The 99,479-nt window shown below is 71.0% G+C and carries 105 protein-coding genes and 3 pseudogenes (1 of these 108 only partly in view); 40 read left to right on the top strand and 68 right to left on the bottom strand.

The features are described 5' to 3' along the window. Window positions 1-275 precede the first annotated feature (275 nt). The 7 genes from ACZ4TR_RS09455 to ACZ4TR_RS09425 all read right to left on the bottom strand — a co-directional run bounded on the left by ACZ4TR_RS09455 (window position 276) and on the right by ACZ4TR_RS09425 (window position 5,853). Entirely contained in the window at window positions 276-1,631 is a 1,356-nt protein-coding gene (locus ACZ4TR_RS09455) for an SPFH domain-containing protein (RefSeq protein WP_465287333.1), read from the bottom strand. 91 nt (window positions 1,632-1,722) lie between these two features. Next, the gene (locus tag ACZ4TR_RS09450; RefSeq protein ID WP_465286601.1) at window positions 1,723-2,211 is read right to left on the bottom strand and encodes an SPFH domain-containing protein; all 489 of its coding nucleotides are present in this window, start codon (window positions 2,209-2,211) and stop codon (window positions 1,723-1,725) included. Next, window positions 2,208-2,642: an NfeD family protein gene (locus tag ACZ4TR_RS09445; RefSeq protein WP_364528500.1), complete on the bottom strand. Its 435-nt coding sequence runs from the start codon at window positions 2,640-2,642 to the stop codon at window positions 2,208-2,210. The genes ACZ4TR_RS09450 and ACZ4TR_RS09445 overlap by 4 nt, the downstream gene beginning before the upstream one ends. Window positions 2,643-2,726: 84 nt before the next feature. Then, window positions 2,727-3,539 (bottom strand): DUF3097 domain-containing protein, encoded by an 813-nt coding sequence (locus ACZ4TR_RS09440; protein WP_465286600.1) that lies wholly within the window; start codon window positions 3,537-3,539, stop codon window positions 2,727-2,729. Between the two features lie 51 nt (window positions 3,540-3,590). After that, window positions 3,591-4,475 carry an aminoglycoside phosphotransferase family protein gene (locus ACZ4TR_RS09435; RefSeq protein ID WP_465286599.1) on the bottom strand — a complete coding sequence of 295 codons (885 nt, stop codon included), beginning with the start codon at window positions 4,473-4,475 and terminating at the stop codon, window positions 3,591-3,593. Then, a complete protein-coding gene (locus tag ACZ4TR_RS09430) occupies window positions 4,460-5,275 on the bottom strand; it encodes an SCO1664 family protein (RefSeq protein WP_465286598.1) in 816 nt (271 codons plus the stop codon). Before ACZ4TR_RS09430 ends, ACZ4TR_RS09435 begins: the two co-directional genes overlap by 16 nt. Window positions 5,276-5,277: 2 nt before the next feature. Then, on the bottom strand, window positions 5,278-5,853 hold the full coding sequence (locus ACZ4TR_RS09425) for a DUF3090 domain-containing protein (protein ID WP_465286597.1): 576 nt from the start codon (window positions 5,851-5,853) through the stop codon (window positions 5,278-5,280). Between the two features lie 76 nt (window positions 5,854-5,929). Here ACZ4TR_RS09425 and ACZ4TR_RS09420 point away from each other — a divergent pair, with 76 nt between their 5' ends. Genes ACZ4TR_RS09420 through ACZ4TR_RS09410 form a run of 3 tightly spaced genes read left to right on the top strand, consistent with a single transcriptional unit; the run spans window position 5,930 to window position 9,146 of the window. Continuing rightward, the gene (locus ACZ4TR_RS09420) at window positions 5,930-7,849 is read left to right on the top strand and encodes a prolyl oligopeptidase family serine peptidase (RefSeq protein ID WP_465286596.1); all 1,920 of its coding nucleotides are present in this window, start codon (window positions 5,930-5,932) and stop codon (window positions 7,847-7,849) included. Then, on the top strand, window positions 7,846-8,745 hold the full coding sequence (locus ACZ4TR_RS09415; protein ID WP_465286595.1) for a S66 peptidase family protein: 900 nt from the start codon (window positions 7,846-7,848) through the stop codon (window positions 8,743-8,745). Before ACZ4TR_RS09420 ends, ACZ4TR_RS09415 begins: the two co-directional genes overlap by 4 nt. Then, window positions 8,742-9,146, top strand: coding sequence for a TIGR03668 family PPOX class F420-dependent oxidoreductase (locus ACZ4TR_RS09410; protein ID WP_465286594.1), 405 nt, complete (start codon window positions 8,742-8,744; stop codon window positions 9,144-9,146). The genes ACZ4TR_RS09415 and ACZ4TR_RS09410 overlap by 4 nt, the downstream gene beginning before the upstream one ends. Here ACZ4TR_RS09410 and mptB read toward each other — a convergent pair. The 5 genes from mptB to ACZ4TR_RS09385 all read right to left on the bottom strand — a co-directional run bounded on the left by mptB (window position 9,143) and on the right by ACZ4TR_RS09385 (window position 16,155). Further along, window positions 9,143-10,678: a polyprenol phosphomannose-dependent alpha 1,6 mannosyltransferase MptB gene (gene mptB, locus ACZ4TR_RS09405; protein ID WP_465286593.1), complete on the bottom strand. Its 1,536-nt coding sequence runs from the start codon at window positions 10,676-10,678 to the stop codon at window positions 9,143-9,145. The two genes, ACZ4TR_RS09410 and mptB, sit on opposite strands and share 4 nt — an antisense overlap. Before the next feature lie 71 nt (window positions 10,679-10,749). Beyond that, a complete protein-coding gene (gene nikE / locus ACZ4TR_RS09400) occupies window positions 10,750-12,405 on the bottom strand; it encodes a nickel ABC transporter ATP-binding protein NikE (RefSeq protein ID WP_465286592.1) in 1,656 nt (551 codons plus the stop codon). After that, window positions 12,402-13,298: an ABC transporter permease gene (locus ACZ4TR_RS09395; protein ID WP_465286591.1), complete on the bottom strand. Its 897-nt coding sequence runs from the start codon at window positions 13,296-13,298 to the stop codon at window positions 12,402-12,404. The genes nikE and ACZ4TR_RS09395 overlap by 4 nt, the downstream gene beginning before the upstream one ends. Next, window positions 13,295-14,320, bottom strand: coding sequence for an ABC transporter permease (locus ACZ4TR_RS09390; RefSeq protein WP_465286590.1), 1,026 nt, complete (start codon window positions 14,318-14,320; stop codon window positions 13,295-13,297). The genes ACZ4TR_RS09395 and ACZ4TR_RS09390 overlap by 4 nt, the downstream gene beginning before the upstream one ends. A 2-nt stretch (window positions 14,321-14,322) precedes the next feature. Further along, the gene (locus tag ACZ4TR_RS09385) at window positions 14,323-16,155 is read right to left on the bottom strand and encodes an ABC transporter substrate-binding protein (protein ID WP_465286589.1); all 1,833 of its coding nucleotides are present in this window, start codon (window positions 16,153-16,155) and stop codon (window positions 14,323-14,325) included. A gap of 170 nt (window positions 16,156-16,325) precedes the next feature. On the opposite strand from ACZ4TR_RS09385, the gene ACZ4TR_RS09380 reads away from it, so the two are divergent. Both ACZ4TR_RS09380 and ACZ4TR_RS09375 read left to right on the top strand, forming a co-directional pair. Next, on the top strand, window positions 16,326-17,153 hold the full coding sequence (locus tag ACZ4TR_RS09380; RefSeq protein WP_465286588.1) for a M55 family metallopeptidase: 828 nt from the start codon (window positions 16,326-16,328) through the stop codon (window positions 17,151-17,153). After that, the gene (locus tag ACZ4TR_RS09375) at window positions 17,146-18,453 is read left to right on the top strand and encodes a M20/M25/M40 family metallo-hydrolase (RefSeq protein ID WP_465286587.1); all 1,308 of its coding nucleotides are present in this window, start codon (window positions 17,146-17,148) and stop codon (window positions 18,451-18,453) included. Before ACZ4TR_RS09380 ends, ACZ4TR_RS09375 begins: the two co-directional genes overlap by 8 nt. Here the strand turns inward: ACZ4TR_RS09375 and ACZ4TR_RS09370 are convergent. Beyond that, the gene (locus tag ACZ4TR_RS09370; protein WP_465286586.1) at window positions 18,443-19,075 is read right to left on the bottom strand and encodes a class I SAM-dependent methyltransferase; all 633 of its coding nucleotides are present in this window, start codon (window positions 19,073-19,075) and stop codon (window positions 18,443-18,445) included. The genes ACZ4TR_RS09375 and ACZ4TR_RS09370 overlap by 11 nt on opposite strands. Window positions 19,076-19,117: 42 nt before the next feature. Then, the gene (locus ACZ4TR_RS09365) at window positions 19,118-20,749 is read right to left on the bottom strand and encodes a tannase/feruloyl esterase family alpha/beta hydrolase (RefSeq protein ID WP_465286585.1); all 1,632 of its coding nucleotides are present in this window, start codon (window positions 20,747-20,749) and stop codon (window positions 19,118-19,120) included. A gap of 146 nt (window positions 20,750-20,895) precedes the next feature. Between ACZ4TR_RS09365 and ACZ4TR_RS09360 the strand changes: the two genes are divergently transcribed. Next, window positions 20,896-25,224, top strand: coding sequence for a GH92 family glycosyl hydrolase (locus ACZ4TR_RS09360; RefSeq protein ID WP_465286584.1), 4,329 nt, complete (start codon window positions 20,896-20,898; stop codon window positions 25,222-25,224). 58 nt (window positions 25,225-25,282) lie between these two features. Continuing rightward, window positions 25,283-25,720 carry a YciI family protein gene (locus ACZ4TR_RS09355; protein WP_465286583.1) on the top strand — a complete coding sequence of 146 codons (438 nt, stop codon included), beginning with the start codon at window positions 25,283-25,285 and terminating at the stop codon, window positions 25,718-25,720. A gap of 110 nt (window positions 25,721-25,830) precedes the next feature. Here the strand turns inward: ACZ4TR_RS09355 and ACZ4TR_RS09350 are convergent, their stop codons facing one another. Next, entirely contained in the window at window positions 25,831-25,953 is a 123-nt protein-coding gene (locus ACZ4TR_RS09350) for a hypothetical protein (RefSeq protein ID WP_465286582.1), read from the bottom strand. A gap of 58 nt (window positions 25,954-26,011) precedes the next feature. Here ACZ4TR_RS09350 and ACZ4TR_RS09345 point away from each other — a divergent pair, with 58 nt between their 5' ends. Next, the gene (locus ACZ4TR_RS09345) at window positions 26,012-29,137 is read left to right on the top strand and encodes a GH92 family glycosyl hydrolase (protein ID WP_465286581.1); all 3,126 of its coding nucleotides are present in this window, start codon (window positions 26,012-26,014) and stop codon (window positions 29,135-29,137) included. Continuing rightward, window positions 29,134-31,218: an FUSC family protein gene (locus ACZ4TR_RS09340; protein ID WP_465286580.1), complete on the top strand. Its 2,085-nt coding sequence runs from the start codon at window positions 29,134-29,136 to the stop codon at window positions 31,216-31,218. Before ACZ4TR_RS09345 ends, ACZ4TR_RS09340 begins: the two co-directional genes overlap by 4 nt. A 54-nt stretch (window positions 31,219-31,272) precedes the next feature. Here the strand turns inward: ACZ4TR_RS09340 and ACZ4TR_RS09335 are convergent, their stop codons facing one another. The 4 genes from ACZ4TR_RS09335 to ACZ4TR_RS09320 all read right to left on the bottom strand — a co-directional run bounded on the left by ACZ4TR_RS09335 (window position 31,273) and on the right by ACZ4TR_RS09320 (window position 33,768). Continuing rightward, a complete protein-coding gene (locus tag ACZ4TR_RS09335) occupies window positions 31,273-31,902 on the bottom strand; it encodes a DUF4360 domain-containing protein (RefSeq protein WP_465286579.1) in 630 nt (209 codons plus the stop codon). Window positions 31,903-32,144: 242 nt separating this feature from the next. Beyond that, a complete protein-coding gene (locus ACZ4TR_RS09330) occupies window positions 32,145-32,999 on the bottom strand; it encodes a TIGR03560 family F420-dependent LLM class oxidoreductase (protein WP_465286578.1) in 855 nt (284 codons plus the stop codon). Between the two features lie 2 nt (window positions 33,000-33,001). Then, a complete protein-coding gene (locus ACZ4TR_RS09325) occupies window positions 33,002-33,367 on the bottom strand; it encodes a VOC family protein (RefSeq protein ID WP_465286577.1) in 366 nt (121 codons plus the stop codon). Further along, window positions 33,364-33,768: a nuclear transport factor 2 family protein gene (locus ACZ4TR_RS09320; protein ID WP_465286576.1), complete on the bottom strand. Its 405-nt coding sequence runs from the start codon at window positions 33,766-33,768 to the stop codon at window positions 33,364-33,366. The genes ACZ4TR_RS09325 and ACZ4TR_RS09320 overlap by 4 nt, the downstream gene beginning before the upstream one ends. Before the next feature lie 98 nt (window positions 33,769-33,866). Here ACZ4TR_RS09320 and ACZ4TR_RS09315 point away from each other — a divergent pair, with 98 nt between their 5' ends. The 3 genes from ACZ4TR_RS09315 (at window position 33,867) to ACZ4TR_RS09305 (ending at window position 36,092) form a co-directional block, all read left to right on the top strand. After that, window positions 33,867-34,298, top strand: coding sequence for a MarR family winged helix-turn-helix transcriptional regulator (locus ACZ4TR_RS09315; RefSeq protein ID WP_465286575.1), 432 nt, complete (start codon window positions 33,867-33,869; stop codon window positions 34,296-34,298). Window positions 34,299-34,397: 99 nt separating this feature from the next. Then, on the top strand, window positions 34,398-35,378 hold the full coding sequence (locus ACZ4TR_RS09310; RefSeq protein WP_465286574.1) for a malate dehydrogenase: 981 nt from the start codon (window positions 34,398-34,400) through the stop codon (window positions 35,376-35,378). A gap of 135 nt (window positions 35,379-35,513) precedes the next feature. Continuing rightward, window positions 35,514-36,092, top strand: a complete 579-nt coding sequence (locus ACZ4TR_RS09305; RefSeq protein ID WP_465286573.1) for a ClpP family protease — start codon at window positions 35,514-35,516, stop codon at window positions 36,090-36,092. 393 nt (window positions 36,093-36,485) lie between these two features. On the opposite strand, the gene ACZ4TR_RS09300 is transcribed toward ACZ4TR_RS09305, so the two are convergent. The 4 genes from ACZ4TR_RS09300 to ACZ4TR_RS09285 all read right to left on the bottom strand — a co-directional run bounded on the left by ACZ4TR_RS09300 (window position 36,486) and on the right by ACZ4TR_RS09285 (window position 41,552). Further along, window positions 36,486-38,540 (bottom strand): M3 family metallopeptidase, encoded by a 2,055-nt coding sequence (locus ACZ4TR_RS09300; RefSeq protein WP_465286572.1) that lies wholly within the window; start codon window positions 38,538-38,540, stop codon window positions 36,486-36,488. A gap of 96 nt (window positions 38,541-38,636) precedes the next feature. Beyond that, a complete protein-coding gene (locus tag ACZ4TR_RS09295) occupies window positions 38,637-39,344 on the bottom strand; it encodes a histidine phosphatase family protein (protein ID WP_465286571.1) in 708 nt (235 codons plus the stop codon). Window positions 39,345-39,661: 317 nt separating this feature from the next. Further along, window positions 39,662-40,504 (bottom strand): undecaprenyl-diphosphate phosphatase, encoded by an 843-nt coding sequence (locus ACZ4TR_RS09290; RefSeq protein WP_465286570.1) that lies wholly within the window; start codon window positions 40,502-40,504, stop codon window positions 39,662-39,664. Between the two features lies 1 nt (window position 40,505). Beyond that, window positions 40,506-41,552 (bottom strand): LLM class F420-dependent oxidoreductase, encoded by a 1,047-nt coding sequence (locus ACZ4TR_RS09285; RefSeq protein ID WP_465286569.1) that lies wholly within the window; start codon window positions 41,550-41,552, stop codon window positions 40,506-40,508. An 87-nt stretch (window positions 41,553-41,639) separates the two neighbouring features. Between ACZ4TR_RS09285 and ACZ4TR_RS09280 the strand changes: the two genes are divergently transcribed. The 3 genes from ACZ4TR_RS09280 (at window position 41,640) to ACZ4TR_RS09270 (ending at window position 43,928) form a co-directional block, all read left to right on the top strand. Beyond that, window positions 41,640-42,608, top strand: a complete 969-nt coding sequence (locus tag ACZ4TR_RS09280) for an aldo/keto reductase (RefSeq protein ID WP_364525984.1) — start codon at window positions 41,640-41,642, stop codon at window positions 42,606-42,608. 91 nt (window positions 42,609-42,699) lie between these two features. Further along, a complete protein-coding gene (locus ACZ4TR_RS09275) occupies window positions 42,700-43,707 on the top strand; it encodes a YncE family protein (protein WP_465286568.1) in 1,008 nt (335 codons plus the stop codon). Continuing rightward, entirely contained in the window at window positions 43,704-43,928 is a 225-nt protein-coding gene (locus ACZ4TR_RS09270) for a DUF5703 family protein (RefSeq protein WP_364525988.1), read from the top strand. Before ACZ4TR_RS09275 ends, ACZ4TR_RS09270 begins: the two co-directional genes overlap by 4 nt. Here the strand turns inward: ACZ4TR_RS09270 and ACZ4TR_RS09265 are convergent. The 7 genes and pseudogenes from ACZ4TR_RS09265 to ACZ4TR_RS09235 form a co-directional block, all read right to left on the bottom strand. Continuing rightward, entirely contained in the window at window positions 43,925-44,671 is a 747-nt protein-coding gene (locus ACZ4TR_RS09265) for an SRPBCC family protein (RefSeq protein ID WP_465286567.1), read from the bottom strand. The genes ACZ4TR_RS09270 and ACZ4TR_RS09265 overlap by 4 nt on opposite strands. Next, window positions 44,661-45,260: an ArsR/SmtB family transcription factor gene (locus ACZ4TR_RS09260; RefSeq protein ID WP_465286566.1), complete on the bottom strand. Its 600-nt coding sequence runs from the start codon at window positions 45,258-45,260 to the stop codon at window positions 44,661-44,663. Before ACZ4TR_RS09260 ends, ACZ4TR_RS09265 begins: the two co-directional genes overlap by 11 nt. A 31-nt stretch (window positions 45,261-45,291) precedes the next feature. After that, a complete protein-coding gene (locus tag ACZ4TR_RS09255; protein WP_465286564.1) occupies window positions 45,292-46,185 on the bottom strand; it encodes an alpha/beta fold hydrolase in 894 nt (297 codons plus the stop codon). After that, complete coding sequence (locus ACZ4TR_RS09250; protein WP_465286563.1) at window positions 46,185-47,507, bottom strand: M20/M25/M40 family metallo-hydrolase; 1,323 nt, start codon at window positions 47,505-47,507, stop codon at window positions 46,185-46,187. Before ACZ4TR_RS09250 ends, ACZ4TR_RS09255 begins: the two co-directional genes overlap by 1 nt. A 319-nt stretch (window positions 47,508-47,826) precedes the next feature. Then, a pseudogene (locus ACZ4TR_RS09245) lies at window positions 47,827-48,210 on the bottom strand (transposase); the annotation flags it as partial. 23 nt (window positions 48,211-48,233) lie between these two features. Further along, window positions 48,234-48,485, bottom strand: a complete 252-nt coding sequence (locus ACZ4TR_RS09240) for a hypothetical protein (RefSeq protein WP_465286562.1) — start codon at window positions 48,483-48,485, stop codon at window positions 48,234-48,236. Between the two features lie 565 nt (window positions 48,486-49,050). Beyond that, window positions 49,051-49,662, bottom strand: coding sequence for a stage II sporulation protein M (locus ACZ4TR_RS09235; RefSeq protein ID WP_465286561.1), 612 nt, complete (start codon window positions 49,660-49,662; stop codon window positions 49,051-49,053). Window positions 49,663-49,797: 135 nt separating this feature from the next. Here ACZ4TR_RS09235 and ACZ4TR_RS09230 point away from each other — a divergent pair, with 135 nt between their 5' ends. Next, the gene (locus ACZ4TR_RS09230; protein WP_465286560.1) at window positions 49,798-50,400 is read left to right on the top strand and encodes a TetR/AcrR family transcriptional regulator; all 603 of its coding nucleotides are present in this window, start codon (window positions 49,798-49,800) and stop codon (window positions 50,398-50,400) included. 372 nt (window positions 50,401-50,772) lie between these two features. Continuing rightward, the gene (locus tag ACZ4TR_RS09225) at window positions 50,773-51,393 is read left to right on the top strand and encodes a TetR/AcrR family transcriptional regulator (protein WP_465286559.1); all 621 of its coding nucleotides are present in this window, start codon (window positions 50,773-50,775) and stop codon (window positions 51,391-51,393) included. 80 nt (window positions 51,394-51,473) lie between these two features. On the opposite strand, the gene ACZ4TR_RS09220 is transcribed toward ACZ4TR_RS09225, so the two are convergent. Genes ACZ4TR_RS09220 through ACZ4TR_RS09205 form a run of 4 tightly spaced genes read right to left on the bottom strand, consistent with a single transcriptional unit; the run spans window position 51,474 to window position 54,221 of the window. Further along, complete coding sequence (locus ACZ4TR_RS09220; RefSeq protein WP_465286558.1) at window positions 51,474-52,391, bottom strand: NADP-dependent oxidoreductase; 918 nt, start codon at window positions 52,389-52,391, stop codon at window positions 51,474-51,476. A gap of 59 nt (window positions 52,392-52,450) precedes the next feature. Next, on the bottom strand, window positions 52,451-53,149 hold the full coding sequence (locus tag ACZ4TR_RS09215) for an FAD-binding oxidoreductase (RefSeq protein WP_465286557.1): 699 nt from the start codon (window positions 53,147-53,149) through the stop codon (window positions 52,451-52,453). Then, a complete protein-coding gene (locus ACZ4TR_RS09210; protein ID WP_465286556.1) occupies window positions 53,149-53,757 on the bottom strand; it encodes a sulfite oxidase-like oxidoreductase in 609 nt (202 codons plus the stop codon). Before ACZ4TR_RS09210 ends, ACZ4TR_RS09215 begins: the two co-directional genes overlap by 1 nt. A 29-nt stretch (window positions 53,758-53,786) precedes the next feature. Then, complete coding sequence (locus ACZ4TR_RS09205) at window positions 53,787-54,221, bottom strand: DUF5709 domain-containing protein (protein ID WP_465286555.1); 435 nt, start codon at window positions 54,219-54,221, stop codon at window positions 53,787-53,789. 298 nt (window positions 54,222-54,519) lie between these two features. Between ACZ4TR_RS09205 and msrB the strand changes: the two genes are divergently transcribed. Both msrB and ACZ4TR_RS09195 read left to right on the top strand, forming a co-directional pair. After that, window positions 54,520-54,987 (top strand): peptide-methionine (R)-S-oxide reductase MsrB, encoded by a 468-nt coding sequence (msrB, locus tag ACZ4TR_RS09200; protein ID WP_465286554.1) that lies wholly within the window; start codon window positions 54,520-54,522, stop codon window positions 54,985-54,987. A 52-nt stretch (window positions 54,988-55,039) separates the two neighbouring features. After that, window positions 55,040-55,645 carry an MOSC domain-containing protein gene (locus tag ACZ4TR_RS09195; RefSeq protein ID WP_465286553.1) on the top strand — a complete coding sequence of 202 codons (606 nt, stop codon included), beginning with the start codon at window positions 55,040-55,042 and terminating at the stop codon, window positions 55,643-55,645. On the opposite strand, the gene ACZ4TR_RS09190 is transcribed toward ACZ4TR_RS09195, so the two are convergent. Both ACZ4TR_RS09190 and ACZ4TR_RS09185 read right to left on the bottom strand, forming a co-directional pair. Then, the gene (locus tag ACZ4TR_RS09190) at window positions 55,633-56,238 is read right to left on the bottom strand and encodes a TetR/AcrR family transcriptional regulator (RefSeq protein WP_465286552.1); all 606 of its coding nucleotides are present in this window, start codon (window positions 56,236-56,238) and stop codon (window positions 55,633-55,635) included. The genes ACZ4TR_RS09195 and ACZ4TR_RS09190 overlap by 13 nt on opposite strands. A 119-nt stretch (window positions 56,239-56,357) precedes the next feature. Then, window positions 56,358-56,948: a uracil-DNA glycosylase family protein gene (locus ACZ4TR_RS09185; protein WP_465286551.1), complete on the bottom strand. Its 591-nt coding sequence runs from the start codon at window positions 56,946-56,948 to the stop codon at window positions 56,358-56,360. A 117-nt stretch (window positions 56,949-57,065) separates the two neighbouring features. On the opposite strand from ACZ4TR_RS09185, the gene mshC reads away from it, so the two are divergent. From mshC to ACZ4TR_RS09170, 3 genes are all read left to right on the top strand, one after another. Further along, window positions 57,066-58,304 (top strand): cysteine--1-D-myo-inosityl 2-amino-2-deoxy-alpha-D-glucopyranoside ligase, encoded by a 1,239-nt coding sequence (mshC, locus tag ACZ4TR_RS09180; protein WP_465286550.1) that lies wholly within the window; start codon window positions 57,066-57,068, stop codon window positions 58,302-58,304. Window positions 58,305-58,494: 190 nt separating this feature from the next. Next, window positions 58,495-58,638, top strand: coding sequence for a hypothetical protein (locus ACZ4TR_RS09175; RefSeq protein ID WP_465286549.1), 144 nt, complete (start codon window positions 58,495-58,497; stop codon window positions 58,636-58,638). 68 nt (window positions 58,639-58,706) lie between these two features. Then, a complete protein-coding gene (locus ACZ4TR_RS09170; protein WP_465286548.1) occupies window positions 58,707-59,072 on the top strand; it encodes a DUF6292 family protein in 366 nt (121 codons plus the stop codon). Window positions 59,073-59,080: 8 nt separating this feature from the next. Here the strand turns inward: ACZ4TR_RS09170 and ACZ4TR_RS09165 are convergent, their stop codons facing one another. From ACZ4TR_RS09165 to ACZ4TR_RS09105, 13 genes are all read right to left on the bottom strand, one after another. Then, the gene (locus tag ACZ4TR_RS09165; protein WP_465286547.1) at window positions 59,081-59,710 is read right to left on the bottom strand and encodes a CGNR zinc finger domain-containing protein; all 630 of its coding nucleotides are present in this window, start codon (window positions 59,708-59,710) and stop codon (window positions 59,081-59,083) included. A 335-nt stretch (window positions 59,711-60,045) separates the two neighbouring features. Next, window positions 60,046-61,824 carry an aa3-type cytochrome oxidase subunit I gene (ctaD, locus tag ACZ4TR_RS09160; RefSeq protein WP_465286546.1) on the bottom strand — a complete coding sequence of 593 codons (1,779 nt, stop codon included), beginning with the start codon at window positions 61,822-61,824 and terminating at the stop codon, window positions 60,046-60,048. Then, on the bottom strand, window positions 61,821-62,981 hold the full coding sequence (locus ACZ4TR_RS09155) for an NAD(P)/FAD-dependent oxidoreductase (RefSeq protein ID WP_465286545.1): 1,161 nt from the start codon (window positions 62,979-62,981) through the stop codon (window positions 61,821-61,823). The genes ctaD and ACZ4TR_RS09155 overlap by 4 nt, the downstream gene beginning before the upstream one ends. Before the next feature lie 11 nt (window positions 62,982-62,992). Next, entirely contained in the window at window positions 62,993-63,472 is a 480-nt protein-coding gene (locus tag ACZ4TR_RS09150; protein WP_465286544.1) for a hypothetical protein, read from the bottom strand. Window positions 63,473-63,528: 56 nt separating this feature from the next. Further along, window positions 63,529-63,858: a hypothetical protein gene (locus tag ACZ4TR_RS09145; protein WP_465286543.1), complete on the bottom strand. Its 330-nt coding sequence runs from the start codon at window positions 63,856-63,858 to the stop codon at window positions 63,529-63,531. Between the two features lie 10 nt (window positions 63,859-63,868). Next, window positions 63,869-64,966 (bottom strand): transaldolase, encoded by a 1,098-nt coding sequence (gene tal, locus ACZ4TR_RS09140; RefSeq protein ID WP_465286542.1) that lies wholly within the window; start codon window positions 64,964-64,966, stop codon window positions 63,869-63,871. Then, the gene (gene qcrB, locus ACZ4TR_RS09135) at window positions 64,963-66,534 is read right to left on the bottom strand and encodes a cytochrome bc1 complex cytochrome b subunit (RefSeq protein ID WP_465286541.1); all 1,572 of its coding nucleotides are present in this window, start codon (window positions 66,532-66,534) and stop codon (window positions 64,963-64,965) included. The genes tal and qcrB overlap by 4 nt, the downstream gene beginning before the upstream one ends. Before the next feature lie 242 nt (window positions 66,535-66,776). Further along, window positions 66,777-67,103 carry a hypothetical protein gene (locus ACZ4TR_RS09130; protein WP_465286540.1) on the bottom strand — a complete coding sequence of 109 codons (327 nt, stop codon included), beginning with the start codon at window positions 67,101-67,103 and terminating at the stop codon, window positions 66,777-66,779. Window positions 67,104-67,131: 28 nt separating this feature from the next. Beyond that, window positions 67,132-67,464, bottom strand: a complete 333-nt coding sequence (locus ACZ4TR_RS09125; protein WP_465286539.1) for a hypothetical protein — start codon at window positions 67,462-67,464, stop codon at window positions 67,132-67,134. Between the two features lie 146 nt (window positions 67,465-67,610). Then, a complete protein-coding gene (locus tag ACZ4TR_RS09120) occupies window positions 67,611-67,817 on the bottom strand; it encodes a hypothetical protein (RefSeq protein ID WP_465286538.1) in 207 nt (68 codons plus the stop codon). A 73-nt stretch (window positions 67,818-67,890) separates the two neighbouring features. Next, window positions 67,891-68,118: an alcohol dehydrogenase catalytic domain-containing protein gene (locus ACZ4TR_RS09115; protein ID WP_465286537.1), complete on the bottom strand. Its 228-nt coding sequence runs from the start codon at window positions 68,116-68,118 to the stop codon at window positions 67,891-67,893. Window positions 68,119-68,223: 105 nt separating this feature from the next. Next, the gene (locus ACZ4TR_RS09110) at window positions 68,224-68,838 is read right to left on the bottom strand and encodes a TetR/AcrR family transcriptional regulator (protein WP_465286536.1); all 615 of its coding nucleotides are present in this window, start codon (window positions 68,836-68,838) and stop codon (window positions 68,224-68,226) included. Between the two features lie 9 nt (window positions 68,839-68,847). Continuing rightward, the gene (locus ACZ4TR_RS09105; protein WP_465286535.1) at window positions 68,848-69,234 is read right to left on the bottom strand and encodes a hypothetical protein; all 387 of its coding nucleotides are present in this window, start codon (window positions 69,232-69,234) and stop codon (window positions 68,848-68,850) included. Between the two features lie 208 nt (window positions 69,235-69,442). Between ACZ4TR_RS09105 and ACZ4TR_RS09100 the strand changes: the two genes are divergently transcribed. After that, entirely contained in the window at window positions 69,443-70,072 is a 630-nt protein-coding gene (locus ACZ4TR_RS09100; protein ID WP_465286534.1) for a TetR/AcrR family transcriptional regulator, read from the top strand. Window positions 70,073-70,161: 89 nt separating this feature from the next. Beyond that, the gene (locus ACZ4TR_RS09095; RefSeq protein WP_465286532.1) at window positions 70,162-70,812 is read left to right on the top strand and encodes a TetR/AcrR family transcriptional regulator; all 651 of its coding nucleotides are present in this window, start codon (window positions 70,162-70,164) and stop codon (window positions 70,810-70,812) included. 431 nt (window positions 70,813-71,243) lie between these two features. On the opposite strand, the gene ACZ4TR_RS09090 is transcribed toward ACZ4TR_RS09095, so the two are convergent. The 5 genes and pseudogenes from ACZ4TR_RS09090 to ACZ4TR_RS09070 form a co-directional block, all read right to left on the bottom strand. Continuing rightward, window positions 71,244-71,891 (bottom strand): nitroreductase family protein, encoded by a 648-nt coding sequence (locus ACZ4TR_RS09090; RefSeq protein WP_465286531.1) that lies wholly within the window; start codon window positions 71,889-71,891, stop codon window positions 71,244-71,246. A gap of 38 nt (window positions 71,892-71,929) precedes the next feature. After that, window positions 71,930-72,723, bottom strand: a pseudogene (locus tag ACZ4TR_RS09085) (isocitrate lyase/PEP mutase family protein). Between the two features lie 55 nt (window positions 72,724-72,778). After that, window positions 72,779-73,300, bottom strand: a complete 522-nt coding sequence (locus tag ACZ4TR_RS09080; RefSeq protein WP_465286530.1) for a carboxymuconolactone decarboxylase family protein — start codon at window positions 73,298-73,300, stop codon at window positions 72,779-72,781. A gap of 832 nt (window positions 73,301-74,132) precedes the next feature. Next, on the bottom strand, window positions 74,133-75,353 hold the full coding sequence (locus ACZ4TR_RS09075; RefSeq protein WP_465286529.1) for an MFS transporter: 1,221 nt from the start codon (window positions 75,351-75,353) through the stop codon (window positions 74,133-74,135). 107 nt (window positions 75,354-75,460) lie between these two features. Further along, on the bottom strand, window positions 75,461-75,859 hold the full coding sequence (locus tag ACZ4TR_RS09070; RefSeq protein ID WP_465286528.1) for a hypothetical protein: 399 nt from the start codon (window positions 75,857-75,859) through the stop codon (window positions 75,461-75,463). Between the two features lie 71 nt (window positions 75,860-75,930). Between ACZ4TR_RS09070 and ACZ4TR_RS09065 the strand changes: the two genes are divergently transcribed. Further along, window positions 75,931-76,677 carry an SDR family oxidoreductase gene (locus ACZ4TR_RS09065; protein WP_465286527.1) on the top strand — a complete coding sequence of 249 codons (747 nt, stop codon included), beginning with the start codon at window positions 75,931-75,933 and terminating at the stop codon, window positions 76,675-76,677. A gap of 25 nt (window positions 76,678-76,702) precedes the next feature. Here the strand turns inward: ACZ4TR_RS09065 and ACZ4TR_RS09060 are convergent, their stop codons facing one another. Continuing rightward, window positions 76,703-77,098: an MmcQ/YjbR family DNA-binding protein gene (locus ACZ4TR_RS09060; RefSeq protein WP_465286526.1), complete on the bottom strand. Its 396-nt coding sequence runs from the start codon at window positions 77,096-77,098 to the stop codon at window positions 76,703-76,705. An 88-nt stretch (window positions 77,099-77,186) separates the two neighbouring features. Here ACZ4TR_RS09060 and ACZ4TR_RS09055 point away from each other — a divergent pair, with 88 nt between their 5' ends. Continuing rightward, window positions 77,187-77,969, top strand: a complete 783-nt coding sequence (locus tag ACZ4TR_RS09055) for an NADP-dependent oxidoreductase (protein WP_465286525.1) — start codon at window positions 77,187-77,189, stop codon at window positions 77,967-77,969. Window positions 77,970-77,986: 17 nt separating this feature from the next. On the opposite strand, the gene ACZ4TR_RS09050 is transcribed toward ACZ4TR_RS09055, so the two are convergent. Next, window positions 77,987-78,634 carry a sigma-70 family RNA polymerase sigma factor gene (locus ACZ4TR_RS09050; RefSeq protein ID WP_465286524.1) on the bottom strand — a complete coding sequence of 216 codons (648 nt, stop codon included), beginning with the start codon at window positions 78,632-78,634 and terminating at the stop codon, window positions 77,987-77,989. Between the two features lie 229 nt (window positions 78,635-78,863). After that, on the bottom strand, window positions 78,864-79,088 hold the full coding sequence (locus ACZ4TR_RS09045) for a hypothetical protein (RefSeq protein ID WP_465286523.1): 225 nt from the start codon (window positions 79,086-79,088) through the stop codon (window positions 78,864-78,866). A gap of 221 nt (window positions 79,089-79,309) precedes the next feature. Here ACZ4TR_RS09045 and ACZ4TR_RS09040 point away from each other — a divergent pair, with 221 nt between their 5' ends. Then, window positions 79,310-79,474 (top strand): hypothetical protein, encoded by a 165-nt coding sequence (locus ACZ4TR_RS09040; RefSeq protein ID WP_465286522.1) that lies wholly within the window; start codon window positions 79,310-79,312, stop codon window positions 79,472-79,474. Here the strand turns inward: ACZ4TR_RS09040 and ACZ4TR_RS09035 are convergent, their stop codons facing one another. The 7 genes from ACZ4TR_RS09035 to ACZ4TR_RS09005 all read right to left on the bottom strand — a co-directional run bounded on the left by ACZ4TR_RS09035 (window position 79,475) and on the right by ACZ4TR_RS09005 (window position 83,014). Next, window positions 79,475-79,603: a hypothetical protein gene (locus tag ACZ4TR_RS09035; RefSeq protein WP_465286521.1), complete on the bottom strand. Its 129-nt coding sequence runs from the start codon at window positions 79,601-79,603 to the stop codon at window positions 79,475-79,477. 61 nt (window positions 79,604-79,664) lie between these two features. Beyond that, window positions 79,665-79,997 carry an MFS transporter gene (locus ACZ4TR_RS09030; protein WP_465286520.1) on the bottom strand — a complete coding sequence of 111 codons (333 nt, stop codon included), beginning with the start codon at window positions 79,995-79,997 and terminating at the stop codon, window positions 79,665-79,667. Window positions 79,998-80,036: 39 nt separating this feature from the next. Continuing rightward, on the bottom strand, window positions 80,037-80,903 hold the full coding sequence (locus ACZ4TR_RS09025; RefSeq protein ID WP_465286519.1) for an aldo/keto reductase: 867 nt from the start codon (window positions 80,901-80,903) through the stop codon (window positions 80,037-80,039). Window positions 80,904-80,946: 43 nt separating this feature from the next. Next, entirely contained in the window at window positions 80,947-81,555 is a 609-nt protein-coding gene (locus ACZ4TR_RS09020; protein WP_465286518.1) for a GNAT family N-acetyltransferase, read from the bottom strand. Beyond that, window positions 81,552-81,908 carry a GNAT family N-acetyltransferase gene (locus tag ACZ4TR_RS09015; RefSeq protein WP_465286517.1) on the bottom strand — a complete coding sequence of 119 codons (357 nt, stop codon included), beginning with the start codon at window positions 81,906-81,908 and terminating at the stop codon, window positions 81,552-81,554. Before ACZ4TR_RS09015 ends, ACZ4TR_RS09020 begins: the two co-directional genes overlap by 4 nt. 1 nt (window position 81,909) lies before the next feature. Continuing rightward, window positions 81,910-82,344, bottom strand: a complete 435-nt coding sequence (locus ACZ4TR_RS09010) for a hypothetical protein (RefSeq protein WP_465286515.1) — start codon at window positions 82,342-82,344, stop codon at window positions 81,910-81,912. 166 nt (window positions 82,345-82,510) lie between these two features. Then, window positions 82,511-83,014, bottom strand: coding sequence for a DsbA family protein (locus tag ACZ4TR_RS09005; RefSeq protein ID WP_465286514.1), 504 nt, complete (start codon window positions 83,012-83,014; stop codon window positions 82,511-82,513). An 82-nt stretch (window positions 83,015-83,096) separates the two neighbouring features. Between ACZ4TR_RS09005 and nhaA the strand changes: the two genes are divergently transcribed. From nhaA to ACZ4TR_RS08990, 3 genes are all read left to right on the top strand, one after another. Next, window positions 83,097-84,509: a Na+/H+ antiporter NhaA gene (nhaA, locus tag ACZ4TR_RS09000; protein ID WP_465286513.1), complete on the top strand. Its 1,413-nt coding sequence runs from the start codon at window positions 83,097-83,099 to the stop codon at window positions 84,507-84,509. Window positions 84,510-84,540: 31 nt separating this feature from the next. Next, window positions 84,541-85,950: a MocR-like pyridoxine biosynthesis transcription factor PdxR gene (pdxR, locus tag ACZ4TR_RS08995; protein ID WP_465286512.1), complete on the top strand. Its 1,410-nt coding sequence runs from the start codon at window positions 84,541-84,543 to the stop codon at window positions 85,948-85,950. A 126-nt stretch (window positions 85,951-86,076) separates the two neighbouring features. After that, on the top strand, window positions 86,077-86,997 hold the full coding sequence (locus ACZ4TR_RS08990) for an NADP-dependent oxidoreductase (RefSeq protein WP_465286511.1): 921 nt from the start codon (window positions 86,077-86,079) through the stop codon (window positions 86,995-86,997). A 421-nt stretch (window positions 86,998-87,418) separates the two neighbouring features. On the opposite strand, the gene ACZ4TR_RS08985 is transcribed toward ACZ4TR_RS08990, so the two are convergent. Then, window positions 87,419-88,009, bottom strand: a complete 591-nt coding sequence (locus ACZ4TR_RS08985) for a copper chaperone PCu(A)C domain-containing protein (RefSeq protein ID WP_465286510.1) — start codon at window positions 88,007-88,009, stop codon at window positions 87,419-87,421. 287 nt (window positions 88,010-88,296) lie between these two features. Here ACZ4TR_RS08985 and ACZ4TR_RS08980 point away from each other — a divergent pair, with 287 nt between their 5' ends. The 6 genes from ACZ4TR_RS08980 to ACZ4TR_RS08955 all read left to right on the top strand — a co-directional run bounded on the left by ACZ4TR_RS08980 (window position 88,297) and on the right by ACZ4TR_RS08955 (window position 93,511). Beyond that, window positions 88,297-88,674 carry a trypsin-like peptidase domain-containing protein gene (locus tag ACZ4TR_RS08980; protein WP_465286509.1) on the top strand — a complete coding sequence of 126 codons (378 nt, stop codon included), beginning with the start codon at window positions 88,297-88,299 and terminating at the stop codon, window positions 88,672-88,674. Then, the gene (locus ACZ4TR_RS08975; RefSeq protein ID WP_465287332.1) at window positions 88,608-88,778 is read left to right on the top strand and encodes a PDZ domain-containing protein; all 171 of its coding nucleotides are present in this window, start codon (window positions 88,608-88,610) and stop codon (window positions 88,776-88,778) included. The genes ACZ4TR_RS08980 and ACZ4TR_RS08975 overlap by 67 nt, the downstream gene beginning before the upstream one ends. 37 nt (window positions 88,779-88,815) lie before the next feature. Further along, entirely contained in the window at window positions 88,816-89,862 is a 1,047-nt protein-coding gene (locus ACZ4TR_RS08970) for a glucose 1-dehydrogenase (RefSeq protein WP_465286508.1), read from the top strand. A gap of 15 nt (window positions 89,863-89,877) precedes the next feature. Then, window positions 89,878-91,686 carry a glycoside hydrolase family 15 protein gene (locus ACZ4TR_RS08965; protein WP_465286507.1) on the top strand — a complete coding sequence of 603 codons (1,809 nt, stop codon included), beginning with the start codon at window positions 89,878-89,880 and terminating at the stop codon, window positions 91,684-91,686. Between the two features lie 428 nt (window positions 91,687-92,114). Continuing rightward, window positions 92,115-92,813 carry a sensor histidine kinase gene (locus ACZ4TR_RS08960; protein ID WP_465286506.1) on the top strand — a complete coding sequence of 233 codons (699 nt, stop codon included), beginning with the start codon at window positions 92,115-92,117 and terminating at the stop codon, window positions 92,811-92,813. A 356-nt stretch (window positions 92,814-93,169) separates the two neighbouring features. After that, window positions 93,170-93,511 (top strand): low affinity iron permease family protein, encoded by a 342-nt coding sequence (locus tag ACZ4TR_RS08955; protein ID WP_465286505.1) that lies wholly within the window; start codon window positions 93,170-93,172, stop codon window positions 93,509-93,511. On the opposite strand, the gene ACZ4TR_RS08950 is transcribed toward ACZ4TR_RS08955, so the two are convergent. Further along, entirely contained in the window at window positions 93,465-93,716 is a 252-nt protein-coding gene (locus tag ACZ4TR_RS08950) for a YrhK family protein (protein ID WP_465286504.1), read from the bottom strand. The two genes, ACZ4TR_RS08955 and ACZ4TR_RS08950, sit on opposite strands and share 47 nt — an antisense overlap. A gap of 134 nt (window positions 93,717-93,850) precedes the next feature. Here ACZ4TR_RS08950 and ACZ4TR_RS08945 point away from each other — a divergent pair, with 134 nt between their 5' ends. Then, window positions 93,851-94,720 carry a class II glutamine amidotransferase gene (locus ACZ4TR_RS08945; RefSeq protein ID WP_465286503.1) on the top strand — a complete coding sequence of 290 codons (870 nt, stop codon included), beginning with the start codon at window positions 93,851-93,853 and terminating at the stop codon, window positions 94,718-94,720. A 577-nt stretch (window positions 94,721-95,297) separates the two neighbouring features. Here the strand turns inward: ACZ4TR_RS08945 and ACZ4TR_RS08940 are convergent. Then, entirely contained in the window at window positions 95,298-96,305 is a 1,008-nt protein-coding gene (locus ACZ4TR_RS08940; protein ID WP_465286502.1) for a LacI family DNA-binding transcriptional regulator, read from the bottom strand. 180 nt (window positions 96,306-96,485) lie between these two features. Between ACZ4TR_RS08940 and ACZ4TR_RS08935 the strand changes: the two genes are divergently transcribed. Beyond that, entirely contained in the window at window positions 96,486-97,466 is a 981-nt protein-coding gene (locus tag ACZ4TR_RS08935) for a hypothetical protein (protein ID WP_465286501.1), read from the top strand. Window positions 97,467-97,487: 21 nt separating this feature from the next. Continuing rightward, entirely contained in the window at window positions 97,488-98,663 is a 1,176-nt protein-coding gene (locus tag ACZ4TR_RS08930; RefSeq protein ID WP_465286500.1) for a CaiB/BaiF CoA transferase family protein, read from the top strand. Here the strand turns inward: ACZ4TR_RS08930 and ACZ4TR_RS08925 are convergent. Then, window positions 98,648-99,394 carry an HpcH/HpaI aldolase/citrate lyase family protein gene (locus ACZ4TR_RS08925; protein WP_465287331.1) on the bottom strand — a complete coding sequence of 249 codons (747 nt, stop codon included), beginning with the start codon at window positions 99,392-99,394 and terminating at the stop codon, window positions 98,648-98,650. The genes ACZ4TR_RS08930 and ACZ4TR_RS08925 overlap by 16 nt on opposite strands. 37 nt (window positions 99,395-99,431) lie before the next feature. Between ACZ4TR_RS08925 and ACZ4TR_RS08920 the strand changes: the two are divergent. Then, window positions 99,432-99,479: pseudogene (locus ACZ4TR_RS08920) on the top strand (NmrA family NAD(P)-binding protein); its annotated part runs 135 nt beyond the window's last position; the annotation flags it as partial.

Genomic DNA, 99,479 nt, shown 5'->3' with positions numbered 1-99,479 from the left:
GGCAAGACCTTTTCGGGCTCGTACGGTTCTCTCCCTGGTTTTTTTCCCCCCCCGGTTGGTACCCTCCACCCACACCCCCCTTTTTTTTTTTTTCCCCCCCCACCCCCCCCCCCCGCCACATTGGGTGCGTCCTACGCACCCAATGCCACATTGGGGCGCTCGAAACCTCGGGCCGCGCTGGCGAGCCGGCGTGCGGGAATGGACGACACGACCCGGCCGACGCATGAAGGGGGCCTCCCACCGAAGTCCGGTGGGAGGCCCCCTTCATGCGTGCGTCAGCGGCGCGGGCCCTGGGGTCCGCCGAACGGGGGCTGCTGCGGGAACGGTCCGCTGCCCGGGTTCTGCGGGCCGCCGAACTGGCCCGGCGGCGGGGACTGCGGCGGCGGCTGGCCCTGGTACCCGGCGCCCTGGGGCGGGCCGGCCGGGGACTGCGGCTGCGGGAGCGGCTGGCCGCTCTGCGGCGTCGGCGGCTGCTGGGGCGCGGGCGCGACCTCGGTGCCCCGCTCCTCGTCGGCCGGCTCCGGCTCGGGCTGCTGCACCTGCTGCTGGACCGGACGCGGGATCGCCGGCCGCGCGGGCGGTGCCGACGGGGTGCCCAGCGCCGGGACCTCCTGGCGCGCCACGGCTTCCGCGGCCGCCACGGCCTCGGCGACCTTCGGGTCGCTCTTCGTCTCGAACCAGCTGGCGACCTCTTCGTCCTCGAGCTCGGGCTTGTCCGGGACGTCGTCCTCCTTCGGCGGCTCGTAGCGGAACACGCCGTCGTCGCCGGGGGCACCGAGGGCGCGGGCGAAGCCTTCGAGGGCCTTGCCGTAGTCGCTCGGGATCATCCAGACCTTGTTCGCGTCACCCTGCGCCATCTGCGGCAGCGTCTGCAGGTACTGGTAGGCCAGCACCTCCGGCGTCGGGCGGCCGGCCTTGATCGCGGCGAACACCTTCTCGATCGCCTTCGCCTGACCCTGCGCCTGCAGGTACCGCGCGGCGCGCTCACCCTGGGCCCGCAGGATGCGGGACTGCCGCTCGGCCTCGGCCGCGAGGATGGTGGCCTGGCGGGCACCTTCGGCGGAGAGGATCTGGCTCTGCTTCTGGCCTTCCGCGGTCTTGATCGCGGACTCCCGCTGACCTTCCGCGGTGAGGATCATGGCGCGCTTCTCACGGTCGGCGCGCATCTGCTTCTCCATCGAGTCCTGGATGGAGGGCGGCGGGTCGATCGCCTTGAGCTCGACGCGGCCGACGCGGATGCCCCAGCGGCCGGTCGCCTCGTCGAGCACGCCGCGCAGCTGCGTGTTGATCGAGTCGCGCGAGGTCAGCGTCTGCTCGAGGCTCATGCCACCGACCACGTTGCGCAGCGTGGTCGTGGTCAGCTGCTCGACACCGACGATGTAGTTCGAGATCTCGTAGACCGCGGCGCGCGAGTCGGTGACCTGGAAGTACACGACGGTGTCGATCGACACCGTCAGGTTGTCCTCGGTGATGACCGGCTGCGGCGGGAACGAGACGACCTGCTCGCGCAGGTCGATCCGGGCGCGCACCTTGTCCAGGAACGGCACCAGGAAGGTCAGGCCCGGCGACGCCACCGTGCGGAACCGGCCCAGCCGTTCGATCACCGCCGACTGCGCCTGCGGTACGACCATGATCGCCTTGGCTACCGTGATGATCACGAAGAGAGCCAGTAAGACGACCACGACGATCGCTACTGTGGAGGTCAAGAGATCTTCCCCTTACCTAGTACCATTCTTGCGCGGTTGACGGTGGTCCGGGCGCCTCGGGCGGGTGCACCGCGAGCGTCAGCTCCTTCGCGGTGATGCCCCAGCGGCCCGTGGTGTCGTGCAGGACCGTCCACACTGTACGGTGCAGGTCCTCCGGTGCGGTGACGGCGCGCTCGGCCGTGGTCAGGCTCGCTTCCTGCCGCAGCGCCGTGGTGGTCAGCTGCTCGATCGCGAGCGCCGGGTTGCCGATTTCGTAGGTCGCCAGCCGCGGGTCGGTGACGGCGAAAAGGACTTCGAATCCGATGTGGACTTCCCGCCCGTCGCCGGCCTCGACGGCCCGGGGCGGCGCGGACAGGATCTGCTCACCGAGGTCGACGCGCGCCCGGACGGTGTCGGCGAACGGCACCACGAAGTGCCGGCCGGGGCCGAGCACGGCGCGGAACCGCCCACCGCGTTCGATCACCGCGGCCCGGCCTTCGGGAACCACGACGAGCCCCAGGCTCACGGTTCGGCCGACACGACGGCGGTGGCGCCCGAGATCTCGACGACCGTGACGGAGGTGCCGGGCTTGATCGGTTCGTGGTGCTCGGAGAGGCTGCGCGCGGACCAGACGTCGCCGGCCAGCTTCACCTGCCCGGCCTCGTAGTCCACTGTGGACACGACGACGGCGCGGGCGCCGATGAGGGCCTCGATGCCGGTGCGGTGGCCGGTGCCGGCGAGGAAGCGGCGCTTCAGCGCGGGCCGGACCAGCACGAGCATCCCGACCGAGGCGACGGCGAACACGGCGACGTCGATGAAGATGTTCCCGGTGAGCACGTCGGCTCCGGCGCCGAACAGCGCGCCGACGCCCAGCATGATCAGCACGAAGTCGCCGGAGAGGACTTCCGCGATCATCAGGGCGATGCCGACGATCAACCAGACCACTGCCCATGCCATGGCTCAATGCTCTCAGATCGCGCCGGTTCGCACCGGGACAGTGAAGGGACGTGACCTTTGCGTGACCTTGGACAATTCGGACATTCAGCCCTCTTCCGTCGGCTCGGTGACGAAGTCGATGAGCCGTTCCACGGCCCCGATGAGCGGGGTCTCGAGGTCGCGGAAACTGCTCACCCCACTCAGCACACGTTGCCAGCCTTCGAAAGGTTGCCCCCAGCCGAGCGCGTCGCAGATCCCCTGCTTCCACTCGGTGCCGCGCGGGATCTTCGGCCACGCCCTGATCCCGACCGCCTCGGGCCGCACGGCCTCCCAGACGTCGATGTAGGGGTGGCCGGTGACCAGCACGTTCTCGTCGTGGACGGCCTCGACGAGCCGGGACTCCTTGCTGCCGGGCACGAGGTGGTCGACGAGCACGCCGAGCCGGCGACCGGGTCCGGTGCCGAACTCGGCGATCCGGTCGGAAAGGACGTCGACACCATCGAGGGGCTCCACGACGACGCCTTCGACGCGCAGGTCGTGGCCCCAGACGCGTTCGACGAGCTCGGCGTCGTGCTTGCCCTCGACCCAGATGCGCGAGTCGCGGGCGACGCGGGCCTGCAGGCCCTGCACCTTCACCGACCCGGACGCCGAAACCTGCTTGACGGGCGCTTTCACCGTCTTGACCGGCACCAGCGTGACCGGCTTGCCCTCCAGCAGGAACCCGGCGGGGGCGAGCGGGAACACGCGGTGGCGGCCCTTGGCGTCCTCGAGCACGACGTTCCCGTACTCGATCTTCACCACCGCGCCGCAGTAGCCGCTGGCCGGGTCCTCGACGACCAGGCCGGGTTCGGCGGGGACTTCCGGCACCTTCTTGCGGCGCGGGCCGGCGAGCACGTCGTCATAGGAATGGGAGCGCACGACCCGGCACGCTAGTGGTCCGCGGCGCCCGGACGGGTCATGCCACGCCGGTCAGCGCGCCAACTCCAGGACGGCGTCGGTGAACGGCGACCGCTCTCCTCGGCGCAACGGCGAGAGGGCGACCAGCGGGGCCATCGCGACGCACCAGGCGCGGACGCGCTCGGCGTCGAAGTCCGCCACGTGCGGGGCGAGCGCGGCGAGGCCGTCGTCGATCGTGCCGCCCCTCGCCACGGGGACGAACATCCAGTCGATGGCGTCGAGCGACGGGTCGCCGAGGCCGGGGCGGGGGTCGATGGCGACGGCGCCGCGGCCCGGTCCGGCGTCGAGGACGTTCGCGGGGTGGAGATCGCCGTGGATCAGCGTGACCGGCCCGCTGGTGGCGAGGGCGAGCGCGCGCTCGCGGCCCTTCTCCAGGACTTCGGCGCTCAGGTGCGCGGCGGCCGGCGATTCACGGCGGCGGCGTTCGGAGAGGGTGAAGATGAACTCGATGCCCTCGGCCAGGCGCCCGAAGTCGCCGACCGGTGCGGCGGAGTGCAATTGGTCGAGCATTTCGCCGAGCTCGGCCCACGGGACGTCGCCGTCCAGCTGGGTGCCGGGGACGAGGCCCTCCAGGAGGATCGCGTGGGCGTCGAGGTCGGCGTCGAGCACCTGGACGACGCGGGAGCAGCCGGCCCAGGCGCGCAGCCCGGTGACCTCGAGCCGGGCCACCTCGGGGTCCGGGGTCAGCTTGAGGACTCGCAGGTCACCACGGGGGCCGGTGCACAGCAGGGTGCGGCCGGTGTTGCCCGGCCGGGCCTCACGGACTTCGAGGCGCCACCGCGTGGTCAGCCGGGCGACCAGCTCCGGGAGGGCGTCGCACCAGGGTTCGGCCAGCTCCGCGCCGAAGCGGTCGACGAGCCGAGCGCGGGCCGCGTCGTCGATCAGAACAGCGGCCATGGGATGGCGCGCCAGTCGTCGCCGGGCTCGGGGAAGATGCCTTCGGCCAGCAGCAGGTCGGTGCGTTCGGCCAGGGCGCGGATCTCGAACTTGGTGATGTGCTCGGCGAGGGTCTGGCCGAGGCCGCCGTCGATCTCCGAGCGCAGCTTGCGCAGTTTCTCGACGGTGTCCGGCGGCACCGGTTCGCCGATCCAGCCCCAGAGGACGGTCCGCAGCTTGGGGTCGGTGTGCAGGCAGATGCCGTGGTCGACGCCGTAGACGCGGCCGTCGAGGCCGGGCAGCAGGTGCCCGCCCTTGCGGTCGGTGTTGTTGACGACGATGTCGAGCACGGCGAGGTCGCGCAGCCCGGGGTGGTCGGCGTGGGCCAGCACCGCGGGCTCGCCGAGCCGGTCGTGGGCGTGGAGCACGACGCGCCAGTCGTCGGGGAGGTCGTCGGGGGCGCGGACCTCGACGAGGTCGTCCTCGGTGGTCTCGATCCACAGCTGGACCATGCCGGGGCCGAACGGGCCGTCGCGCAGGACGGTCGGCGGGATCGCGCCGATCCCGGCGGCTTCGCTGATGATCGCGGTGGCGACCTCACGTCCGGCGAGGGTGCCGTCGGGGAAATCCCACAGCGGCCGCTCCCCCGACACCGGCTTGTACACGACGCGGCCGGTGACGCCGTCGAGCTCGATGGCGCAGAAGAGCGTGACGTTGGAGGCGTCGACGAGCCGTCCTTCGACGTCGATGCGGCCGTGGGTGACGAGTTCGCGCGACGCCGGGTCGGCCGGGTCCGGCTGTTCCGCCGGCGTGTCGGCCATGGTCAGTCTTCGTCCGCGTCGGTTTCGCGCCGGTAGCCGTTCTGCCGCGGGCAGATGTGCCCGGCCGGGTCGAGCGGCTCCCCGCACAGCGGGCACGGCTTGCGACCGGCGTTGACGACGCGGTCGGCTCGTTCGGCGAAGGCGCGGGCGGCGGCCGGGGTGAGGAAGACGCGGACGGCGTCCGGGCCCTCCTCGGTGTCGTCGAGCACGACCGTCTCGTCGACCTCGCCCTCGGTGATGGCGAGCAGTTCGATGACGACGGCGCTGCTGTCGGCGTCCCAGCCGAGGCCCATGGTGCCGACGCGGAACTCCTCCTCGACCGGCACGGTGAGGGGGTCGACGTCGAGCTGGTCGTCGGGGACGTCGTCGGGGACGTCGGCACCGAAGCGGCTCGCGACTTCCTCGAGCAGGGAGCCGAGGCGCTCCGCGAGGACGACGACCTGCTGCTTCTCGATGGCGACGCTGATGGTGCGCACGTCCTCGGAGGCCTGGAGGTAGAACGTGCGATCGCCGGGCTCGCCGACGGTGCCGGTGACGAACCGATCCGGCTGGCGGAAGACGTGGATTACGCGAGACATAGCAGTGTCGACCCTAGGCCACCGGCGCATGATCGGCATCCGCCGCCCCACCTACGCGGGCCGCTAGCCTCTGGGGGTGTCTCGGATCTCCCCGTACGGAACCTGGTCCTCGCCCATCACCGCCGCCGAGGTGGCCGCCGCCGGCGGCGGCCCGCAGTGGCTCGACGTCGTCGGGGACGAGGTGTGGTGGGCCGAGGCGCGGCCCGGTGAGCAGGGCCGGGTCGCCCTGGTCCGGGCGGTGCCGGGGGGCACGGAGGACGTGCTGCCGGCGCCGTGGAACGTCCGCAACCGGCTGCACGAGTACGGCGGGCGGCCGTGGGCCGTCGTCGACGGTGTGGTGGTGTTCACGCACTGGGCGGATCAGCGGGTTTACGCGGTGAGCGAAACCGGTGTGGTGCCGCTGACACCTTCCCCCGCGGAGCCCCAAGGCGTCCGCTACGGCGACCTGCGGGCGGGCCGGCCCGGTGAGGTGTTCGCGGTGCGCGAACGCAGCACGGGACCCCGGCCGGCCGACATCGAGCGGGAGCTCGTGGCGATCGCTCTCGACGGCGGCTCGGAGCGGGTGCTCGCCGCCGGCCACCACTTCCTGACCGTGCCGAAGCTGTCGCCGGACGGGCGGCACGCCGCGTGGTTCGGCTGGGACCACCCGGCGATGCCGTGGGACGGGACCGAGCTCTGTGTGGCTCCCGTCGACGGGGACGGTTCCTTCGGGCCGCACCGCGTGCTGGCCGGCGGCGCGGACGTCTCGGTGTGCCAGGTCGAGTGGGAGACGCCGGCGACGCTGCTGGCGCTGCTCGACCCGGACGGCTGGTGGAACCTGCACCGGATCGGGCTCGACGGGACGACGGCGAACCTCGCGCCGGTCGAGCGGGAGCTGGGCGGGCCGTTGTGGAAGGCGGGCTCGCGGTGGTTCGTCCCGCTCGGGGGCGGGCGGCACGCGGTGCTGGCGTCGGGACGGCTGGCCGTGCTGGACGAGGCGGACGGCTCGGTGACCCCGGTGGCCGGGGAGCTGACGGCGTGGTCGTCGACCGGGTTCGGCGTGCACCGCGGTGGGATCGCCGGGGTCGCGGGTGGCCCGGTCCGCGAGGCGGCCGTTGTACACGTCTCCCTCGAGGGCGGGGTGACCGATCTGACGCCGCAGCCGGAGCTGCCGGCGGCGTTCCTGCCGGTGCCGGAGGAGCGGGTGTTCACGACGGCCGAGGGCGAGACCGTGCCGGTGGTGCTGTACCGGCCGGTGAACCCGGACTTCGCGGCGCCCGAGGGTGAGCTGCCGCCGCTGCTGGTGCACGTCCACGGCGGGCCGACCGGGCAGCACCTGCCGGTGCTGGACCTGGAGCTGGCGTACTTCACCAGCCGGGGCATCGCGGTGGCGGCGGTGAACTACGGCGGGTCGACCGGGTTCGGGCGGGCCTACCGGGAGCGGCTGCGGGAGCAGTGGGGCGTGGTGGACGTGGCGGACTGCGTCGCGGTGGCCGAGGCGCTGGTGGCGGCCGGGCTGGCCGACGGGAACCGGCTGGCGGTCCGTGGCGGCAGCGCGGGCGGGTTCACCGCGGCGGCGTCGCTGACCACGACCAAGACGTACCGGGCGGGCACGGTGATGTACCCGGTGCTGGACCTGGCCGGGTGGACCGGCGCCGGGGGCGACACGCACGACTTCGAGTCGCGGTACCTCGACGGGCTGGTCGGGCCGCTGCCGTCGGCGAGGCAGCGCTACGTCGAGCGGTCGCCATTGGCGAACTCGGCGTCGCTGGCCGGGCCGGTGCTGTTCCAGCAGGGCCTGGAGGACCGGATCTGCCCGCCGGAGCAGGCGGACCGGTTCGTGGCGGGGCTGGCCGGGCGCGGGATCCCGTACGCCTACCAGCGGTTCCCCGGGGAGCAGCACGGGTTCCGGCAGGCCGCGACGATCGTGGCGGCGCTGGAGGCGGAGCTGTCGTTCTACGGGCAGGTCCTGGAATTCGAGACGCCGGGCGTGGCGCGGCTGGAGCTGGCGCGATGAGGCCACCACGACTGCGGGCCGGCGACACCTTGGCGGTCGTCGCGCCGGCCGGCCCGGTGCCGGCGGACCTGCTGGAGAAGGCGTTGCCGGTGCTGCGTGGCTGGGGCGTCGAAGTGCGCGTCGGGCCGTGCGTGACGGCCGAGCCGGGGTCGCCGCCCTACCTGTCCGGTCCGGACGTCGCGCGGGCGGCGGAGTTCACCGAGGCGTGGCTGGATCCGGGCGTGCGGTGCGTGCTGGCGGCGCGCGGCGGCTACGGGGTGCAGCGGATGCTGGACCTGGTGGACTGGGCGGCGTTGCGCGAAGCGGGTCCGAAGGTCCTGGCCGGGTCTTCGGACGTCACCGCGCTGCACCGGGCGGTGAATGTCCACTTGGGACTGTCCAGTTTGTTCTCGCCGATGCCGGCGAGCGTGCTGTTCGACGACTTCGCGGTGGAGCACCTGCGGCAGGCGCTGTTCGAACCGGAGCGCAACCTGGTGGTGCGCGGCGGTTCTGCGCTGGTGCCGGGCCGGGCGTCGGGGACGTTGACCGGCGGGAACCTGTCGCTGCTGGCGGCGGGGCTCGGGACGCCGGAGCAGGGTTCGGCGCGCGATGCGGTGGTGCTGCTGGAGGACGTCACGGAGAGCGTGTACCGGTTGGACCGGATGCTGACGCAGCTGGTGCGCAGCGGCTGGTTCGCCGGGGTCCGCGGGATCGTCCTGGGGTCGTGGGCGGCGTGCGGCGACCCGGCGGACGTGCGGGCGCTGATGGTGGAACGGCTGGGTCCGCTGGGGGTACCGATGATCGAGGGGTTCGGGTTCGGGCACGTGGCGTCGTCGCCGACGTTGCCGCTGGGGGTGCCGGTGGCGCTGGACGCGGACCTGGGGACGCTGACGTTCGGCTCCCCCGCGCTGTCGTGACGCCGGAAGAGGCGCGGGAACGGTTCGCGGCGGCGCGGGTCGCGCGGCTGGCGACGGTGTCGGCGTCCGGGGTGCCGCACCTGGTGCCGGTGACGTTCGCGGTCCACGGCGACACGGTGGTGTTCGCGGTGGACCACAAGCCGAAGTCGACGACGTCGCTGCGGCGGCTGCGCAACATCGCGGAGAACCCGGCGGTGTGCTTCCTGGCCGACGCCTACGACGAGGACTGGTCGCAGCTGTGGTGGGCCCGCGCGGACGGCTCCGCGCGAATACTTCCGGACGCCGAGCGCGCCGAGCCCATCTCCTGGCTGGTGGCGAAGTACGAGCAGTACCGGGAGCGGCCACCGGAGCACGCGGTGGTGGCGACGGAGATCCACACCTGGCGTGGCTGGACCGGCTAGTCGCGGAGGAACTTCTCCGGGCGGCGCCACGCGTCGATCAGGCCCAGGGGGTCCGGGCGCAGCAGGGAAGCCGCCGAGTACAGGCTCGCCACCACGACCAGGGCGATGAACCACCAGTCGTACAGCGCCTGCTCGCCCGTCGGGTAGTACACCAGCGTCACGAACACCGACACCGCCACCACCAGCGCCAGGTGACGCGGCTGCCACTTGAACGCCGACAGGAGCACGAAACCCCAGGTCAGGTACCACGGCAGGGTCGGCGGCATGAGGATCGCCACCGCGAGCAGCGAGATCCCGGCCCGGTAGACCGCTTCCGTGCCGCCGCTGCGGCCGAGCCACCACTGGCGGACGCCGAAGGCGATCAGCACGAGCATGCCGGCCGCGCGGGCGACCGTGACGAACGGCGACACCTGGACGTCCACGACGATGTGGACGAGGTTGTAGAACACCTCGCCGATCCCCGTGGGGATGTTCAGCCAGTTCGCGATGAGCTGCGGGGCCTTGAGCCCGGACCACCAGCCGAGGTTGAGCGAGCCGAGCGAGATCCACGTGCCGGCGACGAACACCGGCAGGAACAGCCCCACCGAGGCGGCGCCGGCGCGCAGGAAGTTGCGGACCTTCGACTCGCCTTCGAGGTGGTTGGCCCACATCCAGACGAGGAACGGCAGCGCGATCGCGGCCGTGGGCTTGATCAGCATGCCGATCGTGACCAGGACGACCGCGACGACGTGCTTGCGTTCCAGGGCGGCCAGGACGCCGATGGTGAGGAACGCGAGCATCATCAGGTCGTTGTGCGGGCCGCCGAAGAGGTGGATGACCATCATCGGGCTGGCCACCGCGAGCCACAGCGCGACCGGGAGCTTGCCGCCGAGGTGCTTGACCAGCCGCGGCAGCGCCCACAGCGTGCCGACCAGGCCGACCAGCAGGACCAGGCGCATGAGGATGACGCCGAGGATCATGTTGTCGCCGCTGACCGAGACGACGCCCTTGGAGATCAGCAGGAACAGCGGCCCGTACGGCGCCGGGGTCGTCTGCCAGAGCGGGTGGACGTTCTGCACGACGTTCGGCAGCACGTCGAGCTCGGCGGGGCCGTTGGCGTACGGGTCGAGCCCGTAGAGCAGCTGGGCGCCCTGGCCGAGGTAGGAGAAGACGTCGCGGGTGAACAGCGGCGGCGAGATGAGCAGCGGCGCCATCCAGCAGCCGGCGGCGATGAGGACAGGCCGGCTGCCGACGCGGCCGAGCAGCACGTAGCGGCCGAGCCGGACCCAGGCCCACACGACGAGGCCGAAGCCGGTGTAGAGGACGGCGTTGGCGAGCATGCGCCCGTGGCCGTAGCGGATCCACGAGAGCGGGCCGTGGCCGAGCACGGGGTCCTTGATCAGGATGCCGCCGGCGCCGAACGCGGCGATCATGAGCAGGGTGCTGCCGACCGTGCCCATCGCGATCGTGCGGTACGGGAATCGCGAAGGCGTGAGGAGCCGCTCGGCCAGCGTGGTCGAGGGCGTCTGCGCGGGGTCGGTGGTGGTCGCCATTTCCGTTCGGAGGTTACACACCGCGCTCGGGCGGCGTTCCCGCAGTGCCGGTATTCGCGGTCATGGCGGGGTCAGGTGCCGACGGTGCGGCGCTGGGCCGTGCCGCCGGGCAATGCGGCCAGCAGGGACTTCGTGTAGTCGTGCCGCGGGTCGAGCAGGACCTGTTCCACCGTCCCGGTTTCGACGAGCTCGCCGCGGTACATCACGGCGACGCGGTCGGCGATGTTCCACGCCAGCCCCAGATCGTGGGTGATCACCAGGGCGGCGAGGCCGAGCTCGCGCCGCAGCCTCAGCAGCAGACCGAGGATCTCGCCGCGGACGGACGCGTCGAGGGACGCGACCGGTTCGTCGGCCACCACCACCGACGGATCGAGCGCGAGCGCCCCGGCGATGACGACGCGCTGGCGCTGGCCGCCGGAGAGCTGGTGCGGGAGCCGGTCGGCGTACTTCCCGGCGGGCCGCAGCTCCGCGGCCTCCAGGGCCCGGTGGACGACCGTGCGCTCGTCGGCCAGCCTGTGGATGCGCGGGCCCTCGGCGACGGCCTCGTAAACCGTGTGGGCGGGATTCAGCGCGCTGGTCGGGTCCTGCAGCACGAGCTGGACCTGCCGGCGGTAGGCCTTCAGCCCGGCGCCGCCGGACGGGACCGGCTTCCCGGCGTAGCGGACCACGCCGGAGTCGGGCTTCTGCAGGCCGAGCAGTGTCCGGGCGAGCGTGGTCTTGCCGGAGCCGGACTGGCCGACCAGGGCGACGATCTCGTCGCGGGCGATCGCGAGGTCGACCCCGGCGACGGCGTCGATCCGCTTGCCGGTGCGGTCGCGGAAGGACACGCGCAGGTTCTCCGCGGCCAGCAGCGGCTCGCCGCCCGGGACGCGGCCCTCGGGTTCGGGCGGCAGCGGGGTGCTGGTGGCCGGCGCGAAGCGCGACACCGGGTCGCCGACCGTCGGGAACGCCGCCGCGAGCGCCCGGGTGTGTTCGTGCTTCGGCGAGCCCATCACCTCGGCGCTGGGGCCTTCTTCGACGATCTGCCCGTCGTACATCACGGCGATGCGCCGGCAGGTGGCCGCCAGCACGGACAGGTCGTGGCTGATCATGATCAGGCCGATGTCCTGTTCGGCGACCAGCCGCGAGAGCAGGTCGAGGACCTGCGCCTGGACGATGACGTCGAGGGCCGTGGTGGGCTCGTCGGCGATGATCAGCCGGGGTGAGCAGGCCAGCGCCATGGCGATCATGACGCGCTGCTTCTGCCCGCCCGAGAGCTCGTGGGGGTAGGCGCCGGCGCGGCCCGGGGGCAGGTCGACCTGGGTGAGCAGTTCGGCGACGCGGGCGTCGACCTGGGCGTCGGTGAGGGCCTTGCCCCCCTCGGGCGGGTGCAGCCGCAGCGGCTCGGCGATCTGGTCGCCGATCTTGCGGACCGGGTTGAGGGCGTGCATGGCGCCCTGGAACACCACCGACGCCTCGGCCCAGCGGACCGCGCGCAGGCGGCCCCAGTTCATGGCGGTGACGTCTTCGCCGTCGAGGAGGATCTCGCCGGTGATCTTCGCCGTGCGGGGCAGCAGGCGCAGGACGCTCATCGCGACGGTGGACTTGCCCGAACCGGACTCCCCCGCGACACCGAGGGTGCCGCCGGGGTCGAGGGTGAGGCCGACCCCGCGCACGGCGGGGACGTCCTGCTCGCCGACCACGTAGGTGACGTTGAGGTCCTTGAGCTGCAGCAGCGGGGTGGTCACTTCTTCAACCTCGGGTTGAGCACGGTCTCCAGGCCCCGGCCGACCAGGGTGAAGAAGAGGACGACGAGCACGATCGCGATGCCCGGCGGGAGCACGTTCCACCACGCGCCGCGGCTGATGGCGCCGTTGTTGAGCGCGCTCTCCAGCACCAGGCCCCAGGTGACGGAGTTGGGGTCGCCGACGCCGAGGAACGACAGGGTCGCGTCGGCGATGACGGAGTTGCCGACCACGAGGGTGGTGTTGGCCAGCACGAGCGGCATGACGCCGGGCAGGACGTGCTTGCCGATGACGTGCAGGTGGCCGCCGCCGAGGGCGTGGGACCGCTCGATGTAAGGACGGCTTTCGATGGTCAGCGTCTGCGCGCGGACGAGCCGCGCGGTGCTGGGCCAGGCGGTGAGGCCGATGGCGACGATGATCGTGCCGACGCCCTTGGGCAGCACCGCCGACAGGGCGATCGCGAGGATCAGCGACGGCAGGACCAGGAAGAAGTCGGTGAACCGCAGCAGCGTGGCCGACACCCAGCCGCCGAAGTGGGCGGCGGCGATGCCGATGAGCGTGCCGATGATGACCGACAGCAGCGCGGCGGAGAACCCGACGAGCAGGGAGATCCGGCTGCCCCAGACGGTCATCAGCAGCACGGACCGGCCGAAGTTGTCGGTGCCGAGCCAGAACTCGGCGGTGGGCGGGGAAAGCGGCTCGCCGGTCGCCTTGGTGACGTCGAGGCCGCTTTCGTCGCTGATCAGCGGCAGCAGCAGCGCGACGACGACGGTGGCGGCGAGCAGGACCAGCCCGGCGAGCGCGGCCCGTTGCCCGGCGAACTCGCGCCAGGTGCGGGTGATCGACGCGCGCCGGCGGGCCCAGGCGATCTGCCGTGGTGTCTCAGCGGTGGTCATGAGGTACGCACCCTCGGGTCGAGCACGCGGTAGAGCAGCTCCGCGAACAGGTTCATCAACACCACCGCGCTCGCCAGGACGGTGAACACGCCTTGCAGCACCGGGAGGTCGGGGCCGTGCAGGGCGTCGTAGGTCAGCTGGCCGAGCCCGGGCCAGCTGAACACGGCCTCGACGGTGACCGCGCCGGCGACGACCTGGCCGAACTGCATGAACACCAGCGTGGTGGTCGGCAGCAGGGCGTTGGGGACGGCGTGGCGCTTGCGGACGAGGTCGTCGCGCAGGCCCTTGGCGCGGGCGGTGGTGAGGTAGTCGGCGTTCATTTCGCCCAGCAGCGACGACCGCATGATCAGCATGTACTGGGCGTAGAACACCGCCAGCAGCGTCACGCACGGCAGCACGAGGTGGTGCAGGACGTCGAGGGTCTGGGAGAGGACGTCGGGCGCGGCGTCCGGGGAGTGCATGCCGCGGCTGGGGAACAGGCCGTTGGTCACCACGAGCAGCATCAGGCCGAGCCAGAACTGCGGGACCGACCAGAGGGTCAGGGCGATCCCGGTCTGGGCGCGGTCGAAGAAGCTGTCGCGGCGCCAGGCGGCGCGGATGCCCAGCCACAGGCCGATGATGACGGCCAGGACGGTGGCGCTGCCGACGAGCAGGATGGTCGGCCAGAGCCGTTCGCCGATCATGTCGGCGACCGGGCGGCCGTTGTTGAGCAGCCGGGACTCGCCGAGGTCGCCGTGCAGGAGGTCCCAGAAGTACTGGCCGAACTGGACGAAGACGGGCTTGTCGACGCCCATCTGCGCACGCAGCTCGGCGATCTGCTGGGGGCTGGTGGCGCGGTCGCGGGTCATGGCGGCGACCGGGTCGCCGGGCAGCATGCGGAAGAGGAAGAAGAACAGGACGACCACCAGCACGATGCTGATGACCGCTTCGAGGATCTTCTTGAGCAAGAACCGGGCGGTGCCGGTCCCGCCGCGGTGCTCGTCGGGGTCGACGAGCACCGCGGCTTGTTCGGGGGCGGTCATCCTTACTCGCGGTCTTCCGAGGTCTTGTTGCGGCGGCTGATGACGACGCCGCCCACCACGATGATCACGACGACGATGGCGCCGACGACGATCCACACGACGGTGCCGCTGCTGCCGGAGTCGGCCGTGGCCTCGGTGCCGGCCGGGGTGGCGCCGTAGACGCCCCAGTAGCCGGTCTGCTCGAGGATCGCGCCCTTGGGCTGCGGCTGGGTGGTGAAGGCGGAGAACTTGTCGGAGCGGTAGGCCTCGAGCGCGTTCTGGTAGTCGAGCACGATCGTCGGGAACTGGCTGTAGAGCCGGGCCTGGGCCTGCTTGACGTAGTCCGCGCGCTTGGCGTCGTCGGTCTCGGTGAGCTGCTTCTTGTAGAGCTCGTCGTAGGCGGCGTCGCAGAAGAACGTGTCGGTGCTGCCGCCCTTGCCGTCGGCGCTGGGCCGCGCGGCGCAGGTGTGCAGCGAGAGCGCGTAGTCGGGGTCGGGGTTGGTGCCGTAGCCGCCGATGGCGAGGTCGTACTTGCCGGTGGCGGTGCGGTCGGACAGCTCGTCGTCGGAGACCAGGTCCTGCTTGACGGTGATACCGATGTCCTTGAGCCAGCCGCTGACGTACTGGGCGACGCCCTGGTCGTAGCTGCGGTTGGCGTGCCCGGTGAGGCGCAGCTCCAGCTTGGCGCCGCCGGGGGCGGTGCGGACGCCGTCCGGGCCCTTCTTGTAGCCGGCCTGCTCGAGGGTGGCGTTGGCGGCGGCGAGGTCGAACTTGATCTTCTCGCTGTCGCTCGGGTCCCAGTGGTAGGCGCTGTAGACCGGGGGCACGATGCCGCCGCCGACCTGGCCGAGACCCTTGAGCACCTTGTCCACCAGCGACTGCGTGTCGACGGCCTGGGTGATCGCCTTGCGGACGTTGATGTCCTTGAGGACCGGGTTTCCGTCCCCGATGGGGTTGTTCGAGCTGTCGGTGACGCCGAAGTTGAACGCGAGCTCGTCGTAGCGGCGGCCCGGGGCGGCGTTGGTGGTGATGCCGTCCTGGCCCTGCAGCGCGGCGAACTGGTTGGGGTTGAGCCGGTTGATGACGTCGACTTCGCCCTGCTTGAGCGCGTTGACCGCGGCTTCGGTGTCCTTGAACTGCAGCAGCTGCAGTTCGTCGATCTTCGGGGCGCCGCGCCAGTAGTCCTTGTTGGCCTTGAGCTTGACGTACTCGTTCGGCTTGTACTCGGTGACCTGGAACGGCCCGTCGGAGACGCCGGCGATCTTGAGGTCGTCGGTCGAGGGGTCCTTGAGGTCCTTGACGCCTTCCCAGATGTGCTGGGGCACGATCGGCACGTCGAGCAGGTTCATGTTGACCTGCACGGTCTTCGTCTTGATGACGAGGGTGGTGTCGTCGGGCGCGGTGACCGTCTCGAAGTTGCCCACGTAGTTGCCGTTGGCGGTGCGGGCGTTCTCGTCGGTGAGCATGCGGTTGAACGTGAACGCCGCGTCCTTGGCGGTGACGGGCTGCCCGTCGCTCCACTTGGCGCCGCTGCGGATCTTGAACGTCCAGGTCAGCTTGTCGGGCGACGGCGTCCAGGACTCGGCGAGGGCGGGCGAGGCCTCGGCCTTCTCCGCGTTCGGGACGGTGAGGAACTCGTAGGTGAACCGGCCGATCTGCGTGGACGCGGCGAGCACGGCGGTGAACGGGTTCAGGTGGTCGATGCCGGTGGTCAGCGCGACCCGCAGCACCTTGCCCTGCTGGGCCTGGGCCGGGACCGCGAGCGGGATCGCCGCCAAGGTCGCGGCCGCGACGACCGCGCCGACGCGGCCGAACCGGCCGGTTCTGCGTGGGAAATGCACCAAAAACCACCCCATCGTTCTCGCTGTGAAGCCTCCCCAAGGACGAGAAGTAACCACATACCCCGACAACCGCGCAATATGTTGCCGCCTCGGCAGGTGTCCGATCGTTATCGATCGAGTTCGGTGACGCACCGTGATCGGGGATCCGTGTCCGGGGCCGCGGCGGCCTGGCTAGAGTGCCGGGCATGCGCATCCTGATCTCGGCGGACATGGAGGGCGCCACCGGTGTCACCTGGACCGACGACGTCGTGCCCGGCTCGCCGCAGTGGGACCGCTTCCGGCGGCTGTTCACCGGCGACGTCAACGCGGTGCTGGCCGGGCTGTACGAGGCCTGGGCCGGGGACGTGCTGGTCAACGAGGCGCATTCGTCGCAGCGGAACCTGCTGCTGGAGGACCTCGACCCGCGGGCGAGGATGCTGACCGGGCGGCACAAGCCGCTCTCGATGATGCAGGGCATCGATTCCGGTGTGGACGGTGTGGTGTTCCTGGGCTACCACGCCGGCGCCGGGGCCGACGGGGTGCTTTCCCACACCTACCTGGAGAACCAGATCACCGGGGTGTGGCTGGACGACGTCCCGGCGAGCGAGGGCCGGCTGAACGCGGCGATGGCCGCGGAGTACGGCGTCCCGGTCCTGCTCGTTTCGGGTGACGACAAAACGTGTGACGACGCCCGTGACTACGCTCCGGAGGCGGAGCTGGTCCAGGTCAAGGAGTGCGTCAGCCGGTACGCGGCGATCTGCCTGCCGCCGGCGCGCACGGCGGACCTGCTGACCGGCGCGGCGGCCGACGCGATGGCACGGGCCGGACGCGAAGAACGCCAGGTCGGCGGCCACCGGATCGAGGTGGAGTTCGACGCGAGCCACCTGGCCCAGGCGACGGCGGTGATCCCGACGGTGGAGCAGATCGGCACCCGGCGGGTCGGCTTCGACGCGGTGAACATGACCGAGGCGATGAAGGCGTTCAAGGTCGTCACCGCGATCGCGGGCGGGGCGGTGCAGGGCATCTATGGCTGACGTGGCGGACGCTGCCGGGCTGTGCGCGGACCTGATCCGGTTCGACACGACCAACCGCGGGAACAACGACGCCGAGCCCGAACGGCCGGCCGCGGAGTACGTGGCGGCGGTCCTGGACTCGCTCGGCATCCCGGCGAAGATCCTCGAGGCCGCACCCGGCCGGGCCAGCGTGATCGCGCGGGTGCCCGGCACCGATCCGTCGTTGCCCGCGCTGCTGGTGCAGGGCCACCTCGACGTCGTCCCGGCCGATGCCGCGGACTGGTCGGTGGATCCGTTCGCCGGCGAGGTGCGTGACGGCTACCTGTGGGGCCGCGGCGCGACCGACATGAAGGACTTCGTGGCGATGGTGCTCGCCGCGCTGGCGAGCGGGGTGCGCCCGCGGCGGGAGCTGGTGCTGGCGTTCGTCGCCGACGAGGAGGACCGCGGCGAGTGGGGCGCGCACTGGCTGGTCGCGACGCATCCGGAGCTGTTCGAAGGCTGCGAAGCGGCGATCAGCGAGTCGGGCGGCTACACCTACCACGTGCCGGCCGCCGACGGCCGTGACGTGCACCTGTACCCGGTCGGGACGGCCGAGCGCGGCACCGCGCACCTGCGGTTGACCGCCCGCGGCCGCGCGGGGCACGGCTCGCGGCCCAACGACGAGAACGCCGTCACCCGGCTGGTGGGCGCGTTGCACCGGATCGCCGCGCACCGCTGGCCGGTGACGCTGACCCCGGCGGTGCGGGCGTTCCTGGAACGGACCGGTGACGCGCTCGGGGTGCCGGTGGATCTGTCCTCTTCGGACGGGGTGGACGCGGCGGTGGCGGCGCTGGGCCCGGCGGGCGGGCTGGTGCTGCCGACGGTCCGCAACAGCACGACCCCGACGATGCTCGACGCGGGGTACAAGGTGAACGTGATCCCGTCGACGGCGACCGCGCAGGTCGACGTCCGGGTGCTGCCGGGCACCGAGGAGTCGTTGTTCGCGGCGCTGGACGAGCTGCTCGGTGCCGGGGTGACGCGGGAGTTCGTGGCGCACCAGCCGCCGGTGCAGGCGCCGGTGGACTCGCCGTGGTTCTCGGCGATGGCCGATGCGCTGCGCGCCGAGGACCCCGAGGCCGTCGTGGTGCCGTACTGCCTGGGCGGCGGCACGGACGCGAAGGCGTTCGCCCAGCTGGGGATCGCCAACTACGGGTTCGCGCCGCTGTGGCTGCCGAAGGGCTTCCCGTACCGCGCGATGGCGCACGGGGTGGACGAGCGGGTCCCGGTGGAGGGCCTGCACTTCGGGACGCGGGTGCTGTCCCGGTTCCTCGCTACCGTGTGAACTCGGCCCAGTAGCGGAGGCCGTCGTGGATGGTCTCCAGGCTGACCAGCCGCACGCCGCCTTGGGCGGCCGACTCGATCTCCGCCCGGGTGAACGGCCAGGGCGGTCCCGGCTCGGCGGCCACGTTCTCCGCCGCCACCTCCGACACCAGCATCGTGCCGCCGGGGGCGAGGAACCCGGCCAGGGACGTGATCGCGGCCGCCCGGAAGTCGCGGGGCATGGCCTGGATGTTGATGATCTCCACGACCAGGTCGAACGCCTGGTTCCACTCCCCCGGCGGCGTCAGCAGGTCCGCCACCACGTAGTCCACTGTGGACTGCGGGAACCGGGCGCGGGCGGCTTCGACCGCGGACGGGGCGACGTCGAACGCCGTCACCTCCCAGCCCGCCGACGCCAGCAGTTCGGCGTCGTCGCCCAGGGCGCTGCCGACGACCAGCGCGCGGTGGCCTTCGCCGGGGCGCAGCCAGCCGGCGAGCGCCGCGTTCGGCTTGCCGCGGGTCCACGGCACCTCGGCCTCGCCGCGGGCGGCGGCGGTGTAGAGCTCGTCGAACCAGCGGGTCGGGCTGCCGTCGGCGAGGGAGGCGCGGGCGAGGACACGGTCGGCGGGTTCCGGCGTCGTCATGATCGTGACCTTAGCGACGACGCCGGACCCGCGTGACCGGTTTTACCGGGCGACCGGCCCCGGGATCGCATACAGCCGGTTGCCCGCCCAGTCGACGACGTCCCGGACCGGCGAGGTGGGCGGCGCCGGCCGGAAGTTGGCCGCGTCGTCGACGCTGCCGGTGCCGTCGTAGACCGCGCGCTGGGGGTAGGCGAACACCGGCCGGGTGCGGGTGACGTTGCCGGCGTCGTCGCGGCCGGTCGCGGTCACCTTGGCAGGCGCGGTGTCGCGTTCGACCCAGGCGACGAGTTCCTTCAGCGGGTCGAACTCGGTGAGCGTGGTGCCGCCGCCGCAGTGGTAGAGGGACGGGACCATGAACAGCCGCGCCCAGTCCTGGCCGCGGCCGTGGGTGAGCCGCTGGTAGTAGTCGAGCGTGCCGGCCGGCGGGATGGCCTGGTCGGCGAAGCCGTGCCAGAGCACGAGCTTGCCGCCGCGGCGCTGGAACGCCGAGAGGTCGAGGCTCATCGCGTTGTAGCGGGCGCCGACCGGGGTGAGCCGGTCGAACTCGCGCCGGGTGAAGGCGAAGTCGTCGACCTTCGACGCCGGGGCGCCGATCGGGTAGCCGAGGTACTTGAGGTAGTTGTCGGCGAGGCTGCGGGCGAAGCCGACGCCGCCGGTCTCGGGCACGCCGATGATCCAGCCGGCCCAGGACAGTTCCGAGCCGGGTTCCTGGCCGCCGGGGTAGAGCAGGGTGCCGTGGGCGTCGGTGGGCGGCGCGTACAGCTTCCGCACGACGCCGACCTGCGCCGGAGTCAGGCACGCCGGGGTGTCGGGGCCGGCGCACGTCAAGGTGGCGGGGTCGAAGCGGCAGGCGCGCGGGTCGTCGAGCTGGCCGTCGGTCAGCCCGTCGATCCGGTCGCAGGCGGCGAGAACGGCGGCGTGCAGCGCGGGCAGCTTCGCCGCGGTGAGGATCGGGCTGCCGTCGGCGGCGTCGTTCACCCGCGCGAGCCACGTCTGGTACACCCCGAGCAGCGGTGACCAGTAGTTCGCGGGGGCGCCGGCGACGATGCCGTCGAAGTCGGCCGGGTAGCGCTGGGCGAGCAGGAGGCCTTCGCGGCCGCCGTCGGAGCAGCCGGTGAAGTAGGACTTCTTCGGCGGCGAGCCGTAGAACGCGTGGATGATCGCCTTCGAGGCGCGGGAGACGACGTGGGGTGCGCGGAACTCGAAGTCGTCGCGGGCGGCCTGGTCGTGCGCGCCCCAGCTGCCGTCGTCGACGACGGCGGGGGTCCGGCCGACGTGGCCGTCGTCGGTGGCGGCGACCGCGACGTCGCCACCGTGCGGGAGGTCGCAGTCGGCGAAGGCGGGCGGGGTGACGACGCCGCAGAAGCCGCCGCAGCCGTACTGCAGGTAGCGGCCGGCGTAGGTCTTGGTGGGCAGCCGCAGCTCGAAGCGGACGGCGGGCTCGACGTAGCCCTGGACGCCGCAGTACTCGGGGTCGGTGCCGGTCGCGGCGACGACGGCCGCCGAGGTGACGTGGGTGGTGGCGCCCGGGAGGGCGAACCCGCGGACCAGGTCGCCGCAGGTGGTCGTGGGCCGGATGGCGGTGTCCGGCGCGGCGGTGGCGGTCGCGGGGCCGAATCCGGCCGTGGCGAGGAAGAGTGTGACGACGGCGGTGAAGATCCGGACTGTGCTCATTCGGGTCCCGTTCCCCTCGGTTGTCCAGTTCTGGTCAGGTTTGCCGACCGGTCTTGACATCGATGTCACCCGCGCGTTTCGCTTCCTGGGCACCGCCGGTCCCCGTCCGTCGGTCCCCCGTTCACCCTCCAGAGCTTGGAGCAACGATGCCCCGAAGCGCCAGACCGCCGGTCGCTTTCCTGGTGACCGCCGCCGTGGTCGCCGCCGGCCTGGTCGCCCTCCCCGCGGCCTCGTCCGCCGCCGAAGACGCCCTCCCCGCCGATTTCTCGTCCTCCTTCGAACCCGGTGACGTCCAGCCGACCTGGACCGACACCGTCGACACCGACGCGGCGGGCAAGCCTCGCGCGTCCGGCATCAACGGCGCGAACGGCACCGCCATCCCCGGTGACATCCGCGGCAAGGTGACCGAGACGAGCGCGAGCAGCGAGAACGCCAGTGGCGGCGAGGTGGTGTCGAACCTCGTCGACGGGACCACGGACACGAAGTGGCTGTCCTGGGACCCGACGGCGTGGGCGCAGATCACGCTGTCGGAGCCCACCTCGATCACGCACTACGCGCTGTCGTCGGCCAACGACTTCGACAACCGCGACCCGAAGGACTGGACGCTGCAGGGCTCCACCGACGCCCTGACCTGGACGGACCTGGACAAGCAGGCCGACCAGGCGTTCACCGAGCGGTTCCAGCGGAAGGACTACCAGCTGGCCGCGCCGAGCGCGGCGTACAAGTTCTTCCGGCTGAACGTCACCCGCAACAACGGCGGGCCGATCCTGCAGCTGTCGGAGCTGCTGCTGGCCAACGACGAACCGGCGCCACCGCCGCTGCCGAACATGCGCACCTTCACCGACTCCGGCCCGACCAGCGGCTACACGAACAAGAACCGCGTCGGCTTCACCGGCCTCAAGGCGTTCCGCTACTCCGGCAGCCAGACCGTGGACGGCCACGGCTGGTCGTACAACAAGGTCTTCGACGTCGACGTGCCGGTGGTGGCCTCGACCGAGCTGTCCTACAAGGTGCAGCCGCAGTTCATCACCGGTGACCTGAAGTACCAGAGCACGAACGTCGCGATCGACCTCGTGTTCACCGACGGCACCCGGCTGCGCGACCTCGGCGCGACCGACCAGTACGGCTTCCCGCTGACGCCGGAGGGCCAGGGCGCGAGCAAGGTGCTCTACACCAACCAGTGGAACCTGGTGCGCTCGGCGATCGGCACGGTGGCCAAGGGCAAGACGATCGACCGGATCCTCGTCGGCTACGACAACCCCGACGGCCCCGGCTCGCTGCAGGGCTGGCTGGACGACGTGAAGATCTCCGCCACGCCGACGCCGCCGGCGAGCACCCGCCCGACCGACAACGTGCTCACCACGCGGGGCACCATGGCCAACGGCTCGTTCTCCCGGGGCAACAACTTCCCGACCACGGCCGTGCCGCACGGGTTCAACTTCTGGACCCCGGTGACCGACGCGAACGCCGACAACGACGACGTGCGGTGGATGTACAACTACCACAGCCAGAACAACGAGCAGAACCTGCCGGAGCTGCAGGCGTTCAGCGTCAGCCACGAGCCGAGCCCGTGGATGGGCGACCGGCAGACCTTCCAGGTGATGCCGTCGGCGGCCACCGGGGTGCCGGACGCGAACAGTGATGCTCGGGCGCTGGCGTTCAAGCACGACAACGAAACCGCTCGCGCGCACTACTACGGCGTGCAGTTCGAGAACGGGATCAAGACCGAGATCGCGCCGACCGACCACGCGGCGATGTTCCGGTTCTCCTTCCCGGGCGCCGACTCCAGCCTGATCTTCGACAACTTCAAGAACCAGGGTGGGCTGACGCTCGACCCCGCGACCGGCACGCTGTCGGGCTTCACCGACGTCAAGAGCGGCCTGTCGGCCGGTGCGGGCCGGATGTTCGTCTACGCGAGCTTCGACAAGCCGGTCACCGCCGGCGGGAAGCTCACCGGGCAGGGTCACGACGACGTCGCCGGCTACCTGCGGTTCACCGCCGGCGCCGACAAGACCGTGAACATGCGGATCGCGACGTCGCTGCTCAGCGTCGAGCAGGCGAAGAAGAACCTGGCGCAGGAGATCGCGCCGAACGCGACCTTCGACACCGTCCGCGACGCCGCGCAGCGGGTCTGGGACGACCAGCTCAAGGTGATCGAGGTCGAGGGCGCGTCGAAGGACCAGCTCACGACGCTCTACTCGAACCTGTACCGGCTGTTCCTCTACCCGAACTCCGGGTTCGAGAACACCGGCACGCCCCAGAAGCCGGTCTACAAGTACGCGAGCTTCGTCTCACCGAAGGTCGGCGCGGACACCCCGACGCAGACCGGGTCGAAGATCGTCGACGGCCAGACCTACGTCAACAACGGGTTCTGGGACACCTACCGCACCACCTGGCCGGCGTACTCGCTGCTGATCCCGGACATGGCCGGGAAGATGGTCGACGGGTTCGTGCAGCAGTACCGCGACGGCGGCTGGATCTCCCGGTGGTCCTCGCCGGGCTACGCCGACCTGATGACCGGCACCAGCGCCGACGTGGCGTTCGCCGACGCCTACCTCAAGGGCGTGAAGAACTTCGACGTCAAGTCGTTCTACGACGCGGCGCTGAAGGACGCGACGGTGACGCCGCCGAACAACGCGGTCGGCCGCAAGGGCGTCGATGAGGGCATGTTCCTCGGGTACGCGCCGAACACCGCCGACCACGGGTTCTCGTGGTCGATCGAGGGGTACGTCAACGACTTCGGCATCGCGAACCTGTCGAAGAAGCTCTACGACGAGGCTCCGGCGAGCGATCCGCGCAAGCAGGAGTACCTCTCGAACTACGAGTACTTCACCAGCCGGGCCCAGCAGTACGTGAACCTGTTCGACCCGAGCGTCGGGTTCTTCCAGGGCCGGGACGCGGCGGGCAAGTTCAGCCGGTCGACGCAGGACTACGACCCGCGGGTGTGGGGCATCGACTACACCGAAACCGACGGCTGGGGCATGGCGTTCTCCGTGCCGCAGGACGGTCAGGGCCTGGCGAACCTCTACGGCGGCAAGGCGGGCCTGGCGAAGAAGCTCGACGCGTTCTTCGCCGACCAGGAGACCGCGAACTTCCCGGGCTCCTACGGTGGCGTGATCCACGAGATGCGCGAGGCGCGGGACGTGCGGATGGGCCAGCTCGGCCACTCCAACCAGGCCTCGCACCACACGCTCTACATGTACGACTACGCCGGTCAGCCGTCGAAGACGCAGGCGAAGGTCCGCGAGGCGCTCTCGCGGCTCTACACCGGCAGCGAGATCGGGCAGGGCTACGCCGGCGACGAGGACAACGGCGAGCAGTCGGCCTGGTGGACGTTCAGCGCGCTGGGCTTCTACCCGCTGCAGATGGGCAGCCCGAACTACGCGATCGGGTCGCCGCTGTTCAAGAAGGCGACGATCCACCTGGCCGGCGGCAAGGACCTGGTGATCAACGCGCCGAAGAACAACGCGAAGAACGTCTACGTCCAGGGCGTGAAGGTCAACGGCAAGGCGTACAGCTCGACGTCGCTGTCGCAGGACCTGATCGCGCGCGGCGGGGTCATCGACTTCGACATGGGCCCGAACCCCTCCTCGTGGGGTACCGGCCCGAACGACGCACCGAAGTCGATCACCCAGGGTGACGCCGTTCCGGCGCCACTGCACGACGAGACCGGCCCCGGAAAGGGCACCCTGTCCACTTCGGACGGATCCAACGCCGGCGCGCTGGTGGACAACACCTCGCGCACCCAGGCCGCCGTCACCGGGGCCGTGCAGTACCAGCTGAACAACACCGACGAGGCCGTCACGAACTACACGCTGACGTCCCAGACCGGTGCGGGCGACCCGAAGAGCTGGACGTTGAAGGGCTCCTACGACGGCAAGACGTGGGCGGTGGCCGACCAGCAGGCGAACCAGGCGTTCAGCTGGCGGCAGCAGACCCGCGCGTTCAAGGTGGCCAACCCGGCGCACTACGCCTACTACAAGCTCGAAGTCACCGCGACCAGCACCGGCGCCCCGGCGCAGCTGGCCGAGTTCGAGCTGCTGGGCAAGCCGGACGCCGCCTGCACCCGCACGATCACCGGTGCTTCGAACGGTCCGCTGACGGTCTCGTCCGGCACGGTGTGCCTGCAGGACGCGACGGTGTCGGGTCCGGTGACCGTGGGTGGCGGCGCGTCGCTGATCGTCCGCGGTGGCGAGATCAAGGGCCCGCTCGCCGCCACGGGCGCGGGTCAGGTCGTGCTGAACCGCACGAAGGTGGGCGGCCCGGTGGCGATCACCGGGGCGACCGGCCAGGTGTCGATCGAGCTGACGCAGGTGGGTGGCCCGGTCGCGCTGACCGGCAACCACGGGCCGGTGCTGACGTCCAGCACGATCGGCGGCCCGCTGGCCTGCGCGGCCAACTCGCCGGTACCGACGGACTACGACCTCCCGAACACCGTCCGCGGCCCGGCCGCCGGGCAGTGCGCGAAGATCTAGTCCCGTAGCCCGAGTGGATGCCCTCCCCGCGGTCCGGCGGGGAGGGCATCCTCGCGTCATGGAGTTCTTCTGCTACCACCGCGACCGGCCGGGCTCGGCCGCCTTGCGCGAGCAGCTGCGGGAAGAGCACTGGGCCTACATGGACCGGTTCCCGGGGATGATCGCCCGCGGGCCGACGTTCGACGGCGACACCCCGACGGGCAGCGTGCACATCGTCGACCTGCCGGACCCGGCGGCGGCGCGCGCGTTCGCGTTCGACGAGCCCGGCTACCAGGCGGGGGCGTACCGGGACGTGCTGCTGCGCCGCTGGCACAACGCGCTGGGCCGCACGATGTGGGCCTTCCCGGGTGGGCGCGACGACGGCGACCGCTACCTGGTCCTCGGGTTCGGTTCGGGGAAGCCGGCCGAGGTGGTGGGCCCGCGAGACGAGCTGATCGCCTGCGGGCCGTTGCTGTCGGATGATGGTGCGGCGTGGCTGGGACGGCGGTGCTGCTGAGGGCACCGGACGCGGAGACAGCGCGGGCGGTGCTGACCCCGGGTCGGTATCCGGGGATCGAGGTCCACCGCTGGCAGTTCGGCGGACGTCCGGCCTGAGTCTGGCGTTCTTCATCGCCGCTCGGCTGGTCCCGCGTACCGGGTGCGGCGGCCGCCGCGGCCGGGGATCAGCAGCAGGAGCAGGCCCTCGTCCCGCAGCTCGGCGCCTTCGTGCCGGACGGTGTGCGTGCTCACCGGCCACCTCTCCCCGCGTCGAGCGCACGCTACGCCGTTCGGCGGATACGGTAAGCGCATGTCCGACGCCGTGTTCTCCTCCTCCTTCGAAACCGGTGACCCGCAGCCCGCGGACCCCGCCCTCACGGTCGACAGCGGCCCGGACCGCTCCCCCACGGCCAAGACCGGCGTCGGCTTCACCGGGGCGAAGGCCCTGCGCTACACCGCCCGCCCGAGCAGCGTCCTGTTCACCCTCGACGTGCCCGTCACCGGGAACACCGAGCTGTCCTATGTGGTCTTCCCGCAGGCCGACGGCGAGATCCCCGCCTACCACGCCACCCGGGTCAGCCTCGACGTCGAGTTCGCCGACGGCACCTCCGCCGGGTTCGCTCCGGTGGACGACAAGACGCTGTGGGTGGACCAGTGGAACCTCGTCCGCCGCCCGCTCGGGGCGTTCGCGGGCCGCCGGATCAGCCGGATCGTGCTGCGGACCGCCTCTCCCGAAGGCGAGATCACCGGGTGGATCGACGACGTCCGCGTCGCAGAACGCCGCGAGCCACCCCGGGACCCGGTCGACTTCGTCCGCACCACCCGCGGCACGCACTCCAGCGGTGACTTCTCCCGCGGCAACAACTTCCCCGCGACCGCCGTGCCGCACGGGTTCAACTTCTGGACCCCGGTCACCGACGCCGGTGTCACCAACTGGATCTACTCCTACCACCGCCACAACGACGCGGAGAACCGCCCGGCGCTGCAGGCCCTCGCCCTGAGCCACCAGCCGAGCCCGTGGATGGGCGACCGGCACACCTTCCACGTCATGCCCGGCACCGGCCCGCTGCAGCGCGACCGCCGCAAGCGCGCCCTGGCCTTCTCCCACGACGACGAGACCGACTCGCCGCACCACTACGGCGTCCGGTTCGCCAACGGCATGACCGCCGACCTCGCCCCGACGTCCCACGCGGCGATCCTGCGTTTCACCTTCCCCGAGAAGCACGGCTGGCTGCTGTTCGACAACGCCGCCAACCGCGGCCGGCTCCGCCTGAACGCCGACACCGGCGAGATCAGCGGGTACACACGGGTCCGCAGCCGCCTGTCCGCCGGTGCGCGCCGGATGTTCGTCTACGGCGTGACCGACGCCCCGGCCACGCGCGGCGCCAAGGTCCGGGTGCCGCCGTGGCGGCGTGTCTCGGGCTACTTCGAGTTCGACGGTCCCGACGCGACGCTGCGGATCGCGACGTCGCTGATCAGCCTCGCGCAGGCCAAGCGCAACCTCGAGCTGGAGATCCCCGCCGGGACGACGTTCGAGCAGGTCCGCGACCAGGCTCGCGAACTCTGGCAGGAGCACCTGAGCAAGATCGAGGTCGAAGGCGCCACCGAGGACCAGCGGACCACGCTCTACTCCAACCTGTACCGGCTGTTCCTCTACCCGAACGTCGCCCACGAGAACACCCCGAAGGGCGTCCGGCACGCCAGCCCGGTGGTGCGCCGGTGGTGGCCCAGCACCCGGCGGCGCACCGGCGCGAAGGTCGTCGACGGCGAGCTGTACGTCAACAACGGGTTCTGGGACACCTACCGCACCACCTGGCCCGCGTACGCGCTGCTCAGCCCGGCGCAGTGCGGCCGGATGGTCGACGGGTTCGTCCAGCAGTACCGCGAAGGCGGCTGGATCCCGCGGTGGTCCTCACCCGGGTACGCGGACCTGATGACCGGCACCAGCTCCGACGTCGCCTTCGCCGACGCCTACCTCAAGGGCGTCCGCAATTTCGACGTCGAGGCCGCTTTCGACGCCGCTCTCAAGAACGCCACCGTCACCCCGCCGCACCGCTCGGTCGGGCGCAAGGGCCTCGAGCAGTCGATCTTCCTCGGCTACACCCCCACGTCGGTCCACGAAGGACTGTCCTGGGCGCTGGAGGGGTGCATCAACGACTTCGGCCTCGCCAACCTCTCCGACGCGCTCTCCCGGGAAAGTGAAGGACCCCGCGCGCGGATGTACGCGGACTACGCCGCCTACTTCCACGAGCGCGCGAAGCACTACGTCCACCACTTCGACCCGAAGATCGGCTTCTTCCAGGGCCGCCACCGCGACGGCCGCCGCAAGTTCGCCCCCGAGGGCTACGACCCGGCCGCCTGGGGCGGCGACTTCGTCGAGACGAACGCCTGGAACACCGCCTTCACCGCACCCCACGACGGCCCCGGCCTCGCGGCGCTGCACGGGGGCAACGCCGGCCTCGAAGCCAAGCTCGACGAGTTCTTCGCCACCCCGGAGACCGGCCGCCGCCCCGGCGCGTACGGCGGCCTGATCCACGAGATGACCGAAGCCCGTGACGTCCGCATGGGGCAGTACGGCCACTCCAACCAGCCCTCGCACCACATCCCGTACGTCTACAACCTCGCCGGCGCGCCCGCGAAGGCCCAGCGCGTCGTGCGCGAGGTGCTGCGGCGGCTCTACCTCGGCAGCGAGATCGGGCAGGGCTACCCCGGCGACGAGGACAACGGCGAGATGTCCGCGTGGTGGGTGTTCAGCGCCCTGGGCTTCTACCCCCTGGCCGTCGGCAGCCCCCGCTACGCGATCGGCTCACCGCTGTTCGAGAAGGCGACCGTGCACCTGGGCGAGGGCAAGAAGCTCGTCGTCCGCGCCCCCGGCAACACCGACGAGACCGTCTACGTCCGCGGCCTGACCGTCGACGGCGAACCGCACGACGCGACGACCATCGCCCACGCCACCCTCGCCGGCGGCGCCGAGCTGGTCTTCGACCTCACCACCGAACCCACCGCCTGGAGTGCCCCGCCGCCGCCCGCCGAACAGCCGGACCCGATCTCCGACCTGACCGGCACCGCCGCCAGCGAGGACGCCAAGAGCGTCGGCGCGCTCTTCGACGACACCACCCGCACCGAGGTCACCTTCCGCGGCGCCACCCCGGCGATCGAGTTCACCGTCACCGGCGAACCCCGCGAAGTCACGATGTACACGCTCACCTCCGGCGGCCGCGGCGGCGACCCCAGCGCCTGGGTGCTGGAAGGCTCCGACGACGGTGACGACTGGACCACCCTCGACGAACGCACCGGCGAGCAGTTCCGCTGGCGCCGCCAGACCCGGCCCTTCGTCCTGGCCACCCCGGCCGCCCACGCCCGTTACCGGCTGCGGATCACCGCCACCCGCGGCCGCCGCGCCACCCTCGCCCAGTGGGAGCTGCTCGCCCGATGAACCACTTCCGCACCGCCGCCCTCGACCGGCTCGCGGCGGCCGACCCCGGCCTGGTCCGGCTGCGGCTGGCCGGCTCCGCCGTCCTCGGCATCGTCCTCGCCGTCGGGGCGCTGCTCCCCGCCCACCTGCCGCTGACCGTCATGCTCGTCGGCGCCATCGCCGCGATGATGACGGCCTTCACCGTCAACGACCCCACTCCGGGCAGCCAGGCCGGCACGCTCGTCCTGGCGTTCCTCACCGGCGCCGCCTCGATCACCGTCGCCAGCCTCGGCTCGGCCATGCCGCCGCTCGACAGCATCGTGTTCGTCCTGCTGATCTTCGTCGCCGTCTACGCCCAGCGCTTCGGCGCCCGCGGCACCGCACTCGGCTCGATCGGCTTCTTCCTGTTCTTCTTCCCGATGTTCCTGCAGGCCCACCTCGCGCAGGTCCCGCAGCTGCTGATGGCGCTCGGCGTCGGCGTCCTCGCCAACGCCGTCGTCCGGTTCGTCCTGTTGCGCCACAACGCCGAGGCCGAGTTCCTGCGCGTGCGCCGGGCCTTCCGTGCCCGCCTCGCCGCCGTCGTCCGCGCCACCGAGGCCCACCTGGCCGTCAACGGCAGCGAACGCACCCGCAAGCAGCTCCGCTCGGCGATCAGCCGCCTCCACGAGTGCGTCCTGCTGATCGAGGACGCCGCCCCCGACGTCGTCGACGCCCGCGCCGCCGACCGGCTGCGCCGCCGCGCCATCGAGGTCGAGCTCGCCGTGCAGTGGCTCGCGATCACCGTCCAGCGCACGTGCTCCGACGAGCTCACCACCGACGTCCGCGACGACCTCATCGCCCGGCTCGCGCGCTTCCGCGCCCTCATGGAACGCGACCCGCGCGAGCTCCCGCTGATCAGCCAAACCGGCGAGTACAGCCGCATGCTCGTCGAAGGCAGCCGCATCGACGAACACGCCGCCCCCGGCGACGGCGTCCGCAAGGCGCTCGCCGAGCTGGCCCTGGCCGACGACCGCGCCCAGCGCGCCGCCGCCCCCGAGTCCACAGTGGACCCCCTCGACGAGGAAGACGACGAGCCGACCCCCGCGTTCGCCTACGACAACCGCACCCGCAGCGCCATCCAGGCCGTCGTCGGCGGCGGGCTCGCCGTGCTCGGCGGCGAACTCGTCTCCCACCAGCGCTGGTACTGGGCCGTCCTCACCGTCTTCGTCGTGTTCATCGGCGCCTCCAGCGCCGGCGCCACCTTCGTCAAGGGCGTCCGCCGCCTCGGCGGCACCCTCATCGGCATCGTCGGCGGCGTCCTGCTCGCGCTCCTGGTCGGCGGGAACACCGCCGCCACGCTCTCGCTGATCCTGGTCTGCGTGTTCGGGATGGTCTACACCGCCCGCGTCTCCCAGGTCGTGATGGCCTTCTTCGTCACCAGCATGCTCGGCCTGCTCTACAGCCTGCTCGGCACGTTCAGCCTCGAAGTGCTGTGGATCCGCGTCGCCGAAACCGCCGTCGGTGCCGCCGCGGGCATCCTCGCCGCCGTCGTCATCGTCCCCGTCCGCACCCGCTCGGTCATGCTCGACGACATCTCCGCCGTGCTCGACGAGCTGGCGGAGTTCCTCGAACACACCCGCGACCTGCTCGCCGGCGAAGAGAACGTCAACATCATCGAGCTCTCCCGCGACCTCGACCGCGCCGTCGAACAGGTCCGCACCACCATCGAACCGCTCACCCACCCGGTCAACCTCCGCAGCGCCCGCCGCGACTACGGCTGGCACGTGCTCACCACACTGGAGACCATCGCCTTCCGCGCCCGCCACGTCGCCGCCCGCGCCCAGCCCGGGCAGCTCGCCGGCGAGAACGCCGACCGCCTGCGCCAGTTCACCGGCCGGCTGCTGGCCAACATCGACGTTCTCCGCAAAGCACTCGACGCGCCGGGCGGCCCCACACCCGGCACGCTCGTGCGCGACGACGGCACCCCGGTGTCCGACCGCGTCGAGCAGGCCGAAACCCGGGCCGTCCTCTCCAGCCTCAGCCACCTCGACGAGGCCCTCGTCTCCCTCGGCCGCGTCTTCGACGTCCAGGCCACCGACCCCCGCACCCCCGCGAAGAAGTGACCGCCGGGGCGGCACGGTGGCCGGCCGCGCCGCCCCGGGTTCACAGTGCTGCGATCAGGGACAGGACAACCACGCGAAGTGGTACGTGGTCGTGATGCTGCCGTCGGTCGAGTCCATCGTCACGTAGCTCGTCGTCTTCTTCGGATCCGACGTCCCGGCCGCGGCCCGCAATTCCGTGTTGACGTTCAGATTGCGTTCCTCACCGCACGGCTTGAACACGATCGCGCCGACTTCCGTCGAATCGGTGAAATGCCAGTCGTCCTCGAAAGGGCCGGCCAACGGGTGCTGCATGTAGGCCGTCGGAGAATTGCCCTGGAAATAGTAGTTCGCTCTTTCCAGGCCGGTCGCGCCCCGTTCCAGATGGGCGAATCCACGGTAGTCCGCCTGCGCGATTCCGTAGGTGAACCCCTGCGGCACGTGCACCCGCAGGCCGATCTGGCAGTTCTTCCGGGCGTCCAGCGGCCCGGCGCCGACGCCGACCAGCGCCGTGTAAGCGCTGTAGGTCACGGTGAACGCCGTGTTGTCCTGCGACACCGCCACCGCGGACGTGCCGAGCGGGCAGCCCGTGCCGTTGGCGTTCACGACGTCGATGACGATTTTGTCGGGCGGCGGAGGGGTGTTCCACGAATGCGGGGTGACCACAGAGGAAAGCGCCATTACGGCAGCAACGACCGCAGACAGCATCGGAATCCTTCCCAATACATTCGAATTGGGTACGGGGGCGCGGACCATGGTAGCGAATGGATCATGGTCCGAAACCCCGCTGAACGGAGCAACAAGTCCCAGTCGTCCCGCCATGCGGTATACCGATAATTTCGGGCCGTCATTCCCGTGGAAACGAAAGAATACGACCGGAAAACGATTTCGCGCCCCCGGACCGCCGCCCGCCGTCCGCGATCACCCCGCGACGTCCGGGCTTGATCGTTTCACTCCGCCACGAAACCCGCGGCCCGCCCCAGCGTCGCCACCCCCGCGGGCGACCACGGCCCGGCCGTGATCACGACCGCGTGGTCGATCCCCCACTCCGCGAACTCCCCGCACCGCCGCGCGAACGACTCCGCGGACTCACCCGGCTCCAAGCGCGTGCTGATCGTCTTCTCGACCTCCCCGTACGGCCGCCCCACCTGCTCGCAGTGCCGCGCGAGCACCGCCAGCTTGTGCCGCACCGTCTTCCCGCCGTCGGGGACGTCGAACACGTTGCACGCGTCGGCGTAGCGCGCGACCAGCCGCAGCGTCTTGCGCTCACCCGCGCCGCCGATCAGCACCCGCGGCCGGCGCACCGGCCGCGGCACCCCGATCGGACGCTCCAGCCGGTAGTGCCGGCCCTCGAACGCCGAGTCGTCCCCGGCCCACATCCGCAGCGCCAGCCGGAGGGTCTCCTCCAGCCGCTCGAACCGCTCGCCCACGGGCGGGAACGGCAGCCCCATCGCCCGCGCCTCGCCGTCGTGGTGCCCGGTGCCGATCCCGAACCGCGCCCGCCCGCCGGACAGGACGTCGAGCGTCGTGACCGCCTTGACCAGCAGCGCGGGCGGGCGGAACGTCACCGCCGAGACCATCGTGCCCAGCCCGATCCGGCCGGTCCGCGCAGCCAGGAACCCCAGCGTCGTGTACGCCTCGAGCATCGCCGAATCCGGCGTGCTGTGCGGGTCGGCCTGCAGCAGGTGATCAGCCACCCACAGCGTGTCCAGCCCGGCGTCGTCGGCCGCCACGGCGATGCCCGTCAGCTCGTCCGTCGGTTTGCCCGGCCACGAGAAGTCCGTGACCCCGATGCTCACCCGCACGGCTACCCCCTCGTCAGCAGTTCCAGGTTGTGGCCGTCGGGGTCCTCGAAGTACACCCCGCGCCCGCCGTTCAGGTCGTTGACCTCGCCGGGCCGCTCGTGGAACGGGTCGGCCCAGTAGGTGAGGCCGGCCCGCTCGATCCGCGCCATCGCGGCGTCGAAGTCGTCCTCGCCGACCAGGAACGCGTAGTGCTGGCTCGTCACGCGGTCCACCAGCAGGTAGTCGAGCGTGACGCCGTTCGCGAGCCGCACCGGCACGAACGGCCCGGTGACCGGCTCGGTCCGCAGGCCCAGGATCCCGGCGAGGAACTCCGCCGACCTCTCGCGGTCGGTCGCGCACACGATGGTGTGGTTCAGCTCGACGCTCATCGCCCGGCTCCTTCCGGGGCGAACGGCGGCGGGCCGCCGATCGGGCTCAGGTGCATGCCGGCCAGCCGCCAGCGGTCCTCCTCGCGGACCAGCACGTGCGTGGCGCGGAACCGGCCGTTCACCGGGTTCCCCTGGTGCTTCGCGACCTGGGCGTGCACGCCGATCGCGATGGCGGTCGCGCCGAAGTCGCGGACCTCGACCTCGGCCCAGTCCAGCTTCTCGGTGACCAGCGCGCCGCCGCCGTAGCGCGCCAGCCACTGGTCGCGGTCCAGGACGAAGCCGAGCGGGCCGACCAGGCGGAAGCCGTCGACGGCCAGACCGGCCAGGACCTCGGTGTCCCCGCGTTCCTCCGCCGCGGCCCAGACCCGGCCGAACTCGCGGACCTGCTCTTCGGTGCTCATCGCGTTCCCCTTTCCGGTTCGATGAGCACAACGTTAGATGTCGAACGATTAGATGTCAAACGCTTAGACTCCTCGGCATCTGCGGTAGGGTCCGACCCGTGCCAGCACCCACCACCACCCCCATCGGCGTCGTCCTCGCCCGCACCGCCAAAACCGCCGCCCGCGCCTTCGACCAAGCCCTCGCCGCCGCCGGCGGCTCCCAACCCGTCTGGCAGATCCTCATCTCCCTCAAAACCCACCCCGTCGCCAACCAACGCGAACTCGCCGACGCCGTCGGCATCCAAGGCGCCACCCTCACCCACCACCTCAACGCCATGGAAACCACCGGCCTCGTCACCCGCCGCCGCGACCCCGCCAACCGCCGCGTCCACCTCGTCACCCTCACCCCCGACGGCGAACAGCTCTTCCTCCGCCTCGCCACCGCCGCCATCGCCCACGACGAACGCATGCGAAAAGGCCTCACCGACACCGAGATCACCCAGCTCGCCGACCTCCTCCACCGCCTCGCCGCCAACGTCACCGATACCTGATCGATCCAGCGAGAGTGACTGGACGCACCCGGCCCGCAACCACGAGGAGAGATAGGCTCCACTGCACTAGCCAAAGTCGTCTCAAGCTGGAGAACCGCAATGACCCAAGCCCCTGTCAACGTGACCGTCACCGGCGCCGCCGGCCAGATCGGCTACGCGCTGCTCTTCCGCATCGCGTCCGGTCAGCTGCTCGGCCAGGACGTCCCGGTGAAGCTGCGGCTCCTCGAGATCCCGCAGGCGGTCAAGGCGGCCGAGGGCACCGCCATGGAGCTCGACGACGGCGCGTTCCCCCTCCTGGCCGGCACCGACATCTTCGACGACCCCAAGCAGGCCTTCGAAGGCACCCACATCGCCCTCCTCGTCGGCGCCCGCCCCCGCAGCAAGGGCATGGAGCGCGGCGACCTCCTCGAAGCCAACGGCGGCATCTTCAAGCCCCAGGGCGAAGCCATCAACGCCGGCGCCGCCGACGACATCAAGGTCCTCGTCGTCGGCAACCCCGCCAACACCAACGCCCTCATCGCCCGCTCGCACGCCCCCGACGTGCCCGCCGACCGCTTCACCGCGATGACCCGCCTCGACCACAACCGCGCCCTCGCCCAGCTCTCCAAGAAGCTCGGCGTACCGGTCACCGAACTCAAGAAGCTCGCCATCTGGGGCAACCACTCCGCCACCCAGTACCCCTCGGTCCAGCACGCCGAGGTCGGCGGCAAGAGCGTCGAGGTCGACCAGGCCTGGCTCGAGAGCGACTTCATCCCGACCGTCGCCAAGCGCGGCGCCGCCATCATCGAAGCCCGCGGCCTGTCCTCCGCCGCCTCCGCGGCCTCCGCCGCCATCGACCACGTCTACACCTGGGTCAACGGCACCCCGGCCGGCGACTGGACCTCCGCCGGCGTCGTCTCCGACGGCTCCTACGGCGTCCCCGAAGGCCTCATCTCGTCCTTCCCGGTCACCGCCAAGAACGGCAAGTACGAAATCGTCCAGGGCCTCGAGATCGACGACTTCTCCCGCGCCCGCATCGACGCCTCCGTCGCCGAGCTCGTCGAGGAGCGCGACACCGTGCAGAAGCTCGGCCTCATCTGAAGCTGACACACCGAAAGGGGGGCCGCCGCAGTCGACACGACCGCGGCGGCCCTTCGCATGATCGCCGGGAGCGAACCCCGCACGCCCACAGCGAAATCGCCCCACACGCGCGACCCCCGGCCCTACCGTCGGCCCATGACCCTTCTCGCCGTACCCGAAATGCACGCGCCGAGCACCGCACCCGAAGACTCGGTCTACCAACAGCTCCTGCGCGACCGGATCGTCTTCCTCGGCTCCGAGGTCAACGACGAGGTCGCCAACCGGATCATCGCCCAGCTCCTCCTGCTCGCCGCCGACGACCCGGTGAAGGACATCACCTTCTACATCAACTCACCCGGCGGCTCGGTCACCGCGGGCATGGCCATCTACGACACGATGCAGCTCGTCAAACCGGACGTCTCGACCTACGGCCTCGGCTTCGTCGCATCCATGGGCCAGTTCCTGCTCTCCTCCGGCGCCCCCGGGAAGCGCTACCTGCTGCCCAACACCCGGATCGTCATGCACCAGCCGTCGGCCGGGATCAGCGGCGCCGCCACCGACATCGCCATCCAGGCCGAGGTCTTCGGCAAGATGAAACGCCGCATCGCCGAAATCACCTCGCGCCAGACCGGCCAGACCGTCGAGCGGATCACCGCCGACGCCGACCGCGACCGCTGGTTCGACGCGGACGAAGCTCTCGCCTACGGGTTCGTCGACCACATCGTCACGAGCTGACGAACCCGCTGTGGGGCGGTTCCGGAGAACCGCCCCACAGCGTCCGCTAGCAGCTGTCGCTCAGCCGCATGCTGTTGATCCGGTCGAAGAACCGGGCGTCGAACGACGCGCTGCCGTCCCGGTTCAGCGTCCACTTCGCCTGATCCAACCCGCGCCCGTGCAGATGGCCTCCGCGGTGGCGGTGCTCGCCGTCCCCGCCGATGCCGGCACCACGAACACACTAGTTCTCCGGGTACCTCGGCGAGAGTCACGGACGTGCGGATCGCCGGGCAGCAGCAGCTGCCCGGCCCTGGGGTCTTCTGTGCGGTTTTTGGGGAGAACCAACGCTGCGGGGCCGGTTTCAAGAAACCAGCCCCGCAGTATAGGTCGTTATACACTTGGAAGAGTGTTTGGTCAGGCTCCGTTGAGGCCGCGGCGGGCCAGCAGGGGTTCGATCTCGGGGTCGCGGCCGCGGAAGGCCCGGAAGGCGTCCATCGGGTCGATGCTTCCTCCCCTGCCGAGGAGGGTGCGGCGGAAGTGGTCGCCGTTCTCGCGGGTCAGTCCCCCGCTCTCGCGGAACCACTGGACGGTGTCGGCGTCGAGGACCTCGCTCCAGATGTAGGAGTAGTACCCGGCGCTGTAGCCGCCGCTGAAGACGTGCGCGAAGTACGTCGTGCGGTAGCGCGGCGGGATCGCTTCGACGGCCACGCCGGCTTTGACGAGTGCGTCGGTCTCGAACCGCTGGACCTCTTCGACGCGGTCGTCGACGCCGAGGCGGTGCCAGGCCTGGTCGAGCAGGGACGCGGCCAGGTACTCGGTGGTCGAGAAGCCTTCGCCGTACTGCTGGGCGGCGAGGAGCTTGTCGACCTGTTCCTGGGGCAGCGCCTCCCCGGTCTCGTGGTGCTTGGCGTAGTTGGCCAGGACTTCCGGCCACAGCATCCACATCTCGTTGACCTGGGACGGGTACTCGACGAAGTCGCGGGGGACGTTGGTGCCGGAGAACGTCGGGTAGCGGACCGCGGACAGCAGGGCGTGCAGCGCGTGGCCGAACTCGTGGAACGCGGTGACGACCTCGTCGAAGGTGAGCAACGTCGGCTCCCCCGCCGGCGGGCGGCCGACGTTGAGGACGTTGACCACGACCGTCTTGCGGTCGAGCAGGTGCGACTGGTCGACGAAGGTGTTCATCCACGCGCCGCCGCGCTTGGCGTCGCGGGTGTACAGGTCGAGCAGGAACAGCCCGAGGGGGGTGCCGTCGGTGTCGAACACCTCGAAGGTCCGGACCTCCGGGTGGTACTTCGGGAGGTCGGTCCGCTCGGTGAAGGTGAGCCCGTACAGCTTGGTGGCGGCGAAGAAGACGCCGTCGAGGTACACGCGGTCGGCTTCGAAGTAGGGGCGCAGGGCCTCGGTGTCGACGTCGAAGCGCTCGCGGCGGACCTGGGCGGCGTAGTACGGCCAGTCCGACGGCCGCAGCGTCGCGCCGGGAACGTCGGCTTCGAGCAGCTGCTGCAGTTCCGCGGCTTCGGTGCGGGCGTTCGCGACCGCGGCCGGCGCCAGCCGCTCGAGCAGCCCGGCGGCGGCTTCGGCGGTCTTCGCCGTCTCGTCGGCGATGACGTACGCCGCGTGGTTCGGGTAGCCGAGCAGCACGGCCCGTTCGGCCCGCAGGTGTGCGATCTCGGCGACCAGGGCGTTGTTGTCGAACTCGTTGCCGCGGTTGCCCCGCGCCATCGACGCGGCGTGGATCCGGGCGCGGATCTCGCGGTCGCGCAGCGTCTCCAGCGGCGAGGCCTGGCTCGTCGGCAGGGTCAGGGGGATGACGTACTTGCCGTCTTCGCCGCGGGCCGCCGCCGCTTCGGCCGCGGTGGCGATCGCGCCGTCGCCGAAGCCGGCGAGCTCGGCGCGGTCGTCGAGCACGACGGCGAGGTCGTTGGTGTCCTTGAGCAGGTTCTGCTGGAACTTCGTCTGCAGGGTGGACAGCTGCGCGTTGAGCTCCCGCAGGCGGGCCTGTTCCGCTTCGCCGAGCCCGGCGCCCGCGCGGCTGAAGTCGAGGTGCCGCCGTTCGAGCAGCCGCCGCGACTCTTCGTCCAGGCCGAGCTCGTCGCGCCGCGCGTGGAGGGTGTCGATGCGGGCGAACAGCTTCGGGTTCAGGTGGATGGCGTCGTGGTGGGCGGCCAGCTTCGGCGCGAACTCCGCCTGGATCGCCTGGATCTCGTCGGTGCTGGTGGAGCCGGAGAGGTTGTAGAACACGCTCGCCACGCGGCCGAGCAGCTCGCCGGCGCGCTCGAGGGCGACGACGGTGTTCTCGAACGTCGGCTCCGCGTCCTGCGCCGCGATCTGCTCGATCTCCGCCGCGTGCTCGGCCAGGCCCGCCTCGAACGCGGGCCGGTAGTGCTCGTCGGCGATCCGGTCGAAGGGCGGCAGTGCGTAGGGCAGCTCGCTGGGGGCGGCGAACGGGTTGTCCGGCGAAATCATCGGGGCAGGCTCCTGGTCGGGGTGCAACACACTCGGTCCCGCCAGCCTACGTGGTCCCCCGGTGCGGATGTCAGCGCTTTCCGGAGGTGGCCAGGCTCACGGACCGGTGGTACCGCCGACGACGGCGTCGCTGCTCCCGGCGGCCTTTTTGCCCCGCTTCGGCTTGGGCGCCGGCGGCACGATGCCGCGCAGGTCGCCGCCGTGGTCGTTGACCCGCATGACGAACGGCCGCGTCTCGGTGTAGCGCACGACCGAGATCGACGCCGGGTCGACGACGATCCGCTGGAACGCGTCCAGGTGCTGGCCGAGGGCGTCGGCGAGGATGGACTTGATCACGTCACCGTGGCTGCACAGCAACCAGACGGCGTGGTCGCCGTGCTCGGCGGCGATCCGGCGGTCGTGTTCGCGCACGGCGGCGACCGAGCGGGCCTGCATCGCCGCGAGCCCTTCGCCGCCGGGGAAGACCGCGGCCGAGGCGTGCGCCTGCACGACCCGCCAGAGCGGCTCCTTCGCGAGGTGCTTGAGCTCCTTGCCGGTCCAGTCCCCGTAGTCCACTTCGGACAGCCCGGGCTCGACGAGCTTGGCGAGCCCGCGCGCAGCGGCCAGCGGCCCGACGGTCTGCTTGCACCGCAGCATGGGCGAAACGACCAGCTCGGCCAGCGGCACGCCGTCGAGGCGTTCGACCAGCTTCTCCGCCTGGGCACGACCGGTGTCGTCGAGGTTGACCTTCGGGGACCGCCCGGCGAGGACACCGGACCCGTTGGCCGTCGACTTGCCGTGCCTCAGCAGAATGACCGTACTCACGAGCCCCACCCTACGTGGGAACCGATCAAGCGGTCCCCACGCGGGCGGATCAGCGGCTGACGAGCCTCCGGAGACCAGGCCGAGGTCGCGAATGACTCATTGGCGGCCTCGCGCGTCCCGAATGAGTCATTCCCGGCACCACCGCGAAGCGGATCAGTGGTCACGGGACCCGCGTTCGGACCCACGGTGCCGAACCGGGCCGACAGTCCCCGGCGGAACGGCAGCCCGAACGTCATGAATGACCCTTTCACCTCGTCCGACGAGGTGAAAGGGTCATTCACCGCACCCCAGCCGCGCGGCGGAAGCCGCGCCGCCGGTCAGTGGCTGACGGGACCCGCGTTCGGGTCCAACACCCCGGTGAAGATCAGCACGAACAGCAGCACGCCGAGCGCCAGCCGGTAGATCACGAACGGCACGAAGCTGCGCTTCTTGATGTAGGCCATCAGCCACGCGATCACCGCGTAGCCGACGCCGAACGCGACCAGCGTCGCCAGGATCGTCGGGCCCCACTGGGCCGGTACGTCGCCCGAGCCGATGTCCTTGAGCTTGTACACGCCCGAGCCGAACACCGCCGGCAGCGCCAGCAGGAACGAGTACTCCGCCGCCTCCGCGCGGGTGTAGCCCAGCAGCAGGCCCGCGCTGGTCGTGCCGCCCGACCGGGAGACACCCGGGATCAGCGCCAGCGCCTGGGCGAAGCCGAAGCCGAGACCGTGCGGGACAGTCAGGTGGTCCAGGGTCCGCTCCTGCTTCCCGACCCGGTCGGCGTACAGCAGGATCAGGCCGAACACGATGAGCACGGTGGCGGTGATCCGCAGGTCGCGGAACGCGCTGTCGATCTGGTCCTGCAGCAGCAGGCCGAGCACCACGATCGGCAGCGAACCGACGATGATCAGCCAGCCGAGGCGGGCGTCCGGGTCGCGGCGCCAGTCCGGTTTGTACAGCGAGAAGAACCACGCCTGCAGGACGCGGCCGATCTTCTTGCCGAAGTAGATGATCACCGCGAGCTCGGTGCCGATCTGGGTGACGGCGGTGAACGCCGCGCCCGGGTCGTCCCAGCCGACGAGCGCCGCGACGATCCGCAGGTGCGCGCTCGAGGAGATCGGGAGGAACTCCGTCAGGCCCTGGACCAGGCCCAGCACCAGTGCTTCGAACCAGCCCACGTCAGGCCACCCCCGCCTTCTCGTGCGCTTCGACGGCGGTGCGCAGCGCGGCCGCCGCGTCTGCGGTGTCTTCGGTGTACGGCGACACCGACAGGGTCGTCACGCCGGCCTCGGCGTATTCGGTCATCTTCTCCGCTATCCGTTCCTTCGGGCCCAGCAGCGACGTCGCGTCGAGGAACTCCAGCGGCACCGCCGCCATCGCCCCCGCCCGGTCGCCGGCCAGGTACTTCTCCTGCACTTCGGCGGCTTCGGCTGCGAAGCCCATCCGGCAGGCCAGCCGGTTGTAGAAGTTCTTCTCCTTGCTGCCCATCCCCCCGAGGTAGAGCGCCGCGTACCCGCGGACGGCGTCCGCGCAGGCCTTCCAGTCGTCGCCGGGCACCAGCGGCACGCTCGGGGCAACGTCGAAACCGTCGAGGGTGCGGCCGGCCCGTCCGGCGCCGGCTCGCAGCTGCGCCAGCTGCTCCCCCGCGTGCGCCGGCGAGAAGAACACCGGCAGCCAGCCGTCCGCGATCTCGCCGGTCAGCTCCAGGTTTTTGGGCCCGATCGCGGCCAGGTAGAGCGGGATGTGCCTGCGGGCCGGGCGGACGGTCAGCCGCAGCGCCTTGCCGGGCCCGTCCGGCAGCGGCAGCGTGAAGTGCTCACCTTCGAACTTGACCCGTTCCCGCCGCAGCGCCGAACGCACGATCGACGCGTACTCGCGGGTGCGGCCCAGCGGGTCGGCGAACCGGACACCGTGCCAGCCTTCGGACACCTGCGGGCCGGACACGCCGAGCCCCAGCCGGAAGCGGCCACCCGAGAGCGTGTCGAGCGTCGCGGCGGTCATCGCGGTCATCGCCGGGGTCCGGGCCGGGATCTGCAGCACGGCGGCGCCGACGTCGATCCGCGACGTCCGGGCCGCGATCCAGGTCAGCACGGTGACGGCGTCCGAGCCGTACGCTTCCGCCGCCCACACGACGGCGTAGCCCAGCTCTTCCGCCCGTTGCGCCAAGGCCAGGTTCGCGGGGTCGTTCCCCGCTCCCCAGTAGCCGAGATTCAGTCCGAGTCGCACGGGGCCAGACCCTAACGGGGGCCCTTGTGGGCGACACGACTCACCTTGGTCAGGTTCTCCAGGGGCCGCCCACTAGGCTCGGCGGTCGTGGAAAAGCGACTGCTCGGCCGCTCGGGACTGCGCGTCTCGCGGATGGCGCTCGGCACCATGACGTGGGGTGTCGACACCGACGCGGAAGAGGCCGCCAGCCAGCTGGTCGCCTTCGTGGACGCCGGCGGCACCCTGGTGGACACGGCCGACATCTACGGCGAGGGCGAGAGCGAGCAGGTGCTCGGTTCCCTGCTCGGCGACCTCGTGCCCCGCGACGACGTCGTCCTCGCCACCAAGGCGGTCGCCCGGCGCACCGACGGCCCGTTCGGCGGCGGCGCCTCGCGCGGTGCCCTGCTCACCGCGCTCGACGGCTCACTCAAGCGGCTCGGCACCGACCACGTCGACCTGTGGCAGCTGCACGCCTGGGACACCTGCGTGCCGATCGCCGAGACCCTCGCCGCCCTCGAATACGCCGTGACCAGTGGCAAGGCTCGCTACGTCGGCGTCTCGAACTACGCCGGCTGGCAGCTAGCGACGGCCGCTGCCGGCGCCGCCGCGGTCGCGCCGATCGTCTCCACCCAGGTCGAGTACTCGCTGCTGGAACGCGGAGTAGACCGCGAAGTCGTCCCGGCCGCCGAGCACCACGGCGTGGGGCTGCTGCCCTGGGCGCCGCTGGGCCGTGGCGTGCTGACCGGCAAGTACCGCACCGGCACCCCGGCCGACTCGCGGGGCGCGAACAGCGCGTACGCCGGTTACGTGGAGCACCACCGCACCGACCGGGCCGCCCGGATCGTGCAGGCGGTGGCCACCGCGGCGGACGGGCTGGGCACGTCGCCGCTGGCCGTCGCGCTGGCCTGGGTCCGCGACCGGCCCGGGGTCGTGGCCCCGGTCGTCGGGGCGCGCGACACCGGTCAGCTCACCGGTTCGCTGGCGGCGGAGGAGATCACCCTGCCGCCGGCGATCCGCTCGGCGCTCGACGACGTCAGCGCGATCGAGGTCGGTTACCCGGAGCGCTGGCCGCGTTAGGTGTCTGTTGGGTGACATGCGCGTGACGGCAGGACGATCGTGGAGGATGCTGGTGAAGACCGCTCGTCGAGGGACACCTGGAGGCAGCAACGTGCGTCGGTTCGCCGCCGTGTCGTGGATCGCGATCCCGCTCGCCGGTGTCCTGGTGCTCTCCGGATGCTCCTCGGCCAAGTCCGACAGCGACGACCTGCAGATCGTCGCGAACCCCGTGGCGGCGAAGCCGGCGGTCTCCCCCGCCGTGACCGTGAAGCCGGCCGGTCAGGTGCTCACCACCGGATCCGTCTCGGCCCTCGCCGTGGCCCAGGGGACGCTGGTCGTGGCGCTTGCTCAACCGCCGTCTTTGCAGCTCTACGACTTGAACGCGCTCGCGTCAGCCCCGGTGAATATGCCGTTATACGGCAAGGCGGAGAAGCTGACCGTCGCGCCGGGGCGGGTCGAGATCGCGGAGCCGGCGCAGGGTGTGGTGCAGCAGCTGACGTTGCCGGACCGGAAGCTGACGGAGACGAAGACGGGCGGGCAGCCGGCGTCGAGCATCGCCTACGGCGCTGATCGGCTGGTCGCGATGGGGGCGGCGAAGGACATCCAGCTGCTGCCGGCGAGTGGTCCCGCGCGGACGATCGGCGGGCAGCTCTACAGCGCCGACGACGTCGTCGACGCCGGGACGGGTGTCGTGGTGCTGGACCGGTTGCGCACGGCCGTGTTCTCGGTCGACGTCGCGGCCGGGAAGGTCAACGAGGGCCTGCGCGCTGGTGACGGTGCCGCCAACGCCGTGGCGGATTCCTACGGGCGGGTGCTGGTGACGGACGCGCGGGCGGGCGCGCTGATCGCGTTCTCGGCTTCGCCGCTCATCATGCGGCAGCGTTATCCGGTGCCGGGTGGCGTGTACGGGATCGCCTACGACGCGAAGCGGAGCCTGGCGTGGGTGACGCTGACCGGGCGCAACGAGGTGGTCGGGTTCGACGTCCGCGGCGGCGAGCCCGTCGAGAAGTACCGGTTCCCCACCGTGCGCCAGCCGGACTCGGTCGGGGTGGACGACCAGAGCGGCCGGGTGATCGTCGGCTCGGCCGCCGGAGAAGGGACCCAGGTGATCCAGCCATGACGACGGTCAGCGAGGCGGTGGTCGAAGGGGATTGGGAGTACCGCCGTCTGCACCTCCCCCCGGGTGTGTCCCGGCGTGCGGCGGCGATCCAGCTCTCCATCCACGCGGAGTTCGCGGGCTGGGAACTGCGGAACGTGCGGCTTTACGCCGACGGCACGCGCCGGGTCTGGCTGCGCCGCAAGAAGACGGCGGAGAGCCTCTCCGGCGGGCTGCCGACCTAGCCGAACACCCGGTTCAGCCAGCCGTTCCAGGTCTTCTCCTCGGTCTCGGCGTCCGCGCCGGGCGTGAAGACGTGGTGGGAAGCGACCATCGGGCCGTGGAAGCCGCGCAGGAACCGGATCATGGCGTCGGGCGTGCGGATCCCGGCGGTCTGGTCGTTGGCCGCGTAGACGACGCCGTCCTGGGGCACTCTTCCCTCCAGCTCCAGCCGCACCCGGTCGCCTTCCGCGGGCCGGCCGGACAGCCCGAGGGCCGTGCCGAGCCGGGTCCACGCGGCGGGCCAGTCCCCCACCGGCGGGCCGAACGCCGTGACCGGAACCGCCGTGCGCCCGGCGAAGTGCGTGACGTACTCGACCAGGGTGCGGAAGAACATCGCGCCGCCGGCCGTCATCGCCTCGTACTCGTCTTCCCAGTCGTCGCCCGGCAGGAAGCCGCTGGTGACGCACCGGATCACCGAACTGCCGCCTTCGCGGCCCTCGATGAGGAACTCATAGGCGATCTTCCGTCCGTCCGGCGCCGGGTCGCTGCCGTAGACGAGCTTCTCGAGCGGCTCCCATTCGCGGATCCGGTACTCCGGCCGGTAGCCCCCGAACGCGCCGCGGACGACACCGCCCGTGCCGTCTTCGACTTCGTTGCGGCCCATGAACCACGAGTCGATGCCCGGCCCGGTCGCGATGGCTTCCCACAGCTGTTCGGGGGTGGCGTCGACTTCGGCGGCGTCGACCGCCTCGAACTCATGCCCCATCGTCGGTCTCCTCGGGAACGCTCGGGTGGACGGCGACGACCACCCGGTGGTCGCGGCCTTTCCCGGCCGTCTCGTCGTGGTACTTCGCGACCAGCGTGGTGATCGCCGTCGTCAGCTCCTCGGCGAACGCGGCACGGTCGGCCGGGGAGGCGAACCGGACCTCGCCGTCGAGGGCGAAGGTCGCGACCCGCTGCTTCGCCTTGGCGGCACCGGTGATCAGCAGCCCGACGTCGCGCACCAGCCGGCCCGCGACGGCGAGCAGCCAGCGGGCCGAGAGCCGGTCCGGCGACTGGGCCGGGTCGGGCTGGACGGCGGCCAGCGCGGCCGGTGAGATGACGTACGACGACGCCGTCGCCCGCATCATCCGCTCGGTGACGTTGCCCTTCCGCCGCTCCTCGACCAGCTCCACCAGGCCGTGCGCCTCGAGCGTCCGCAGGTGGTAGTTGACCTTCTGGCGCGGGAGGCCGACCCGCGCGGCCAGCATGGTGGCCGACGCCGGCTCGGCCAGTTCGGCCAGCAGCCGGGCCCGGACCGGGTCCAGCGACACCTCGGCCGCCGACGCGTCTTCGATCACCGCCACGGAGAACATCGCACCAGGATCACGCCGAACAGAGAAGTTGTCAAGAACGCTCGTCTTGTCGGTAGCTGGCGTTGACCAGGGCGACGACCCGTGGCAGCACCTGCGCCGCGGCTTCCAGCGGCACGACGTGCCCGACACCGGGCAGCACCACCGCCGTCCCGTTGCCGAGGCCGCCGACCCACTGCTCGACGTCGGACGCGCGCACGATCCGGTCCCGCTCCCCCACGATCGCCGTCACCGGCAGGCCGCTGACCTGCGTCAAGGCCGAGTCACGGGCGTAGGCGTCCAGCGCCGGGCGGAACAGCGACACCGTGTGCGGCCAGTTGCCGCGGATCATCTTCACGGTCAGCTCGACCAGGTCGGGGTCCGGGTCGTCGCCGAACAGCCACCACCGCAGGCCCGCGCTCACCGCCCGGCTCGTGTGCTCCCGGACCACGCCGAAGAGCTTCGAGCCGAGCACCGCTTCGAGGTCGCGGGCCAGTTTCCCGAGCGCGTTCGGCCAAGCCGCCGACACCTCGGTGGCCAGGGTCCCCGACGACGTCGCGAGCAGCACCAGGCCTGACACCCGCGCGGCGAACAGCTCCGGGTGCCGCTGCGACAGCGACATGACGGCCAGGCCGCCCATGTCGTGCCCGACGAGCACCACCCGGCCTTCGGGAACCTCGCGCTCGATCAGCTCGGCGAGGTCGTCGCCGAGCTGGGCCATCGTCGCGGTGCCGCGCCGCGCCCGCCCCGACCCGCCGTGGCCGCGCTGGTCGTAGGTCAGCACGGCCACCGGCCCGTCGGCCGCGTCCGGCACCAGCGGCGCGATTCGGCCCCAGCTGCGCTGGTCGAGCGCGTAGCCGTGGACGAACACCACGGTCACCGGCGCGGCCGGGTCGCCCCTGCGCACCACCTGCAGGGGCGTGCCGTCGGCGAGCGCGAACGCGGTCATCAGCTCGTGCGCAGGAACCGGTCCAGCACGCGGGTGCCGAACTTCAGCGCCTCGACCGGGACGCGCTCGTCGACGCCGTGGAAGAGCGCCGAGAAGTCCAGGTCGGCCGGCAGCTTGAGCGGCGCGAACCCGAAGTTGCGGATCCCGAGGTCCTGGAACGACTTCGCGTCGGTGCCGCCCGACAGCATGTACGGCAGGGTCCTCGCGCCGGGGTCCTCGGCCAGCACCGCGGCGGTCATGGCGTCGACGAGGGCGCCGTCGAAGGTCGTCTCGACCGGCGGGAGCTCCATCCACTCCTTCTCGATGTCCGGGCCGAGCAGCTCGTCGAGCTCGCGGTCGAACGCCTCCAGGCGGCCCGGCAGGATCCGGCAGTCCACCGCGGCTTCGGCGACCGACGGGATGACGTTCGACTTGTAGCCGGCGGTGAGCATCGTCGGGTTGGCGGTGTCGCGCAGGGTCGCGCCGATCATCCGGGAGATGTTGCCCAGCTTGGCGACCGAGCCTTCGAGGTCGTCCTCGGGGAAGTCCCAGCCGGTGATCTCGGTGACGCCGGCGAGGAACTCCTTGACGGAGTCGGTCAGGACGAGCGGGAAGCGGTGGTTCCCGAGCTTCGCGACGGCTTCGGCCAGCTTCGTCACGGCGTTGTCGCGGTGGATCATCGAGCCGTGCCCGGCGGTGCCGCGCACGCGCAGCTTCATCCAGCGGATGCCCTTTTCGGCCGTCTCGATCAGGTAGGCGCGGACGTCGTCCTTGAGCGTGATCGAGAAGCCGCCGACCTCGCTGATCGCCTCGGTGACGCCCTCGAAGAGGTCGGGGCGGTTCTCGACGAGCCACTGGGCGCCGTACTTGCCCCCGGCTTCTTCGTCGGCGAGGAAGGCGAAGACGAGGTCGCGCGGCGGCACGACGTTGTTCATCTTGTAGTGGCGGGCCAACGCGAGCGCCATCCCGCACATGTCCTTCATGTCGACCGCGCCGCGGCCCCAGACGTAGTCGTCCTGGATCGCGCCCGAGAACGGGTGGACCGACCACTCGGACGGGTCGGCGGGCACGGCGTCGAGGTGGCCGTGGATGAGCAGCCCGCCCCGCTCGCGGTCGGCGCCTTCGAGCCGCACGATGACGTTGTGCCGGTTCTTCCCACCCGACTCGACGTAGGTGATCTCGTAGCCGGCGTCGGTCAGCTTCTCCGCCACGTACTCGGCCGCGGCCCGCTCGCCGACCAGCGTGTCGGGGTCGCCGGTGTTGGTCGTGTCGATGCGGATGAGCTCGCTGGTCAGCGTGACGGCCTCGGCCGCGGCGGCTTCGATCAGGTTCGGTTCGGTCACCGGCCCTTCCTATCATCCGGATGGCCGAGTTCGCCGTGCACGCACCTGGTGAGATCGTCGTGGGTCTTCGGCGGAGACCACCGACGCGCGCCGCCCACGCATCGCCGGCAACGCGTTCCCCAGGAGGCGTCGGGGTGCCCCAGCCGGCCGTGCACGCCGACGCCAGTGAACTGGCCAGTCCAGCCGACCTGGTAGCCGCGCCGCGGCTCGCCATCCGCGCTGCGGGAACCCCGTCCACCCCGTGGCTGAGCGTTTTTACTGGTCAGGGCCGGTGAAGACCGGTTGCAACCGATCGCGAACCGGCCCAGGTCCGGCCCGGTTCGTCCACGCCGCCCAGGCGTTTCTGCCGCTCGGCCACGATCTTGGGTTCGAAGCCGGCGTCCCGGTCCCGCCGCGCGTCGATCCGGACCGGGCCGACGTCGGTGAGCACGGTCTCGGCGCGGGTGCCGTTGCGTGAGTTGCCGGTCCCGTGGCCGGCCGGGTCGTGCTCGTCATAGCCGAGGTGGTCGGTGATCTCGCCCTCGCGCGCGGACTCCAGCAGCCGCTTGGTCAGCTGCGCCAGCACCCCGCCTTCGCCGGTCAGCGCCGGCCCACTGGCCACGGCGCCGCTTACCAGCTGCTCGTCCGGGCCGTCCAGGTCGTCCAGCACGGTCGAGGGCGTCGGGTCCTCGGCGTTCTCCACGCCGGACATCATGTCGGTCATCAGGGCACTTCCGTGACCGGGAGCTACACCGCTCGTTTTACCCTCCCCACCGACGCCATGACCTCATACAACCAGCCGATTGTGGCCAGGAAATGGTTGTGTCGTTGGCGGAGTGCGCGTTCGACACCGGCCAGCACGGCGGCGATGCCGAGCAGGGAGCTGAGCCATCCCGGCAAGGAGATGGGCGAGACGAAGGCCCCGCAGCGCGCTGCGACAGGCGGCAGCCTGAAGACGACCTCGATGAGCTGCGGCACGATCAGGAGGACCGAGGTCACGAGCAGGAGGACCGAGGTGAGGCCGATTGCGCGGCTCAGCGCGGGGTATTCGCGGTCGAGGTGCGCGCGTCGCCCTTCGGCCGACGCGTGGTCCGGGATCAGCGGGCGCTCCTTTCCTCCTGCCTCGACGTAGTGGCAGCGCTTCAGCCCGAACGGAGATTCCGCGACCTCGATCGTGCCGCCGGGGGCGGGAAGACGGCGGGGAGCCGGGATTCGGCCTGATGCCGACCATCGAGGTAAAGGCCGGCTGTACCCTTGCCGTCGGTTGCGAAGAATCGCCGTCGATGATGCACGTAGACCGCCCGTCGCCGCGGCCGAGCACGAGCGAGTACAGCGATCGCGAGAAAGGCTGCCACCAGCGGAACGGCTTCAGTTCCCGTCCAGTACCGGGCACGACCGCCTCGCCGCGCGGCGTCGGCTCCGTTCACGCATGACAGCTTCTCCTCTGCCCGCCGGCGTCCCCGGTGGAATCGATCCAGTCAGCACAGGAACCGGCCAGGTGGCCGCGATCGCGTTGCGCCGCAACGCTTCGGGCGATTTGCAGCCGGTCGGGAGCGCACGGCGATCAGGACCCGAGCACCAGCGGCACGAAGAAGTAGATCTCGACAGCCTCGTACACCGCACCGAAAAAGAAGAGTGCGAGTGCCGGGAGCCAAAGCCACCCGAGCCGTGCCAGGCCACGCACGTAGCCCTGCCGGCGAGTGGGAACGTCGACGGTTGCGGGCCGGAGCCAGGACCTGCCGAGCAGGTGGACGCCGAACATCACGAGCGCGTAGGCCTGGAACTCGATGAGCAGCGTGAGGGAGTGCGGGATGAGCGTCAGCCGCGAGGTCGCGTCGACGGGGGCGAGCGTGATGCCCAGGTCGATCGTCTTGATCGCGAAGACCGCGAGCCCGGCGAAGGGAACCGCGAGCGAGGGGAGGGTGATCAGCAGCAGCGCGGTCGGAAAGACGTTGACGAGGAAGATGACCGCGCCGAACACCCATCCGTTGCCGACCACCGCGTTGACGAGCGCGCCCTGCCCGCCTCCCGCGAACGAGGCGACCCGCGAGTCGTGCAGGTCCGGGAAGAGCACCCCCAGCGCCATACCGAGTAGCAGTACTCCGTAGACGAAGACGTTGACGAGGAGATACGCCCGAAGGTCGGCGCGGATGATCCGGAAGGGCCGGCGGAGCATGGATTCACGCCCATTTCGTTCGTCGAGTAGCCGCAGGTCAACACCTCGACACAGCTTCTAATACACTGTGCTAGTGCGGTCGACGACGACAGTAGCACAGCGTGCTAGTACAGCGTGTTAGTAGAGGTGCGGACAGTGGAGCAGCAGACGGGTGCCAGTAGCCGGGACAAGGTCCTCCAGGCGGCCATGGCGATGTTCGGGGAGGACCCGGGGACGCGGCTCAGCGTGCGGGCGGTGGCGGCGCGGGCCGGCGTGAGCACCGGCTCGCTCCGGTACCACTTCCCCACGCAGCGCGCGCTGCAGGACGCTGTGCTCGCCGGCGTCTACGACGTGATGACCCCCGGCGACCGGATCCACGACCGGTCGGCGCCGGCCCGGGACCGGCTGCTCGACTGCCTGCGGCAAGTGCTGGCGCTCGCCGGGGTGGGCGACCAGGCACGAGCGGGATGGAGTGAGATCTTCAGGACCTACATCGTGCCCGAGCCGACCGACGAGAACCGCGCGGCGTATCTCGCGATCGAACGGGAAGCGCAGCGCCGTGTCGAGTACTGGCTGACCGTCCTGAGCGACGAAGGCGCACTGGCCGGGGACGACCACCGCCGGAGTGCCAGATTCCTCGTGACCGTCCTCAACGGACTTTCCATCGCGAGAGCCCTGCCGGCCGAGGAATCGATCCTGGCCGGCGAAACCGAGACGTTGCGCGCAGCCGTCGACCACGTCCTCGGTTGCCGGTCCTGACGAGCAAGACGTCGCCGTTGATGCGCCGCGCGCTTCGAACTGCGGAAGTGGCCTCGTAACCTGTGGTCGCGACCACGGAACCCTTTACCAGCACGAAAACGCGAGTGCCAGATGTCCAATGCTACGGGTTGGTCCCGCCCACTGGTGGAGTAGATGGTGAGGATCGGGTTGGGTCGCACTGCGAGCTCCCGTTGCACCCGTCGCGGAGTTTCACTGCTCGACCAGCTCCTTCTCGATGCGGTCGTGGTCCCCTCGCCGTCGCCGTCCCGGCGGCCACCGGGCACACCGGAGCCCTAAGATAAGGACCATACAGTCCATCTTTGGTCGGGGCGGATGCACCCGGTCAGGACCGGGACGACTACTGTGCAAGCCATGACGGCGGACTGGAACGCCGGGCCCCGCCCGCGTCTCGACACCTCGGAGCCGGATTCCCGTGCACGCGTCGTGGCGGCGGCGACCACCCTCCTGGTGCGCCACGGCCTCAGCTCGCTCAGTCCGGCGCGCATCCAAGCCGCCGCCCGGGTGAGCCGAGCCGAACTCGAGCGGTTGTTCCCGGACCCCGACGCGATCGTGGAAGCGATCGTGTCCACCCGGCTCGACGCCGTGTTCCGGGCTCAGCGTCCCCGCCTGGACGGCATTCAGCACCTCAGTGACCTGGAACGGTGGCTGCTCGATCCGCCCACGCCGGAAAACGCCTGCGCACTCGGTTCGCTGATCCAGCTCCTCGCCGATCGCCACGATCGGGGTCACCGCGCGCTCGCCAAGGCGTTCTCCCAGTGGCAGACATTGCTGGCCTCAGCCTTGTCGCGCCTCCGGGTCGCCGGTGAACTCGACCGCGGCACGGACCCCGAGGAACTCGCCATCGGCCTCATCGCCGCCCTGCAAGGCGGTCACCTGCTGGCGCACCTCACCCAGGACGCCGACCAATTGCGCGCGACGCTGGAGATGGCGTTCGACCAGGTTCGCCTCCACGCGACTAAATGGACTATATAGTCCATAGCAGGGGCCCGCGTCACTGCCCGAACCGTGACGCGAGCCCTGCCCTTCACTCCGGTTCCGCCGGAGACGGACCGCTACGGACGAACGCGGATGATCGTCTTGCCCTTGACCCGCTCCGCCGGGGTGAAGGCGGCGACGGCGTCGTCGAGGGCGGCAACCCTGCCGATGTTCGTCCTCAGCCGACCCTCCCGGACCCGCCGGACGATTTCACCCAGCTGAGCACGGTCGGCTTCGACCACGAAGTCGACCGCCGAACCGTCGGCGGGCCGCGCCTCCGGCGGGCCGGCGATCGTCACCAGCGTTCCCCCGGCCCGGACCAGGCCCGCGGAGCGCTTCTGGATGTCTCCGCCGAAGACGTCGAAAACCAGGTCGACTCCGCCGACCTCGTCCAGCGAGTCGTGCTCGAGGTCGACGAACTCCCGCGCTCCGAAGCCGAGCGCCGCCTGACGGTCGGCGGCGCGCCCGGTGCCGATGACGTACGCGCCCGCCTCGGTCGCGAGCTGCGCCACCATCGAACCGACCCCACCGGCCGCCCCGTGCACCAGGACGCTCTGCCCCACCTCGACGCGGCCGTGCACGAACAGCCCCTGCCACGCGGTCAGGCCTGAGATCGGCAGGCTCGCCCCGACCGTGAAGTCGACGTCACCCGGCAACGGCGCGAGGTTCCGCGCCTCGACAGCGGCGTACTCCGCCAATGTGCCGTCGCGGGTCCAGTCGGTCAGGCCGAACACCCGCTGCCCCACCGCCAACCCCCGCGTGCCGTACCCGAGCGCGCTGACCACCCCGGCCAGCTCGTGCCCGGGCACCGACGGCGTCCGGTCGCGGCCGAGCCGGTCGACCCAGGCCGAGGGCCACGTCAGCTCACCCGGGGTGAATCCCGACGCGTGCACCTCGACGAGGACGTCGTTGCCCGCCGCCTCCGGTCGCGGCCGCTCCGCCACTGTCATCCCGGCCGTTCCCGCGGCCTGGTCCGTCACCACGATCGCCTTCATCCGGCACCTCTCCGCATCCATGGGTTCTGCATCCATTGGTCACAGCCACGCCGACCGGCTCAGCCGGTCGGCCCGAACCGGCTCACGCGGATCCGCTTCGCTTCGACTCCGACGTCGGCGAGCAGACCGGTCGCCGCGTCGCAGAACCCTTGCGAGCCGCAGACGTAGACATCGCGGTCCGGCTCGGCCAGCGGCGCCAGGTCGTCGGCCGTGAGGCGGCCCACGGGCCGAGCGGCTCCCTCGAGGCCCTGGCGGGTGTGGACGACGGTGGTCTCCGGCCCGGTGATTTCGTCCGCGTAGTAAAGCTCTTCGGGTGATCGAACGGACACGATCAGCCGCATCAGGTCGGCGCGGCCCGCGCCTCGGGCCAGCCGCAGCATGGACATGAGCGGGACCACACCGGAGCCGCCGGCGACGCCCAGGATCGGCGCGGCGCCGTCCCAGGAGAAGAACCTGCCGATCGGGCCGCGAACCCGCAGGACGTCGCCGACTTCGACCACGTCGTGCAGGAACGCCGACACTTCGCCGTCCGGCAGCTTCTCGACCGTGAGCTCGATGTCCTCGCCGCCGGGCGCGCTGGCCACCGAGTAGTCGCGCTGGGCGTGGTAGCCGTCCGGGGCGGTCAGCCGGACGACGTAGAACTGGCCGGCCCGGTGCGTCCGGGGTTCGGCGAGCCGCAGCCGGAACGTCTTCGCGTGCGGGGTTTCCTCGCCGATCGCGGTCACGACGCCGGTCTGCCAGGACGAAGCCGTGGCCATCAGTCGCCCTGGTAACGCTGCTCGAGCCACGGGTCGCCGTGGTCGTGGTAGCCGTTGCGTTCCCAGAAGCCCTGCTGGTCCTCGGCCATGAACTTCAGCCCGGACACCCATTTCGCGCTCTTCCAGAAGTACAGGTGCGGCACCAGCAGCCGGGCCGGGCCGCCGTGGATGTCGTCCAGCGGTGCGCCGTTGACGTCCCACACCACCCAGGCCCGGCCGTCGACCACGTCCTCGATCGGCAGATTGGTCGTGTAGCCGGTGTGCGACCGCGCCAGGACGTAGGCCGCGTCGTCGCGCACCCCGGTGACGTCGAGCAGGGTGTCGATGGAGACGCCGTCAAACCTCATGCCGAACTTGGACCACGTCGTGACGCAGTGGATCGCGCCTTCGTACCGGTCGCCCGGGAGCGCGTGGATCTCGTCCCACGTCCAGGTGGTCGGCGTGTCGACGAGGCCGTCGACGGTGAAGGTCCACGTCGCGGTGTCGATCGACGGCGTCGCTTCGGCGTGCAGGACCGGCCAGTCGTCGCCCGCGTCGTGCTGCCCGGGTGGCAGCCGGGGGTCCTGGCCGGCGCGCCCGCGCCCGGCGAAGCCTCTGGTGATCACCATCTGTCTCTGCCTTTCTCGTGCGTCGGCGGTCATTCCGGGACGATGTGGATGGCCGCTTCTTCGGCGGACGCCGCGGCGCCGTCCAAACCCACGTCGGAGGCGAACAGGTACGGGTACACCTCGTCCGCGTCCGGGTCTTCGACCAGCCGCCCGGCTCGTGCCACGCCGACCTGGTCGTCGTACAGTTCGCCGTCCGTGTCGGACGCGTCACCGAGCCCGTCACCCCGGTCCGCGACGGCGAAGACGTCCGGCAGCTCCCGGGCGAGCCGTTTGCCGAGCTCTTCGTGGCCGGCGGCCTCTCGCGCCGTCGTGCCCCAGTCGAAGACCGCGGTGGGGTGGTCCGGCGGGGTGTAGCCCTCGTCCAGCACGTCCGCCACTCCGCGGTCCACGAGGCTGTCCTCGGGCTCCAGCAGACCGTTGTCCAGGTCGAAACCGCCGTCGTACTCGTCGGAGTCGTCACTCATGGGTTCTCGCCTTCGATCCGCCGCGTCGTTCCCGGTAACCCTAGCTTGTTTGGACTATTTAGTCCATGATAGATACGACGTGAGCTTCAGGTGGTCGTACGTCAACACGGACCATACAGTCCACTCGGACAGAGTAGAACCGCCGCGTTGTCCCAGTCCTTACGAAAGAAGAACGCACCCGCGCCGACCGGCCGTCCAGCGGAATAGCACGGGTGTGCAGCGCGTCGGTACATCTGCACGTCCAGGTGCGTTTCACCTGGTGCCCAGCTTCGCGCCGCAAGGCGGGGAAGGGAGAGCTGTGCCTCAGCAGGCCAAGTACCACAAGAATCCGGAAGCCGTGTCGCGGCTGGATCCGGAGCAGTACCGCGTGACCCAGCAGGACGGCACGGAACGTCCGTTCGCGAACGCGTACTGGGACAACCACGAGCCGGGCATCTACGTCGACGTCGTGTCCGGCGAGCCGCTGTTCGCTTCGGTCGACAAGTACGACAGCCGCTCCGGGTGGCCGAGCTTCACCAAGCCGATCGGCAAGTCGAACGTCGTCGAGCGGGAAGACTTCAGCCACGGGATGATCCGGGCGGAGGTCCGCTCGATGCACGGGGACAGCCACCTCGGCCACGTCTTCGACGACGGCCCGCTCGACAAGGGCGGAATGCGCTACTGCATCAACTCCGCGTCGTTGCGGTTCGTCCACCTCGACGACCTGGAAGACGCGGGCTACGGCGACTACCGCACCCTGTTCACGAGCGACACCGACGGCAAGTGACGTCGCCGGCGCGCGAACTCCGGTTCGCGCGCCGGCGCGTTCGAGGAGAGGCATGCAGGAACCGCCCGACACGATCTCGGCCCAGGTGGAGATCGTCGCGCTCCTGGTCTCCCCCGCGCACGCCTTCGAAGGCCGTCCCGCGAACGGCCCGCGGCCCGACCCGGAACCCGTCGAGCGCGACGAGGTGACAGTGCGCGCCGGGCTCGGGCTCGTCGGTGACCGGTACTTCAACCAGCCCGCCCACCGCCGGGCCGCCGTCACCCTCTTCGCCGCGGAGTCGCTCGACGTCCTGGCCCGGGACCTCGGCCTCCCCGCGGCGCCGGGTCCCCACCTGCCGCGGCGCAACATCGTCGTGCGCGGGTTTCCGGTCGACCAGCTGGCCGCGCCGCGGGGCGGGACCGGGGCGGTCTTCGGCCTCGACTCCGGGGCGGGCGAAGTCCGGTTCCAGGCCTACCGCCCGGCCCACCCGTGCGCCTGGATGGACGTGGTGCTGGCGCCCGGAGCGTTCCGCGGGTTGCGCGGGCACGGCGGCGTGCGGTGCACCCCTCTCGACGACGGGGTCCTGCGGGTGGGTCCCGCGACGCTCACCGTGGTGCGCTCCCCCGCGGCCCACGACCTGCCCCAGCTCCCGCCGCGGCGCGGAGCTCAGGGCTGGTAGCTGCGGATGTGGTCGATGGCCATGTCGAGCGCGATGCGCATCGGCTTGACGTCGTGCTCGGTCTGCGCGAGCAGATACCCGCCCTGCAAGGCACCCATCAGGCCGATGGCGAGCCGCTCGGGGTCGGCGTCGGGCCGCAGCTTCCCGGCGTCCCGCATCCGCCGCAGGCCGTCGGTGAGCAGACCCTGCCAGGTCTCGAAATGGCCCGCCAACGCCGACCGCGCCCGCTCGTTCTGGTCCGAAAGCTCACTCGCCAGCGAACCCAGGCGGCAACCGTAAGCGCCGTTGCGCAGCGCACTGCGTTGGACGATCGCGTCCCGCCAGCGCTCCAAGCCGCGGATCGAATTGAGCCGCCGCAGCTGCTCCCCCTGGGTGGACAGCACCTCTTCGGCCTGGAACTCGATCACGTCCTGGACCAGGGCGTCCTTGTCGGGGTAGTGGTGGTAGAGCTGCGACTTGCTGGTGCTGCTCGCCGCTCGGACGTCGTCGAGCGTGGTGGCGGCGACCCCTTTCACCGTCATCAAGTCGACAGCGGCCCGCAGGAGCCGCGCCCGGGTCGCCTCACCACGCGCCGTCCGCCGGACCGGCCTCACAGAGCTCTCCGGTTCCACCACGGCATCACATTATCGCACCGGTGCGGCTCGGCGGCCGAGCCCGGGTCGGCGGCTCTGCGGAGCGGAAGACGGACCTTCCGGACCACTTGCCGGCGCCGTCACCCGCGGCCCAGCGCGAACGCGACCCGGCCAGCCAGCGCGGGGACGACCTCCGCCTCGAACCACGTGTTCCGAGCGTGCCAGCGGTAGTTCAGCGGTGACGGGTGCACCAGCGGGAACTCGGCGGGGAGGTACTCGCCGTAGGCCCGCACGGTCTCAGTGAGGTTCGCCTTGGCCCGGCCCGCGAGGTAGAACCGCTGCGCGTATGCGCCGACGAGCACGCGGAGGGTGACGTCGGGCATCCCGGCCAGTATCCGCGGATGCCACCGCGGCGCGAAGTCCCGGCGCGGTGGGAGGTCGCCCGTCTTGCCCTTGCCGGGGAAGTAGAAGTCCATCGGCACGATGGCGAACAGTCCGGGATCGTGGAACTCGTCGTCGCGGACGCCGAGCCACGACCGCAACCGCACACCGCTGGCGTCGTCCCACGGGATCCCGCTCTCCTGGGCCCGCCACCCCGGCGCCTGGCCGATGATCGCGATCCGCGCGGACGGTGACCCGGCCCACACGGGCCGGTAGCCGAGGTCCCGGGCCCATGCGTTGGAGGGGTCCGATGTCAGCTCGTCCACGACCGTGCGCAAAACGTCTGCCAACTGCACTCCGGGCTTCGTCGTCGGGAAGGTCGGGCGCGGCTCGCCCGAGCGGAGGGGACACTACCTGAAGTGGACCATCTCGTCCATCCGGGGCGGTTCTCCCCTAGTGTCGGGGGCATGCAGACTTGGTCTTCGGTCGTCGTGCCCCGCGTTCCCGGAACCCCGCCCCCGTTGCGGCTTCACGACACCGCCACCGGCCGGCTCAGGCCGACGGCGCCGGGTCGCGAGGCGAAGATGTACGTTTGCGGCATCACGCCCTACGACGCGACCCACCTCGGGCACGCGGCGACGTACCTGGCGTTCGACCTCGTCCACCGGCTCTGGCGCGACGCCGGCCACGACGTCCACTACGTCCAGAACGTCACCGACCTCGACGAGCCCCTGCTGGAGCGCGCCGAGCGGGAGCACGAAGACTGGGAGGCGCTCGGCAGACGCGAGACCGCGCTGTTCCGCGCGGACATGGCGGCACTGCGGGTGCTGCCGCCGCGGGAGTTCGTCGGCGCCGTGGAGGCCGTTCCCGAGATCGCCGAGATGATCGGCGAGCTCCTCGCCAACGGCTCGGCCTACCGGGCCGACGACCCCGCCTACCCGGACGTCTACTTCGCCCGGTCGTCCACCGGCCGGTTCGGCGCCGAGTCGAACTACGACGAAGCGACCATGGCGAAGTTCTTCGCCGAGCGCGGCGGCGACCCGGACCGCCCGGGCAAGCGCGACCCGCTCGACGCGCTGCTGTGGCGGCTCGCCCGGCCCGGCGAGCCGTCGCGGGACTCCGGGCTCGGCGCGGGACGCCCCGGCTGGCACGTTCAGTGCAGCGCCATCGCGCTCAACCGGCTCGGCCTCGGGTTCGACGTCCAGGGCGGCGGGTCGGACCTGGTGTTCCCCCACCACGAGTACAGCGCCGCGCACGCGGAGGCCCGGACGGGCAGCCATCCGTTCGCCCGGCACTACGTCCACGCCGGGATGATCGCGCTCGACGGCGAGAAGATGTCGAAGTCGAAGGGCAACCTGGTGTTCGTGTCGCGGTTGCGGGCCGGCGGCGTGGACCCGTCGGCGATGCGGCTCGCGCTGTTCGCCGGGCACTACCGCACCGATCGGGCGTGGACCGACGAGCTGCTGCACCAAGCCCAGGAGCGGCTCGCGCGCTGGCGGGCGGCGACGTCGGCACCGGCGGGCCCGGCGGCCGAAGGCACGATCGCCACCCTGCGGGACCGTCTCGCCGACGACCTCGACACCCCGTCGGCGCTCGCCGCTGTGGATGCGTGGGTGGCGGACGCGTTGCGGCAGCGGGGAACGGATGCCGACGCTCCTGCGTTGATCCGGACCGCCGTCGACGCGCTCCTCGGGATCGCCCTGTAAACCGCTGGATAGGACCGTGCCACCCGCGGGCGACACAAGAACGAACGGTGCGCTCGTGGAGGCCGCCATCGCCCGCGCATGACCGGGGCGAGCCGCCTGCCGTTCGGCCCCGGCCGGAATCCTCGCGGCAGCGGTAAGAGGCCGCCGCCCGTGGCCACAAACCAGCGATCACTCGCAGGGAGGGGACGACGTGCTCGTGAGCTTGCCCGAAGAGCCCCTCGAGATCGCGGCTCGCACCGACCAGTACCGCTGCCGGTTCCGGATCGCCGCCTGCCCGTCGTCGCTGATCGCCGCGTGCGGTGTCCCGCTCGACAGAGCGACGTCACGCCGGTGATCTCCCTGACGAACGGGAACGATCGCGAACTCGTCCTCCACCACCGCCTTCCGGCCTATCTCGCGGCGGTGAGCGCCGCCGTCGGCGTGGGGGTGGAGTCCTGCACGGCCGACTTCGGCAACCCCGCGTCCGCGTACATCGCGCTCGACACGCGGCTGCCGCGCCATCCGGGCCGGGACGTCGCCCTGCTCTGGGACGAGCGGCACGGCTGGTCGGCCGCGGTCGAGCACGACTCCACTCAGGACTTGCTGGTGGTCGCCTACCTCGGCGGCGAACTGGTGCCCGGGCCGCAGCGGCTGGCCCGGTTCGTGGCCGCGGTGTGGCGCGGCGACGTTCCCGCCGTGCCGGTCGCCCCTGATCTCCGCGCGGGCGAAGCGGTACTGCTCGACGGGCTGCGGCGCTACCGGCCCGACGGCTGGCAGTGGCCGCGGTGACGGCGAGGTCAGCCGGGTTGCCTTTTCCGCGCGGTCCGGACACGCGCGCCGCACGAGGACGAGCACCAGGTGCGCCGCCCGCGACGGCCGAAGTCGAGGAAGTAGTTGGAGCAGCCGGGCGCCGGGCACGCACGCAGGCGCTGCCGGTCGCGGCCGCCGAAGAGCTCCACCGCCTGCCGGGCGATCTGGCCGACCGCCACGACCCCGCCCGGTACGTCGCCCTGGACGCCCAGCTCGGGTTCGGACCGCGGCCGCCACACCAACGCCGGCCAGTGGGGCGCCCCGGCGACCGCGCTGTTGAGGACGTCCAGCGCCGTGGCGCGATCTGGGACCGACGGCGGGATCTCCGGGCGCCGGTCCACCGTCAGTTCCCCCGCCAGACCGCGGACCGCGTCACGCAGCCTCCTCAAGTCGTAGGCGGCCATGCGGGCGCTCAACGGAGTCGCCGACGCCAGCCAATGCGTGAACGACGGATGCTGCTGAGGCAGCCTCGGCGCGATCTCCCGGATCCAGTCCATCGTGGACTCCGAGGTGGCCAGGACGTCGGTGACGCCGCCGGGGCCCGACCACACCGTGTTGATGAGGTCGATCGGCAGCTCCTCGCCGGTGAGCCGCGCGTGGCGCTGTGTCGTCGGCATTTCTTCACCTTCTTCGCATGAGGCGTGTGTTCCCGCGCGTAAGAAGCGCCAAAGATCAGGTGCTAACGTCCAAGACCGCGGCTCGAAACTCTCGAGGTAGGGCATGAGCGACTGGGACGCACTGAACGAGCTCCTCCGGACCGATCCGCGGGACATCGGGTGCGAACTCGCCCTCGACGCACTCCCCACCTACTCGGAAATGGCCGCCGCCGGTGCGCACCCGGAAAGGCTTTTCCCCGGGCTGGCCGCGCACCTGAAGTCGTGCCGCGCCTGTCCCCGTGATCACGAGGCCCTGGTGCGCGATCCGCGAATTCGGTGGCGATTGACCGCTCAGGTCATTGCTCGCTCGCGTTGTCCGTGGAGTGGTCACCCGGGATCACCGCTTCGGTGAGCACCTGCGACGGGGCCGCGTGACTGTTGACCTTCTGCTTCCCGAAGAAGCCGATCTCGCCCTCGTTGTGGAGGCGCTCGATCATGTGCGGGTAGTGCAGCTCGAACGCCGGCCGCTCCGAACGGATCCGGGGCAGCTCGGTGAAGTTGTGCCGCGGCGGCGGGCAGGACGTCGCCCACTCCAGCGAGTTGCCGTAGCCCCACGGGTCGTCCACCGTGACGATCTCGCCGTACCGGTAGCTCTTGAAGACGTTCCAGATGAACGGCAGCGTCGAGGCACCGAGGATGTACGCGCCGATCGTCGAGATCGTGTTCAGCGTCGTGAAGCCGTCACTGGTCAGGTAGTCCGCGTACCGGCGCGGCATGCCCTCGGCACCCAGCCAGTGCTGGACGAGGAACGTGCCGTGGAAGCCGATGAACGTGGTCCAGAAGTGCCACTTGCCGAGCTTCTCGTCCATCATCCGGCCGGTGATCTTCGGGAACCAGAAGTAGATGCCGGCGAAGGTGGCGAAGGCGATCGTGCCGTAGAGCACGTAGTGGAAGTGCGCGACGACGAAGTAGCTGTCCGACACGTGGAAGTCGATCGCCGGCGCGGCCAGCATGATGCCGGTCAGGCCGCCGAAGAGGAACGTGACGAGGAAGCCCATCGAGAAGATCATCGGCGTCTCGAAGGACAGCTGGCCCTTCCACATCGTGCCGATCCAGTTGAAGAACTTCACGCCGGTCGGGACCGCGATCAGGAAGGTCATGAAGGAGAAGAACGGCAGCAGCACGGCGCCGGTGGCGTAGAGGTGGTGCGCCCAGACGGAGAACGAGAGGGCGGCGATGGCCAGCGTCGCCCAGACCAGGCTCTTGTAGCCGAACATGGGCTTGCGGCTGAACACCGGGAAGACCTCCGACACGATCCCGAAGAACGGGAGCGCGATGATGTAGACCTCGGGATGGCCGAAGAACCAGAACAGGTGCTGCCAGAGGATCACACCTCCGTTGGCGGGGTCGAACACGTGCGCGCCCAGCCGGCGATCCGCCTCGAGCCCGAAGAACGCCGCGGTGAGGATGGGGAACGCGACGAGGATCAGGATCGACGTCACCAGGATGTTCCAGGTGAAGATGGGCATCCGGTACATCGTCATGCCGGGCGCGCGCAGCGAGACCACGGTGGTGATCATGTTGACGGCGCCGAGAATGGTGCCGAGGCCGCTGACGATCAGGCCCATGATCCACAGGTCGGTGCCGGGGCCGGGGGTGTGCGTGGCTTCGGACAGCGGCGTGTAGCCGGTCCAGCCGAACTCCGCCGCGCCACCGGGGGTGAGAAAGCCCGAGACGACGGTCAGGCTGCCGAAGAGGTAGAGCCAGTACGAAAACGCGTTCAGCCGTGGAAAAGCGACGTCGGGCGAGCCGATCTGCAGCGGCAGGATGAAGTTCGCGAAGCCGAACAGGATCGGGGTCGCGTACATCAGCAGCATGATCGTGCCGTGCATGGTGAACAGCTGGTTGTACTGCTCCTGCGAGAGGAACTGCAGGCCGGGCCGCGCGAGCTCGGTGCGGACCAGCATCGCCATCGCCCCGCCGATCATGAAGAAGGCGAAGGCCGTGACCAGGTACATCACGCCGATCTGCTTGTGGTCCGTGGTGCGCATCAGCCGCAGCAACGCCGAACCCTTCACGGAACGGCGCACCGGATAGGGCCGCGTGACGATGGGGCCGGGTGCGGTGGTCTTCATGGTTTCCTCCAGCTGGACAAGGAGTTTTCCGGCGGTTCCGCACCGTTGGCGAACGCGGTGCGGGGCTGCTGCACCGACGCCGGCGAGACGACGTCGCGGCCGAACAACCCGGCGGTCAGCCAGACCGCCAGCACGCGGACCTCGCGTTCCCAGCTGGGAATCGCCAGCACATGGTAGTCCCGGTGGAGCAGCCAGGCGAGCGGCCCTTTCAGCACGAGCCGCCGGTATTGGAAGATGCCGCGCCCGATGCCGAGCGTCGCCACCGCGCCGAGGCTGCTGTGCCGGTAGTTCTTCGGCTTTCCGCCGCGCAGGGTCGCGTCGGGGACCGACTCGAGGTCGGACCCGACCCGGAGATCGGGCCGGACGACGAGAAACCCGCGCTCGTCCACCAGCAGCTCGGTGTGCCTGCCCACGACCGGGTTCGCCGCGTTGCCCGCCGTCCACACGATCAGCTCCGAGTCGAACGTCTCGCCGGTGGAGAGCACCACTCGCCCGCCGGTCGCCGACTCGACCTGGGTGTCCAGGTGCACCTGCCCACCGCGCTTTCGCAGGAAGCGCACCACCCAGCGGCCGGGCGAACCGGTCACCTCGACCCGGTGGAACCGCAGCTCGTCGCGGTGCAGTTCGGGATAGCGCCGCAGCAGCGACGCCGCCAGCGACAACAGCTCGGCGAAGCCTTCGACGCCGGAGAAGCCGCCGCCGACGAAGGTGACGGCCGCGCGGTCGAAGGACGTGAGCAGCCGGTCGCGCATCGCGACCGCCTCCTCGACGTGCTTGAGCCCGATCGCCTGCTCCGCGATGCCGGGCACCGGGAACTTGCGGGTGACCGCGCCGGCGGTGACCACCACGAGGTCGTAGCCCAGTTCGAACGCGTCGCCGTCGGCGGGCCGGACCGTGACCACCCGGTGCTCGTGGTCGATCGCGGTGACCATCCCGGTGATGACGCGCGTGCGGTGCAGGTGGCGGCGCAGCGACACCGCGGCGTGCCAGGCCTCGACCGAGCCGGCCACCACCTCGGACAGGAACGGCGGGTAGGTCAGGTACGGCCGCGGGTCGACCACGGTGACTTCGGTCTGTCCCCGCCGCAGCTTCTTCTCGAGCTTCCAGGCGGCGTAGAAGCCCGCGTAACCGCCGCCGACGATCAAGATCCTGCGCATACTGTCTCGCCTCACCTGGGAAGCCGGCCGAGGGACAAGATCGACGTCCGGCGGCGCACGGCGAGCGCGGCGACGAGCAGTGCCACCGCGCTCGCGGCCACCTGGAGCGTCACGGAGACTTCGAAAACCCGGGCCAGGACGGTCGCCCCGGAATGCACGACGACACGGACGCGGGCGGGCCCACCGAGGACGATGTGGAACAGCACGCCCAGGACCAGCGAGCCGGACGCCGAGGCCAGGACGAGAGCCGCTCCGTCCCGTGCCGCGACCCGGAAGTGGCGCGTGATGCCGATCGCGGGACCGACGATGCCGAACACGGCGAGGCACGCCCCTTCCAGCAGGGCGACACCTCCGGAGAGCACCCCCAGCAGCAGGAAGCCCGCCAGCACGAGTACGGCCTGCACCGTGACCACGGCCGCCAGTACCCGGTCCAGCTTCCCGGCCAACCGGGGCAGGCGGAGCACCGCTTTGCCGTTCACTGCGTTCGTCATGGTTGCTTGGCGCCGGGCCGGCCGGACTTCTTACCGCCGGTTCGTGCGGCCCGCTCTCAGGCGTAGCGGCCGGAGAACTCCGAACCGTCTCCGGCGTGGGTGAAGCGCAGGCCGACGACCGAGCCGTCCTCGACCAGCCACCGCAAGTCGTACGAGGCGCGGTAGCTGGGTGGCCAGAACGAGGCGAAGCGGCCGTGGCTGTCGACGTACCACTCCCCGCGGGTCGGGTGGCCCCGCTCGACGTAGGTGGTGACGCCGTCGGCGTCGAAGACTTGCTCGGCGCCGTCGTCGTAGACGATCCGGCCGGCTGTCAGGGCGGCGACCAGGTTCTTCGCGGCCACTCGCTCGCCATCGACGGGGCTGAGTGACTCCAGTGAACGGGGCATGGGACTCCTTTCAGGGACGGATGCCGACCGAGGTGTGCAGGGCGGCCCAGCTGGCCGCGAACTTCGCGACGCCCTCCTGCTCGAGCGTGGCGCCGACGTCATCGAGGTCGATCCCGGCCGCGGCGAGGGCCGCGATGTCCGCCGCCGCCTCTTCGCCGCGCCCGGCGACCTGGTCCCCCGCGATTTCGCCGTGGTCGGCGAACGCCGAGAGCGTCGCGGGCGGCATCGTGAACACGGTTCCGGGCGTGACCAGCCCGGTGATGTACTTGGTGTCCGGAAAGGACGGATCCTTCACCCCCGTGGAGGCCCACAGGAGCCGCTGCGGGCGGGCGCCGTCCTCGGCCAGGCTCCGCCACCGCTCGCCTTCCCACACTTCCGCCAGGGCCTGGTGAGCGAGCCGCGCGTTGGCCAAGGCGGCGCGGCCCCGCAGCTCCCGGACGCCCTTCGCGTCCAGACGCTTGTCGACCTCGGTGTCCACTCTCGACACGAACAGCGAGGACACGGAGTGGATCGACGTGAGGTCGTGGCCGTTTTCGCGGGCCTGCTCGAGCCCGTCGACGTAGGCGGCTCCGACCTCGGCGCAGCGCCGCGCCGAGAAGACCAGGGTGACGTTCACGTTCACCCCGGCGGCGAGGGCTCCGGTGACGGCTCGGACGCCGGCCCGCGTGGCCGGGATCTTGACCAGGAGGTTCGGCCGGTCGACGAGCTCCCACAGCTGGACGGCCTCCGCGATGGTCGCGGCCGTGTCGTCGGCGAGTTCGGGGCTCACCTCCAGCGACACCCGGCCGTCGACGCCGCCGGTCTTCTCCCAGACCGGACGCAGGACGTCCGCCGCGCGCTGGACGTCCCAGATCATCACCGCGCGAACGGCCTCCTCGACGTCGATGCCGTTCGCAGCAAGGCGTTCCAGCTGGACAGCGTAACGGCTGCCGCGGGCGACGGCGTTCGCGAAGATCGTCGGGTTCGTGGTGACGCCCGTGACCGAGCAGTCCCGCACCAGGCGTTCGAACTCGCCGTCTTCCAGGATGTCGCGGGAGAGTTCGTCCAGCCAGAGGGAAACGCCGGCGTCGCTGAGCGCGTGGAGCCGGTCGGACTTGTCTTCGGTCACTTCGTCTGTTCCTTTTCCAGCGCCGCGGTCTCCTCCGGCGGGTCCGGTGTCCACAGTGAACCGGGCACGGCCCGGCCGCCGGACCCGAGCTTGTTCATCTTCTTCGGCACCGGTGCACCCTGGTAGTCGAGCGGGGTGGTGGCCAGGGGCTGGTGGATTTCGATGAACGCACCGTGCGGCAGGCGTTTGATGATGCCCGTCTCGACGCCGTGTTCCAGCACCTCCCGGTCGGCCCGCTGCAGGCCCAGGCAGATCCGGTAGGTCACGTAGTAGGCGATCGGCGGCACGAGCAGCACGCCGATGCGGCCCGCCCACGTCGTCGCGTTCAGCGAGATGTGGAACTGGTCGGCGATGACGTCGTTGAAGCCCGACAGCTCGATGACCAGGAGGAACCCGAGCGCCATCATGCCCAGCGAGGTGCGGACCGGGGCGTCGCGCGGCCGCTGGAGCAGGTTGCGGTGACTGGTGTCCTTCGCGAGCTTCCGCTCGATCCACGGGTAGAGGATCAGGATGCCGAAGAGCAGCGGCATGCCGACCGCGCCGGGGAAGAACACCGCCGGGATCGTGTAGTTCCCGAGGTAGACCTCCCACGCCGGCCAGATCCGGAGCATGCCGTCGGCCCAGGCCATGTACCAGTCCGGTTGCGAACCCGCCGACACCTGCGCCGGGTTGTACGGGCCGAAGTTCCACACCGGGTTGATCTGGAAAAGCCCCGCCATGAGGGCGGTCACGCCCGTGACGAGCACGGCGAGCGCGCCGCCGTGGAGGGCGAACTCGGGCACGATCCGGATGCCGACGACGTTGGTCTCCTTGCGGCGCACGCCCGGGAACTGCGTGTGCTTCTGGTACCACACGAGCGCCAGGTGCACGCCGGTGAGGGCGAGGAGGATGCCCGGCAGCACCAAGATGTGCAGGGTGTAGAGCCGCGGGATGATCTGGTCGCCGGGGAACTCCCCGCCGAACAGCGCCCAGTGGATCCAGGTGCCGATGACGGGCACCGACAGCACGATGCCCGACAGCGTCGCGCGGATACCGGTGCCGGACAGCAGGTCGTCCGGGAGCGAGTAGCCGAAGAAGCCCTCGAACATGCTGATCAGGAGCAGCAGCACGCCGACGACCCAGTTGGCCTCCCGCGGGCGCCGGAAGGCACCGGTGAAGAAGATCCGGAAGGTGTGCACGAGGGAGGCGGCGATGAAGATCAGCGCACCCCAGTGGTGCAGCTGCCGCACGAAGAGCCCGCCGCGGACGTCGAAGGAGATGTCCAGCGTCGTGCGGAAGGCCTGGGACATCTCCAGGCCCTGCATGTTCGTGAAACTGCCGTGGTAGACGACTTCCTGCATCGAGGGGTCGAAGAAGAGCGTCAGGTACACGCCGGTCGCGATGACGAGGAGGAAGCTGTACAGCGCCACCTCGCCGATCAGGAAGGACCAGTGGGTCGGAAACACCTTGTTCATCTGATGCCGCAGGCCCTTGGCCGGGTGGTACCGCCGATCAGCGTTGTCGGCGGCCTCCCCGAGGCGTCGTTCAAGCGCGCCGGTGCCCCTGGTCGGCGTGGTCGGTGAGCTCATGCTGCATTGGTGTCGCGGGCGGGGCCGGTCTTACGCCTCGAGCTCGAAAGTCCGCCGCCGGACGAGGACGGCGAGGATTCCCGCCAGCGGCAGAACGGTGTTGCCGGCCCGAGTCGGAGAAATGCTCCGAAGTGGACGCTGCCCGTCCGGTCGGCCCGGTCGCGCGGTCCATCGGGACGAGCCGGAACCGGGAACAGGCTGTGCTGACGCGGTTCTCTCCAGGGCCGTGGCGTGCTGACCTGTCACCGGTCAGGACGCGGCGATCCCTTCACCACCGACCGCGTCCGGCACCGCGGTCGTGCCGACATGAGGTCGATCGTTCCGGCCACGGCGGCCGCCTGGCCGAGCACGGCGAGCTGGCCGTGGCCCGCCTCGTAGGTGGTGATGGTTCCGCTGCCGGTGTCGGCGACGTAGGCGTGGTCGACTACGTCGGCGATCCCGCAGGTCCCTTGCTGGCCGGTGGCCACGGGGCCGAGGGCGTCGCACCCGGTCCGGCCGAGGCGCGCCGAGGCGAGCGCGTTCGGGCGCGCTTCCGTGCGCAGGACCCGGCCGTCGCGGCCGAACGGCACCGACCCGGCGCCGACGGCGCGCGGGTGATCAGGTGTCTTGCCATCCTCGTACGGGTTCCTTGCCCGTGGTGGCGGATCGGCGGACTCGGCTCTTCGACGGACGCAGGTCCGTGAGCAGGACGACCGGACCGCCGTTGGCGCCCCGGACGGCGCGCTCGAGCGCGGCCGCCGCCTCGGCCAGCGGCAGGGTTGCGCCCACCGACCGGGTCAGCCTGCCCTCGCCGAGCAGCGCGCTCAGCTTCGCAAGCTGGGCGGAGTCCGAGCACACGGAGACGTCCGCAAAGCTGACGCCCCACCCGGCCGGCCGGCCGTGATTGTCGCCGCCGGCCGGGTTCGCGCACCGCCCGGACTGCGTCGGCACTGCTGCCGGGTACCGCGCTGAGGGGCGGTGTCGACGCCGGCCCACTCGCGGACCCGGTCTGGCCGGCTCCGGTCGCGGTGGTCGACGACCTCGATCGCGCCGGCCCGCGCCACTCGATCGGCGCTCGCCGGTCCCGGCGGTAGCGATCACCCGGGCGCCGCGCAGGACGGCGAGCTGCACCGCCAGCCCGCCGGTCGCGCCGCCCGCGCCGTGGACGAGCAGCGTTTCTCGGCGACGCGAAGCCAGTCGGAAAGCACTTGCTCGGCGGTCAGGGCGGGCACGGGGAACGCCGCCGCCGCCTCCCACGGCACGCCCGGCGGCTTCGCCACGAGCAGTGCGGCGCCGACCGGCACCCGTTCGGCCCAGCAGCCCTGGTGACGCAGCGGAGCGGATGGCCGAGCACTTCGTCGCCCGGCCGGAAGCCCGTCACGTTCGAACCGACCGCGACCACGTCCCGGCCACCTCCACGCCGAGCGCCATCGGCGGGGTCAGCCCGACGTCCCACCCGCCCGAACGGACGATGTCGTCCCCGCTGCCGACGCCGGCCGCCGCGACGTCGATCACCACTTCGCCCGGCCCCGGGCCGGCCGGCTCCGGCAGGTCGAGCGGCTCGACCCCGGCCACCGATTTCCCGCACACCAGCGGCAGCACCACGATTTCCGCCCCACATCGAGCAGCGAGCCACCGAGTTCGGTGGCCGACCCGGGTCGGCCACAGCTTCTGCGTTCGATGTGCGCGCGTCTTGCGCCCGGGGCGGGATCAGGCCAGGAACGCCCGGATGCCGTCGAGCGCCATGTCCAGGGCGATTTTCATCGGGGCGACGTCCTGTTTGGTCTGCGCGAGCAGGTACCCGCCCTGCAGCGCGCCCATCAGCCCGACCGCGAGCCGCCGCGGGTCGGCGTCCGGCCTCAGTTTGCCCGCGGCTCGCATCCGTTCCAAGCCATCCGCGATGAGGTCTTCCCACGTCGCGAAATGCGCGGCCAGCTCCGTGCGTGCGCGCTCGTTGCGATCGGACAGTTCACTCGCCAGCGAACCGAGGGGACAGCCGTAGGCGCCGTTGTGCAGGGCGTTGTGCTGGACGACCGCGTCCCGCCACCGCTCGAGACCACGCATCGAGTTCAGCCGCTTGAGCTGTCCTTCGTGCCAGGAAAGCAGGTCCTGCGCCCGGCGGCCGATGACCTCTTGGACCAAAGCGTCTTTGTCCGGGAAGTGGTTGTAGAGCTGCGACTTGCTCGTGCCGCTGGCCGCGCGCACGTCGTCCAACGTGGTCGCGGTCGCGCCCTGCACGGACATCAGCTCGACCGCCGCGTCCAGGATCCGGGCTCGGGTCGCCGCGCCTCGGGCCGTCAACCGCGTGCGCTCCGGTTCTGCCACGCCGTCAGCCTACCCCACCGGACCTGCGAAGACGGACCTGGCGTGGCGCAGCACCACGGCGAACGCTCCAGCACTCGGTCCGGCCGATCGGCGTCGCGAGACCCGGCCCATCGCGCCGACGAACGCCCCCATGACCGCGGTCGCCTGCCCTGCCGTCGGCACGCACGGGGCGAGCGCCTGCCGATCGCGCGGCCGCCACCGGCACAGACCGTCGAGGCCGGCGGCCGCGAAGACTCCGTGGACCTGGCTGCGCACCACCTCCGCGACGAGCTCCCCCGACGTCCGCGAAGGACTCGCACGGTCAAGACTCGTCCACGCCCGCCATCGCGGCCACCGCGCCGACGACGCCGCCCGCAGCCCGTGTCGGCACCGCAGGTCCGCCACCGCGAACGTCACGGGTCGTCGCGTCGGGGGCTCCGGCCGTGTCCGGGTGGATCCACCATGAAACTCCCACATAGTGGACCATAGTGTCCATGCGAGACGCAGACTTCAGCCGTAACCCTGTCATAAGGCATTGCCTATCGGTGCACCACGGATCCACCGTGGTCCATCTGGTCCAGTCGTTGACCGTGCTCGAGGCATTCGGTGCGGTAACCTGACGGCCGTGGACGCACCGGAGGGCACGACGCTGACAACCCGGCTGACCGCGCGTGGCGCGGCGACCCGGTCCCGCATCGTGCGGGCGGCCGTCGACCTCATGCAGGCCAACGGGGTGGCCGCGACCACGCTCGACGACGTCCGGGCCGCCAGCAGCACGAGCAAGTCACAGCTGTACCACCACTTCCCGAACAAGACCGCCCTCGTGCGCGAGGTCGTGGCGGCGCAGGGCACGCGGCTCATCGGGCAGCAGGAGGCCCAGCTGCGGCGGCTGAACTCGATCCGCGGCCTCGAACGGTGGCGCAACGCGATCGTCCGGCGCGCCGGCCTCCCGAACGGCGTCCACGGCTGCGCGCTCGGCTCGCTCGCCGCCGAATTGGCCGACCGGGACGAAGAAGCCCGCGTGCTGCTCGCGGAGTACTTCGAGATCTGGGAAGAACTGCTGGCCGAGGGCCTGATCCGCATGCGCTCTTCCGGCGCGCTCCGGCCGGACGCCGCTCCGGAGAAGCTCGCCACCTTTCTGGTGGCCGCACTGCAGGGTGGCTACCTCCTCGCTCGGATGGCCCGCTCGGCGGAGCCGATGAAGCAGACCCTCGATCTGGCGATCGACCACGTCCGCACCTTCCGCGCCACCTAGCCGCTTCACGCGCTCGCAGTGGACGATAGCGTCCAAACCTGTCCGGGTCGAGGTGTACCGCGCCACGCCCGTCCGCTAGTGTCCGGGGTATGTCGGGTGATCAGACGGGGAGGCACGTCGAGGATGCGCGCCGGCTGGCCGTGATCGCGGCGATCGACCTGTTGCGCGACCGTCCGCTGTGCGAGATCACCCTCGCCGAGGTCGCAGCCGTGAGCGGCGTCTCCGAGCCGCGGCTCCGGCAGACCTTCGAGAACGAGGAAGCCCTCGTCGAGGCCGTGGTGCACGCGCAGGTGGCCGGCGTGCTGGCCGTCCAGAAGGCGCTGCTCGAAGGAGTGCGCTCGCTCTCGGACCTCCGGGCGTGGCGCGACAAGCTCGTCGAGGACAACCAGGTCACTGGTGGCGTCGGCGGTTGCCCGATCGGGTCCCTCATCGGCGAGCTCGCCGGGCGCCACGACCGCGGTCACCGCGCCCTCGCCGCCGGGTTCGCGGCGTGGGAAAGCCTCCTCGCCGGGGCCTTCCGGCGCATCCGGGAGCGCGGGGAACTCGGCTCCCGCGTGGACCCCGGCACGATCGCCACGGCCGTCATGGGGGCACTGCAGGGCGGGTTCCTGCTCGCCCGGACCACGCGTGACCCCGGGCAGCTGGCGACGGTGCTCGATGTGTCGCTCGAGCATTTGCGGGTCGTTCCGGCTGACAGTTCCTCGCTCTACGCGCATTCACTGTCGACGATGGACGAATGATCGAAATCAGTCAGCTCGAAGGGAGTGACTGAGCCCGCGGGGGTACCTTGGCGCGCGGCTCCAAGGAGTTCTACCGCGCCGAAGTTCCGGACGAGGGTCACGAGCGAACGTGATCCGGGCGGTGCAGCCGAACAATCCGTGGGCGGCCCGGTTCGTGCTACCCGCAGGACTGGTACGTGGACGAAACCGCGCGGGCGCGGCATCGGGCGGAGCCCTGATCGAGTACGTCGCCCGGGTCGCCCGCGACCACGGCGCGGCGCGGCGCGGCGCCGCTTTACTGGCTCACCCGGCGGGACAACGAACGCGCCCGGGTCCTCTGCGACAAGGTGGCCGTCTTCCGCGGTTCCCTCAGCCACGAACGCTTTCCGGGCTGAGCCCAGACCGGGCTGCGCGCCCCGCGAGGCAGGTCGAGCAGCCCGGTGCGTCCCGGTCTACATGAAGGTGAAGAGCCGATCCGCGTCGAACCGCGAAATCGGGCCCTGGTAGGCCTTTTCCTTGTCGGGGTAGCCGAGCGCCATCAGCACGGTCGTGGTGTGCCCGGTCTCACGGATCTTGAACGCCTTGTCGACGCTGGTCGGGTCGAACCCTTCCAGCGGCGTCGCGTCGAAGCCGAGTTCGACGGCCGCCATCATGGTCATCCCCATCACCATGTACGTCTGCTTTTCCATCCAGTGGTTGAGATCCTTGTAGGCGTAACTGCGCAGGTTCAGGAAGTCCCGGGTCATGAACTGCCACATCGCGCGCTTCGCCGGATCGGGGAAGCGGCCGTCTGCGTCCTCCTTGCCGAACACCTCGTCGAGGTGGCTGTCCGGCACCTCCGCCCGGGTGGTGAGGATGAGGGTGTGCGACGAGTTCAGGATCTTCCCGCTGTTGTCCTTGAACCGCTCCCCCAGGTTGTCCGCGAGTTGCCTCTTGGCCTCGGCCGACGCGAGGACGTAGAAGTGGCTGGGCTGGATGTTCGTCGACGTCGGCGCGGACCGCATGAACCGCAGCAGCTGCTGGAGGGATTCTTCCGGAATGGTCTTGCTGCCGTCGAACGCCCTCGTGAGGTGCTGGTTCATGAGCTTGTCGAGATCCATGGCGATCTGCCTCTTCTTCCGATTGATCGGTGGGTACGTCAGTTCTTGGCGCCGGCGACCAGTTCGCCGATCCGGTCGAAGCGCATGCCCCCGGTGGCGGCCGCGAGATCGCCCGCGACGAGCGCCTTGGCGGCTCGTTCCAGTGCGGCCATCGCGCCGGCGTACAGGAACGGGCCCAAGCTGATGCGCTTGACGCCCGCCTGCCGCAGTTCCGCGACGGTCAGCACCTTGTCCGAAGGCGACACGAGAACGTCGACCGGCGTCGGCGCGACGACCGCGACGATCGCGCCGAGTGCGTCGAGGTCAGGCGGGAACGGCGCGTACACCACGTCCGCCCCGACCTCCGCGAAGGCCGTCACGCGCCGGATGGTGTCACCGAGATCCGGCCGGCCTGGATGAAGTTGTCGGTGCGGCCGGTGACGACGATGCGCCGCTTCGCCGCGGGCACCGCGGCCCGCACGCGGTCGACAGCCTCGTCGAAGTCGCGGATGGGCCGGCCGGGATCACCCGAGGTGTCTTCGATCCCGATGCCGGCCAAGCCGTGCTCGACGGCCGCTTCGACGGTCACCGCGACGGCTTCGGACGTGTCGCCGTAGCCGTCCTCGAAGTCCCCGTTCACGGGCAGCCCGGTGAGCCGGCCGAGCAGGCGGGCGTGCTCGAGGTGCTCGCCACGGGTGGCTTCGTGCCTGCCGTCGGGCCGGCCGAGCGTGGCGGCCGGCGCCGCCGACGAGGTCGCGACGGCCTCGAAACCCGCGTCGGCCAGGAACAGAGCCGAGAGGCCGTCCCAGGCGTTCGGCAGGACGAGGCCACCTTCGCGGGTGTGCAGCGCCATGAATTCCTCATAGAGCGCGGAGCCCGGCATTTCGCACCTTTCCTGGTTCGGCCGCTCAGGCGGCGGGGATGTCGATGCCGGTCTGGTTGACGTTGTTGATGAAGTTGGTGAGCAACGCCTGCACGCTGACCGCGACGATCGCCAGGATCTGCGAGTCGGTGTACCCGGCCGTCCGCACATCGGCCAGGTCTTCGTCGCCGACCCGGCCGCGGCTGTCCACCAGCCGGTGCGCGAACCGCGCGGCCGCGGCGCGCTTGAGGTCGACCGAACTGCCGGCGCGACCCAAGGCGATGTCTTCGGCCGACATGCCGCCGAATTCGGACGACACGTACGTGTGCATGGCCAGGCAGTAGTCGCAGCCGTTCGCTTCCGACACCGCCAGCGCGATGCTGTGCCGGGTCCGCGGGTCCAGCACCCGGCTCAGCTTCCCCTGCAACGTGGTGACGGCTTCGAGCACGGTCGGGTTCGACGCGATGACCTTGACCATCTCCGGGACGAAGCCGAGCTGTGCGCCGACCCCTTCGAGGATCTGCCGCGAATCGACGGGGATGTCCTCGGGAACGGCCAATCGTGACACGGTGAATCACCCTCCGATGGTGTGTGAGTCTTGAGCGTCGGGCCGGCGCCGGCTCTTACGGCCTACTTTGGACTAGATCGTCCATGGATCGGCCGAGGACCGGTCACCTACCGGAACCGGCAACACCGCCTCGACGACTTGACGTCGACGCGTGTGGAGACCGGGCGCCGGCGGGAACATCCCCGCCGAGCTGCGTCCCACGACCACCCAGGAGTTCCGGCCCGCCCACCCCGTTCTCGAACGAGCCTGGCGTGGGCTGCCGGGCCTGCGCGTACCCGCACGGGCCGGGTGCTCGAGGCGTTGGTGCCCGCGGTCCTCGAGCAGCGGGTCGTCAGCCTGGACGCCCAGGCCGCCTGACCCCGGTTGCTCCGCACCACGACAGCCCCGCGCCGGGTCCCGCTCCCGCGGCGACGCGGGCCGTGCCTCCCCCGGCTGTGGGCGAAGATCTCGATCTGGGACTGGCGGCGAGCCGGAGTCGACCTGCGGTGCTCGGAACCGTCGTGCTCGACGCCCGGCACGCGGGCGAGCTCGAACGTGCCGCCGCCGACCCCGCCCGGGTCTACCGGCTGATGCCCGCGATGCCGGGTGCCGGGGTGCGGACCGCGACGGGGGTCGGGCACCGCGCTCGCCGACGCGCTCCCGCTCGGCGGCTTCGACCTCGGCCGGATGGCCGGCCCGGCGCCGGCCGGCCGGCCCCTGGCCGATGAGGAGGTCGAAGCGTTCTACCGGCTGTGGCGGCCGCGCCGGCACCGGTTGGTCCGCGTTCTCGAGCTCACGCCCCGCGCGCTGCCGCCACCGGGCGCCGCGCGCGGCCGTTCCGCTGACGAGCGCGTCAGCGCCGCGGCCCTGCTTCCGGATCGCGGGCGGCGACCACGGTGAACACGGTGGCGACGAGGGCGAGCCCGCCGTACCCGACGGCGATCTGCGGGAGGGAGAACGTCGTGGAAAGCCGGCCGGCCACGAGGGCGGGAATCGTCGCGCCGCAGTAGGAGAAGAGGTAGACGACCGTGAAGATCGGGGCCCGGTCGGCCACGCCGCTGCCCGCCAGCAGGCCGCGGGTGGCGGCGCTGATCGCGATGCCTTGGCTCGCCCCCGCGACGACGGTCGCCGCGAAGAACAGCACCAGCGCACCGGTCGCGATCGCCGCGATGATGCCGATCATGCCGGCCAGGAACCCGAGCATGCCGGCCCGCTGCGCCACGGCGGGCGCGAACCGGCCGCTGATCGGCGCACCGAGTGCACTCGGTCCCATGTAGGCGGCGAACACCAGCCCGAGGGCGAGCGGGCCGCGCGTGTGGAGCTGGTCTTCGACGAGCGCCGGCACGAACGCCTGGTAGAACGCCCCGGTCGCCCAGGTGGCCAGCAACACCGCCGCCGCGGCGGGGACCAGGTGCTTGACCCCAGCGGGAACGCGGACCCGGGGACGCAGCGATCGCCACAGGCCCGGCGCCGGGGTCACGGTTTCCGGGCTGACGAAGACGAGCGCGGCCGACAGCAGGAGCAGGCCGATCACCACGAGGTAGATCAGCTCGCGCGGCCAAGGACCGAACTGCACGAGCGCACCGGAACCGATGGCGCCGACCGCGAGGCCGAGCATGACCGTCTGGCTCGACGCGACCGAAGCCAGCCAGGCCGGTCTGGCCGGTGCGGCGTCGACGATGTAGGACGTGAGGCTGCTGCTGGCCAGGCCGGCACCGAAGCCCATCAGGAGCCGCCCCGCGATCAGGACGCCGAGGTGGTGCACGTTCAGCAGGAGCACGCAGCCCAGCAGGAGCAGGCCGAGGCTAGCGATCGAGGTGGGCCGCCGCCCCAGGTGGCCGGAAACCCGGCCCAGCACCAGCAACGTGCCGAGGGTGGCGACGGAGTAGGCGACGACGGTGATCGAGATGTCGGCGCTGGTGAAGCCTTCCTCGGCCCGGTAGACGTTGAACAGCGGGATCGTGGAGCCCACCGCGGCGAACGCCGTCACGAGCGACACCACCCCGGCCGCGAACGCCGGGGAAAGCCGTTCGCCGCGCCGGCCGACGTCGAGTCCCGGTGCCACGTCTCGCATCAGGTCACGCCTCTCTCGACCGGGTCGGGCCGCGCGGCTCGTTCCGGGATCGCCATCTTCAGTTGGACTATACAGTCCGCTAATGCCAGCGGTGATTCGTGCAGTTTTCACGGCGTCAGTGATCGCCCGCGCCGACGACGGCCCGGCCTCGATCTTGGTCTGGACTTCGACATCCGCCATCGTCGCGAGCCTGGCTCGCTCCAGCAGGCCGTCGTCCGCGCGCTGGGCGAACACCGGATCGCCTCGGCCTTCTGGCGCGAGAAGCCGACCTCGCGCAGGGCCGGTTCGTCGGCCGAGATGACTCGCTCGGCGGTGGTGGAACCGCCGAGGTCCTCGACGAGCCGCTGGTAGATCGCGACGGCGCTCGCCCCGCTGAGCTGCCGCGAAGTGATGGCGAAAGCGAACCACTCGATCGGGCCGCACACCTCGCCGGGCCGGCGCGTCTCGCACGCTTGCCGGCGCGAGTCATGCTCACGTCGCCAGCGTCGCAGACCCGAACCCGTCACACAAGTGGACCTTACAGTCCTCTTTGCGGCATGATGCCCGGCAAGACGACCAACCACACTGGAGTGACCTCATGTCGGCACGTACGGTACTGATCACGGGCGGCACCAGCGGGATCGGGAAGGCCGCCGCCGAAGCCCTGCACCGCCGCGGATACCGCGTCGCGGTCACCGGGCAACGTCCGGAAAGCGTCGCCCGCGCGAGAGAAGAACTGCCAGAGGACGTTCTGGTCCTGCGGGCCGACGCGCGCTCGCTCGCGGACACGGACGAGGTCGTGGCCGAAGTCAGCGCCCGGTTCGGAAGCCTGACCACGCTGTTCCTGAACGCGGGCGTCAGCCTTCCGATGACCCTGGACAACTGCGACGAAGCCGCGTACGACGAGGTGTTCGCCGTCAACACCAAGGGTCAGTTCTTCACGCTCGCCAAGGCGTTGCCGCTGCTGTCCGACGGCGCTTCGGTCATCGTCACCGTCGGCATCGGTGCCACCCGCAGCCTCACCGGCAACAGCGTCGCGGCCGGCTCGCACGGCGCGATGCTGGCCATGCTCCCGACCCTCGCCCTCGAGCTCGCCCCGCGCCGCATCCGGATCAATGCCGTGAGCCCGGGTTTCACCGACACCCCGATGACCCGCACCGCACTCGGCACGCAGACCGACGACGTCGCGGCGACGATGAGGGCGATGGCGGAGAAGAACCCGTTCGGCCGCCTCGGCCGGCCCGAAGACATCGCCGGCACCGTCGCGTTCCTGGCTTCGGACGAGGCCGCGTACGTGACCGGCCAGGAGATCGTCGTGTCCGGCGGCGCGGGGCTGGCCATCTGACCGGAGTACCGCCGCGCGCGTCGTCCTACCTCTCGGCGGGCGACGGCCGGGCGCCGCGTTCGGGGACGACCGGCCGCCGCGACCGGGGCAGCCCCTCGACCACCAGCCGGTAGGAGTCGAGCACGAGCTCGTTCAGCAGGTCCTCGTCGACGGTGCCTCCGCCGGTCAGCGTGATCCAGTGCTTCTTGTCCATGTGATAGCCGGGGGTGATGTCGGAGTGCTGCCCGCGCAGCGTCGCGGCGTGGTCCGGGTCGGCCTTCAGGATCACGACCGGGTGTCCCGGGAGGTCGGTCATGAGCAGGAAGACCTTGCCGCGCACCTTGTAGAGGTCCCAGTCGGGTGCGGATCGACGCTCGAGGTCGGCGCACGGAAGACCCGCGGCGCAGTCACCGGCGATCTGCTGCAGCTCCAGTGCTTCCATGGTGTTCGGCTCCTTCGGGACTGGAATTCAATGGACTAAGTAGTCCATATTAGCTATACCCAAACCATTGTGCAGGGAAGTGGACCGAATGAAGGCGATCGTGGTGACGGACGAGGCCGCAGACAGGACGGGGATGACACTGGCGGAGCGCCCCGATCCGGACGTGGCGAAGCTCGCCGACCTCTCCGGGGCCAACTACGGCGATGTGGTCGTCGAGCTCGGCCTGACGGACTGGACGCGCGACGGAACCCTGGCGGAGTACGCGGTCGTCGAGGCGCGCAACCTGGCGCCACTGCCCGGCGACGTCGACTTCACCACTGGCGCGGGGGTCGTCATGTCCGGCCTCACCGCGTGGCAAGGTCTGTTCGTGCACGGCCGGCTGGAGGCGGGACAACGGGTTCTCGTGCACGGCGCGGCCGGCGCCGTCGGCTCGATGGCGACGCAGCTCGCGCGCGAGGCAGGCGCCTACGTCGTCGGCACCGGGCGCGCGGCCGACACCCGGACCGCGCGGAACTTCGGGGCGAACGAGTTCGTCGACCTGGAGAACGACCAGCTCGAGGACGTCGGCCGCGTGGACCTGGTGTTCGACGTGTTCGGCGGCGACCTCGGGGCGCGCTCGGCGCGCCTGGTCCGGGCCGGCGGAACGCTGGTCACGATCGCCGGCCCGCCCGGCGTCCGGCCCGCCGACGGCCGCGCGATCGATTTCGTGGTCGAGGCCGACCGGACCCGGCTGGGGGAAATCGTGCAGCGGGTGCGCGACGGGCGGGCGCGGCCCCACATCGGGACCATCGCGTCCCTCGATGACGCCGTCGCCGCCTTCAACCCGGCCGGACGCCGGAAGGGGAAGACGGTCATCCGCGTGCGCTCGTAGCGGGAGCGCGGATCCGCTCAGGACATGAAGTCGTGGGCCACGAGGTGGGCGCGGATGTTGCGCCGGGCGTCGAACATCGCCTTGTAGATGGCGTTGCGGTTGGTGTCCAGTTTGGCCGCGAGGGCGTCCATCGGGATGTTGTCGATGGCCAAGGCGACGAAGACGGTCCGCTGGCGTTCGGTCAGCGCGCTTTCGATGGCGTGACCGAGGGCGGCCCGCAGCTCGTTGGCCTCCACCTGGCGCAGCGGTTCGTCGCCGGCGGCGGCCGGGGTGCGGTCGGTCTCGCCGCCGTCGAGGAACACGCGGTGGTCGCGCCAGAAATGCCGGCCGACCTTCGTCGACACCTCGAGGATGACGAACTTGAACGCCCAGGTCTTGAACTGCGCGTCACCGCGGAACTCACCGATTTTGCGGGTGATCCGCATGAGCGCGTCGGCCGCGGCCTGGTGGGCCAGGTCCTCGAGTTCCGGACCGGTCAGCCGCAGGGTCGGCGACCTGCGGACGGACTCTCGCCGCGCGATCTTGAAGAGCATCTCGTACAGCCGGCGGCAGGCGGCTTCGAAGGCCGGGCTGCCCGGGCTGAGTTCCCGGACCCAGGTGGCGGACTCGGGGTCGAAGCTGCGTCCGTCGACCAGGACCCGTTCGCCGACTTCCGAGGTGGTCATGCGAACCGGGGGCCGGTGGTGCGTCTCGACCGGACGTGGAAGACACCTGACGTCATGCCGCCTCCTCTCCTCTGGCTATTACCTTCCTAACAAAACAGGACCAAAAAGTCCAGTTTATGGCGGCCATCTCACCGCCGCGACGAGGGCGGCCGCGACGGACATGGCGGCGGCGCGGACCACGCACGCCCCCCGGTAGCCCGGCAGGAACACCCCGACCCGCGGGTACGCCTCACCGGTGAGCCCGACCAGCGGAGGGAAGACCCGCCACCCACAGCAAGCCGGCGGTGCGCGCCACGGCGTTGTTGACCGCGGACGCGACGCCGACGTGGCCATCCGGCAGGGACGACAGGGCGACGGACGTCAAGGGCGCCGCCATCATCGCGGTACCGAGGCCGAACACGCACTCGAGCGGGATCGCGACGCTCCAGTAACCGGTCTCCGGCCCGACCCGCAAGGCCGGCAGTGCCGCCGTGCCTCACAGCACGGACCGATGGCCGGCTGCGGGCCGGGCCCGATCCGGGCCGCGAGCCTGCCGCTGAGCCTCGACAGCGCGAGGCTGAGGGCCGTGATCGGGACCACGGTGCTGCCCCCCTCGGCGGGGCGTACCCGGCGACCGTCTCGAGCGCGATCGTGAAGATCATGGAGGACACGGCGAACGCGCCGTAGATGACGAACGTGAGCACGTTGATGGTGGCGAACGGCCTGGACCGAACCGGGGTCGCGGGCAGCATCGGCGACGTCGTCCGCCTTTCGTGCCAAGCGAACCCGGCCCCCGCGCCGACGGCGACGGCCGCGCTCCCCCAGCCCACGGCCGCGTGGGATCGGCCGGCAGCAGGCTGATCACCAGCACGACGACAGCCACCCGCCGGCGAACGGCGCCAGCACTCCCGCGATCCCGGCGAACCCGGACCAGGTGCCGATCGCCACCGGACGGTCGCCGGGCGCGATCGTCGACTGCGGGATGGCCATGCTCGCCGGCGCCATAGCCCGCCGCCGACGCCTTGCAGGATCCGGGCCCCGACAAGGGCTCTCACGTCGGGCACGGCCGCGCACAGCGCCGAGGCGAGGGTGAAACCGTGACGCCGGCGAGAAAGACCCGCCGGCGTCCGTACCGGTCCCCCAGCCCGCCGGCGAGCAGGATGAGCGAGGCGAGGCTGAGGGTGTACCCGGTCACCGTCCACTGCAGTGACGCGAAGCGCGCGCCCAGATCCCGGCCGATGTCGGGCAGAGCGAAGGTCACGACGCTCGCGTCGATGCCAGCGATGCTGGCGCCGAGGAGCGTCGCGACCAGAATCCGCCGGCCTCGCCGGGACCGCACCGGAAAGCTCACCGGTCGTGGCAGGACGACTTCCGAAGCGGCCACCGTGAGCACCCTCCACGTGCCGGCGGTTTCCGCTGCCGGTTACGGTCGGGGCACCACCCGGTCGAGGTCGGCGACTTCGGCCGCTGTCAGCCGGATGTCGGCCGCGGCCACGTTCTCTTCCAGGTGCCGGACGCTCAGCGTGCCGGGGGTGGGAAGCAGCGCCGGCGAGCGGTTCAAGAGCCAGGCCAGCGCGATCTGCGCCGGCGAGACACCGCGCCGCCGGGCCGTTTCGGCCACCGGGCCGTCCTCGCCGGCCAGGGCCCCGGTCGCCAGCGGGAGCCACGGGATGAACCCGATGTGCACCGATTCCGCGTAGTCCACGAGCGGGTCGGCCGCGCGGTTGACGAGGTTGTACTCGGCCTGGACCGTCGCGATGTCGGCGTGTTCACGAGCTTCCCGCAGTTCGGCCGGCGTCACTTCCGCCAGGCCGATCCGCCCGATCTTCCCCTCGCGCTGCAGCTCGGTGAGGAGGCCGAGCTGGTCGGCGATCGGCGCGTGCGGGCTGAACCCGTGCAGCTGGAACAGGGGGATGCGGTCGAGCTTCAGGTACCACAGCCGCGTCTCGATCTGCTTGCGGAGGAACGAAGGCCGCGGCAACGGCTCCCACTCCCCCTGGGGCGTCCGGAGCAGCCCGCCTTTGACCATGAGCAGCAGGTCATCCGGAAACGGGCTCAGCGACTGGGCGATGAGCTCCTCGTAGTCGAAGGGCCCGGACGACTCGGCGACGTCGATGAGGTTGACTCCGAGATCGACTGCCTCCCGGAGAACACGCTTCGCTTCGGCGGCGTCTTCGGGATGGCTCCAGACGCCGGACTCGCTCATCTGGGCGGTCCCGAGCCCGAGCCGGGTGATCTCGTGTCCGCCGATCGCGTAAGTACCGCATCGGTCGGGAAGGGTTCCGGGCATGGTCGTTTCTCTTTCGCGCGTGGTCTGTCCGTATCGGCGGGGATCAGATGTCGGTGAGCTCGCCCGGCGGCTCCGCGTCCGGCGGCGCCAGGCGCGCTGGTACGTCGAGGTCGTACCGGCGCAGGCGGAACACATCGAGCCTCGTGTCGTAGTACTTGCCGGTCTGCCCGACCCACTCCATGCCCATCCGGCGCGCGGCGGCCGCGGCGCGCCGGTTCGCGGGACGCGAGACGGCGAAGATCTCGTCCACGCCGGCGTCGAACGCGTAGTGGGCGACCGCGTTGCCGGCCTCTCCGGCGTAACCGTTGCCCCACCGGCCTCGGGCGATCTGGACGCCGATCTCGAGGTCGATGTCGCCGGGCGGCAGCGGCAGCAGCGAGACCGCGCCCACCACCCGCCCGCCGGCGCGTTCGGCGACCTTCCACCGGCCGATCGGCGGCTCGGCGGCCGAAACCCAGCCGTCGAGAAGCTGCCGCATGGCGGCCAGGTCCGGAACCCGCGCCATCGCCGGCGCCAGCCACCGGGCCACTTCCCCGTCACCGAAGATGCCCAGAGCCGCGTCGGCGTCCGAGGACGTCCACGGGGTGAGGTGCAGGCGAGCGGCCCGGATCAGCGGTCCGTCGATTTCGACCGCGTGCGATGCCCCGGTCAACTCCGCACTCCTCGGTGATCGCGTGGCGCGCGCTCGGGCACCGTCGCCCGCCCGGGGAACCGGCCGTCGACCAGGTCCTTGTATTCGGGGTGGTCGGCGATGTAGTCCGCGACGAAGGTGCAGTAGTTGGTGAGCTTTTGCTCACGGGCGCGCAGATCGTCCAGCGCGTGCTTCACCAGCCGCGTCGCGATGCCCCGGCCCCGGTACCCGGGCTCGACGATCGTGTGGCTCAACGTCACCCGCTGCGCACCGCGCGGAACGTGGTACACGATCATGCCGACGACCTGTCCGTCGGCCACGGCTTCGTACGATCCGGTGTCGCCGTTGCGTCGGACGTCCATCTCGGCGGTCATGTCACTTCTCCTGAGGTCTTCTTCCGGCGTTTCGGCCGAACGGCACGGTGAGGTGCCAGGTGGACTCTTCGAGCGGCGCACTCGGCACTTCGAACGTCGTGGCCCACTCGCTCCCGGCCGCGTCGCCCTCGGAAAAAGTCAACGTCAGGGTGCAGGCTGCACTCCGGGGCGTACCGCGGCCGGCGAGGTGGATCACGTCCGGGATCATGCTCAGCAGGATCGCGTTGACGTGGAGTTCGTGGTGGCCGTCCTTCGTGCTCCCACCCTGCCGGTGGGTCGTGGCGAGCATGATCTCGGTTTCGCCCAGCACCTGTGCGCTGATCGAGAGTTCCCACGGCAGCAGGGGGTCACCGCCGTCGGTGGTCACGACGGCCGAGGACAGCTTCAAGGCCCCGTCGGCCGCCGACCTCGCCGCGGAACCCAGCTGTTCAGTCACCGTGGTGGCCCTTCTCGCGATCGCTCGGCGCGCTTCGTTCTCCGGCGCTCATCATGCCTCAAAGAGAACCATATAGTCCAGTCTCGGTACCAAAACCTGGTTACCGCGGTTAGACCACGACGAGTATCGGACCAGAAGGTCCATCAGCCTCGGACGAAGAGCCCGGTCACGACTGCGGCCGCACCGCCGAGCGGAGGGCCGGGAAGCTGACCCGGCCCCGGTAGACGCGGCCGTCGATGACCAGCGCCGGGGTGCCACGAACCCCCAGCTCGGCACCGGAGGTGTAGTCGGCCACCACGGCGGGCCGGAACCGCTGCACGGCGGCGCCGGTGACGTCGCCCGCCCCGATCCGCGCCGCGTAGGCCCGCAGGTGGACGTCCTTCAGCTCACTCTGGTGGGTGAGCAGCAAGTCGTGCATCTCCCAGAACAGCTCTCCCGACGCCTCGGCGGCGAGCGCCGCGGTGAGCGCGTACGGGTGGATCGTGAAGATCGGGAAGTGGCGGAACACCAGCCGGATCGTGCCGTCCGAGCCGTCGACCAGCTTGCGCAGCTCGGGTGCCGCCGCGGCGCAGTACGGGCACTCGAAGTCCCCGTACTCCACCACGGTCACCGAAGCCGCGGGATTGCCGTACACGTGGCGGTCCAGATCGACCTCACTCGGTGTCGTCACAGGCTATCCCTCCGCACGACAGGTCCAATCGGGACAGTGCTCGCCCGACGTTACCCCGTTGCCCGTGAGGCATACTCGGCCTGTGAAACCCGACTCGAGCCGGTTCACCGAAGGACTCCTCCCCCACCTGCCGGCCATGACCCGCCGCGTGAGCACCCCGCTGCCGTACGTGACAGCCGGGTTGCGCCGGTTCCTGCTCACCGAAGCCGGCAGCGCGGTCCTGCTCCTCGCCGCCACGGCGGCCGCCCTCGTGTGGGCGAACGCGGCGGGGGCGAACTACGACGCGTTCTGGGGAACCCCAGCGGGCGTGGAAGCCGGCGGCGCGCACTTCACCCTGGACCTTCGCGGCTGGGTGAACGACGTGGCCATGGTCGTGTTCTTCGCCGTGGTGGGCTTGGAGATCAGCCGCGAGGTGTCCGTCGGCGAGCTCCACGACCTGCGCTCGATCATCGTCCCGGCCTGCGGCGCGCTCGGCGGGCTGGCCCTGCCCGCGATCATCTACTTCGCCTTCACCGGCCCCGGCCCGGCCGCCGCCGGCTGGGGCATCCCGATGTCGAGCGACACCGCGTTCCTGATCGGCGTCCTGGCGCTGTTCGGTCCCCGCTGCCCCGACCAGCTGCGGCTCTTCCTGCTCACGCTGGCGATCGGCGACGACATCGGGGCGATCGCGGTGATGGCTGTGTTCTACACGCATCACGTGTCCGTCGTGGCGCTCGCCGTGGCGACGGTGCTGGTCCTGGCGCTGCTCGCCCTGCGGGCGCTGGGCGTGTGGCGGCTGACGCCGTATCTGGTCGTCGGCGCCGGGCTGTGGGTGGCGGTCGACGCGTCCGGCGTGCACCCGACCCTGGCCGGGGTGCTTATCGGTCTGCTCGTGCCGGCCGGCGAGGTCGACGGCCACGCCCGCGAACGCCTCCGCCTCTACGGGCGGGCCGTGATCGAGCGCGCGGACTCGACGCGGGTGCGGCTCGCCACCACCGCGATGAAAGCCACCCTTTCGGCGAACGAGCGCCTGCAGGCGATCCTGCACCCGATCAGCGCCTTCGCGATCATCCCCGCGTTCGGCTTGGCCAACGCCGGCGTGCACCTCGACGGCGACGCGTTGCGGGCGGCGACGTCCTCGACGGTCACCCTCGGTGTCGCGGTCGGCCTGGTCGCCGGCAACACGATCGGTATCTCCCTGGGGGCGGGAATCGCGCTCCGCACCGGCATCGCGACGCTGCCCGGCCGCGTCCGCTACAGCCACCTCATCGGCGGCGCGATGCTGGCCGGTATCGGCTTCACGATCGCGCTGTTCATCTCCGATCTCGCGTTCGCCGATCCCGGGCTTCAGCAGCAGGCCAAGGTCGGCGTCCTCGCCGGATCCCTCTGTTCGGCGGTGCTGGGGTCCGTCGTGCTGCGCTTCCTCGGCGAACGGCTCCCCCTGTGCTCCTTCGACGAGCAGTTCGCGCTCCCGGCGCTGCCCGAAGGTCCGTGGCTGGACCCGAGCTTGGCCTAGCGGCATCGTGAGCAGCCATTATCGTTGACCCGTGAGCGACCGAACGGCCGAGCGCCGAACCCGGACGACGAGCCTCGACCTGCACCTGGGGCGGCTCGACGGGAACGTGCGGGCCAGCCTCACGGACGCCGTCCGCGAGGCGATCCGCGCCGGCCGGCTCGCGCCCGGGACGCGGCTGCCCTCGAGCCGCGCCCTGGCCGCCGACCTGCAGGTGGCCCGCAACACCGTCGTCCGGGTCTACTCCGAGCTCATCAACGAGGGCTGGCTCACCGGGCTGCAGGGTTCCGGCACCGAGGTTTCGGAACGGGTGGCCGAGTTCGCCGGCGAACGGCCGCGGCCGGCCGACACGCGCTCGCGGCCGGGTCACGACCTGCGGCCCGGGCACCCGGACCTCTCGTCGTTCCCCCGCGACGAGTGGATCCGCGCGGTGAAGAAGACGGTCGGCACCACGCCGTTCGAGGCGTTCGGCTACGCGGATCCCCGCGGCCGGGGCGAGCTCCGCGATTCTCTCGCCCGGTACCTCACGCGGGCCCGCGGGCTGCGCGCGCACGCCGGCAACGTCGTCGTGTGCAGTGGCGCCGCGGAGGGGCTGCGGCTCGTCGCGGCCGCGCTCGCGGCGGCCGGGGTGACGCGGGTGGCGGTCGAGGAGTTCGGCCTGCCGACCCAGCACCGCACGCTGGCCGACGCCGGGCTCGAAACCGTGCCCCTCGCCCTCGATGCCGACGGCGTCGACCCGTCGGTGCTGGACGGGTCACCGGCGATCGGTGCCGTGCTCCTCACCCCTTCACACCAGTTCCCCCTGGGGGTCAGGCTGCGTTACGACCGGCGCGCGGCGATCGTCGAATGGGCCCGCCGGCGCGGCGCGCTGGTCATCGAAGACGACTACGACGGCGAGTTCCGCTACGACCGGTCCCCCGTCGGCGCCCTGCAGGGCCTCGGCCGCGATCACGTGCTGTACCTGGGCACCGCGAGCAAGTCGCTCGCGCCGGGCCTGCGCCTCGGCTGGCTCGTGGTGCCGGACCACCTCGTCGACGCCATCGTCGCCCAGAAGGGGGAAACGGAAGAAACCGTCGGGTTCGTGAACCAGCTGGCGATGACCGAGTTCGTGGAGTCGGGCGCCTACGACCGGCACATCCGGGCGATGCGCGCACAGTACCGCCGCCGACGCCGGCACCTGGTCGAGACGCTCGCCGAGCACGCGCCGGACGTGCGGGTGGCGGGGACGGCCGCCGGCTTGCACGTACTGCTCGAACAACCCGGGCGCGCCGGCACCGAACTCGTGCGGCGGATCGCCGCCGAACGGCTGACGGTCGAGCCGTTGGGCTTCTTCCGGCATCCCGACACCGCCTCGGACCGCGACGGCGTGGTGATCGGGTTCGCCGCGCCGTCGCCGAGCGGGTGGTCGGCGGTGCTCGACGCACTGGTCCGCGCGCTCGCGTGAGCCGACTGGTCCCCGCTCGCGCGTCCCAAGTGGCCCCAGGTGCCGAGCCGAACCGGAACTAGCCTCGCGGACAGGCCGGCGAACGCCCGCGGCCATCCCGTTGCCCGCTCACCACAAGGACTCAGCATGAAAGCCATCATCGTCAAGGACCCCGCCGCCGGAGTCGAAGGGTTGACCCTGACCGAGCGGCCGGCCCCGCACGCCGCGGAGAACGACGTCATCGTGCGGGTGCACGCGGCCGGCTTCACCCCTGGCGAGCTGGAGTGGCCGGGCACCTGGACCGACCGGGCGGGCCGTGACCGGACACCCAGCGTGCCCGGTCACGAGCTGTCGGGTGTCGTCACCGAGCTCGGCTACGGCACGACCGGGCTCACGGTCGGGCAACGCGTGTTCGGGCTCGCCGACTGGACCCGTGACGGCTCGCTCGCCGAATTCACCGCCGTCGAAGCCCGCAACCTCGCGCCATTGCCGTCCGACGTCGACCACGCCGTCGGCGCCGCGTTGCCGATCTCCGGACTGACGGCGTGGCAAGGGTTGTTCGACCACGGCCGCCTCCAGGCCGGCCAGACGGTGCTGATCCACGGCGCGGCCGGCGGAGTCGGCTCGATCGCGGTGCAGCTGGCGAAGCGGGCGGGCGCGACCGTGATCGGCACGGGCCGTGCCCGCAACCGCGACGTCGCCGTCGATCTGGGCGCCGACGCGTTCGTCGACCTGGAGCACGACAAGCTGGAAGACGTCGGCGAAGTCGACGTGGTGTTCGACGTGTTCGGCGAGGAGATCGGCGTGCGATCCGCCGGCCTGGTGCGTGCGGGCGGCACGCTGGTCACCATCGCCGCCCCACCGGAGTTCGAGCCGCGTTACGGGCGGTCGGTCTTCTTCGTCGTGGAACCGGACCGCGCCCGGCTCGCCCAGCTGGCCACGCTCGTGCGCGAAGGCAGCCTGCGCGTGCTGGTCGGAACGCGCCATTCACTGGAGGAGGCACCGAAAGCCTTCGGTGCCGGACGGCAAGGTGGCGGGAAGCCGATCGTCGTGGTCGACGAGTCCTAGGCGTCGCAGCCGCGGAAGCAAATCGTCCGACCGGGTCGCGCGGTCGCGACACCGCCCTCCGAGTCGCCATGACACGTCTCGCGTGCGGGTAGACCCGGGATTTACAAGCCCGGGTCGCCGAATGCGGACCGGGCCGGATGGTGCTGCGGCCACCTCGTCACCACTTCGTGCTCGTCGCGACCGCCGACCAGCTACGCCGCCCTCGAGCCCTGGCTACACTGCGGCAATCGGCGATTGCCGCAGGTCGTGAGCCGCAGCGGTCAGCGTCGGGCAGCGGGTGGGTACCCCTCGACAACGCGGTTGATCCCCGGCTGTACGCCTGGCACTCGTGCAGCCGTCTCCCTCGACGGGAGCCCCCGTTACCGGCACCGCAAGCGAACGAGCGCTCCGCTCTCGTCGGCAAGCCGGCAGGCAGGTTCGATCAGTGCGAACAGGCCGGCGGAGTGACCGCATCGGCGCGTTCGCGGGGCTGCACCTTGACCATGACCGTCACCGTCCCCGCGTGCGCGAAGGTGAAGGTCACCGGAATCGTCGGGCTGAGCACTTCCTGCTTGAGGTCGTGAAGCCGGACGAAGTAGGCACTGTGCCGTGCCTGCGGCGCCGAGGTCGGCTGCGGGACAAGGCCGCCGGCCGTCACGGGTAACCGGTCGACCTGCTCGACTGTTCCGTCGCAGTTGCCGTCCCACTGGATCGACGCCGACTGCGCTACGGGGCTCGTCACGGCCGTCAAAGCGTCTTCGCCGCCGTGGTTCACCAGCGTCAGCCGCACATCGGCGTCCTGGCCCGCTTGGTGATGCTGGGCGCGCGGTGGAACCACGAACACGTTCAGGACCGACATCGGACCGAGTTCGACGTTGCTTCCCAGGGTCTCCAACGGCTTGTTCACCAGTGGCGCGGGGGCAGGAGCCCGAAGTGTGCCGCCCTGGCCCGCCGCCGGGCGGTCACTGGGTGAGCAGGCGCTCGTCGCCAAGGCGGCAGCGACCAGCACGCTCACCACGATCTTCCTTTTCATGCGGTCTCCCCTATCGCCGACAGTCCGGATCGACCGCCGAATACCCGTACCGGACAGAGGCAGACGAGCCGGCAGCTTACGATTCCGTCAGGTACGTGTCGCCGTCGTCGGCCGGGGTATTTCGTCGCCATGCCGAACCTCGGAACCCTCGCGCCGGCCGGTGCCGTGCTCGTGCTCGTCGGCGGCCGCAGCGGAACCACCTCGAATCCGACCCCGACCCGACCCCGACCCCGGCCGCCCCGGCGAACGCGCCGACCGCGACACCGGCCGGCTCTCTTCCCGATCTGGTGGACCAGCTCGGCCCGAGCGTCGTCACCGTCACCGTCGCGACCGGGCTGGGCAGCGGCGTCGTGCTCAAGCCCGATGTCGTCGTCACCGACCGGCACGTCGTGACCGACCGGAAGCAGGTCGCGATCACCTACGCCGACGGCACGCGGTCCGCGGGCACCGTACCGGCCACCGACCAGATCACCGACCTCGCGATCATCCCTCCCTCGGCCGGCTCACCCCGGCGATCCGGCAACGCCTCGGCGTCCGGACCGACCAGGGGGCGTTGGTGCTCGGCGTCGATCCTCGTGGCCCGGCCGACGCCGCCGGAATCCGCCCCGGCGATGTCCTCGTCAAGTTCGCCGACCAGGCGGTACGGACCGCCGACGACATGCTGACGGCCCTGCGCGCCCACGACCCCGGTACCCAGGTCGGCCTCGAGTTCGTCCGCGGAACCAACCACCAGCAGGTCACCGTCGGGATCGGCAGCCGGACCGGCTGACCTGCAACCGTTTGTCCACCGCCGAAGGAGATGTGACGTGCAAGCGCTGACCGTGGTGCCGAAGAAGCAGGGGACGCTCGAGGTCGGCTCGGTGCCCGACCCGCAGCCGGGACGGGGCGAGCTGCTGGTGCAGGGTGTCGCACTGGGTGTGTGCGGCACGGACAAGGAGATCGTCCGCGGTGACTACGGCTGGGCGCCGCCCGGGCGCGACCGGCTCGTGCTCGGGCACGAGTCGCTCGGCCGAGTGGTCACCCCGGCCGCGGGCTTCGCCGAGAGTGACCTCGTCGTGGGGGTCGTGCGGCGACCCGATCCGGTGCCCTGCGGGGCGTGCGCGGCCGGAGAGTTCGACATGTGCCGCAACGGCCGCTACACCGAGCGCGGGATCAAGGAGATCGACGGCTACGGCAGTGAACTGTGGACGGTGGAACGGGACTACGCCGTCCGTCTGGATCCCCGGCTGGCCGACGTCGGCATGCTGATGGAGCCCACGACGGTGGTCGCGAAGGCGTGGGAGCAGATCCAGCGCGTCGGCGAGCGGGCCTGGTTCGAGCCACGGCGGGTACTGGTGACCGGCGCGGGCCCGATCGGGTTGCTCGCCGCCCTGCTGGGCGTCCAGCGCGGACTGGACGTCCACGTCCTGGACCGCCTGGCCGACGGCCCGAAACCCGCCCTGGTCGAGGAGCTGGGCGCGACCTACCACCACGACCCGGTCGAGAAGGTGCTGCCGGCGCTCGCCCCCGACGTCGTGGTCGAGGCCACCGGTGTCGGCAGCCTGGTGTTCGACGCGATGGCCGGCACCGGGTCCTACGGCATCGTCTGCCTCACCGGTGTGTCCCCGGCCGGCCGGACTCTCACTGTCGACGCCGGGACCATCAACCGCGACCTCGTCCTCGAGAACGACGTGGTCGTCGGCTCGGTCAACGCCAACCTCCGCCACTACCACGCCGCCGCCGAAGCCCTCGCGAAAGCCGACCTCGGCTGGCTGACCGGCCTGATCACCCGCCGCGTACCTCTGCACCGCGCCGCCGAGGCCTTCGAGGCGGGCGACGACGACGTCAAGGTCGTCATCTCCCTTTCCGACTGACTCACGAGGACGTCCATGGCTTCCCTGATCGAGGACTACGCCCTCCTGGGCGACCTGCACACGGCCGCGCTGCTGTCCCGCGACGGCGCGATCGACTGGCTGTGCCTGCCCCGCTTCGACTCCCCCGCCTGCTTCGCCGCGCTGCTGGGCGACGAGCACGCCGGTACTTGGCGCCTGTCCCCGGCGGGCGGCGGACCGGCGTCCCGCCGCGCCTACCGCGGCGACTCGCTGATCATGGCGACCGAATGGGACACCCCCGAAGGCACCGTTCGTGTCCTGGACTTCATGCCGCCGCGCGGCGAGGCCGCCGACGTCGTCCGCATCGTCGAGGGCGTGTCCGGCCGGGTGCCGATGCGCATGCTGCTGCGGCTGCGCTTCGACTACGGCGGTGTCGTCCCCTGGGTCCGCCACCACGACGACGGCCGGTTTTCCGCGGTCGCCGGCCCCGACGCGATCTGGCTGCGCACGTCCGTCCCCCTACACGGCGAGAACCTGGCCACGCACGCCGAATTCACCGTGGCCGCCGGCGACCGGATCCCGTTCGTGCTGACCCACCGCGCCTCCCACCTGCCGCGGCCGAAGCACGTCGACGCCGAAACCGCGCTCCGGCAGACCGAGGAGTTCTGGGCGGACTGGATCGGGAAGTGCCGCTACGACGGGCAGTGGCCGGACGCGGTCCGCCGCGCCGTCATCACCCTCAAAGCACTGACCTACGCCCCGACCGGCGGCATTCTCGCCGCCGCAACCACTTCGCTGCCCGAACAGCTCGGCGGGGAACGCAACTGGGACTACCGCTACTGCTGGCTGCGCGACGCCACCTTCACCCTCCAGGCCCTGATCGGCACCGGCTATCACGACGAAGCCCGCGCCTGGCGCGAATGGCTCGTCCGCGCCGTCGCCGGCGACCCCGCCGACCTGCAGATCATGTACGGGCTCGACGGCACCCGTCGGCTGCCCGAAGCCACTCTCGGCTGGCTCTCCGGCTACGAAAACTCCACACCCGTCCGAGTCGGCAACGCTGCCGCCGACCAGTTCCAGCTCGACGTCTGGGGCGAAGTCCTCGACGGGCTGCACCTCGTCCGCGAAGCCGGCGTCCCCACCTCGCACACGGCGTGGGACCTTCAGCGCGCCCTGCTCGACTTCCTCGAAGGCCATTGGGACCAGCCCGACAACAGCCTCTGGGAAGTGCGCGGCCCGCGCCGCCACTTCGTCCACTCGAAAGTCATGGCCTGGGCCGGCCTCGACCGCGCCGTCCGGACCGTCGAACACCACGGCCTCGAAGGTCCGGTCGACCGGTGGCGGGCGCTGCGCGAACACATCCACGACGACGTGTGCCGCCACGGCTACGACCCGGACCGCAACACCTTCACCCAGTTCTACGGCTCCCGCGGCCTCGACGCCGCGCTGCTGCTCATCCCTCGCGTCGGGTTCCTGCCCGGCAGCGATGCCCGCGTCCGCGGCACCGTCGACGCCGTCCGCACCGAACTGGCCGACGGCGGCTTCGTCCGCCGCTACGACCCCGAAGCCGACGGCGGCATCGACGGCCTCGCCGGCGGCGAAGGCAGCTTCCTCGTCTGCAGCTTCTGGCTCGCCGACGCCCTCCACGGCACCGGGCGCACCCACGAGGCACGCGAGCTGTTCGAACAGCTCCTCGGCCTGCGCAACGACGTCGGCCTGCTCGCCGAGGAATACGACATCAAGCGTCATCGACAGGTCGGCAACACCCCGCAGGCCTTCAGCATGGTCGGGCTCGTCAACACCGCACGGCACCTCTCCGGCGCCCGCACCACCACCGACGCCACGGGAGACGAACAGCGCTCGTGATTTCGCCAGACGCCGAATCAGACCCGCCGTCTGAAGAAACACCCCAGAACCGCGAAAAGCAACGAGGACCGGACCATGGACACCAAAGCACCCATTCCGGGGTCGGCCGGACCACTTGTGGCGCGAACCGAGACCGCCGCCAACGGCTCGAGAAAGATCTACCTCGGCGGCGCTGTCGACCTGCCGGCGCGAACGTCTGCTCGCGGAGTTCAGCGCCGGCCTCGCCGCCCCGGCCGGAGGAGCTTCGTCCGGCGCCACGGGTCGTCGCCGAGTTCGTCCGTAGCGTCGTCACGTCGCGCGGGGAGCGCCCAGGGCCGGTATCGAAGTCGGCCAGAGCCGTTCGCCAACCGCGACCCGGCTCCCGAGGCCCCGACGGTCCCCGCAGTCCAAGCCGGACATCGACGCCGACTTCCATACGGACCTAGTACGTGGGCCGGATCCGCGCGACGAGCCGGTGGAACTGCTCAACCGCCCGCTTCGCCTCCGACGTCAGCCACGAACTGCGCTCCCCGCTGACCACGATGATCAACGTCGCCGACGTGCTCGACCGGCGCCGCGACGCCATGCCCGCTCCCGCTCAGCAGGCCCTGCGCCGGTCGCGCTCGGAACTGCACCGCTTCCGGCACACGGTCGTCGACCTGCTGGAGATCTCCGTCGCCGGGCACGAGCACCCCGGGGACGACGAGACCGAACTGGTCGACTTCGGTGAACTGGCCCGCAACGTCGTGGCCGGCCGGCCCGGCCGCGCAGTCCCGGTCGAAGCCGCACCGGACACGCCCCTCGTTCGGGCCGATCGTCGCCGCCTCGACGGGGCAGTCGCCAACCTGCTCGACAACGCCGACCGCTACGGCGGCGGGGCTGTGGCCATCACCCTCGGCCGCCGCGACGGCCGCGCCCGGCTCGAAGTCGACGACGCGGGCCCCGGCGTGCCACCGGAACGGCGGGAACGGATCTTCGAGCGGTTCTCCCGCGGACTGCACACCGGACGCCGGGGCCTGGACGACGGCAGCGGCCTGGGCCTGGCCGTCGTCGCCGACCACGTCCACCGCCACGGCGGGACCGTCCGGGTCGACGAGCGCCCCGGCGGCGGCGCTCGTTTCGTCGGAGAACTTCCGGAGGCCCCGTGAAATACCTGGTTTGCGCACTCTTGGCACCACTGTGCTTGGCCGGCTGCGGAGTGTCGGTCGAAGACGAGCCGAGCCCGATCACCACTCCGGTCCCGACAGCCACCCCGACGGTGCAGCCTGCCTGCGTGAACGCCTTGCTCATCCTGCACCGTGCTGCGGGAGACGCACGCTCGAGACTGGGCATCCGGCCCTCGGCTGCGTTGTCCCGTCTGCTGCGGGTCACCGGGTTGAGCGATGCGTTGCCGGTCGCCTCACGGTAGCCGTCCAAGAAAGACCTCCGGCGACAGCTTTGTCGGCGGCCCGGGCACAGGTTCCTCCCATCCGGCCACAATGCCCTCGGACGTGACCGCGTCCTGGTGGTCATACTGTGGGCGCCATCATTCTTGTTCCTGCCCGACATCGAGACCTGGCAGCTGATCATCAGCACCGCGACCACGATCGCGACTTCCCCGCCCGTAGCGTTGCTGCAGAAAACACGGAAACGCTCCGGCGACGCCACCCAGCACAAGCTCAACGCCATCGCCTTGGGCCTGAGTGACCTGATGGCTCGTCTCGCCGACGACACCCGGAGCTGCACCGCGACTGCGCCCAGCTGCGCAAGGCAGTGGGGCTCGAAGATCGCGAAAGCGCGTCCTGAGCCACCGCCCGCGGTCAGCGAGGCAGGCGGGGGCGGGCGGACTGACCGGGTGCGCCGTTGAGGCGATGCCGCTCGTAGGTGTAGAACGCTTGGCCGACCGCGCCGAGCATCATCCCGAACGAGCCGATGATGAACAACCAGATGGCGACAACCTCGGTCGCGTGCCAGATGAACAACACGCTGCCGACGAAGAAGATGACGTTGCCGATCACCCCGATGGCGAGGTGCACGGCCGGAAACTCGCGAATGAAGGTCTTGGCGTTCACCCGGCGGGGTTACCCGCCGGCGCGCGGACCACACTGTTCAATTGCATTATCAAAGTGTTCCGTATTACAACGGACGGTTCGCGCGTGTCCGCAGGGGTATCCGCGCGACGACCGGGATCGGGAAGGAGCCCAGGATGTGTCGTCTGTTCGGTTTGTCCGCCGCGCCCCAGCGGGTGCACGCCACTTTCTGGCTGCTCGAGGCCCCGGACAGCCTCGCCGCGCAGAGCCGCCGCGAGCCGGACGGAACCGGGCTCGGCGTCTTCGACGGCGACGGCAAACCCCTGGTCTCGAAGCAGCCGCTGGCCGCCTACCAGGACGAAAAGTTCGCGTACGCGGCCAAACAGCGTGAATCCACGACATTCCTGGCGCACATCCGCTACGCCTCCACCGGCGGCCTCGACACCGCCAACACCCACCCCTTCGTCCAGCACGACCGCCTCTTCGCCCACAACGGCGTCATCGGCGACCTCCCGGCACTGGAACAGCGGCTCGGCGACTACCGGCACCTCGTCGAGGGGGACACCGACTCCGAACGCTTCTTCGCCCTCGTCACCCAGGAAATCGACGCCCACGACGGCGACATCAGCGCCGGGATCACCGCCGCCGCCCGGTGGGCCGCCGACCACCTGCCGATCTACGCGATCAACCTCATCCTCACCACCCCCACCGAGCTCTGGGCGCTGCGCTACCCCGACACGCACGACCTCTACGTCCTGCAACGCGCACCCGGCGGCCCGCACGGTAGTCGCCACCTCGAACACGCCAGCGCCGCCGGTCGCATCCGTGCCCGCTCCGGCCCGCTGGCCCACCACCGCGCCGTCGTCGTCGCCAGCGAACGCATGGACGAGGACCCCGGCTGGCAGAACCTGCAGTCCGGCCAGCTGCTGCACGTCGCCGCCGACCAGGTCGTCACCCGCTGCACCATCCTGGAGCACCCGCCGAGGCACCCGCTGACCCTCGACGACCTCGGCGCGCACGCCGCCGCCACGCAGCAAGACCGGTAAGGAGCACGCGAATGCCGCTCAGCCACCCCTCGCGCCCCCAGGACCAACAACGCGCCGACGTCGCGGTCGACCCCGTCTTCACCCGCGAACCCGTCGCCATTCCCCGCGACCGCGGCCGACGCCGCTGAGCGCGAGCCGAGGGGAAAATCAAGGCTCAAGGGGGACTCGCCAGTGCGCGAACGATGTGGTGGCCGGCGCCGCACGGCGTCCGGCTTGGCTCGGACAATGTAGAGCTCACCTTCTTCAAACCAGGATGCCCGGTCCGGGTGTCGCCGGCTGGGTGTTACCTGATCGGTTTTCTCGGCGATGGCCACAAAGGGAAAGGTCCGGCGAATCCGGGCCTGCCGCACTTCGCTGGTTGCGCCTGGGAACAATCCGGAATCGATTCCCGGACTCCGACGCCGCCGCGCAGGCTGCAGCGGCCTCGATCAGTTCGGTTCGGTCACCGGCCATTCCCATCCTTCGCCCGGCCGGTACCGCCGCGTGCGGGACTTCCGGCCGGGTCGAGCGTCGCGAATGACTCATTCGCGGCGTCTGGGGTCCCGAATGAGTCATTCGCGGCAGTCCGGCGGGGCGGTCAGGCGACCGGCGCGATCGTCTCCCCCGCCACCGGTGGGCACGTCAGCAACCGGTGCGGTGACGGCTCGCCCGTCCCCGGCGCGATCAGCGACGCCAGCAGCCGCACCGCTGCCCGGCCCAGCGCTCTGCGCGGCACCTCGAACCCGCTGACCACCGGCCCCTCCACCCCCGCCGGGGGCCGCCCCAGGACCGCCAGCGAGACGTCGCCCGGTATCGAAACCCCCGCCGCGCGCAGCCCCTGCCAGGTCGCCTGGAACACCGCGCCCGTGTCGGTCTCCTCCACCACCAGCGCCGTCACGCCGTCGTCGAGCCACCGGGTGATCGCCGCCGCGTCGAGGTCCGGGCCGGGCGTGCGGGTGACCGCGACCGACAGTCCCGCGTCGGCCGCTGCCGCGCGCACTCCGCGCTCCCGGTCGCCCGACGACGGTGCGTCGTCCGGCTCGCGCAAGTACCGCACGCGCCGGTGGCCCGCCCCCGCGAGGCGGGTGATCACCTCCGCCGACGCCGACACGTAGTCCGCGCCCACGTGCGGGATGCGGCCGTCCAGTTCCGTGCGGCGTCCGATGTGGACGATCGGGAAATCCGCGGCCAGCAGGTCGGCGATCGCGTCCACCGCGACGTGCCGGCCGAGGAACAGGCAGCCGTCGGCGAGCCGGGTACGGCGGATCCGGTCCGGTGCCGCGCTGGACGCCGTGAACACGATCAGGTCCTTGCCGAGCGCTGCCGCCTCCGCCTCGACGCCGGCGAGGATCGGGTAGTACACGTCGGCGATGTCCGGGAAAGCCGGGGTGAACGTGTACACCCCGAGCAGGTTGTTGCCCGTGGCCGCCAGCCGTGAAGACACCGGGTCGGGCACGTACCCCAGCCGCTCGGCCGCCTCCAGCACCCGCAGCCGCGTGCGTTCCGACAGCCGGACCCCGGTGCGGTTGCCGCCCAGCACCACCGACACCGTCGCCTGCGAAACCCCGGCCACGCGGGCGATGTCGGCCTGCCGGACCCTGCCCATCGCCACCTCGCTCGGAGTCAGCCGATCCGGTTCAGCGTGCAAGCCGCCCCGGGCCCGGTCAATCGTTTTGCCCGAAACTCCAGCAAACCTGTCCCGACCGTACTAATACGTATTACTCTCTTGACCACGTCGATGGACGCGTGGCACCGTCGCCGCATCGGAGACCTCGAAGGAGCGGTCATGACCCTCACCCGACGCGGCCTGCTGGCCGGCGCCGCCGCGCTCGGCGCGGGCGCGATGATCCCGGCCGTCGCCACCGCCGCGCCCGCCGGCTTCCCCGACTACCGGTACCAGCGGCTCGCCCTCGTCAAGAGCAAGCTGCGCTACAACCCGACCGGCGAGCTGATCTTCCCCTGCGTCCGCGGCACGAAGGGCCGCATCCCGGACGCGCTCGGCGCGTACTACCTCTATTACGCGCCGCACGACGCGCCGGGCGGGATCTGCCTGGCCTACGCGAACTCCCTCGACGAAGAGTTCACCGAGTACGCGGGCAATCCGATCATCAAGAACTCCTGGCCCGGCGAGTACTCCGTCAGCCACGTCTCCTCGCCGCACGCCCTGTGGAACGACGACGTCAACCGGATCTACCTCTACTTCCACGGCGAAAACACCGTCACCCGCCTCGCCAGCTCCGCCGACGGCATCCACTTCACCTACGAGAAGGAGGTCCTGTCCACGCGCCTCCAGCCCGCCGGCACGACCGAGACGTCCTACGCGCGCGTGTTCCGCCAGGATCTGCCGGCGAAGAACGCCCGCTACGTCATGGTGTTCATGCTCAACAACACGACGAACCACCGCGACATCGGCTGGGGCTGGTCCCCCGACGCGCTGAACTGGACGTTCTCGCAGACCCCGCTCGTGCGCCACACCGACGTCGGCGCGAACGACATCGGCGGCCCGCACCTGCTGTACCGCAACAACAGCACCTACGTCGTCTACAACACCGACATCGCGCACGGCGGGAGGCTGATGATCACCGAGGTCGGCAACGACTTTTCGAAGCGCACTCACCTCGGCGTCTTCCACACGCCGCTCGCCGGCGCGCCGGACAACGGCCGGTCGGCGGCGCCGAGCTTCGGCACCTACCAAGGCCGCGAATACATGATCTACGAGGCCGGGGAACGGCTCGCCGGGAACATCGCCATCGCCCGCGCGGTCTGACCCGGGTGGCAGGATGCGGCCATGCGCTCCCTGCCCCTCGACGGCGTCACGGTCGTGTCCTGCGAACAGGCGGTCGCCGCGCCGCTGGCCACCCGGCACCTGGCCGACCTCGGCGCCCGGGTGCTCAAGATCGAGCGGCCGGGCAGCGGCGACTTCGCCCGCGCGTACGACGAGACCGTGCACGGCCAGTCCAGCCACTTCGTGTGGCTGAACCGGTCCAAGGAGAGCGTCACCCTCGACCTCAAGAGCGACACGGCGGCGCCGGTCATGGCCGCGTTGCTGGACCGGGCCGACGTATTCGTGCAGAACTTCGCGCCCGGCGTCGCGGAGCGGCTCGGACTGGGCGCGGCTTCCCTGCGCGCCACGCGGCCGCGGCTGATCACGTGCTCGGTGTCGGGCTACGGCTCGAGCGGGCCGTACCGCGACGCGAAGGCGTACGACCTGCTCATCCAGTCCGAAGCCGGCCTGGTCTCGGTGACGGGGTCCGAGACCGAGCCGGCCAAGAGCGGCATCCCGGCGGCGGACATCGGCGCCGGGATGTACGCGTTCTCCGGCATCCTCTCCGCGCTCTACGACCGCGAGCGCACCGGGCAGGGCACCGAGCTGGCGGTCAGCCTCTTCGACTCGCTCGTCGAGTGGATGGGGTTCCCGCTCTACTACGCCGGCTACGGCGGCACGCCCCCGCCGCGCACCGGCACGAGCCACCCGGCGATCGCGCCCTACGGCACCTTCGCCGCCGGCGACGAGACCGAGCTGGTGCTGGCGGTGCAGAACGACCGGGAGTGGGCGGCGTTCTGCGAGCACGCCGCCGAGCGGCCGGAGTGGGTCACCGACGAGCGGTTCGCCACCGGCAGCGCCCGCGTCACCCATCGCGCAGCCCTAGAGCGTGAGGTCGAGGCGATCTTCGCGAAGCTGACGGGCGCCGAACTGGAGGAACGGTTGCGTCAGGGCCGGATCGCGCACGCGCGCCGCCGGGAGCTGCCCGACGTCCTGGCCCACCCGCAGCTGACGGAGCGCGATCGCTTCGCGGACGTCTCGACGCCCGGTGGGCCGATCCGGGCCACGCTGCCGCCGATCACGGTGCCCGGCCGGGAGCCGCGGATGGATCCGGTACCGGCGCTGGGCGAGCACACCGACGCGGTGCTGACGGAGTTCGGCTTCGACGCGGAAGCGTTGCGGCGTCAGGGCGTCGTGTAACCCAGGATCCGCCGGGCGCGGTCCAGCACCGGCTTGTCCACCATCCGGCCGTCCACGGTGGATGCCGACTCTCCCGCCGTGAGCACGCTTCGGGCCCATTCCCGCTCGGCGGCCGTCGGCGCGAAGCCCGCGCGGACCGGCGCGATCTGGCGCGGGTGGACGCACAGCTTGCCGCCGAAGCCCATGCGGCGCGCGTAGCGGACGTCGGACTCGAGCGCTTCGTCGTCGCGCAGGTCCGTGGTGACGCCGTCCACCGGCGGTGCCAACCCGGCGGCCGCCGACGCGAACACCAGCCGCGAGCGCGCGTAGGCGAACGGCTCGCGGTCCTCGGGCGCGACGCCGAGCTCGGCGGCCAGGTCGACGCTGCCGAACGCCAGGCGCTTCACCGACGGGACGGCGGCCAGCTCCCCGGCGCGTTCGACACCCCGCGCGGTCTCGACGAGGGCCACGACCTCGCGGAACCTGGCGAGCACTTCGGGCGTCTCGGCCTTCGGCACGACCACCGGGACGCCGCGGGAAGTCGCCAGGGCGGCGTCGGCGTCGAACCAGGGCGTGCCCGGGGCGTTGATCCGGACGACGGCTTCGTTGTCCTGCAGCCAGGTTTCGACGTGGGCGCGCGCGGAGACCTTGTCTGCCGGGGCGACGGCGTCTTCGAGGTCCAGGATCACGACGTCGGCGCCGCTGGCCACGGCCTTGCCGAAGCGGTCGGGACGGTCGCCGGGCACGAACAGAACGTGGTCGCGGGCACGGCCTCAGCGTAATGCTCTGATGAAGGTGTTCCTGACGGGCGGCTCCGGGTACGTCGGCCGGCCGACG

The organism is Amycolatopsis sp. NPDC028719, from assembly GCF_055565395.1.
This window is presented reverse-complemented; position numbering and strand designations above follow the sequence as displayed.

Bases quoted from the DNA above. Each gene is read 5' to 3' on its own strand.
- ACZ4TR_RS09220 (WP_465286558.1), bottom strand. From the start codon at position 52,391: ATGAAGGCGATCGTGGTGACGGACCAGGCCGCGGGAACGGCCGGGATG.
- ACZ4TR_RS09255 (WP_465286564.1), bottom strand. From the start codon at position 46,185: ATGACCGCGTTCGCGCTCGCCGACGGCACGCCCCTGCAGGTGGTGCGC.
- ACZ4TR_RS09270 (WP_364525988.1), top strand. From the start codon at position 43,704: ATGACGACGGTCAGCGAGGCGGTGGTCGAAGGGGATTGGGAGTACCGC.
- ACZ4TR_RS09065 (WP_465286527.1), top strand. From the start codon at position 75,931: ATGTCGGCACGTACGGTACTGATCACGGGCGGCACCAGCGGGATCGGG.
- qcrB (WP_465286541.1), bottom strand. From the start codon at position 66,534: ATGAGCTCACCGACCACGCCGACCAGGGGCACCGGCGCGCTTGAACGA.
- ACZ4TR_RS09155 (WP_465286545.1), bottom strand. From the start codon at position 62,981: ATGCGCAGGATCTTGATCGTCGGCGGCGGTTACGCGGGCTTCTACGCC.
- ctaD (WP_465286546.1), bottom strand. From the start codon at position 61,824: ATGAAGACCACCGCACCCGGCCCCATCGTCACGCGGCCCTATCCGGTG.
- ACZ4TR_RS09075 (WP_465286529.1), bottom strand. From the start codon at position 75,353: ATGCGAGACGTGGCACCGGGACTCGACGTCGGCCGGCGCGGCGAACGG.
- ACZ4TR_RS09340 (WP_465286580.1), top strand. From the start codon at position 29,134: ATGAACCACTTCCGCACCGCCGCCCTCGACCGGCTCGCGGCGGCCGAC.
- ACZ4TR_RS08930 (WP_465286500.1), top strand. From the start codon at position 97,488: ATGCGCTCCCTGCCCCTCGACGGCGTCACGGTCGTGTCCTGCGAACAG.
- ACZ4TR_RS09265 (WP_465286567.1), bottom strand. From the start codon at position 44,671: ATGGGGCATGAGTTCGAGGCGGTCGACGCCGCCGAAGTCGACGCCACC.
- ACZ4TR_RS09055 (WP_465286525.1), top strand. From the start codon at position 77,187: ATGAAGGCGATCGTGGTGACGGACGAGGCCGCAGACAGGACGGGGATG.
- ACZ4TR_RS09385 (WP_465286589.1), bottom strand. From the start codon at position 16,155: ATGGGGTGGTTTTTGGTGCATTTCCCACGCAGAACCGGCCGGTTCGGC.
- ACZ4TR_RS09455 (WP_465287333.1), bottom strand. From the start codon at position 1,631: ATGGTCGTACCGCAGGCGCAGTCGGCGGTGATCGAACGGCTGGGCCGG.
- ACZ4TR_RS09090 (WP_465286531.1), bottom strand. From the start codon at position 71,891: ATGGATCTCGACAAGCTCATGAACCAGCACCTCACGAGGGCGTTCGAC.
- ACZ4TR_RS09095 (WP_465286532.1), top strand. From the start codon at position 70,162: ATGTCGGGTGATCAGACGGGGAGGCACGTCGAGGATGCGCGCCGGCTG.
- ACZ4TR_RS09015 (WP_465286517.1), bottom strand. From the start codon at position 81,908: ATGACCGCCGAGATGGACGTCCGACGCAACGGCGACACCGGATCGTAC.
- ACZ4TR_RS09360 (WP_465286584.1), top strand. From the start codon at position 20,896: ATGCCCCGAAGCGCCAGACCGCCGGTCGCTTTCCTGGTGACCGCCGCC.
- ACZ4TR_RS09415 (WP_465286595.1), top strand. From the start codon at position 7,846: ATGAGGCCACCACGACTGCGGGCCGGCGACACCTTGGCGGTCGTCGCG.
- ACZ4TR_RS09035 (WP_465286521.1), bottom strand. From the start codon at position 79,603: ATGGCCATCCCGCAGTCGACGATCGCGCCCGGCGACCGTCCGGTGGCG.
- ACZ4TR_RS09060 (WP_465286526.1), bottom strand. From the start codon at position 77,098: ATGGAAGCACTGGAGCTGCAGCAGATCGCCGGTGACTGCGCCGCGGGT.
- ACZ4TR_RS09205 (WP_465286555.1), bottom strand. From the start codon at position 54,221: ATGAGTGACGACTCCGACGAGTACGACGGCGGTTTCGACCTGGACAAC.
- ACZ4TR_RS09370 (WP_465286586.1), bottom strand. From the start codon at position 19,075: ATGACGACGCCGGAACCCGCCGACCGTGTCCTCGCCCGCGCCTCCCTC.
- ACZ4TR_RS08940 (WP_465286502.1), bottom strand. From the start codon at position 96,305: ATGGGCAGGGTCCGGCAGGCCGACATCGCCCGCGTGGCCGGGGTTTCG.
- ACZ4TR_RS09150 (WP_465286544.1), bottom strand. From the start codon at position 63,472: ATGACGAACGCAGTGAACGGCAAAGCGGTGCTCCGCCTGCCCCGGTTG.
- ACZ4TR_RS08990 (WP_465286511.1), top strand. From the start codon at position 86,077: ATGAAAGCCATCATCGTCAAGGACCCCGCCGCCGGAGTCGAAGGGTTG.
- ACZ4TR_RS09320 (WP_465286576.1), bottom strand. From the start codon at position 33,768: ATGAGCACCGAAGAGCAGGTCCGCGAGTTCGGCCGGGTCTGGGCCGCG.
- ACZ4TR_RS09260 (WP_465286566.1), bottom strand. From the start codon at position 45,260: ATGTTCTCCGTGGCGGTGATCGAAGACGCGTCGGCGGCCGAGGTGTCG.
- mshC (WP_465286550.1), top strand. From the start codon at position 57,066: ATGCAGACTTGGTCTTCGGTCGTCGTGCCCCGCGTTCCCGGAACCCCG.
- ACZ4TR_RS09210 (WP_465286556.1), bottom strand. From the start codon at position 53,757: ATGGTGATCACCAGAGGCTTCGCCGGGCGCGGGCGCGCCGGCCAGGAC.
- ACZ4TR_RS09225 (WP_465286559.1), top strand. From the start codon at position 50,773: ATGACGGCGGACTGGAACGCCGGGCCCCGCCCGCGTCTCGACACCTCG.
- ACZ4TR_RS09310 (WP_465286574.1), top strand. From the start codon at position 34,398: ATGACCCAAGCCCCTGTCAACGTGACCGTCACCGGCGCCGCCGGCCAG.
- ACZ4TR_RS09355 (WP_465286583.1), top strand. From the start codon at position 25,283: ATGGAGTTCTTCTGCTACCACCGCGACCGGCCGGGCTCGGCCGCCTTG.
- ACZ4TR_RS09025 (WP_465286519.1), bottom strand. From the start codon at position 80,903: ATGCCCGGAACCCTTCCCGACCGATGCGGTACTTACGCGATCGGCGGA.
- ACZ4TR_RS08935 (WP_465286501.1), top strand. From the start codon at position 96,486: ATGACCCTCACCCGACGCGGCCTGCTGGCCGGCGCCGCCGCGCTCGGC.
- ACZ4TR_RS09325 (WP_465286577.1), bottom strand. From the start codon at position 33,367: ATGAGCGTCGAGCTGAACCACACCATCGTGTGCGCGACCGACCGCGAG.
- ACZ4TR_RS09390 (WP_465286590.1), bottom strand. From the start codon at position 14,320: ATGACCGCCCCCGAACAAGCCGCGGTGCTCGTCGACCCCGACGAGCAC.
- ACZ4TR_RS09380 (WP_465286588.1), top strand. From the start codon at position 16,326: ATGCGCATCCTGATCTCGGCGGACATGGAGGGCGCCACCGGTGTCACC.
- ACZ4TR_RS09365 (WP_465286585.1), bottom strand. From the start codon at position 20,749: ATGAGCACAGTCCGGATCTTCACCGCCGTCGTCACACTCTTCCTCGCC.
- ACZ4TR_RS09165 (WP_465286547.1), bottom strand. From the start codon at position 59,710: ATGCCGACGACACAGCGCCACGCGCGGCTCACCGGCGAGGAGCTGCCG.
- ACZ4TR_RS09215 (WP_465286557.1), bottom strand. From the start codon at position 53,149: ATGGCCACGGCTTCGTCCTGGCAGACCGGCGTCGTGACCGCGATCGGC.
- ACZ4TR_RS09300 (WP_465286572.1), bottom strand. From the start codon at position 38,540: ATGATTTCGCCGGACAACCCGTTCGCCGCCCCCAGCGAGCTGCCCTAC.
- ACZ4TR_RS09430 (WP_465286598.1), bottom strand. From the start codon at position 5,275: ATGGCCGACACGCCGGCGGAACAGCCGGACCCGGCCGACCCGGCGTCG.
- ACZ4TR_RS09145 (WP_465286543.1), bottom strand. From the start codon at position 63,858: ATGCCCCGTTCACTGGAGTCACTCAGCCCCGTCGATGGCGAGCGAGTG.
- mptB (WP_465286593.1), bottom strand. From the start codon at position 10,678: ATGGCGACCACCACCGACCCCGCGCAGACGCCCTCGACCACGCTGGCC.
- ACZ4TR_RS09305 (WP_465286573.1), top strand. From the start codon at position 35,514: ATGACCCTTCTCGCCGTACCCGAAATGCACGCGCCGAGCACCGCACCC.
- ACZ4TR_RS09235 (WP_465286561.1), bottom strand. From the start codon at position 49,662: ATGCTCCGCCGGCCCTTCCGGATCATCCGCGCCGACCTTCGGGCGTAT.
- ACZ4TR_RS08945 (WP_465286503.1), top strand. From the start codon at position 93,851: ATGTGTCGTCTGTTCGGTTTGTCCGCCGCGCCCCAGCGGGTGCACGCC.
- ACZ4TR_RS08965 (WP_465286507.1), top strand. From the start codon at position 89,878: ATGGCTTCCCTGATCGAGGACTACGCCCTCCTGGGCGACCTGCACACG.
- ACZ4TR_RS09425 (WP_465286597.1), bottom strand. From the start codon at position 5,853: ATGTCTCGCGTAATCCACGTCTTCCGCCAGCCGGATCGGTTCGTCACC.
- ACZ4TR_RS09195 (WP_465286553.1), top strand. From the start codon at position 55,040: ATGCAGGAACCGCCCGACACGATCTCGGCCCAGGTGGAGATCGTCGCG.
- ACZ4TR_RS09445 (WP_364528500.1), bottom strand. From the start codon at position 2,642: ATGGCATGGGCAGTGGTCTGGTTGATCGTCGGCATCGCCCTGATGATC.
- ACZ4TR_RS09395 (WP_465286591.1), bottom strand. From the start codon at position 13,298: ATGACCACCGCTGAGACACCACGGCAGATCGCCTGGGCCCGCCGGCGC.
- ACZ4TR_RS08985 (WP_465286510.1), bottom strand. From the start codon at position 88,009: ATGAAAAGGAAGATCGTGGTGAGCGTGCTGGTCGCTGCCGCCTTGGCG.
- ACZ4TR_RS09345 (WP_465286581.1), top strand. From the start codon at position 26,012: ATGTCCGACGCCGTGTTCTCCTCCTCCTTCGAAACCGGTGACCCGCAG.
- ACZ4TR_RS09050 (WP_465286524.1), bottom strand. From the start codon at position 78,634: ATGACCACCTCGGAAGTCGGCGAACGGGTCCTGGTCGACGGACGCAGC.
- ACZ4TR_RS09435 (WP_465286599.1), bottom strand. From the start codon at position 4,475: ATGGCCGCTGTTCTGATCGACGACGCGGCCCGCGCTCGGCTCGTCGAC.
- ACZ4TR_RS09335 (WP_465286579.1), bottom strand. From the start codon at position 31,902: ATGCTGTCTGCGGTCGTTGCTGCCGTAATGGCGCTTTCCTCTGTGGTC.
- ACZ4TR_RS09375 (WP_465286587.1), top strand. From the start codon at position 17,146: ATGGCTGACGTGGCGGACGCTGCCGGGCTGTGCGCGGACCTGATCCGG.